The 114,572-nt window shown below is 71.8% G+C and carries 104 protein-coding genes, 1 tRNA gene and 1 pseudogene (2 of these 106 cut by a window edge); 59 read left to right on the top strand and 47 right to left on the bottom strand.

What is annotated here, in order from left to right:
* A protein-coding gene (locus OG943_RS10850; protein WP_328609594.1) for a hypothetical protein crosses the window boundary here: on the bottom strand, window positions 1-247 show its 5' portion. The gene continues 80 nt to the left of window position 1, outside the view; 247 of the gene's 327 nt are visible here — the first part of the coding sequence; the start codon lies at window positions 245-247; the stop codon falls past the left edge of the window.
* Window positions 248-708: 461 nt separating this feature from the next.
* On the opposite strand from OG943_RS10850, the gene OG943_RS10855 reads away from it, so the two are divergent.
* The 4 genes from OG943_RS10855 (at window position 709) to OG943_RS10875 (ending at window position 8,850) form a co-directional block, all read left to right on the top strand.
* Entirely contained in the window at window positions 709-2,733 is a 2,025-nt protein-coding gene (locus OG943_RS10855) for a tetratricopeptide repeat protein (protein ID WP_328609595.1), read from the top strand.
* Window positions 2,715-3,350 carry a hypothetical protein gene (locus OG943_RS10860; protein ID WP_328609596.1) on the top strand — a complete coding sequence of 212 codons (636 nt, stop codon included), beginning with the start codon at window positions 2,715-2,717 and terminating at the stop codon, window positions 3,348-3,350. Before OG943_RS10855 ends, OG943_RS10860 begins: the two co-directional genes overlap by 19 nt.
* 8 nt (window positions 3,351-3,358) lie before the next feature.
* A complete protein-coding gene (locus OG943_RS10865) occupies window positions 3,359-6,538 on the top strand; it encodes a helicase HerA domain-containing protein (RefSeq protein WP_328609597.1) in 3,180 nt (1,059 codons plus the stop codon).
* A gap of 560 nt (window positions 6,539-7,098) precedes the next feature.
* Window positions 7,099-8,850, top strand: a complete 1,752-nt coding sequence (locus OG943_RS10875; RefSeq protein WP_328609598.1) for a recombinase family protein — start codon at window positions 7,099-7,101, stop codon at window positions 8,848-8,850.
* On the opposite strand, the gene OG943_RS10880 is transcribed toward OG943_RS10875, so the two are convergent.
* From OG943_RS10880 to OG943_RS10895, 4 genes are all read right to left on the bottom strand, one after another.
* Window positions 8,832-8,915, bottom strand: a tRNA-Leu gene (locus OG943_RS10880). The genes OG943_RS10875 and OG943_RS10880 overlap by 19 nt on opposite strands.
* Before the next feature lie 167 nt (window positions 8,916-9,082).
* Window positions 9,083-10,420, bottom strand: a complete 1,338-nt coding sequence (locus OG943_RS10885) for an NtaA/DmoA family FMN-dependent monooxygenase (RefSeq protein ID WP_328609599.1) — start codon at window positions 10,418-10,420, stop codon at window positions 9,083-9,085.
* Window positions 10,421-10,431: 11 nt separating this feature from the next.
* Complete coding sequence (locus tag OG943_RS10890) at window positions 10,432-11,634, bottom strand: LLM class flavin-dependent oxidoreductase (protein WP_328609600.1); 1,203 nt, start codon at window positions 11,632-11,634, stop codon at window positions 10,432-10,434.
* A gap of 148 nt (window positions 11,635-11,782) precedes the next feature.
* Window positions 11,783-12,568, bottom strand: coding sequence for a nitroreductase/quinone reductase family protein (locus OG943_RS10895; protein WP_328609601.1), 786 nt, complete (start codon window positions 12,566-12,568; stop codon window positions 11,783-11,785).
* Between the two features lie 332 nt (window positions 12,569-12,900).
* Here OG943_RS10895 and bla point away from each other — a divergent pair, with 332 nt between their 5' ends.
* Window positions 12,901-13,803: a class A beta-lactamase gene (gene bla, locus OG943_RS10900; RefSeq protein ID WP_328612044.1), complete on the top strand. Its 903-nt coding sequence runs from the start codon at window positions 12,901-12,903 to the stop codon at window positions 13,801-13,803.
* On the opposite strand, the gene OG943_RS10905 is transcribed toward bla, so the two are convergent.
* Window positions 13,796-14,854: a LacI family DNA-binding transcriptional regulator gene (locus OG943_RS10905; protein WP_328609602.1), complete on the bottom strand. Its 1,059-nt coding sequence runs from the start codon at window positions 14,852-14,854 to the stop codon at window positions 13,796-13,798. The two genes, bla and OG943_RS10905, sit on opposite strands and share 8 nt — an antisense overlap.
* 212 nt (window positions 14,855-15,066) lie before the next feature.
* Between OG943_RS10905 and OG943_RS10910 the strand changes: the two genes are divergently transcribed.
* The 3 genes from OG943_RS10910 to OG943_RS10920 are packed head-to-tail and all read left to right on the top strand — an operon-like array spanning window position 15,067 to window position 19,255.
* A complete protein-coding gene (locus OG943_RS10910) occupies window positions 15,067-16,380 on the top strand; it encodes an MFS transporter (RefSeq protein WP_328609603.1) in 1,314 nt (437 codons plus the stop codon).
* Window positions 16,381-17,571 carry an enolase C-terminal domain-like protein gene (locus tag OG943_RS10915; RefSeq protein ID WP_328609604.1) on the top strand — a complete coding sequence of 397 codons (1,191 nt, stop codon included), beginning with the start codon at window positions 16,381-16,383 and terminating at the stop codon, window positions 17,569-17,571. It begins immediately after the preceding gene.
* A 16-nt stretch (window positions 17,572-17,587) separates the two neighbouring features.
* Entirely contained in the window at window positions 17,588-19,255 is a 1,668-nt protein-coding gene (locus OG943_RS10920) for a glycoside hydrolase family 13 protein (RefSeq protein ID WP_328609605.1), read from the top strand.
* Window positions 19,256-19,582: 327 nt separating this feature from the next.
* On the opposite strand, the gene OG943_RS10925 is transcribed toward OG943_RS10920, so the two are convergent.
* On the bottom strand, window positions 19,583-21,106 hold the full coding sequence (locus OG943_RS10925; protein WP_328609606.1) for a catalase: 1,524 nt from the start codon (window positions 21,104-21,106) through the stop codon (window positions 19,583-19,585).
* Window positions 21,103-21,573: a Fur family transcriptional regulator gene (locus OG943_RS10930; RefSeq protein ID WP_328609607.1), complete on the bottom strand. Its 471-nt coding sequence runs from the start codon at window positions 21,571-21,573 to the stop codon at window positions 21,103-21,105. Before OG943_RS10930 ends, OG943_RS10925 begins: the two co-directional genes overlap by 4 nt.
* A gap of 206 nt (window positions 21,574-21,779) precedes the next feature.
* Here OG943_RS10930 and OG943_RS10935 point away from each other — a divergent pair, with 206 nt between their 5' ends.
* Both OG943_RS10935 and OG943_RS10940 read left to right on the top strand, forming a co-directional pair.
* Window positions 21,780-22,613: an SAM-dependent methyltransferase gene (locus OG943_RS10935; RefSeq protein ID WP_328609608.1), complete on the top strand. Its 834-nt coding sequence runs from the start codon at window positions 21,780-21,782 to the stop codon at window positions 22,611-22,613.
* A gap of 161 nt (window positions 22,614-22,774) precedes the next feature.
* The gene (locus OG943_RS10940; protein ID WP_328609609.1) at window positions 22,775-23,803 is read left to right on the top strand and encodes an LLM class flavin-dependent oxidoreductase; all 1,029 of its coding nucleotides are present in this window, start codon (window positions 22,775-22,777) and stop codon (window positions 23,801-23,803) included.
* A gap of 54 nt (window positions 23,804-23,857) precedes the next feature.
* Here OG943_RS10940 and OG943_RS10945 read toward each other — a convergent pair whose 3' ends face one another.
* Window positions 23,858-24,079 (bottom strand): hypothetical protein, encoded by a 222-nt coding sequence (locus tag OG943_RS10945; protein WP_328609610.1) that lies wholly within the window; start codon window positions 24,077-24,079, stop codon window positions 23,858-23,860.
* Between the two features lie 22 nt (window positions 24,080-24,101).
* Between OG943_RS10945 and OG943_RS10950 the strand changes: the two genes are divergently transcribed.
* The 4 genes from OG943_RS10950 (at window position 24,102) to OG943_RS10965 (ending at window position 29,386) form a co-directional block, all read left to right on the top strand.
* Complete coding sequence (locus OG943_RS10950) at window positions 24,102-25,730, top strand: APC family permease (RefSeq protein ID WP_328609611.1); 1,629 nt, start codon at window positions 24,102-24,104, stop codon at window positions 25,728-25,730.
* Window positions 25,731-25,844: 114 nt separating this feature from the next.
* Window positions 25,845-26,825: a quinone oxidoreductase family protein gene (locus OG943_RS10955; protein ID WP_328609612.1), complete on the top strand. Its 981-nt coding sequence runs from the start codon at window positions 25,845-25,847 to the stop codon at window positions 26,823-26,825.
* Window positions 26,826-26,835: 10 nt separating this feature from the next.
* Entirely contained in the window at window positions 26,836-27,681 is an 846-nt protein-coding gene (locus OG943_RS10960; RefSeq protein ID WP_328609613.1) for a helix-turn-helix domain-containing protein, read from the top strand.
* Window positions 27,682-28,018: 337 nt separating this feature from the next.
* On the top strand, window positions 28,019-29,386 hold the full coding sequence (locus OG943_RS10965; protein ID WP_328609614.1) for a beta-1,3-glucanase family protein: 1,368 nt from the start codon (window positions 28,019-28,021) through the stop codon (window positions 29,384-29,386).
* 49 nt (window positions 29,387-29,435) lie between these two features.
* On the opposite strand, the gene OG943_RS10970 is transcribed toward OG943_RS10965, so the two are convergent.
* From OG943_RS10970 to OG943_RS10990, 5 genes are all read right to left on the bottom strand, one after another.
* Window positions 29,436-29,915, bottom strand: coding sequence for a polyketide cyclase (locus OG943_RS10970; protein ID WP_328609615.1), 480 nt, complete (start codon window positions 29,913-29,915; stop codon window positions 29,436-29,438).
* Between the two features lie 114 nt (window positions 29,916-30,029).
* A complete protein-coding gene (locus tag OG943_RS10975) occupies window positions 30,030-31,640 on the bottom strand; it encodes an ABC transporter ATP-binding protein (protein ID WP_328609616.1) in 1,611 nt (536 codons plus the stop codon).
* Window positions 31,637-32,473 (bottom strand): ABC transporter permease, encoded by an 837-nt coding sequence (locus tag OG943_RS10980; protein ID WP_328609617.1) that lies wholly within the window; start codon window positions 32,471-32,473, stop codon window positions 31,637-31,639. Before OG943_RS10980 ends, OG943_RS10975 begins: the two co-directional genes overlap by 4 nt.
* Window positions 32,466-33,428: an ABC transporter permease gene (locus OG943_RS10985; protein WP_328609618.1), complete on the bottom strand. Its 963-nt coding sequence runs from the start codon at window positions 33,426-33,428 to the stop codon at window positions 32,466-32,468. Before OG943_RS10985 ends, OG943_RS10980 begins: the two co-directional genes overlap by 8 nt.
* Entirely contained in the window at window positions 33,425-35,056 is a 1,632-nt protein-coding gene (locus OG943_RS10990; protein ID WP_328609619.1) for an ABC transporter substrate-binding protein, read from the bottom strand. The genes OG943_RS10985 and OG943_RS10990 overlap by 4 nt, the downstream gene beginning before the upstream one ends.
* Window positions 35,057-35,348: 292 nt before the next feature.
* Here OG943_RS10990 and OG943_RS10995 point away from each other — a divergent pair, with 292 nt between their 5' ends.
* Window positions 35,349-36,524 (top strand): MFS transporter, encoded by a 1,176-nt coding sequence (locus OG943_RS10995; RefSeq protein WP_328609620.1) that lies wholly within the window; start codon window positions 35,349-35,351, stop codon window positions 36,522-36,524.
* 194 nt (window positions 36,525-36,718) lie between these two features.
* Here OG943_RS10995 and msrA read toward each other — a convergent pair whose 3' ends face one another.
* Window positions 36,719-37,225, bottom strand: a complete 507-nt coding sequence (gene msrA, locus OG943_RS11000) for a peptide-methionine (S)-S-oxide reductase MsrA (RefSeq protein WP_328609621.1) — start codon at window positions 37,223-37,225, stop codon at window positions 36,719-36,721.
* 20 nt (window positions 37,226-37,245) lie between these two features.
* Window positions 37,246-38,115, bottom strand: coding sequence for a LysR family transcriptional regulator (locus OG943_RS11005; RefSeq protein WP_328609622.1), 870 nt, complete (start codon window positions 38,113-38,115; stop codon window positions 37,246-37,248).
* Window positions 38,116-38,198: 83 nt separating this feature from the next.
* On the opposite strand from OG943_RS11005, the gene OG943_RS11010 reads away from it, so the two are divergent.
* Window positions 38,199-39,104: an EamA family transporter gene (locus tag OG943_RS11010; protein ID WP_328609623.1), complete on the top strand. Its 906-nt coding sequence runs from the start codon at window positions 38,199-38,201 to the stop codon at window positions 39,102-39,104.
* Here the strand turns inward: OG943_RS11010 and OG943_RS11015 are convergent.
* Entirely contained in the window at window positions 39,092-40,657 is a 1,566-nt protein-coding gene (locus OG943_RS11015) for an FAD-dependent monooxygenase (RefSeq protein WP_328609624.1), read from the bottom strand. The genes OG943_RS11010 and OG943_RS11015 overlap by 13 nt on opposite strands.
* Window positions 40,658-40,739: 82 nt before the next feature.
* Here OG943_RS11015 and OG943_RS11020 point away from each other — a divergent pair, with 82 nt between their 5' ends.
* Together OG943_RS11020 and OG943_RS11025 are read left to right on the top strand one after the other, a co-directional pair.
* Complete coding sequence (locus OG943_RS11020; protein WP_328609625.1) at window positions 40,740-41,354, top strand: TetR/AcrR family transcriptional regulator; 615 nt, start codon at window positions 40,740-40,742, stop codon at window positions 41,352-41,354.
* 61 nt (window positions 41,355-41,415) lie between these two features.
* A complete protein-coding gene (locus tag OG943_RS11025) occupies window positions 41,416-42,042 on the top strand; it encodes a DsbA family oxidoreductase (protein WP_328609626.1) in 627 nt (208 codons plus the stop codon).
* A gap of 63 nt (window positions 42,043-42,105) precedes the next feature.
* Here OG943_RS11025 and OG943_RS11030 read toward each other — a convergent pair whose 3' ends face one another.
* Window positions 42,106-42,606, bottom strand: a complete 501-nt coding sequence (locus OG943_RS11030) for an ATP-binding protein (protein ID WP_328609627.1) — start codon at window positions 42,604-42,606, stop codon at window positions 42,106-42,108.
* A gap of 320 nt (window positions 42,607-42,926) precedes the next feature.
* Between OG943_RS11030 and OG943_RS11035 the strand changes: the two genes are divergently transcribed.
* From OG943_RS11035 to OG943_RS11050, 4 genes are all read left to right on the top strand, one after another.
* A complete protein-coding gene (locus OG943_RS11035; RefSeq protein ID WP_328609628.1) occupies window positions 42,927-43,439 on the top strand; it encodes a SigE family RNA polymerase sigma factor in 513 nt (170 codons plus the stop codon).
* Window positions 43,436-44,134 carry a hypothetical protein gene (locus tag OG943_RS11040; RefSeq protein WP_328609629.1) on the top strand — a complete coding sequence of 233 codons (699 nt, stop codon included), beginning with the start codon at window positions 43,436-43,438 and terminating at the stop codon, window positions 44,132-44,134. The genes OG943_RS11035 and OG943_RS11040 overlap by 4 nt, the downstream gene beginning before the upstream one ends.
* A gap of 117 nt (window positions 44,135-44,251) precedes the next feature.
* Window positions 44,252-44,491, top strand: coding sequence for a hypothetical protein (locus OG943_RS11045; RefSeq protein WP_328609630.1), 240 nt, complete (start codon window positions 44,252-44,254; stop codon window positions 44,489-44,491).
* Between the two features lie 169 nt (window positions 44,492-44,660).
* Window positions 44,661-45,101: a nuclear transport factor 2 family protein gene (locus tag OG943_RS11050; protein ID WP_328609631.1), complete on the top strand. Its 441-nt coding sequence runs from the start codon at window positions 44,661-44,663 to the stop codon at window positions 45,099-45,101.
* A 77-nt stretch (window positions 45,102-45,178) separates the two neighbouring features.
* Here OG943_RS11050 and lepB read toward each other — a convergent pair whose 3' ends face one another.
* Both lepB and OG943_RS11060 read right to left on the bottom strand, forming a co-directional pair.
* Window positions 45,179-46,102 (bottom strand): signal peptidase I, encoded by a 924-nt coding sequence (lepB, locus tag OG943_RS11055; RefSeq protein WP_328609632.1) that lies wholly within the window; start codon window positions 46,100-46,102, stop codon window positions 45,179-45,181.
* A gap of 89 nt (window positions 46,103-46,191) precedes the next feature.
* On the bottom strand, window positions 46,192-46,947 hold the full coding sequence (locus OG943_RS11060; RefSeq protein ID WP_328609633.1) for a crotonase/enoyl-CoA hydratase family protein: 756 nt from the start codon (window positions 46,945-46,947) through the stop codon (window positions 46,192-46,194).
* A 76-nt stretch (window positions 46,948-47,023) separates the two neighbouring features.
* On the opposite strand from OG943_RS11060, the gene OG943_RS11065 reads away from it, so the two are divergent.
* Window positions 47,024-47,575, top strand: coding sequence for a TetR/AcrR family transcriptional regulator (locus OG943_RS11065; RefSeq protein ID WP_328609634.1), 552 nt, complete (start codon window positions 47,024-47,026; stop codon window positions 47,573-47,575).
* Between the two features lies 1 nt (window position 47,576).
* Here OG943_RS11065 and OG943_RS11070 read toward each other — a convergent pair whose 3' ends face one another.
* Entirely contained in the window at window positions 47,577-49,211 is a 1,635-nt protein-coding gene (locus OG943_RS11070; protein WP_328609635.1) for a thiamine pyrophosphate-binding protein, read from the bottom strand.
* On the bottom strand, window positions 49,208-49,987 hold the full coding sequence (locus OG943_RS11075) for a cyclase family protein (protein WP_328609636.1): 780 nt from the start codon (window positions 49,985-49,987) through the stop codon (window positions 49,208-49,210). The genes OG943_RS11070 and OG943_RS11075 overlap by 4 nt, the downstream gene beginning before the upstream one ends.
* A 146-nt stretch (window positions 49,988-50,133) precedes the next feature.
* Between OG943_RS11075 and OG943_RS11080 the strand changes: the two genes are divergently transcribed.
* On the top strand, window positions 50,134-50,694 hold the full coding sequence (locus OG943_RS11080) for an HD domain-containing protein (protein WP_328609637.1): 561 nt from the start codon (window positions 50,134-50,136) through the stop codon (window positions 50,692-50,694).
* Between the two features lie 79 nt (window positions 50,695-50,773).
* Window positions 50,774-51,208: a L,D-transpeptidase gene (locus OG943_RS11085; RefSeq protein WP_328609638.1), complete on the top strand. Its 435-nt coding sequence runs from the start codon at window positions 50,774-50,776 to the stop codon at window positions 51,206-51,208.
* Window positions 51,209-51,224: 16 nt separating this feature from the next.
* Here OG943_RS11085 and OG943_RS11090 read toward each other — a convergent pair whose 3' ends face one another.
* On the bottom strand, window positions 51,225-51,785 hold the full coding sequence (locus tag OG943_RS11090) for a CGNR zinc finger domain-containing protein (protein ID WP_328609639.1): 561 nt from the start codon (window positions 51,783-51,785) through the stop codon (window positions 51,225-51,227).
* A 92-nt stretch (window positions 51,786-51,877) separates the two neighbouring features.
* On the opposite strand from OG943_RS11090, the gene OG943_RS11095 reads away from it, so the two are divergent.
* The 5 genes from OG943_RS11095 to OG943_RS11115 all read left to right on the top strand — a co-directional run bounded on the left by OG943_RS11095 (window position 51,878) and on the right by OG943_RS11115 (window position 55,222).
* Complete coding sequence (locus tag OG943_RS11095) at window positions 51,878-52,339, top strand: VOC family protein (RefSeq protein WP_328609640.1); 462 nt, start codon at window positions 51,878-51,880, stop codon at window positions 52,337-52,339.
* 5 nt (window positions 52,340-52,344) lie between these two features.
* Entirely contained in the window at window positions 52,345-53,223 is an 879-nt protein-coding gene (locus OG943_RS11100) for a pyridoxamine 5'-phosphate oxidase family protein (protein ID WP_328609641.1), read from the top strand.
* Between the two features lie 23 nt (window positions 53,224-53,246).
* Window positions 53,247-54,029, top strand: a complete 783-nt coding sequence (locus tag OG943_RS11105) for an alpha/beta hydrolase family protein (RefSeq protein ID WP_328609642.1) — start codon at window positions 53,247-53,249, stop codon at window positions 54,027-54,029.
* Window positions 54,013-54,516, top strand: coding sequence for a tRNA (N6-threonylcarbamoyladenosine(37)-N6)-methyltransferase TrmO (gene tsaA, locus OG943_RS11110; protein ID WP_328609643.1), 504 nt, complete (start codon window positions 54,013-54,015; stop codon window positions 54,514-54,516). The genes OG943_RS11105 and tsaA overlap by 17 nt, the downstream gene beginning before the upstream one ends.
* A gap of 106 nt (window positions 54,517-54,622) precedes the next feature.
* Window positions 54,623-55,222, top strand: a complete 600-nt coding sequence (locus OG943_RS11115) for an AAA family ATPase (protein WP_328609644.1) — start codon at window positions 54,623-54,625, stop codon at window positions 55,220-55,222.
* Between the two features lie 9 nt (window positions 55,223-55,231).
* On the opposite strand, the gene OG943_RS11120 is transcribed toward OG943_RS11115, so the two are convergent.
* Window positions 55,232-57,580, bottom strand: coding sequence for an arylsulfatase (locus OG943_RS11120; RefSeq protein WP_328609645.1), 2,349 nt, complete (start codon window positions 57,578-57,580; stop codon window positions 55,232-55,234).
* A gap of 223 nt (window positions 57,581-57,803) precedes the next feature.
* Between OG943_RS11120 and OG943_RS11125 the strand changes: the two genes are divergently transcribed.
* From OG943_RS11125 to OG943_RS11135, 3 genes are all read left to right on the top strand, one after another.
* Complete coding sequence (locus OG943_RS11125) at window positions 57,804-58,631, top strand: metalloregulator ArsR/SmtB family transcription factor (RefSeq protein WP_328609646.1); 828 nt, start codon at window positions 57,804-57,806, stop codon at window positions 58,629-58,631.
* A complete protein-coding gene (locus tag OG943_RS11130; RefSeq protein WP_328609647.1) occupies window positions 58,628-59,227 on the top strand; it encodes a dihydrofolate reductase family protein in 600 nt (199 codons plus the stop codon). Before OG943_RS11125 ends, OG943_RS11130 begins: the two co-directional genes overlap by 4 nt.
* Window positions 59,228-59,384: 157 nt before the next feature.
* A complete protein-coding gene (locus tag OG943_RS11135; protein WP_328612045.1) occupies window positions 59,385-60,218 on the top strand; it encodes an IS5 family transposase in 834 nt (277 codons plus the stop codon).
* Window positions 60,219-60,254: 36 nt separating this feature from the next.
* Here OG943_RS11135 and OG943_RS11140 read toward each other — a convergent pair whose 3' ends face one another.
* From OG943_RS11140 to OG943_RS11165, 6 genes are all read right to left on the bottom strand, one after another.
* Entirely contained in the window at window positions 60,255-61,124 is an 870-nt protein-coding gene (locus tag OG943_RS11140) for a LysR family transcriptional regulator (protein WP_328609648.1), read from the bottom strand.
* A 15-nt stretch (window positions 61,125-61,139) separates the two neighbouring features.
* Entirely contained in the window at window positions 61,140-62,309 is a 1,170-nt protein-coding gene (locus tag OG943_RS11145) for an NAD(P)/FAD-dependent oxidoreductase (RefSeq protein ID WP_328609649.1), read from the bottom strand.
* The gene (locus tag OG943_RS11150) at window positions 62,306-62,623 is read right to left on the bottom strand and encodes a bifunctional 3-phenylpropionate/cinnamic acid dioxygenase ferredoxin subunit (protein ID WP_328609650.1); all 318 of its coding nucleotides are present in this window, start codon (window positions 62,621-62,623) and stop codon (window positions 62,306-62,308) included. Before OG943_RS11150 ends, OG943_RS11145 begins: the two co-directional genes overlap by 4 nt.
* A 212-nt stretch (window positions 62,624-62,835) precedes the next feature.
* Window positions 62,836-64,494: a choline dehydrogenase gene (gene betA, locus OG943_RS11155; RefSeq protein WP_328609651.1), complete on the bottom strand. Its 1,659-nt coding sequence runs from the start codon at window positions 64,492-64,494 to the stop codon at window positions 62,836-62,838.
* A gap of 13 nt (window positions 64,495-64,507) precedes the next feature.
* Window positions 64,508-66,082 carry an amino acid permease gene (locus OG943_RS11160; RefSeq protein ID WP_328609652.1) on the bottom strand — a complete coding sequence of 525 codons (1,575 nt, stop codon included), beginning with the start codon at window positions 66,080-66,082 and terminating at the stop codon, window positions 64,508-64,510.
* A 55-nt stretch (window positions 66,083-66,137) separates the two neighbouring features.
* Window positions 66,138-67,604 carry an aldehyde dehydrogenase family protein gene (locus tag OG943_RS11165; RefSeq protein WP_328609653.1) on the bottom strand — a complete coding sequence of 489 codons (1,467 nt, stop codon included), beginning with the start codon at window positions 67,602-67,604 and terminating at the stop codon, window positions 66,138-66,140.
* A gap of 168 nt (window positions 67,605-67,772) precedes the next feature.
* On the opposite strand from OG943_RS11165, the gene OG943_RS11170 reads away from it, so the two are divergent.
* The 3 genes from OG943_RS11170 to OG943_RS11180 all read left to right on the top strand — a co-directional run bounded on the left by OG943_RS11170 (window position 67,773) and on the right by OG943_RS11180 (window position 70,965).
* Window positions 67,773-68,351, top strand: coding sequence for a TetR/AcrR family transcriptional regulator (locus OG943_RS11170; protein WP_328609654.1), 579 nt, complete (start codon window positions 67,773-67,775; stop codon window positions 68,349-68,351).
* A 372-nt stretch (window positions 68,352-68,723) separates the two neighbouring features.
* A complete protein-coding gene (locus OG943_RS11175) occupies window positions 68,724-69,812 on the top strand; it encodes an S-(hydroxymethyl)mycothiol dehydrogenase (protein WP_328609655.1) in 1,089 nt (362 codons plus the stop codon).
* Window positions 69,813-69,843: 31 nt separating this feature from the next.
* Window positions 69,844-70,965 (top strand): aromatic ring-hydroxylating oxygenase subunit alpha, encoded by a 1,122-nt coding sequence (locus tag OG943_RS11180; RefSeq protein ID WP_328609656.1) that lies wholly within the window; start codon window positions 69,844-69,846, stop codon window positions 70,963-70,965.
* Here the strand turns inward: OG943_RS11180 and OG943_RS11185 are convergent.
* Entirely contained in the window at window positions 70,962-71,600 is a 639-nt protein-coding gene (locus OG943_RS11185) for a GntR family transcriptional regulator (protein WP_328612046.1), read from the bottom strand. The genes OG943_RS11180 and OG943_RS11185 overlap by 4 nt on opposite strands.
* Before the next feature lie 135 nt (window positions 71,601-71,735).
* On the opposite strand from OG943_RS11185, the gene glyA reads away from it, so the two are divergent.
* The 10 genes from glyA to OG943_RS11235 all read left to right on the top strand — a co-directional run bounded on the left by glyA (window position 71,736) and on the right by OG943_RS11235 (window position 84,099).
* Window positions 71,736-73,043, top strand: coding sequence for a serine hydroxymethyltransferase (gene glyA / locus OG943_RS11190; protein ID WP_328609657.1), 1,308 nt, complete (start codon window positions 71,736-71,738; stop codon window positions 73,041-73,043).
* Complete coding sequence (locus OG943_RS11195; RefSeq protein WP_328609658.1) at window positions 73,040-74,269, top strand: sarcosine oxidase subunit beta family protein; 1,230 nt, start codon at window positions 73,040-73,042, stop codon at window positions 74,267-74,269. The genes glyA and OG943_RS11195 overlap by 4 nt, the downstream gene beginning before the upstream one ends.
* 8 nt (window positions 74,270-74,277) lie before the next feature.
* Window positions 74,278-74,556, top strand: coding sequence for a sarcosine oxidase subunit delta (locus OG943_RS11200; protein WP_328609659.1), 279 nt, complete (start codon window positions 74,278-74,280; stop codon window positions 74,554-74,556).
* Window positions 74,553-77,396 (top strand): 2Fe-2S iron-sulfur cluster-binding protein, encoded by a 2,844-nt coding sequence (locus OG943_RS11205; protein ID WP_328609660.1) that lies wholly within the window; start codon window positions 74,553-74,555, stop codon window positions 77,394-77,396. Before OG943_RS11200 ends, OG943_RS11205 begins: the two co-directional genes overlap by 4 nt.
* Entirely contained in the window at window positions 77,386-77,949 is a 564-nt protein-coding gene (locus OG943_RS11210) for a sarcosine oxidase subunit gamma (protein WP_328609661.1), read from the top strand. Before OG943_RS11205 ends, OG943_RS11210 begins: the two co-directional genes overlap by 11 nt.
* Window positions 77,946-78,791, top strand: coding sequence for a formyltetrahydrofolate deformylase (purU, locus tag OG943_RS11215; protein ID WP_328609662.1), 846 nt, complete (start codon window positions 77,946-77,948; stop codon window positions 78,789-78,791). Before OG943_RS11210 ends, purU begins: the two co-directional genes overlap by 4 nt.
* A gap of 17 nt (window positions 78,792-78,808) precedes the next feature.
* Window positions 78,809-81,253, top strand: coding sequence for a GcvT family protein (locus OG943_RS11220; RefSeq protein ID WP_328609663.1), 2,445 nt, complete (start codon window positions 78,809-78,811; stop codon window positions 81,251-81,253).
* 37 nt (window positions 81,254-81,290) lie between these two features.
* Complete coding sequence (locus OG943_RS11225; protein WP_328609664.1) at window positions 81,291-82,091, top strand: hypothetical protein; 801 nt, start codon at window positions 81,291-81,293, stop codon at window positions 82,089-82,091.
* An 81-nt stretch (window positions 82,092-82,172) separates the two neighbouring features.
* A complete protein-coding gene (locus tag OG943_RS11230; RefSeq protein ID WP_328609665.1) occupies window positions 82,173-83,006 on the top strand; it encodes an oxidoreductase in 834 nt (277 codons plus the stop codon).
* A 76-nt stretch (window positions 83,007-83,082) separates the two neighbouring features.
* Window positions 83,083-84,099, top strand: coding sequence for an alcohol dehydrogenase catalytic domain-containing protein (locus OG943_RS11235; RefSeq protein WP_328609666.1), 1,017 nt, complete (start codon window positions 83,083-83,085; stop codon window positions 84,097-84,099).
* 65 nt (window positions 84,100-84,164) lie between these two features.
* Here OG943_RS11235 and OG943_RS11240 read toward each other — a convergent pair whose 3' ends face one another.
* The 7 genes from OG943_RS11240 to OG943_RS11270 form a co-directional block, all read right to left on the bottom strand.
* Window positions 84,165-85,619: a glycoside hydrolase family 3 protein gene (locus OG943_RS11240; protein WP_328609667.1), complete on the bottom strand. Its 1,455-nt coding sequence runs from the start codon at window positions 85,617-85,619 to the stop codon at window positions 84,165-84,167.
* A gap of 3 nt (window positions 85,620-85,622) precedes the next feature.
* A complete protein-coding gene (locus tag OG943_RS11245) occupies window positions 85,623-86,453 on the bottom strand; it encodes a carbohydrate ABC transporter permease (protein ID WP_328609668.1) in 831 nt (276 codons plus the stop codon).
* On the bottom strand, window positions 86,450-87,436 hold the full coding sequence (locus OG943_RS11250) for a carbohydrate ABC transporter permease (RefSeq protein WP_328609669.1): 987 nt from the start codon (window positions 87,434-87,436) through the stop codon (window positions 86,450-86,452). The genes OG943_RS11245 and OG943_RS11250 overlap by 4 nt, the downstream gene beginning before the upstream one ends.
* Complete coding sequence (locus OG943_RS11255) at window positions 87,433-88,716, bottom strand: sugar ABC transporter substrate-binding protein (protein WP_328609670.1); 1,284 nt, start codon at window positions 88,714-88,716, stop codon at window positions 87,433-87,435. Before OG943_RS11255 ends, OG943_RS11250 begins: the two co-directional genes overlap by 4 nt.
* 345 nt (window positions 88,717-89,061) lie before the next feature.
* Entirely contained in the window at window positions 89,062-90,405 is a 1,344-nt protein-coding gene (gene gdhA, locus OG943_RS11260; RefSeq protein ID WP_328609671.1) for an NADP-specific glutamate dehydrogenase, read from the bottom strand.
* Window positions 90,406-90,588: 183 nt separating this feature from the next.
* Complete coding sequence (locus tag OG943_RS11265) at window positions 90,589-91,365, bottom strand: SH3 domain-containing protein (protein ID WP_328609672.1); 777 nt, start codon at window positions 91,363-91,365, stop codon at window positions 90,589-90,591.
* Window positions 91,366-91,658: 293 nt separating this feature from the next.
* Window positions 91,659-92,585, bottom strand: a complete 927-nt coding sequence (locus OG943_RS11270) for a MurR/RpiR family transcriptional regulator (RefSeq protein ID WP_328609673.1) — start codon at window positions 92,583-92,585, stop codon at window positions 91,659-91,661.
* A 190-nt stretch (window positions 92,586-92,775) separates the two neighbouring features.
* Here OG943_RS11270 and OG943_RS11275 point away from each other — a divergent pair, with 190 nt between their 5' ends.
* Entirely contained in the window at window positions 92,776-93,141 is a 366-nt protein-coding gene (locus OG943_RS11275) for a YrdB family protein (RefSeq protein ID WP_328609674.1), read from the top strand.
* A gap of 12 nt (window positions 93,142-93,153) precedes the next feature.
* On the opposite strand, the gene OG943_RS11280 is transcribed toward OG943_RS11275, so the two are convergent.
* Window positions 93,154-93,930, bottom strand: coding sequence for an FHA domain-containing protein (locus tag OG943_RS11280; protein ID WP_328609675.1), 777 nt, complete (start codon window positions 93,928-93,930; stop codon window positions 93,154-93,156).
* 56 nt (window positions 93,931-93,986) lie between these two features.
* Between OG943_RS11280 and OG943_RS11285 the strand changes: the two genes are divergently transcribed.
* A complete protein-coding gene (locus OG943_RS11285) occupies window positions 93,987-94,469 on the top strand; it encodes a hypothetical protein (protein ID WP_328609676.1) in 483 nt (160 codons plus the stop codon).
* A gap of 5 nt (window positions 94,470-94,474) precedes the next feature.
* Here the strand turns inward: OG943_RS11285 and OG943_RS11290 are convergent, their stop codons facing one another.
* Entirely contained in the window at window positions 94,475-96,718 is a 2,244-nt protein-coding gene (locus tag OG943_RS11290) for a serine/threonine-protein kinase (protein ID WP_328609677.1), read from the bottom strand.
* Between the two features lie 94 nt (window positions 96,719-96,812).
* Between OG943_RS11290 and OG943_RS11295 the strand changes: the two genes are divergently transcribed.
* Window positions 96,813-98,411, top strand: coding sequence for an acyl-CoA synthetase (locus OG943_RS11295; RefSeq protein ID WP_328609678.1), 1,599 nt, complete (start codon window positions 96,813-96,815; stop codon window positions 98,409-98,411).
* A 26-nt stretch (window positions 98,412-98,437) separates the two neighbouring features.
* Here OG943_RS11295 and OG943_RS11300 read toward each other — a convergent pair whose 3' ends face one another.
* Complete coding sequence (locus OG943_RS11300; RefSeq protein WP_328609679.1) at window positions 98,438-99,160, bottom strand: DinB family protein; 723 nt, start codon at window positions 99,158-99,160, stop codon at window positions 98,438-98,440.
* Between the two features lie 71 nt (window positions 99,161-99,231).
* Window positions 99,232-99,729 (bottom strand): MarR family winged helix-turn-helix transcriptional regulator, encoded by a 498-nt coding sequence (locus OG943_RS11305; RefSeq protein WP_328609680.1) that lies wholly within the window; start codon window positions 99,727-99,729, stop codon window positions 99,232-99,234.
* Window positions 99,730-99,817: 88 nt separating this feature from the next.
* Between OG943_RS11305 and OG943_RS11310 the strand changes: the two genes are divergently transcribed.
* On the top strand, window positions 99,818-102,091 hold the full coding sequence (locus OG943_RS11310; protein WP_328609681.1) for an FUSC family protein: 2,274 nt from the start codon (window positions 99,818-99,820) through the stop codon (window positions 102,089-102,091).
* Window positions 102,092-102,203: 112 nt separating this feature from the next.
* A complete protein-coding gene (locus OG943_RS11315) occupies window positions 102,204-102,416 on the top strand; it encodes a hypothetical protein (protein ID WP_328609682.1) in 213 nt (70 codons plus the stop codon).
* A gap of 38 nt (window positions 102,417-102,454) precedes the next feature.
* Here OG943_RS11315 and OG943_RS11320 read toward each other — a convergent pair whose 3' ends face one another.
* Window positions 102,455-103,543, bottom strand: coding sequence for a mandelate racemase/muconate lactonizing enzyme family protein (locus OG943_RS11320; RefSeq protein WP_328609683.1), 1,089 nt, complete (start codon window positions 103,541-103,543; stop codon window positions 102,455-102,457).
* Between the two features lie 238 nt (window positions 103,544-103,781).
* Here OG943_RS11320 and OG943_RS11325 point away from each other — a divergent pair, with 238 nt between their 5' ends.
* From OG943_RS11325 to OG943_RS11345, 5 genes are all read left to right on the top strand, one after another.
* On the top strand, window positions 103,782-104,717 hold the full coding sequence (locus tag OG943_RS11325; RefSeq protein WP_328609684.1) for an ABC transporter permease: 936 nt from the start codon (window positions 103,782-103,784) through the stop codon (window positions 104,715-104,717).
* Window positions 104,714-105,712, top strand: a complete 999-nt coding sequence (locus tag OG943_RS11330; RefSeq protein ID WP_328609685.1) for an ABC transporter permease — start codon at window positions 104,714-104,716, stop codon at window positions 105,710-105,712. Before OG943_RS11325 ends, OG943_RS11330 begins: the two co-directional genes overlap by 4 nt.
* A gap of 18 nt (window positions 105,713-105,730) precedes the next feature.
* Window positions 105,731-107,422: an ABC transporter substrate-binding protein gene (locus OG943_RS11335; RefSeq protein ID WP_328609686.1), complete on the top strand. Its 1,692-nt coding sequence runs from the start codon at window positions 105,731-105,733 to the stop codon at window positions 107,420-107,422.
* Between the two features lie 4 nt (window positions 107,423-107,426).
* Entirely contained in the window at window positions 107,427-109,043 is a 1,617-nt protein-coding gene (locus OG943_RS11340; protein WP_328609687.1) for an ABC transporter ATP-binding protein, read from the top strand.
* A gap of 96 nt (window positions 109,044-109,139) precedes the next feature.
* Window positions 109,140-109,682: a dihydrofolate reductase family protein gene (locus tag OG943_RS11345; protein WP_328609688.1), complete on the top strand. Its 543-nt coding sequence runs from the start codon at window positions 109,140-109,142 to the stop codon at window positions 109,680-109,682.
* On the opposite strand, the gene OG943_RS11350 is transcribed toward OG943_RS11345, so the two are convergent.
* Window positions 109,665-110,048, bottom strand: coding sequence for a hypothetical protein (locus OG943_RS11350; RefSeq protein WP_328609689.1), 384 nt, complete (start codon window positions 110,046-110,048; stop codon window positions 109,665-109,667). The genes OG943_RS11345 and OG943_RS11350 overlap by 18 nt on opposite strands.
* Before the next feature lie 46 nt (window positions 110,049-110,094).
* Window positions 110,095-110,220, bottom strand: a pseudogene (locus tag OG943_RS48320) (TetR family transcriptional regulator); the annotation flags it as partial.
* A 24-nt stretch (window positions 110,221-110,244) separates the two neighbouring features.
* Here OG943_RS48320 and OG943_RS11355 point away from each other — a divergent pair.
* Entirely contained in the window at window positions 110,245-111,075 is an 831-nt protein-coding gene (locus OG943_RS11355; protein WP_328609690.1) for an SDR family NAD(P)-dependent oxidoreductase, read from the top strand.
* A 112-nt stretch (window positions 111,076-111,187) separates the two neighbouring features.
* Window positions 111,188-112,363: a cytochrome P450 gene (locus OG943_RS11360; protein ID WP_328609691.1), complete on the top strand. Its 1,176-nt coding sequence runs from the start codon at window positions 111,188-111,190 to the stop codon at window positions 112,361-112,363.
* Between the two features lie 4 nt (window positions 112,364-112,367).
* Here the strand turns inward: OG943_RS11360 and pip are convergent, their stop codons facing one another.
* Both pip and OG943_RS11370 read right to left on the bottom strand, forming a co-directional pair.
* Window positions 112,368-113,327: a prolyl aminopeptidase gene (pip, locus tag OG943_RS11365; protein WP_328609692.1), complete on the bottom strand. Its 960-nt coding sequence runs from the start codon at window positions 113,325-113,327 to the stop codon at window positions 112,368-112,370.
* Window positions 113,328-113,432: 105 nt separating this feature from the next.
* A complete protein-coding gene (locus OG943_RS11370) occupies window positions 113,433-114,305 on the bottom strand; it encodes an SDR family NAD(P)-dependent oxidoreductase (protein ID WP_328609693.1) in 873 nt (290 codons plus the stop codon).
* Window positions 114,306-114,381: 76 nt separating this feature from the next.
* Here OG943_RS11370 and OG943_RS11375 point away from each other — a divergent pair, with 76 nt between their 5' ends.
* Window positions 114,382-114,572: the 5' end (the start) of a TetR/AcrR family transcriptional regulator gene (locus OG943_RS11375; protein WP_328609694.1), read on the top strand. Its footprint extends 388 nt past the window's final position; 191 of the gene's 579 nt are visible here — the first part of the coding sequence; its start codon is at window positions 114,382-114,384; its stop codon lies off the right edge, out of view.

A 114,572-nucleotide genomic window follows, 5' to 3' on the forward strand; every position in this document is an offset into this window, starting at 1 on the left:
TCGTCCGGTAGGACCGGTGGTGGGCGACCTCGTGGAAGACGGTCACCACCGCGGTCTCCACGTCGAGGAGCGCCAACCCCGACAGCACGATGAGCGGACGGCCCCGGGCACCGACGAGCGGACGACCGGATCCGTCGTGCGGGCTGGCCCCGTAGGCGGGCCGACCATCGGCGCCGGGCAGCGTGGCGACGCACTCGATGTCATAGCCACGCACGCTCAAGCCGCAGTGCCCGAGTAATGCCCGCACTTGCCGGATGTTGGGCCGCCGCACTGCGTGGCCTGTACCTCGCCGGTGTCGCATCGTGAGTCCTCTTTCCGCCGGTGGTTCGGGGAGGTCGGGACTCAGCGCAGCAACTGGCCGGACGGCCGGTCGATGGATCCGGACGCACGCGGACGATGTCGGATGGGGCGAACGGGTGAGGGGCGAAGTGCAGCCGTAGCGCTCGCCGCCCGCCCATCCGTAGGCTGTCCGGGAACGTCCGGCGCCTGCTCCGGAAGGTGATGACACTGACCTCCGTCGGCCCTTCCGACCCCTCGGCGGTGCACACGTGGGCCGACTTCGCCCAGCACCTCGGCGGATTGCACCTACGGAGCGGAAAAACCCTCGGCGACCTCGAGAAGATCGGCAAGAGGCTGCCGGAGACCGGCGAGAGACTGCGAGACCTGCCGAGGAGCACCGTCAGTGACGCGCTGCGTGGCAGGCGTCCGGTGAAGAAGGACCTGCTGGAAAGCCTGCTCAAGGCGTGGCAGGTATCGGCAGCGGAACACGCGCAGGTGGTCGGTGCGTGGCAGCGGCTCAACGCGTCGATGGGCCAGGGGCCAGCCAACGCACGCCGCGTCGATGAAGCGTCCCTGCGCGAACTGGGCGTTCACCCGGCGATTTCGAGCGACGGTGACCACGACGATCTGCCTTCGTACGTCCCGCGCGACTTCGACGACGAGCTCCGCAACCGGATCGCACACGGTGTCGATCGCGGCTGCTTCGTCCTCCTGGTCGGCGGGTCGTCTTGGGGCAAGACCCGCTCACTCGGCGAGGCGGTCCGGGTGGTCGTCCCCGACTGGTGGCTGGTGCAGCCGGCGAAAACCCAGGAGATCCACGACCTGCTCGCGGCGCCGACCGAGCGGACGGTGCTTTGGCTGGACGAAATCCAGCGCTATTTCGGCGCCGATCCGCCACTGCTGCGGGAACACCTGGTGACCTTGGTCCGGACAACCGGGATGATCGTGGTCGGCACACTCTGGCCCGACTCCTACCTCAGGTTCAAACGTCTCCCGGCCGAGGGCGACGACGTACGCGCGGAGGCACGCCTGATCGATTTCGCCACGGTGATCAGCGTTCCGAAAGCTTTCAGCGACATCGAACGGAGCCGTGCCACCGAAATCGCCGCGGTCGACAGCCGAATCAAGAACGCACTGGCGGTGTTCGACGCCGGGCTGACTCAGGTCTTGGCCGCCGCGCCCGACCTCGTTACCTCATGGGAACAGGCCCCCGACCCGTACAGCAAAGCCGCCATCTCGGCCACGGCAGAGGCCCGTCGGCTCGGCGTTCAGAGCCCGCTTCCGGCCATCGCGCTGGCCGCCGCGATGGTGGACTACCTCACGCCCGCCGAGCGGGTAGTGCCGGTCGACGTGTGGCTGGACCGTGCGTTGACGCACGCCACCGGCCGCCTGCACGGCGCGGTGTCGGCACTCAGCTCGGTCGCCGGCGAGGCAGCCGGGAGTGTGGCGGGGTACGTGGTCGCCGACTACCTCGCCCAGCACATCGGCAAGGTTCGCCGCACCGAATGCCCGCCGGACAGCTTGTGGACAGCACTGGTCACCCACGTGAGAGACGTGGACGACCTGCGACGGCTGGCCGGCGCGGCCCTCGCCCGGATGCGTTACGGCTACGCCGAGCAGGCACTTCGCCGGCTCCACCAGACCGGTGACCGGACCGCGTTGGCGCACTTGATCGCGTTGCTGCGCCGGCAGGACCGGCTCGGCGAAGCGATCGCCACGGTGGAGGCCTGGCTGGCGGCTGAGCCCGCCGACAAGCAGCGCTGGATCCTGCGTGCGGAGCTGGTCGAGATCCAGTCACGAGCCGAGCAGCTCCGGCATCAGGCCGTAGACGATGCCCGCGCGGAAGACCTGCTGGTGGAACTGCTCACGGATGGCGGGCGAGCGGACGCACTGCGAGCGCACGCAGCAAAAGGCGACGTTGTCGCGCTCGAGGATCTGGCGGAGCTACTGGCCTATCGGGGCTGTCTGGACGAGCTGCGCGTACTGGCGGACGGGGGACACCCGGTTGTCCTCGAGCGGCTCGCCGACCTGTTGCGGAGTCTCGGCCGCGAAGCAGAACTGCGACAGCTGGCCGAGACCGGCGATCCGGTGGCCGAACGTCACCTCGGCTTGCTCTGCGCGCAGGACCTGGACCGGAAGCCGGACGATGCGGAACTTCGGCGGCTGCGGGCCTCGGCGGCCGACCCAGACGTCTCGGCCGAGCTGCTCGCGACGTTGTTCGACGCTGGCGATCGGCACGCGCTGCTGGCCGAGGTCAATGCGGGTACTCCCGAGGCAGCCGAGCGGTACCTCGCGCTGCTTACTGCCGATTCGACCGCTGATCGCGGCACCGTCCGCCGGATCCGGCAGTTCGGTCTCCGCGCGGACGGCTCGCCCGGAGCGGCCGGGCTGCAGTTCACCGACGCCCGACGAAGCGAATCCGGGAAAGGCACCACATGGCCAACGACACCCTGACCCCGTCCGACGGCGCGATCCTCGTCGTGCTGATGGCCGAGGCACGGCCGATGCTCAACACCGAGCTCATCGCCCGGTACGGAATCAACGTCGAAAAGCAGCGCCGGGAACGGCTCAACCGGCTGCAGCTCGTCCACAGTGAACGGTCGCACCCGACCTACTCCCACGTGCTGGACGACAAGGGTTGGACGCGCGTGCACGAGGAGCTGGACGTCAGCAGCCCGAAAGCCCGCGCGATCGGTGGGGCGCTGGCCGCGCTGCACGCCAACCTCAGGGATCGCGTGCTGCCGCGCACCGGGTACCACAACCTCACCGAACTGTTCTCCCGCACGGACATCGCTCCGCGAGAGCTGGCTACCAACCTGGAAACGCGTCTCCGCGCCACCTACGCCGCCCTCGCCGCCGAACCACGGGCTGGGGTGGCACTGGCACGGTTGCGGCCGTTCTTCGCGGACCTGCCGAAGTCCGATGTGGACGAGGCGCTGCGTCGACTGAACCGGGCGCCGGACGTCAATCTGTTCCCGGAGGAAAACCAGAAGTCACTGACCGACGCCGACCGCACCGCGGCGGTCCACCTGGGCGGCCAGGACAAGCACCTGCTGGCGATCGGGGTGTGATGGACGACATGGAGCGTGCCGCCCTCGCCGCCCTCAGGTTCAACTGGGCGGCGGTTCCCGACGACGTGTGGCGGCCTCCCTCGTTCCACGTGGACGGGCTGCACCCGGCTGTCGTCCAGGTGGTGCGCGACGGGCTCGCCGACGCGGTCGCCAGCGACGGTGCCAGCCCGATCGGCCTGGTGCTCGAAGGACAGCGCGGCTCGGGCAAGACCCACTTGCTCGGGTGGCTGCGACAGCAGGTACAGACCCGGGGCGGCTACTTCTTCCTGGTGAGCCTGCTCAGCGCGCGGCAGTTCTGGGTCAGCGTGCTGGCGTCGATGCTGGACGGGCTGGTCCGGCCGGTTCCCGGCAGCGAATCCCAGTCACACCTGTTGCTGCGGCGGTTGTCGGCGCGGGTGGGGGCTCCCCGCGCCGTCCGCCGGGCGTTCACGGGCGAGAGTGCGTTGACCAAGGACGCGCTGGACGATTTCCTGACCGGCCTGGAGGCCGTCGACGAATACGTCGTCCGCACCAGTCAGGAGACCGTGCGTGCCCTGGCGCTGAGCGCTTCGGCCGAGGTAGCCCATCGGGAAGTCGCCGACAACTACTTCGCCTGCGACGAGGAGGCGGTTCCTGGTGAACGCTCGGCCTGGGGAATGCGCCGGGCGGCGCGTACCGCGGAGGAGATCGTCCACGAGCTGTCCCTGATCCTGGCGCTGACCGGCCCGACGGTGATGGCCGTCGACCAGATCGACACGCTGCTTGCCCAGTCGGCGCTGGGCGCCGACCCGGCGCACCAGGGCGAGGTCGAAGCGGCGGCCTGGCACGATGCGATGGTCATCGAGGGAGTCGCCGGCGGCCTTATGTCGCTACGCGAACGCACCCGCCGAACGTTGACCGTCGTGGCTTGCCTGCCCGCCACCTGGGCGCTGGTCAAGACAAGGGCCACCGCCACTGTTCTCGACCGCTTCCGGGAGGCTCCGCAGCTCGGCACGATCAAGAGCGCGGACCTCGCCCGCGAGCTCATTGCCCGGCGCTTCGGGACGTACTTCGGCCGGCTCGGGATCGAGCCACCGTACCCCACGTGGCCGGTCCGGCCCGAGGCATTCGATTCCGGCGGTGACTTCACGCCCCGGCAGTTGCTCATCACCATCGACAGGCACGTCCGCGGCTGCCTGCTCGCCGATACCGCCGCGGAACTGACGCAGCTGGGTGAGCCCGCGACCGGCCCGCCGACGTCGACCACTGCGATGCCCGAGTCCCCTGCGGACCCGCAGGCGCTGGCCGGGTACGACGCCCGGTTCGAAGCGTTGAAGGACACGGCCGACGTCGCAAGTCCGCTGGAGGCCGAAACCGAGGACACGGTGGTACCGAGCCTGCTCAGCGCCGGCCTGACCGCCTGGAAGCTGGAGCAGGGCGAGCAGGGCTCGGCGTTCGAGGTGGACCCGCTGCCCAGCGCGAAACCCCGCCTGCACGCCCGGCTGCGCCTGGTCCTCGACGAAAGCACGGGAGACCAGGTGCACTGGTGCTTCCGCGCCGTCAGCGACAAGCACCACGGCAATGCGGCGCTCAACCGCCTGCGCAACGCCGACGAAGCCGCCGCGCTGGACAGCACGGTGGCGAAGCGGAAGCTCTTCCTGCTCCGGAACGAGCCCTGGTCGGGTGCAAAGACGCAAGAGGAACTGCGCGCCATCGCGGAGCGGGGCGGGCAAACGCTGCCACTGGATCACGAGGACTTGCGGGTGCTCACAGCACTCCGCACGCTGCTCGACGACGACCCCACCGGGATCCAGCCGTGGCTAGTCTCACGCCGCCCAGCCCAGCACCTCTCGGTGTTGCGAACGGCACTGACGGACGTCGGCTCATGGCTTCCGGCCGGCCCGCAACCGACGGCAGCCCCGTCGGTGACGTCTCGGGACGAGGTCGTGGTGGCGCCGGAGAATCCCCGGCACGGGGATGCCCCCGCCGACGTACCGACCCTGATCGTCGGGCGCGATCACACAACGGAACGACCTGCCCGGCTCGACCTCGAAGCTCTGCGCAAGCACATGACGATCTTCGCTGGGTCCGGTTCGGGCAAGACGGTGCTGATCCGCAGGCTCGTCGAGGAGTGCGCGCTGCAAGGCGTCTCCGCCATCGTACTGGATCCCAACAACGACCTGGCCCGGCTCGGCGACGCTTGGCCGGAACCGCCGGCGCAATGGGACGAGGGCGATGCGGCGAAAGCAGCCGACTACCTGGACCACACCGACGTCGTGGTGTGGACACCGCGCAGGGAAGCCGGCCGCCCGCTGAGTTTCCAACCGCTGCCCGACTTTGGCGCCACGCTCGACGACCCCGACGAGTTCGCCGAAGCCGTGGAGGCGGCCGTCGCGTCGCTCGCACCTAGAGCGATGCTGCACGGGCGGGCGGCGAAGGCGCACTTGGGGCAGGCGGTCCTGCGCCGCGCGGTCGAGCACTACGGCCGGCGGGGTGGTACCCGGTTGCCAGGGCTCATCGACACCCTCGCCGACCTGCCCGACGGGATCATCGACCTGGCCGACGCCGGCAAGATCGGTGCGGGATTGGCGCAGGCGCTGACGGCCACGATGGTCAACGACCCGTTGTTCGGCGGTACCGGCACTCCGGTCGACCCTGGCCTGCTGCTCACCCCGAAGGCGGGCAAGCGTGCCCGGGTTTCCGTCATCAGCATGGTCGGGCTGCCGTCCGACGAGGCACGCCAGAGCTTCGTGAACCAGTTGCAGATGGCGCTGTTCGCGTGGATCAAGAGACACCCGGCCAGCGAGCGGCCGCTGCTCGGCCTGCTGGTCATGGACGAAGCGCAGACGTTCGCCCCGTCCGGCGCGATCACCGCGTGCACGCGGAGCACCTTGGCCCTGGCCTCGCAAGCTCGGAAGTACGGTCTGGGACTGGTCTTCGCCACCCAGGCACCCAAAGGCCTGCACAACCGCATCCCGGGCAACGCCGCCACGCAGTTCTACGGCCGGCTCAACAGCCCGATCCAGGTCGAGGCGGCGCGAGAAATGGCCAAAGGCAAGGGCGGCGACGTACCGGATGTCTCACGCCTGAGCAGCGGCGAGTTCTACCTGGCCGCGGAGGGCGCGAAGCCACGCAAGCTGCACGTGCCCCTCTGCCTCAGCTACCACCCCCGCAGTCCGCTCACCAGTGAAGAGGTCGTTTCCCGGGCCGCGGCGGAGCTGGCGAGGTAACTGTGCCCGGGGACGCGGATTTCGCCGACGTTGGTGACCATGGTGTGGAACTTGAGCTTGGTGAACGTCGCGCCTTCGCGGCCGACGCGGCGCTGGGGCGGTAGATGACCGGGCCGCGGTCGTTGTGCTCGATCGCGACGGCGATCGCCAGCAGCAGCGGAGACAGCAGGGTAAATAGCAGCTCCCAGCCGAAGCCGCCCAGGATCTCTTTGGCCACGTGGAAGCAGCCGGTGAACACCGGTTCGGTGCCCAACAGCTGCCTGATTCTAGCGGGTTGGTGTCCGCGAGACTTCTACACCTACAAATCCGAGGACGATCTTGCACGCTAACCACAACGCTCTTACTTGGTTGACCGGGCAAGGTTCGAGGTGGTCAGGACCGTAGCCGCCGCCTGGGGGTCGTGCTTTGGCTGATGCCCTCGGGTGGAAGGTCCTATCGACGTTCCGGCGCAAAGCTCGACTTCACCGCTCGCCGGTGATCGATCAGCAGGTCGACGAGGTTGATCCTGATCGAGCTTACCGAAGTGCCGGTGCTGGACGGACCGGCGGAGGAGGTGGACCGTGACGGCTGAAATCAGCACTGACCCGTGGTCGACGCTGGACGACATCCTGGGCCTGGAGGTCGCTGTTCCGGTGGACGACGGGATCGGCGAGTTGGCGGTCTACGGACGGTGCTCGACCGAGGACAACCAGGACCCGGAGACCTCCCGCGGCTGGCAGGTCGGGAACGCGAGCAAGTTCGTCGAGCCGCTGGGTGGCCGGATCGTGGCGGAGTACTTCGATATCGGGCAGTCGCGTTCAGTGCCGTGGGAGCGGCGCACTGAGGCCGCGCGGTTGATGGCGGAGCTGAAGAACCCGCGGCGCAAATGGAACGCCGTGGTGGTCGGCGAGGGTACGCGGTGTTGGTTCGGTAACCAGTTCTCGCTTATCGCGCCGAAGTTCGCGGCGTACGGGGTGGATCTGTGGGTGCCGGAGCTGGGTGGGAAGTTCGACGCGCGGAACCCGTCGCACAAGATGCTCATGAGCGTGTTGGGCGGGATGAGCGAGTCGGAGCGCCAGCACGTCCAGGCCCGCGTCCGCGCGGCGATGGACGCGCAGGTGATCAACGAAGGTCGGCACCAGGGTGGCCGGGCGCCGTATGGATACGTCGTCGTTGACAGTGGGCCGCACCCGAATCCGCGGAAGGCGGCTGAGGGATTCCGGCTGCGGGTACTCGTTATCGAGGACGGGACGGCCGACGTCGTGCAGCGGATCTTCGCTGAGTATCTGGAGGGTGTGGGCGACCGCGCGATCGCGAAGGGACTGAATCAGGATGGGGTGCCGTGCCCCTCGGAGCGGCGGCCGGAGCAGAACCGGCATCGACTGGCCGATGGCTGGCAGGGCAGCACGGTCCGGTCGATTCTGGAGAATCCGCGGTACACCGGGTATGCGATCTTCGGTCGCTGGACCAAGCAAGAGACGCTGTTGAACCCGGATGACGTCGGGGCAGGGAACATCGTGCGGTTCCGGCGGGCGGAGCCGGGACGTGTCGTTCGTTCAAGGCAGCCCGCACACCCGGAGATTGTCTCCGTCGAGACGTTCACGCAGGCGCAGCTGGTGCGCCGGTCGCGTGCTGCCGGCGGCATGCGCGGCATCGCGAAGCTTGACCGGGACCGGAGCGCTACGAAGCACACGTATCTGTTGAAAGGTTTGGTGCGTTGCGAGATCTGCACCCGGAAGATGCAGGGCGCAGCGATTCGGAAGGGCGTCTACTACCGATGCATCGCACGGACAATGGCGCCGGGCTCGGCGGCCCTCGCTGGCCATCCCAAGACGGTGAACCTTCGCGAGGACGTGGTGACTCCGCCGATCAATGCATGGCTGTGTCAGGTCTTCGATCCGGCCAACCGCGACGAGACCGTGGCCGCCATGGTCGGGGCGCAGCAGGTCAAGCCGGGGACGGGTCGGGATGCGGTTGAGAAGCGGCTGAAGAACGCGGAGGGGCGGCTGCGGCGCCACCAGGCGGCGATCGAGGCCGGGGTGGATCCCGCGGCGCTGGTCGACGCGATGAACCTTGCTCAGGCGGAGCGGCAGGCCGCGCGGGCGGAGTTGGACCACCTGCCCGAGGTGGCCACGGTCGACGCGGCGGAGGTCTACGCGATGCTGGACTCGCTCGGCGACGTCTCGCGGCACCTGAACTCACGGAAACCCGAGCGGATCACGCAGGTCTACCGGGACCTGGACCTTCAAGTGGTCTACGACAACGAAAAAGAGACCGCCTTCGTGACGGTCTCTCCACGTGTGGTTAACGTGTGTGTCCGAGGGGGGACTTGAACCCCCACGCCCATTAAGGGCACTAGCACCTCAAGCTAGCGCGTCTGCCATTCCGCCACTCGGACCTGCTGATGAAGAGACTATACGACGCTCCGGGCTCCGTTTTCAGGGGGGTCCGACATCCGGGGCCGGGCTGGGTGGCTATTTTGCTCGGTTGATCATCGGCCGGAGGGGTTGGTGGGGCGGGAGTGCGGGCGGCCCCGGCCAAGAGGGGGCGGCCCGCACTCCGGGGTCAGGTCAGGCCCAGGTGGTCGCGGAGGGTGGGGCCTGAGTATTCGGTGCGGAAGACGCCCCGGTCCTGCAGGAGGGGGACCACCGTGTCGGCGAATTCGTCCAGGCCGCCGGGGGTTACGTGGGGGACCAGGATGAAACCGTCGCTCGCGTCGGACTGGACCAGGTCGTTGATCGTGGTGGCTACGGTGGTGGGGGAGCCGATGAAGTTCTGGCGGCCCGTGACCTCGATGATGACTTCGCGGGTGGACAGGTTCTTCGCCTCCGCGAGCTGGCGCCACTCGTGCGCGGTGGCGACCGGGTCGCGGTACATGCGGACGCTCGCGCGGCCCTTGGCGATCTTGTTTTCGCCCACGACGGGGTCCGAAGACGGCAGCGGGCCGTTCGGGTCGTGGTCGCTGAGGTCGGTGTTCCACAGCTGCTCGAGGAACTTGATCGCCGTCGCCTCGCTGACCTGCTGCAGCCGCACCTCGTGGGCCTTTTCCTGGGCGTCCGCGTCCGTGTCGCCCAGGACGAACGTCGCCGCGGGCAGGATGACCAGCTGGTCGTGGGTGCGGCCGTACTTCGCCAGGCGGCCCTTGACGTCGGTGAAGAACGCCTGGCCCGCTTCGAGCGTGCCGTGGCGGGTGAAGATCGCGTCGGCCGTCGCGGCGGCGAACTCGCGGCCGTCGTCGGAGTCGCCGGCCTGGATGATCACCGGGCGGCCCTGCGGGCTGCGCGGCACCGGGAACCGGCCCTCGATGTCGAAGTGCTGGTCGTGGTGGGAGAACGCGCCGGCCCGCGGGTCGGCCAGGAAGCGGCCGCTCGCCTTGTCGGCCAGCACCTCGTCGCCGCGCCAGGAGTCGAACAGCTCCCACGCCGTGCGCATGAACGTCTCGGCCCGCGAGTAGCGCTGGTCCTGCGGCAGGAAGCCGCCGCGGCGGAAGTTTTCGCCGGTGAAGGCGTCCCACGACGTCACGACGTTCCAGGCCGCGCGCCCGGCCGAGAGGTGGTCCAGCGACGCGAACTGCCGCGCCACCTCGAACGGCTCGTTGAACGTCGAGTTGATCGTGCCCGCCAGCCCCAGCCGCTCGGTGACGGCCGCGAGCGCGCTGAGCACCGTGAACGTGTCCGGGCGGCCGACCACGTCCAGGTCGTAGATCTCGCCGTTCTGCTCCCGCAGCCGCAGGCCCTCGGCCAGGAAGAAGAAGTCGAACTTCGCGCGCTCGGCGGTCTGCGCGAGTTTGACGAACGAGCTGAACTCGATGTGGCTGCCGGCCGCGGGATCGCTCCACACGGTGGTGTTGTTGACCCCGGGGAAGTGCGCCGCGAGGTGGATCTGCTTCAGGGGCTTGGTCATCAGGGTCCTCCTCAGGCGGCGTAGCGGTTGGCGGGCCTCGACAGGCCGAGCAGCCCGCGGAGCGTGTCGGCCTCGTACTCACTGCGGAACGCGCCGCGCCCGCGCAGTTCGGGGACGAGGCCTCGGGTGATGGCCGTGAGGTCGTGCGGCAGCGTGCCCGGGCGCAGCCGGAAGCCGGACAGGCCGGCGGCGTGCCAGTCGAGCAGCAGGTCGGCCAGCTCGGCGGGGGTGCCGGTGAACACCGTCGCGTCGGAGGTGTACTCGGCGCCCGCCAGCTCGTCCAGGCGCGCCTTGCGGTCGGCGGCGGCCTGCGCGGTCTCGTCCAGGAACACCACGAGGTCGCCGAAAACGTGCAGTGTCTCGCCCGCTCGGCCCGCGCGCTCCTGCTCCGCTCGGACGTCGCCGACGATCGTGGCGGCTCCCGCGCGGTCGAACGGCGTCACGTAGACCAGGTCGGTCGACCGGCCCGCCAGCCGGTACGGCACCGCGGCGTGCGCCAGCGCGGTGACCAGCGGCTGGCCCTGCGGCGGCCGCGGCGTGATCGACGGGCCCTTCACGGAGAACCAGCGCCCGGTGAAGTCGATGTAGTGCAGCTTCTCGCGGTCCACGAAACGGCCGGTGGCGACGTCGCGGATCTCCGCGTCGTCCTCCCAGCTGTCCCACAGCCGGCGCAGCACCTCGACGTAGTCCGCGGCCTCGTCGAACAGGTCCGCGAGCGCGCTCGGCCGGTCCGGGTCGGCACTGTCGGGCAGGTGGAACTCGCCGGGCTCGCGGCGGCCGAAGTGCCGGTACTCGTCTTCGCGGCCGGAGACCTGCACGCGGACGCCGGCGCGGCCGCTGCTCACGTAGTCGAGCGTGGCGATGGCCTTCGACAGGTGGAACGGCTCCGTGTGGGTGACGACGGCGGTCGGGACCAGGCCGATGCGCGAGGTCAGCGGCGCGACGCGCGACGCGATCAGCACCGCGTCGAGGCGGCCCTGCACGACGTCGTCGCGGTCTTCGACGGTCTCGGCGCGGGAGTCCGCCCGCAGCGAGAGGAAGTCCTCGAACGTGACGAAGTCCAGCTTGGCCGCTTCGGCCTCGCGGACCAGGTCCGTCCAGTACCCGGCGGTGAGCAGTTCGGCCGGCCGGGCGTCCGGCTCGCGCCACGCCGCCGGATGCCAGCCTGCCCCCTCCAGGGCCACGGCGATTCGTGGTCCGCTAACCCCTGCCATGCGTGGTGTCCTTTCCCCTGGGCCTGTTCACGCAGTCTGCGCCGGTTCCCGGGGCGCGGACAGCGGTTACCACCCGGTGGGAAAGCGGCGGGTTTCTCGCGGAAGCGGGAATAACGGCGCGGGTCCAACCGGGCCAGGGGAGCGGGCCTCAGCCGAGGTCGACGCGGATGGTGAGCAGGTCCGTGCCGAAGGCCTGGACGGCGGTGCTGTTCAGGCGGGGCAAGGCCTTCAGCCGGGCGCGGGCGTCGTCGTCGGGGAGGAGGCGGGCGGTGCCCGTGTACCAGACGCCGTGCAGGCGGACGCGGACGCGCGGGTCCGCCTGGATGTTGCGGACGTAGTGCGAGCGCTCGCCGAACTCCGAGACCAGCCAGAACTGCCGGCCGGTGCGGCGGCCGCCGATCGGGGTGCGGCGGGGGAGCCCGGAGCTGCGGCCGGTGGTCTCCAGCAACGTCTGCGTCGGCAGGCGGCGCAGCAGCGGGTTGCCGATCCGGCGCTGGAACGCGGTGACGGCGCGGTGCTTGCGGTCGTCACGGCTGGCGGGCGCGGCGACGTGGCGCAGCCGCGACGGGATGAGCCGCTCATGGAACGGCGTGGCGACGGCCCACAGCAGCCGCGCCACGGGCCGGCGGTAGCTCACGGTGGTGGTCCAGCGGACGCGCGCGCCGTCGACGTGGACGACGTTCCGCGCCGCCATCAGGCTGGACGGCGCTTCGAGGACCACCGTCTCCGGCGTCGACTCGACGACGGTCCAGCCGAACACCCGGCCGGGGGCGCGGCGCACCCGGAGGCCGAGGTACGCCCAGCCCGCGCGCAGGAAGGCACGGACCGGGGCGGGCGCGTCCTCCCAGACGGCGCGGGCCCACTGCTCGGCCGTACGCTCGTCGCCGTCCGGGCGGGCGATGTCCACTGTGGACGTGAAATCGGGTTCCGGCATCGCGTTCCCCTCTGTCTGCCTGCGGAGACTAACAGAGGAACGCCGGGTCAACGCGGGAAAACGGTGCCGTCGAACAGCTTCCGCTGGACGGGCCGGACGACCGCGCACTGTGGGGCACCGACTGGCCGCACCCGAACCTGAAGAGCCACATGCCTGACGACGGTGCGCTGGTCGACTTCGTCCCGCGCGTCGCGCCTGCACCCGAGGCACAGCAACGGCTGCCGTGGCCAATCCCACACGGCTGTACTGGGGCGACTGAGCCGGGCAACCCCTTCGCGGCCCGGACGTCGTTGTCGGTGAGAGCAAGATCGAAAACGCGAAGAGGTGTGATGGTGAGCAGGGGAATGCTGTCCCGGCGAGGCGCGCTGGTGGCCGGCCTGGGCCTGGTGGCCGCGGGATGCGCGGGGAAGACGGCGGTCTCCTCGCCGCCGTCCTCGTCGGCGGCACCGGCACGGCCGTCGGTGCAGCCGGAGCTGGCCGCGCTCGAGAAGAAGTTCGGCGGCCGGATCGGCGTGTCCGCAGTGGACACCGGCACCGGCGCCACGGCCGGATACCGCGCGGACGAGCGGTTCCTGCTGTGCTCGACGCACAAGGTGCTGGCCGTTTCGGCGCTGCTGCACGGGCACCCGGAAGCCATGGACAAGGTGATCCATTACGAGAAGTCGCAGCTGGTGACGTACTCGCCGGTGACGTCCCTGCACGTGGCGGACGGGATGACGGGCGCGGCCATCTGCGAGGCGGCGATCACCGTCAGCGACAACACGGCGGCCAACCTGATCGTCGGGCAGGTCGGCGGCCCGGCCGCGGTGACCGCGTTCGTCCGCACCCTGGGCGATCCCGACACCCGGCTGGACCGGGTGGAGCCGGAGCTCAACGTCGGCGCCCCCGGCGACGAACGCGACACCACCACCCCCGCCCGGATGGCCGCCGACCTGCGCGCGCTGGTGCTGGGCAACGGCCTCGACCCGGCGGGCCGCGACCGGCTCACCGGCTGGATGGTCGCCAACACGACCGGCGGCAAGCAGGTGCGCGCGGGCGTGCCGGCGGGCTGGCGGGTCGCCGACAAGACCGGCTCCGGCTCGCACGGGGAGAGCAACGACGTCGCCGTGGTCTGGCCTCCGGGCCGCGCGCCGTGGGTGATCGCGGTCTACACCGCGCCGACGGACCCGAAGTCCACGGCGGGCGCGGCGACCATCGCCGAGGCGACGCGGATCGTCGCGAAAGCCTTCAGCTGAGCCGTTCCGAAACACGTGGCGGAGCGGTGTCGCTCTCGCCTGGGGCCAGCGTCATCGGCCAGACCTCCTGGACCGGCGCGTCGGCGTCGGCGACGCGGTCGAGCACGATCTCGCCGAGACGCCGGCCGTACGCGTCGAGCGACACCGCGAAGCTGGTCAGCGACGGGACCAGGTAGTCGCACACCGGGTTCTTCCGGAAGCCCACCACGGCGAGGTCCGCGCCCGGCCGCACGCCCACCTCGCCGAGCCGCCGGTACAGGCCGAGGGCGAGCGTCTCCTGCGCCAGCACCACGGCGGTGGGCGCGGGGGACATCGCGAGCAGCCGGTCGGCCAGCACCTCGCCGCTGCCGGGCGCGTCGGGCAGCCGGATCTCGGCCGCGGGCGTCAGGCCGTGCTCGGCGAGCGCGCGCCGGTAGCCGCGGGCGTACTCCCAGGTGCTGTTGACGTCGCCGTCGTCGCAGGCGAGCGCGATGCGGGTGTGGCCGGCCGCGGCCAGCCGCGCGACGGACCCGGCCGCCACGCCCTCGAAGTCCAGGTCGAGCCACGCGTGCCCGGCCGGCCCGCCGCGCCCGAGCGCGACGAACGGGACGCCGCGCTCGGTCAGCAGCGCCACCCGGGCGTCCTCGCGGTGGGTGTTGGAGATGACGTACGCGTCGGCGATGTGCCGGTCGACGGCGTTGACCAGGTAGCGGTACGGGTCCTTCGCGGGGCCGACGGGCAGCAGCACCAGGTCCATCGAGCGGGTCGCCAGCACCTGCTGGAGCCCGTCGCAGACGGCGAAGTAGAACGTCTCGCCCATCTCGGTGCGCGCGGTGTTGGTCTGCATCACCAGCGCGACGGTCCCGGTCGCGCCCCGGCGCAGCGTGCGCCCGGACTGGTTGGGCTGGTACCCGAGCCGCTCCGCGGCCGACCGGACGCGCTCCCGGGTGGCCGCGCTGACCTCGCCCCGCGAGTTCATCGCCCGTGACACGGTGCTGATCGACATCCCCAGCTCCGCCGCCAGCTCCCGGATCCCGACCCGGCTCATGCCGTCCCCCGTTCCTTCGCGCACTGGTGTGCACCCTGTCCGCCGGCTGCTTGCCGGGACCATCTTTCCCCTGCGCCGCCCGCGCTTGCCGGCCACCCGGTGAGCGCCCGGCTACGGACCGGCCACGGCTCACACTAGCGCGTTCCGGCCACCCCACTGGCGTTCCGGAAACGTTCCCGGTAACGTTTCCGGCGAAGGCGCACCGACGCGACGCGCGTCCCCTCGGCGGAGGATCCATGCTCGAGTCCCGTGTACTGCGGAAGCTGACGGTCCGGTTGCTTCCGGTGCTGATCATCGGCTATTTCCTGGCGGTGATCGACCGGGCGAACCTGGGCGTCGCCGCGTTGACGATGAACGCCGACCTCGGGATCGGGGCCGCCGCGTTCGGCTTCGCGGCGAGTGTGTTCTTCGTGCCGTACGTGGTGCTGGAGGTGCCGTCGAACCTCGCGCTGGCGAAGTTCGGCGCCCGCTGGTGGATCGCGCGCATCCTGGTCACCTGGGGGATCATCTCGGCGGCGCACGCGCTGGTGTGGAACATCCCGAGCCTCTACGTCGCCCGCGCACTGCTCGGCGCGGCCGAGGCCGGCTTCTTCCCGGGCGTGATCTTCTACCTGACGCTGTGGTTCCCGGCCGCCTACCGCGGGCGGATCATGGCCACGTTCACCGCGGCCATCCCGGTGGCGCTGGTCATCGGCACCCCGCTGTCCGGCCTGATGCTCAACCTGGAGGGCTGGCTCGGGCTGCACGGCTGGCAGTGGGTGTTCCTGATCGAGGGCCTGCCGGCGGTGCTGCTGGGTGTGCTGATCCCGTTCCTGCTGCCGACCAGCCCGGAGAAGGCGAAGTTCCTCGACGCCGAGGAACGCGAGTGGCTCACCGGCACCTTGGCCCGGGAGAAGGCGGAACGCGAGGCGCTGGACGGGCACACCGGCCGTCGTAAGGTGCTGAAGACCTTGCTCAGCCCCAAAGTGCTGATGTTCGCCGTCGCGTACTACGGGCTGACGAACCTCAACGGCGCGGTCAGCACGTTCCTGCCGCAGATCCTCAAGCCGTTCGGGCTGGGCAACACTGCGACGACGTTCGTCGCCGCGATCCCGTACCTGTTCGGGCTGGCCGGGATGCTGGTGCTCGGCCGGTTCGCCGACCGGCCCGGGCGGCGCGCGGTCAGCCTGTACGTCGCGCTGGGCGTGTCGCTCGTGGGGCTCGTCGCGTCGGCTTCGATCGACACGCCGGTCGTGAAGCTGGTCGCGCTGTGCGTGGCGGCGTTCGGGGTTTTCGGGGTCCTGCCGACGTTCTGGGGCCTGCCCACCGCGATCCTCACCGGTGCCGCGGCCGCGGGTGGCATCGCCCTGATCAACGCGCTGGGCAACCTCTCCAGCGTCGTCAACCCCGCGGTGATCGGCGCGATCGACGCGAAGACCGGCAGCTTCGACGGCGGCCTGCTCTGGCTCGCCGCGATGGCCGTGGTCGCGATCATCGCGCTCACCGTGATCCTGCTCGTCTGGCGGCCCGCCCGCCAGGCGCTGCGGCCCGCACCGAAACAGGAGGTCTGAGTGCGTATCGGCCAGGTCCGGCTGCGTCGCCTGAAGGGCACACTGCCGACGGACGGCGACCTGTGGGAGGACCGGCTCGTCCGGCCGCTCGACGTCTACCCCGAGTACCGCGAGCGTGACGACCACGAGGGCGGGGTGCAGACCCCGGACGGGTTCGCCGTCACCACGTACTTCGTCGAAATCGAAACGGAGGACGGGCTGGTCGGCCGCGCCGGGCCGGTGCCGGAGACGGTCGCGTGGCTGGTCGCCCGCGAGCTGCGCCCGCTGCTGCTCGGCCGCGACCCGATCGCCGGCGAGAAGCTGTGGGACCAGTTGCACCGCGCGCAGGTGCACGGCCGCGGCGGGTTGCCGATGCTCGCGATCAGCGCCGTGGACAACGCGTTGTGGGACCTGCGCGGCAAGTGGCTCGGGCAGCCGGTGCACCGCGTGCTGGGCGGGCCGACCCGCGACGAAGTGCCCGCGTACGCGTCGATGCTCGGCTTCTCCGTGCAGGATCTCGACCGGGTGCGTGAGCGCGCGATCGAGTACCGCGACCGTGGCTACGTGGCGCAGAAGTGGTTCTTCCGGCACGGCCCGGCCAGCGGCCACGCGGGGCTGCACGCGAACGTCGCGCTGGTGCGGACGCTGCGCGAGGCCGTCGGCGAGGACTACGACCTGATGTTCGACTGCTGGCAGGCCATGGACGTCACCTACGTGACCGAGCTGGCCGCGCGCATCGCGCCGTACCGGCCCCGCTGGCTCGAAGAGGTCGTGATGCCCGACCGCGTCGACGGCTACCGGCTGTTGCGGCAACGGCTGTCCATCCCGCTGGCCGGGGCGGAGCACGAGTACACGCGCTGGGGTTTCCGGCGCTTCGTCGACGCCGGCGCGCTCGACGTCGTCCAGCCCGATCTGTATTGGTGCGGCGGGTTTTCCGAGGCGCTGAAGATCGCCGCGTATGCGACCGCGCACGATCTGATGGTCATCCCGCACGGCCATTCGGCGGCGGCGACGCTGCACTTTTCGCTGACGCAGTCGCCGGCGCACACGCCGTACCAGGAGGATCTGGTGAAGTGGAACCAGGTGCACCAGCTGTTCCTCGCCGACCCGGTGAACCCGGTCGACGGGGTGTTCCGGCCGAACGGCAAGCCGGGGCTCGGCATGGAGCTGGACCTGTCGCGGGCCGAGGCCGACGAACTCGTGTTCGCCTGACTGGAAAGGGGCTGGAATGACCGGGACGACAAGCGGCTGGTGGCGGACCGCCACCGTGTACCAGGTCTACCCTCGCAGCTTCGCCGACTCCGACGGCGACGGCGTCGGGGACCTGCGCGGACTGATCGGCCGGCTGGACCATCTCGCCGCGCTCGGCATCGACGTCGTGTGGCTCTCGCCGGTGTACCCGTCGCCGCAGGACGACAACGGTTACGACATCAGCGACTACTACGACATCGACCCGCTCTTCGGCACGCTCGCCGACTTCGACGAGCTGCTCGCCGAGGCGCACGCGCGCGGCCTGCGCGTGGTGATGGACCTCGTCGTCAACCACACCTCCGACGAGCACCCGTGGTTCGTCGAGTCGCGGGACCCGGCGAGCCCGAAGCACGACTGGTACTGGTGGCGGCCCGAGCCGAACAACTGGGGCTCGCGGTTCTCCGGGCCGGCCTGGGAGCGCGACGAGGACTCGGGCGAGTACTACCTGCACCTGTTCTCCCGCAAGCAGCCCGACCTCAACTGGGAGAACCCGGAGCTGCGGCGGGAGGTCCACCGGATGATGCGGTGGTGGCTCGACCGGGGCGTCGACGGCTTCCGGATGGACGTCGTCAACTTCATCGCCAAGCCGGTGGCGCTGCCGGACGCGCCGATGGCGCCGGGCGACCTGTACGGCGACGCGGAGTCCTTGTACGCCAACGGTCCCCGGCTGCACGAGTTCCTGCAGGAGATGCACCGCGAGGTGTTCGCGGGGCGCGAGGACCGGCTGCTGACCGTCGGCGAGACGCCCGGCACCTCGGTGGCGCAGGCGCGGCTGCTGACCGACCCGGCGCGGCGCGAGCTGGACATGGTGTTCCAGTTCGACCACGTGGAGCTGGACCAGGGCCGCGACAAGTGGGACGAGCTGCCGTTCGACCTGGTCGCGCTGAAGCGGACCTTGGCCCGCTGGCAGACCGGGCTGGCCGAGGCGGGCTGGAACAGCCTGTACTGGAACAACCACGACCAGCCGCGGATCGTCTCGCGCTGGGGCGACGACGGCGCGTACCGCGAGCTGTCGGCAAAGCTGCTGGCCACCGTGCTGCACCTGCACCGCGGCACGCCGTACGTCTACCAGGGCGAGGAACTCGGCATGACCAACGTGCCGTTCGCCTCGATCGACGACTTCGCCGACATCCAGTCGCGTAACCACTACTTCGAGGCGACTGAACGGCGCGGGCAGCCGGCGTCCGACGTGCTGGCGGCTCTACGCAGCCGGTCGCGGGACAACGCCCGTACGCCGATGCAGTGGGACGCTTCGCCGAACGCGGGGTTCACCACCGGCACGCCGTGGCTGCGCGTGAACCCGAACTTCACCTCGGTCAACGCCGCCGCTCAGGTGGGCGACCCGGCGTCGGTGTTCGCGCACTACCGGCGGCTGATTTCCTTGCGCCACAACGAACCGCTGATCACCGACGGGCGGTACGAGCTGTTGCTGCCGGAGCACCCGCGGCTGTTCGCGTTCACCCGCACCGAGGGTGAGCGTGGGCTGCTGGTGCTGGCGAACTTCTCCGGCTCGCCGCTGGACGTGCCCGCTGTCGACGGCTGGGTCGGGGCCGGACTGGTGCTCGGGAATTACCCGGACAGTGCCGAGGTGCTGGGGGAGCAGGTCCGGTTGCGCCCGTGGGAGGCGCTGGTCCTGCGGCGGTGACACACCCTGCCCGCCCGCCGTCCACAGCGGACGACGGGCGGGCGGCGTGGTCAGGCCTTGCGCTGCATGGTGGAGCGGGCCGGGTTTCCCTGTCCGTCGGCCTTCGGATCCTTGTCGCGGACATCGGACTTGATGTGGTCGCCCAGTTTCTTACGTACCCGCTGTCGACGGCTGGGTCGGGGCCGGGCTGGTGCTCGGGAACTACCCGGACAGTGCTGAGGTGCTGGGGGAGCAGGCCCGGTTGCGGCCGTGGGAGGCGCTGGTCCTGCGGCGGTGACGCACCCTGCCCGCCCGCCGTCCACAGCGGACGACGGGCGGGCGGATCGGTCAGGCCTTGCGCTGCATGGACGAACGGGCCGGGTTGCCCTGCTCACCCGCCTTCGGATCCTTCTCGTCCGCCTTGGCACGGACGCCGGACTCGATGTGGTCGCCCAGTTCCTTGTCCACGTGGTGCCAGTACTCGAAGGCGCGCTGGAGCACCGGCTCGGACACGCCGTTGAGCAGGTGGCCGACGATGTTGTCGGCCAGCCGTGCCCGGGCGGCGTCGTCGAGGACGTCGCGGACCAGCGTGCCCGCCTGGCCCCAGTCGTCGTCCTCGGCGTGGTCGGCGTAGGCGGTGCGGACGATGTCGCCGTCGGCGTGCCAGCTCGCGGGTGCGCCGTAGCGTTCGGTGTCGGCCCGCGGGCCGCCCTTGGAGTTCGGCGCGTACACCGGGTCGGAGACCTTGGCGAAGCGCATCGCGCCGTCCTTGCTGTAGCTGTGCACCGGCGAGGTGGACGCGTTGACCGGCAGTTGCTTGTAGTTCGCGCCGATGCGATGGCGGTGCGCGTCGGCGTAGGCGAAGAGGCGGCCCAGCAGCATGCGGTCCGGGCTCGGGCCGATCCCGGGCACCAGGTTGTTCGGCTCGAACGCGGCCTGCTCGATCTCCGCGTGGTGGTCGGTCGGGTTGCGGTCCAGCGTCATCCGGCCGACCTCGATCAGCGGGTAGTCGTGGTGCGGCCACACCTTCGTCAGGTCGAACGGGTTGAACCGGTAGGTCTTGGCGTCGTCGAAGGGCATCACCTGGACGTGCAGCGTCCAGCTCGGGTGGTCGCCGCGTTCGATCGCCTCGAACAGGTCGCGGGTGTGGTAGTCGGTGTCGGCGGCGGCCATCTGGTCGCCCTCGTGCTGGGTGAAGAACTCCAGGCCCTGGTCGGTCTTGAAGTGGTACTTGACCCAGTGCCGCTCGCCGGCGGCGTTGACCCACAGGTAGGTGTGCGAGCTGTAGCCGTTCATGTGACGCCAGGTGCGCGGGATGCCGCGGTCGCCCATCAGCCAGGTCACCTGGTGCGCCGACTCCGGCGACAGCGTCCAGAAGTCCCACTGCATGTCGTGGTCGCGCAGGTTGTTGTCGGCGCGGCGCTTCTGCGAGCGGATGAAGTGCTGGAACTTCATCGGGTCCTTCACGAAGAACACCGGGGTGTTGTTCCCGACCATGTCGTAGACGCCCTCGGTCGTGTAGAACTTCAGCGCGAATCCGCGCGGGTCGCGCCAGGTGTCGGGGCTGCCCCGCTCGCCGGCGACGGTGGAGAACCGCGCCACCAGGTCCGTCTCGGTGCCCGGCTGGAACACCGCCGCCTTCGTGAAGCCGCTGACGTCGCCGGTCACCTCGAACCGGCCGAACGCGCCGCTGCCCTTCGCGTGCGGCTGCCGCTCCGGCACGCGCTCGCGGTTGAACTGCGCCATCTGCTCGATCAGGTAATGGTCCTGCAGCAGGATGGGGCCGTCCGGGCCGACGGTGAGCGAGTGCTCGTCGCTCTCCACCGGGATGCCGGCGTCCGTCGTGGTCGGGTGGGGCTGGGTGTCCGTCACTTCGTCATCTCCTCGTGGTGGTGTGGTTCCGTGTCCGGCGCGGCGCGCGCTGGTCCGGCGCAGTCCGGGCAGACGCCCCAGAACACGACCTCCGCCTCGTCGACGGTGAAGCCGTGGCTGTCGGACGGGGTCAGGCAGGGCGCCGCGCCGCGCACGCAGTCGACGTCCTCGGCGCGGCCGCATCGGCGGCAGACCACGTGGTGGTGGTTGTCGCCGGCCCGCCGCTCGAAGCGGGCCGCCTGGCCGGGCAGCTCGATCCGCCGGACGAGCCCGGCCGTGGTGAAAGCCGCGAGGACGTCGTAGACCGCCTGCGTGGACACGGAGTCGAGGCGCCGCCGGGCGGCGCCCGCGATGGCGTCCACGGTCGAGTGCGGATGACCGTCGAGCCAGGTGAAGACCGCCTGACGCGGCTTGGTCACCCGCAGCCCGGCCTCGCGCAACGCGGCCGCCGCATCGCTGTCCTCCATGCGCCGCCACCCTTCTGGAACCGTTCAGGTTCTGGCCGGTTACCCGGCCGGGCGGCGCTCACACCTGGTTGCGTTCAGTCTTTGGGGCGGTCTTCGCCGCCGCCGTGGCGTCCGGATTGCCCCCTGCTGGTGGTGTCCGTCCGCGGGGGGACGACTACGCTGGGTGGTCCCGAACGTAACGACGCACTCCGAGGTGAGTTCCGAAGATGCCCGACGCCGAGCAGAAATCGCCGAGTACGACGCCGGTCGGGGTCGACACGACCAGGGCCAGCATCGCCCGGGTCTACGACGCGGCGCTGAACGGCACGAACAACTACGAGATCGACCGCGAGGTGCTGCGGCAGGTCGCCACCGTCGCGCCCGAGGTCAACGACCTGGCCTGGGCGAACCGGAACTTCCTCATCCGCGCCTGCCGGTTCCTCGCCACGCAGGGCAAGGTCACGCAGTACCTCGACTGCGGCTCGGGCCTCCCGACCGCGGAGAACACCCACCAGGTCGTGCAGCGGCTGCAGCCCGACGCCCGCGTGCTCTACGTCGACAACGACCCCGTGGTGCTCGCCCACGGCCGCGCGCTGCTCGAAGAGAACCCGCAGACCCGGTTCGTCGAGGCGGACATCTTCGACGCGAAGCAGGTCCTGGAAAACACCACCGTGCGGGAGTTCCTGGACTGGGACCAGCCGATCGCGCTGATCCAGAACGGCACGCTGCACCACTACCTCGGCGCCGACTACGCCGACTTGATGGCGGCCTACGCCGACGCGCTGCCGTCCGGCTCGTTCGTCGTGGTCGCGCACTTCCTCGACCCGCAGACCGCCGCGCACAGCGAGATCGCGCGGCGGATGGAGGAGAAGTTCACGCACAGCCCGATGGGCAGCGGCGTCTTCCGCACCTGGGACGAGATCGCGACGATGTTCGGCGGCACCGAGCTCGTCGTCCCGGGCCTGGTGCTGTGCGAGGACTGGTGGCCCGACGGCCCGCGCTACACCCCGCTGAACCAGGTCCAGGAGTGCATCGCGGGCGGGGTCGGCCGCAAAGCCTGACCCGTCCGAGTCCCGTCAGGTGGAACGGTGGCGGTTCCCCTTGCGCGCTGGCTAAATTCGGGCGGGAGCGGTCCGGATGACGCGCGCGCCCGCGGCCGGCACCGGTGTCCCGGCCCGCCCGGCGCCGGTGGCCGGACTGCCGCGGACGAGGAGGAACCACCGTGCCGTTGCGCTCGGAGCCGTTGCGGAAGCTGGGCTTCCTGACCATCGGGCTGTTCGACGAGGCCGACCCGCGGCGCGGGCACGAGTCGACGCTGGAGATCATCGAGCTGGGGGAGCGGCTCGGGTTCGACAGCGCCTGGCTGCGCCACCGGCACCTGCAGTTCGGCATCTCCTCGCCCGTCGCGGTGCTCGCGGCGGCCAGCCAGCGGACCCGCCGGATCGAGCTGGGCACCGCGGTGATCCCGCTGGGCTGGGAGAACCCGCTGCGGCTGGCCGAAGACCTCGCCACGGTCGACATCCTCTCCGGCGGACGGCTCAACCCGGGCCTGAGCGTCGGCCCGCCGCGGCACTACGAGCAGCTCAAGAACGCGCTGTACCCGGACACCGCGGACGCGGAGGACTTCGGGTACGGGCGGGTCCAGCGGCTGCTGGACCACGTGCGGGGCAAGCCCGCCACCGGCTTCAGCGGCGTCGAGGGGTTCGAGGTGTTCTCCGACCGCGTGCAGCCGCATTCGCCCGGCCTCGGCCGCCGGATGTGGTACGGCGGCGCGAGCCTCCGCTCGGCGCAGTGGGCCGGCGAGCAGGGGATGAACTTCCTGACCAGCAGTGTCGTGCGCGCGGAAGAGCCCGGGAACACCGTCGACTTCGCGGAAATCCAGCTTTCGCTCGTGCGCGCCTTCCGCGCCCATCATCCCGAAGGGGAGAAAGCGCGCGTTTCGCAGGGACTCGTGGTGATTCCGACCGACAGCGCGACTCCCGGGCAGCGCGCCAAGTACGAGGAATACGCGCGTAAGCGGACCCCGCGCACCCGCACGCCGCAGGGGCCGGCCCGGATGCTGTTCGCGCCCGACCTGGTGGGCACGTCGGCGGAGATCGCCGAACGGCTGTACGCGCACGTGGCGTTCCGGGAGATCCACGAGGTCGCTTTCGCGCTGCCGTTCACCTTCGAGCACGAGGACTACGTGCAGATCCTCACCGACATCGCGGTGAAGCTGGGCCCGGCGCTCGGCTGGAGCCCGGCCGGCTGAGCCCCGCCGGAGAGTCTGTCCACGCGTGGACGAAAAGCCGATTATGTCGGTTTGTCACCGGTATTCCGTTTTCGCTGAATGAAACTCACCTGTAACAGCGGGGCGGTTCCGATTCTCGGGCCGGTGGCCCATGATGACGCGTTGTGATTGCGCCAATAACTCGTTCAGGTACTTGCCCGGTGGCCGGGTGAACGGGTAGCTGCGCCAATCAATCGGACAAAATTCTCCGAGTTCGGGATCGAGGCGTTTAATGGTTAAACCGGTCCAGTCGGCCACTTCGGACGCGTCTTCGCCACGGATGCGCAGATCCGTGGGCTTCTACGGCCTGATGTTCGTTTCACTCGGCTCGATCATCGGCTCGGGCTGGCTGCTCGGCGCCTTGAAGGCCGCGAAGGTGGCCGGCCCGGCGTCGCTGGTTTCGTGGGTGCTGACGGCTCTGATCATGGCCACCCTCGCCCTGGTGCACGCCGAGCTCGGCGCCGCTTACCCGGTCGCGGGGGGCACGGCGCGCTACCCCGCGCTGGCCTACGGCGTGCTCGGCGGGTTCTTCGGCGGCTGGGTGGCCTGGCTGCAGGCGGTCGCGCTGGCGCCCGTCGAGGTCGAGGCCAGTCTGGAGTACCTGGACAACATCGCCTGGGTCAAGGACCACCTGAACCTGCTGAGCCCCGCCGGCACCCTCACCGGGAGCGGCTTCGGCTGGGCGACGTTGCTGATGGCGATCTTCACCATGATCAACCTGGTCGGCGTGAAGCTGCTGTCGGAGAGCAACGGCGCGACGGTGGTCTGGAAGGTCGCGGTGCCACTGCTGACCGTGGTGGTGCTGCTGTCGCTGCGGTTCCACCCGGGCAACTTCACCGCCGGCGGCGGCTTCGCCCCGTACGGCGCCCACGGCATTTTCGCCGCGCTACCCGTGGGGGTGGTGTTCGCGTTGCAGGGCTTCGAACAGGCGGTCCAAGTCGGTGGTGAGGCGAAGGACCCGCAGAAGGACCTGTCGCGCGCCATCATCGTCGCGATGGTCATCGGCACGATCGTCTACCTGCTGCTCGAAGTCGCGTTCATCGGCGCCCTCGACCCGGCGTCGCTGGTGAAGGGCTGGGCCGACCCGATCACGCAGGGTTCGTTCGGTCCTTACGCGACACTCGCGACGCTGGCCGGCGCGGGCTGGCTGTCCTACGTGCTCTACGCCGACGCGTTCGTCTCGCCGGCGGGCACCGGCATGCTGTACCTCGGCACGTCCGCCCGCATCTCCTACGCGATGGGCCGCGAGCGGGCACTGCCGAAGGGACTGGCCAAGCTGAACGTGCGCGGCGTGCCGGCGTGGTCGATCGTGCTGTCGTTCGTGGTCGGCGAGATCGCCTTCCTGCCGTTCCCGAGCTGGCAGTCGCTGGTCAGCGTGATCACCTCGGCCACGGCGCTGATGTACGCGTTCGCGCCGGTCTCCATGATCGCGCTGCGCAAGCGCGACCCGGACCGCGTGCGCCCGTACCGCGCGCCGATGCCGAACGTGCTGGCCCCGGCCGGGTTCTGCGCGGCGAACCTGATCGTCTACTGGAGCGGCTTCGACGTCACGTGGAAGATCATGATCGCCATCGTGATCGGTTTCGGGCTCTTCCTCATCGCCCGCGCCACCACGCCGAAGCTCGGCCGCGCGCCGGTGGACTGGAAGGCGGCCATGTGGGTGGCCCCGTGGCTGCTGGGCCTCACGGTGGTCGGCTGGCTCGGCCGCTACGGCGAGTCCGGCAACCTCAACGTGCTGCCGGAGTGGCTCGACCTGCTCGTGGTGGTCGCGTTCAGCCTGGGGATCTTCTACTGGGCCGTCAGCCTCGCCATGGACAGCGACAAGGTGAAGGCCGCCGTGGAGCGCGAGTCGCTCGAACTGGCGCTGGCGCAGGGGCCGGCCGAGGAGGGCGGCGTGACTTCTCGGTGACCGGAAATTCCCGGCCAGAGAGGGCCTGACGGGTCCCCTTTGGGTGTCGGAGGTGACCTTCCGGGTCGTTAACCTCGGTCGTGCAGCACCAAGACACACCAGGAGGAACGCACCATGAAGGCCATCTCCATCACCGCGTACGGCGAGCCCGGGGTCCTCGAGCAGCGTGAGCTGCCCGAGCCGGCCCCGGGCCCCGGCGAGGTGAGCATCACCGTGTCGCACTCGGCCGTCGGGCTGGTCGACGCGATCATCCGCCGTGGCGAACTGGCCGAGTACGACTACGCGCCGAAGCCGCCGCTGGTCCCCGGGCTCGAGGTGGCGGGCACAGTGCGCGCCGTCGGCCCCGGTGTGGACCGCTTCGCCGTCGGCGACGAGGTGGCGACGCTGACCCTGCCGGCCATGGGCGGCTACGCCGAGGTCACCGTCGCGCCGGCCGACCTGGTGGTGCCGCTGGCGGGCACCGGGGTGAGCCGCGAACAGGCCGTGGCCGGGTTCGCGAACACCGTGACGGCCTACCTTTCCCTCACCGAGGCGGTGCGGCCGCCGTCCGGGGGCAAGGTCCTGGTGCACGGCGCGCTCGGCGGGCTGTCGTCGGTGTACCCGGAGGTCGCGCGGCTGCTCGGCGCGACCGAGGTGGTCGGCACCGTGCGCCGGGCCGGGCAGGTCGACGCGGCGCTCGCGCTGGGCTTCGACCGGGTCGTACTCGCCGGTGACGTCGCCGGGGCGCTGGGCGACGAGCGGTTCGCGGTGATCGTCGACCCGGTGGGCGGCGACCTGCGGCTCGCCTCGCTCGGCCTGCTCGCCCCGATGGGCCGGCTGCTCGCGGTCGGCAACGCCGGGGGCGAGGCCGGCGCGGCAGTCGACTCGAACGCGGTGTGGGGCGGCAACATCGGCGTGGTCGGGTTCAACGTCGGTGGTTACCTGGCCGCCGGCACCGCGCCGGCCGTGCCCGCGGCGCAGGCGGTGCTGCCGCTGTACACCGAGGGGAAGATCAAGCTGCCGGTGACGACGCTGCCGTTCGCCGAGGCGCGGGAAGCCCACCGGCGGATGGACGCCCGGGAGGTCACCGGGCGGCTGGTGCTCACCGCGCTCTAGGGTCGGGGCCATGGAACGGGAAGCGGAGCTGGGCGAGTTCCTGCGCTCGCGCCGTGCCCGGGTGACGCCGGCCGAGGCCGGGCTGGGACCGGGGGACGGCGTCCGCCGCGTGCCCGGCCTGCGGCGCGAGGAGGTCGCGCGGCTGGCCGGGGTGAACGTCGACTACTACGTCCGCCTGGAGCGCGGCAGCCGGGGTAACCCGTCGGACTCGGTGCTCGACGCCGTGGCGCGGGCGCTGCGGCTGAACACCACCGAGCGGGCGCACCTGTTCGCGCTCGCGCGGCCGGGCAGCGCTCGCCCGGCGCGGCGCGCGGTGCCGCCGCAACGGGTGCGGCCGTCGGTGTACCGGATCCTCGAGGCCCACGAGCCGCTCCCGGCGATGGTGCTCGGCCGCCGGATGGACGTGCTCGCCGCGAACCGGCCGGCCCGCGCGCTGTACACGGACTGGGCGGCGCTGCCCGGCCCGTCCCGGAACATGCCGCGGTTCCTGTTCACCGACCCGGCCGCGCGGGAAGTGCTGGTGGACTGGGCGGCCGGCGCCGCGGAAGCCGTCGCCCACTTGCGTCTCTACCAGGGCCGTCACCCCGGCGACCCGCTGCTGGCGGACCTGGTCGCGGACCTTTCGGTGGCCGACGCGGACTTCCGCGCCTGGTGGGGCGAGCACGACGTGCACCAGCACACCTTCGGCGCGAAGGCGTTCCGCCATCCGGTGGCGGGCGAGTTCACCCTGGCCTACGACCTGCTCGGCGTGCTGGACGACGCGGACCAGTTCCTGACGCTGTACACCGCCGAACCGGGCACGGACTCGGCGGCCGCGGTGCTGCGGCTCGGCGCGGTGTCCTTTGTGGACGGGTGAAACCCGGTCGCCGAGCCGCCGGAGGACGGTGACCAACGCGGTCACGAGCCGGGCACGGCGGGGGCGAGGGGCGCCGCAGGGCATGGCTGACTCCAGGTGAGTCGGCCCCTGGGCGGGTGGCGGCGCCACGCAGAGGGTGGGCGAAGCGCTCTCGAATATCGCCCGGCAGCAGGGATCTTGTCAAGGCTTGACAGGCTGGGGCGGTGGTATGAACCTTTTCAGCGAACGTCCCCGCCCGGTCCCGGATGCTCCTGCCCGGCGGTCAGGGGGCGAGCCGGACGACGCCGTCCCCTGACCGGCGGCGGGTCCGCCCCTCTGTCCCGGCCAGGGAGGAACCATGCCCGCACACGCTCTGCCGCGGCGCCGTAGCCGCGGCCCCGGCAAACGCCTGGCGACACTGGCGGCGGCCCTCGCTGTCGCCGCGCTCGGCTTCGCCGTCTCCACCGCGCACGCCGCGGATGCCCTGATCTCCCAGAACCGGCCCGTCACGGCGTCCTCGGTCGAGAACTCCGGCACCCCCGCGAGCGCGGCGGTGGACGGGAACACCGGCACCCGCTGGTCTTCGCAGTTCAGCGATCCACAGTGGATCCGGGTGGACCTCGGCGGGCAGGCGACGCTGAGCCAGGTGGCGCTGCGCTGGGAGGCCGCGTACGCCACCGCGTTCCAGATCCAGGTGTCCGGCAACGGATCCGACTGGTCCACTGTGTACCAGACGACCACCGGGACCGGCGGCACGCAGACGTTGAACGTGACCGGGAGCGGCCGGTACGTGCGGCTGTACACGACCGCGCGGGCCACGCCCTACGGCGTCTCGCTGTTCGAGTTCCAGGTCTTCGGCACCGGCGGCGGCACCGGCCCGGCCGACCCCAGCGGGGGCGCGCCGCCCGACTCGTTCTGGGGTGACACCGGCAGCATCCCGGCGGCGCAGAACGTGCTCATGGTCAAGGTGCTCAACCAGACCAACGGCAAGTACCCGGACAGCCAGGTGTTCTGGAGCTTCGGCGGCCAGACCCACTCGATCGCCGAGCAGCCCTACATCGACATGACCGCCAACTCGGCCGGCCGGATGTACTTCTACCTCGGCGCCCCGAACAGCCAGTACGCCGACTTCATCGAGTTCACCGTCGGCCCGGACGTGTTCAACGGCAACACCACCCGGGTGGACGCGTTCGGCCTGAAGCTGGCCATGCGGCTGCACGCGCACGACGGCTTCGACACGCAGGTGGGCGACGACTACCAGACCTTCCAGGAGGACCGCTCGGCCACGTTCGCGAAGTTCCAGGCCGAGGTGCCGACCGAGTTCAAGGGGCTGGCCACGGTGAACGCGCCGTACCGGATCCCGGCGCCGGGCAGCTCGCCGGACTTCCGCGACGGCGGCCAGTACGCGAACTACTTCACCGCCTACGCCCAGTCGGTCGGGGTGAACGAGTCCACGTCGAACATCACCGGCTGCGCCGGCTCGCTGGCCCAGAACGCCGCCCTGTGCGCGGCGCTGAACCGGCACACCGCGCAGCTGCCGCAGTCGCAGCAGCAGGACCCGGCGAACTTCTACCAGGCCGCCCCGGCGAACTACTACGCGAAGTTCTGGCACGACCACGGCATCAACAGCCTCGCGTACGGCTTCCCGTACGACGACGTGGCGGGCCAGTCCTCGTTCGTCTCGCACGGCGACCCGCAATGGCTGGAGGTCGCCGTCGGCTGGTGACCGGCGCGGACTCGTGAGTGTTTATGACGGTTCTAACCGTCCTAAACACTCACGAGTCCTGGCAAACGAGCCCGGCCAGGTGGTGCAGCGAGTCGGCGAGGTGCCCGGGACCGAACGGCGGGAACTGGATCCGCTCCCGGACGACCGGCGGCACCTCTGACCAGTCGTAGGACAGCGTGACCGCGGTCTCGGACGGACCGACGGGGGCGAGATCGTAACGCCAGAACCAGCCGCCGAACTCCAGCCGGCCGTCGGCTTTCTCGCTCCCCGTGAGCCAGCCGATGGCGCGCGCCGGGTCGAAGACCTGGACCTTGTTGACGACCTGGTAGTCGCCGTCGGGATGGCGGGTGTGGTACATGGTCATCCGGAAGAGCTGTCCCACCTCGGCCAGCGGCGCCCGTTCGACGGGTTCCCGGACCCAGCCGGTGCCGTCGATCGCGGCATGGGCCGCCGGGTCCGCCAGCACCGCGAACACCCTCGCGGCGGACGCGGCGACGGTCAGGGTCGCGCTGAGGTTCTCTTCGGCCATGGTGCGCACGCTCCTCTGGTGAGTGGCGACCGGCCCGTCGCCGGTCTCTCACCTTGACGACGAACGGGCCCGCCGCCGTCCGACAAGCACCGCGGAAGAAATTCCGGCCGATTCTCAAGCGTCGACGTGGGCACCGCCCGGGATGGCGGCGAGCAGGTCACGCGTGTAGTCCTCGCGGGGATTGCCCAGCACCTCGTCGGCGGGGCCGAGTTCGAGCAGGCGGCCGGCGCGCAGGACGCCGACCTGGTCGGCCATCTCGCGGACCACGGCGAGGTCGTGCGTGATGAACAGGTAGGTCAGGCCCAGCTCGTCCTGCAGGTCCACCAGCAGCCGGAGGATCTGCGCCTGCACCGAAACGTCCAGCGCCGACACCGGCTCGTCCAGCACCACCAGGTCCGGGTTGAGCGACAGGGCCCGGGCGATCGCCGCGCGCTGGCGCTGGCCGCCGGACAGCTCGGCCGGACGGCGGCGTAGCGCGGCCGCCGGCAGCGCGACCTGGTCCAGCAGCTGCGCGACCCGGGCCCGCTGCTCGGTGCGGGAGCCGATGCCGAAGGCGCGCAACGGTTCCCCGACCACCTCCTCGATGCTGAAGCGCGGGTTCAGCGACGCGTACGGGTTCTGGTAGACGAGCTGGAACCGCCGCCGCAGCCGGCGCAGTTCCGCGGCGGGCAGCCGGGCGACGTCCTGGCCGTCGAAGGTGACGGTGCCCGCGCTCGGCGTTTCCAGGCCCACGGCCATGCGCGCGGTGGTGGTCTTGCCGGAGCCCGACTCGCCGACCAGCGCCAGCGTGCGGCCGCGCGTGAGCGCGAAGGTCACCCCGTCGACCGCGCGCACCGAGCGCGGCGCGGAACCGTTGCGTGGCAAGGCGAAGGTCTTCACCAGGCCGTCGACGGACAGCAGCACGTCCGGGCCTTCCTCGCGGCGCGGGCGCAGCGGCTCGCGCGTGAGGCTGGGCGCCGCGGCCAGCAGCCGCCGGGTGTACGGCTCGGCGGGCGCGGCCAGGATCTCCCGCGCCGGGCCCTGCTCGACGATGCCGCCCTGCGACATCACCGCGATCCGCGCGGCCCGGTCGGACGCCACGCCGAGGTCGTGGGTGATCAGCAGCACGGCGGTGCCGGACTCGGCGGCGAGCGCCTCCAGGTGGTCGAGGATCTCCCGCTGCACGGTCACGTCCAGCGCGCTGGTGGGCTCGTCCGCGATGATCAGCTTCGGCCGCCCGGCCAGCGCGATCGCGATCAGCACCCGCTGCCGCAGCCCGCCGGACAGCTCGTGCGGGTACTGCCGCGCCCGCACCTCGGCCCGGTCGACGCCGGCGCGGCGCAGCAGCTCGACGGCCTGGCCCGCGGCCGCCCGGCGCGGCGCGAGCCGGTGGATCAGCAGCACCTCGGCGACCTGGTCGCCGATCCGCCGGACCGGGTCGAGCGACACCGTCGGGTCCTGCGGCACCAGCGCGATCTCCGTGCCCCTGACCGCCTGCCAGTCCTTTTCGGACAGACCGGTCAGGTCGCGCCCGGCGAAGGTGATCCGGCCGGCGGTCACCCGGCCGCCGCGGGGGAGCAGGCCGATCACGGCGTGCGCGGTGGTGCTCTTGCCAGAGCCGGATTCGCCGACCACGGCGACGATCTCACCGGCCTCGACGCTCAGGCTCACCCCGTGCACGGCGGGCACCACGCCGGACCGGGTGTGGTAGGCCACGCCCAGGTCCGTGATCTCGAGCAGGCTCATCGTTCGCTCCGTTCACCGTCGAAGGCCCGGGAGAGCCGGTTGGTGGCCAGTACCACCGCGGCGACGGTCAGCCCCGGGAACGTGGTCATCCACCACGCGGTGGCCAGGAAGTTGCGCCCGCCCGCCACCAGCGCGCCCCACTCGGGGGTCGGCGGCGTCGCGCCGAAGCCGAGGAAGCTCAGCGCCGACACCTCCAGCACCGCGGTGCCGAACGTGATCGTGGCGAGCACCAGCACCGGGCCGAGCGCGTGGGGCAGCACGTGCCGGCCCAGCACGCCGGTCCAGCGCACGCCGCCGGCGCGGGCGGCCTCCACGAACACCCCCGTGCGCACGCGCAGCACCTCTGCGCGCATCAACCGCGCGAACGCGGCCAGGTTGGCCACGCCCACGGCGATCGCGACGTTCGTGGTGCCGAACCCGAGCCCGGTCACCAGCGCGAGGGAGAGCAGGATCGCCGGGACGGCCTGCAGCACGTCGACCACCCGCATCACCAGCCCGTCGAGCCAGCCGCCGCGGAAGCCGGCCAGCAGCCCCACGGCCGCGCCCGTGACCAGTGCCACCAGTACGGCGAGCACGGTGGCGCGCAAGGACAGCGACGCGCCGTGCACCACTCGCGCGAAGACGTCGCGGCCGGTCTCGTCGGTGCCGAACAGGTGCGCGCCGGACGGGCCCTGGAGCCGTTCGGCCGGGACGCCCGAGATCGGGTCGTAGGACGTGAACAGCGCCGGGGCGAAAGCGGCCAGCAGCACCGCGGCGAGGACCAGCACCGAGAGCACCAGCCCCGGGCGGCGGACCAGGAACCGGCTGTTCTGGCGCAGAGCGAGGTCAGCCATCAGCAGTCACCCTCTCCCGGACAACGGCCACTCGCGGGTCGAGCAGCGGGTACAGCAGGTCGACGGCGAGGTTGAGCAGCACGAAGAACAGCGCGGACAGCACGATCACCGCCTGCACCACCGGGATGTCCTGCGCGGTGACGGCCGAGGTGGTGACCCGGCCGATGCCGTCGCGGGAGAACACGGTCTCGGTCACCACGGACCCGGCGAGCAGGTTGCCCGCGACCACGCCGACGAGGGTCAGCGCGGGCAGCCCCGCGTTGCGCAGCGCGTGTCCGAAGTGGACACGGCGGCGGCTCGCGCCCTTCGCGCGGGTGATCTCGATGTAGGGCTCGGCGAGCTGCGTGCGCAGGCTCTTCGCGAGCACCTGGGCGATGATCGCGCCGGTCGGCAGCGCGAGCGTGACCGCGGGCAGCACCAGCGACGCGAACCCGTTCGCGCCCAGCGCCGGGAACAGCCGCAGCCGGAAGGAGAACAGCTGGATCAGCAGCAGCCCCACCCAGAACGTCGGCAGCGAGGTGCCCAGCGGCGGCAGCGACAGCAGGAACTGGCTCACCGCCCGTACCCGCGTGTAGGTCCCGAGGATCGCGACCCCGCCACCGAGCACGACGGCGAGCACCAGCGCCAGGCCGGTGACGGCGAACGTCGGCGGCAGGGCGGTCAGGACCATGTGCGTGGCGTCGTCGCCGGTCGAGACGGACGTGCCGAAGTCGCCGTGCAGCGCGTCGAGCAGGCGTTTCCCGTACTGCACCAGGATCGGCTCGTCGAGGCCGTACTGCGCGCGGGCCGCCGCGATCTGCTGTGGTGTCGCGGTGATGCCGCCTTCGGCGTTGCCGAGCTTGGTGAGCACGGCGTCGCCGGGCAGCAGGTAGAGGATCACGAACGAGAGCGTGAACGCCGCCCACAGCACGACCACGGCCTGCAGGAGCCGGCGGACCACCGGGTGCACTCTCACGAGGCCGACACCCACGCGTCGAACAGCTGCAGCCGCGACGAGGCCTCGAAGCCCACGCCGCTCGCGTTCGGGCCGAGCGCGAGCACCTGTGTCAGCTCGAACACGGGGATGGCGTACGCCTGCTCGACGATCAGCCGCTGCGCCTGCTCGGCGGCCGGCTTGCGGGCGGCCGCGTCGACGGTCGCGGACTGCTGGTCGAGCACGGTGTCGAGCGGGTTGCCCGCGGGCAGCTTGCTGCGGTTGCTCGTCTTGGTGGAGAACTGCTGGCGCAGGATGTCCGGGTCGGCGCGGGTCACGTTGTACCAGAGGAAGTCATAGTTCCCGGACTGCTGCAGCTGCGTGGCCTCGGCGTTGGTGTGCAGCTGGATCTGCAGGTCGAAGCCGATCTTGCGCAGCTGCTGCTGGATCAGCTCCAGCACGCTCTGGTTCTGGTTGAAGACCGCGGAGAAGATCACCGCCGCGCTCAGCCGCTGCCCGTTCTTCGTGCGGATGCCGTCGGGGCCCGGGACCCAGCCGTCGGCCTGCAGCAGCGCCTCGGCGCCGGCCTGGTCGTAGGCGAGGTCCTTCGACAGGTCGGTGTACAGCGGGGTGGCCGAGCCCAGGATGCTGGTGGCCGGCTTGTAGTTCTTGGTCAGCACGGTGTTCGTGACCTCGGGCCGGTTGATCCCCTTCGACACCGCCTGGCGGACCTTCGTGTCGGCGAGCACCCCGCGCGTGACGTTCGCGTGCAGGTTGAACACGATGCCCGGGTTCGGCCGCACCGGCTCGGTGAAGCCGCCGCCGGCGGAGAACTGCGGCTCGTCGACGGGCTGGACGTCGGTGATCGCGTCGAGCTGGCCGGAGGCGAGGCTGCCGGTGCGCACACCGGGCTCGGGCACGATCTTGTAGTCGACCTTGTCCAGGTAGGCCTCGCCCTGGTGCGACCACAGCGGGGAGCCCCAGTGGTAGCCGGTGCGCTTGGAGAGCACGACCTCCTGGTTGGGCTTGAAGCTGGTGAAGACGAACGGGCCGGAGCCGACCAGCCCTTCGCCCTGGCAGCGCTGTTCGGCGGTCTTCTTGTACGTCGCGGGCGCCAGCACGCCGAGCGACATCGTGGAGCTGGCTTGGAGGAACTGCGCGCTGGGCGCGGAGAAGTCGATCCGCACGGTGGCCGGGTCGACGACCGTGGAGCTCTGGTACGTGGCGAGGTAGCTGGCGCCGAGCAGGGCCTTCGCGCCGAGCGCCTTGATGCCGTCGAAGCTGGTCTTCACGGCGCTCGCGTCGACCGGGGTGCCGTCGGAGAACGTCGCGCCGGGCTTGAGGTGGAAGGTGAAGCTGGTGGAATCGGCGTTCACCGTCCACTTGTCGGCGAGCCACGGCGTGATCGCGCCGGTCTTCGGGTCCTGGTCGGTGAGCGAGTCCACGAGCTGGCGCCCGACGTTCAGCGCGGCGTTGGTGCTCACCTGCTGCGGGTCGAGGCAGTCCGGATTGGACGAGATGCCGAGCCGCAGCGTGCCGCCCGGACGCGGTGGCCCGGCGTCGCCCGCGCCGGCCCCGCCCGCCGACGCGCAGGCGGTGAGCAGCAGGAGCGGAAGCGCCAGTGCCGGCGCGGCGGCGCGCAGGAAACGGGATGGGGGGTGGCCGGGCACGGAGATCCTCCTGTGGTGGGGACGGCGCAGTCTTCGCGCCGCCGCCAGCTCACACCGGCCCGGCGGCGAGCTGAACCCCTTTCCAGGATGTGGACGGGCTTCCCAGACTCCGGCCACCGGCGAACATCTCGTTGACAGGCAAGGGAAAGAGTGCAGTGCCGGTGCGGGAACCGTGAGCAGGGAACGGGTTTGTACGTCCAGCCTGTCCAGTCCGCGGGATCGGCGCCAGTCTTCAGGGTGAACGAGCGGGGCCGGCCGTTGACCCCGGGCCGATCCGTGCCGCTGATGGGTCATGACCTTGACCCGGTCCGCGCCGCCCGGTGCCCGGTGGCGGCAGCTCGCGGTGCTTTCGGTGGTGCAGGTGGCCGCGATGAGCGTGTGGTTCTCGGCGTCCGCGGTGGGGCCGGCGCTGCGGGCCGAATGGTCGCTGCCGGCGGAGCAGGCCGTGCTGCTGACCATTTCGGTGCAGGCCGGGTTCGCCGCGGGGGCCGTGGGATCCGCCACGCTGAACCTGGCCGACCGCGTCCGGCCGCCGGTGCTGATCGGCTGCGGCGCGGCGACGGCGGCGCTCGCCACGGCGGTGTTCCCCTGGCTCGGTCCGGTGCCGTGGCTCGCGGTGGTGCTGCGGTTCGGCACCGGCGCGGCGCTGGCGTTGGTGTACCCGGTCGGGATGAAGGTCGTGGTGTCGTGGTTCCCGCGGCGGCGCGGGCTCGCGCTCGGCGTGCTGCTCGCCGCGCTGACCCTCGGCTCCGCGCTGCCGAGCCTGCCGGCGGTGCTGGGCCCGCTGAGCTGGCGGGCGACCCTGCTGTCGGCCGCGGCGCTCGCCGTGCTCGGCGCGGTGGTGGCGCTCGGCTGGGTCCGCACCGGCCCCGGGCTGCTGCCCTCGCCGCCGTGGCGGCCGCGGTACCTGCTGCGGATGTTCGCCGACCGGCGCCAGCGCCTGGTGTGCCTGGGCTACTTCGGGCACATGTGGGAGCTGTACGCGTTGTGGGCGTGGCTGCCGGCGTACCTCGCGGCCGCCGGCGCGGCGGACTGGTTGCCGTTCCTCGTGATCGGCGGCTGTGGTGCCGTCGGCTGCCTGCTCGGCGGCACGCTGTCCGACCGCTGCGGCCGCCCGCTCGTGGCGCAGGCGGCGCTGGTCACGAGCGGCGTCTGCGCGGTGGCGTCGTACCCGCTGTTCGGGACGGCGGCGTTCGTGCCGCTGGTGCTCGTGTGGGGCGTCGCGGTGATCGCGGACTCCGGCCAGTTCTCCGCGGCGCTCGCCGAACTGGCCGACGCGCGGTACGTCGGCACCGCGCTGAGCACGATGACGGCGCTCGGCTTCCTGCTCAGCGGCGTGACGATCCAGCTGGTGCCGCCGCTGGCCGGGGCAGTCGGCTGGCGGGCGGCGGTACCGGTCCTCGCGGTCGGGCCGCTGCTCGGCGCCGTCGCGATGAAACGGCTGCGCTCGCTCAGCCGGCCGGGCTGAGGTCTTCGAGGAACTCCAGGCGGTTGCCCACGGCGTGGACGAGACCGACCGCTGTCGCGCGCGGCGAGCAACGGGGGCCGTCAAGGACTCCTTACCCGCGTGGGACGCGGGTAAGGAGTCCTTGACGGTTGTTGACGCCCTGAAGGCCACCTTGAGGGCGCGCTATGCCCTGAAGGTGGCCTTCAGGGCATAGGTCAGGCGGTCGCCCGCTTGGGCAGTTTCCAGCCGGGGCGGGGGAAGTGGCAGGTGTAGCCGTTGGGGATTTTCTGGAGGTAGTCCTGGTGTTCGGGTTCGGCTTCCCAGAAGTCTCCGGCGGGGGTGACTTCGGTGACGACCTTGCCGGGCCAGAGGCCGGAGGCTTCGACGTCGGCGATGGTGTCGGCGGCGACCTTTTTCTGGTCGTCGTCGGTGTAGTAGATCGCTGAGCGGTAGCTGGCGCCGAGGTCGTTGCCCTGGCGGTTCTTGGTGGTGGGGTCGTGGACCTGGAAGAAGAATTCGAGCAGGTTCCGGAAGTCGGTCCGCTCGGGGTCGTAGAGGACCTCGATGGATTCGGCGTGGTTGCCGTGGTTGCGGTAGGTGGCGTGGGGGATCTCGCCGCCGGTGTAGCCGACGCGGGTGGCGACGACTCCGGGCTGGTGGCGGAACAGCTCCTCCATGCCCCAGAAACAGCCGCCCGCGAGAATCGCCTTCTTCGTCGTCATGACGCCATCGTAACCACGCCTCAGAGCAATCCCAGTACCAGCGCGAGCGGCGGCCAGGCCGCGCGGCCGCGGCGGGTGCAGGCGAACGACCGCAGCCGCACGTCCGGGCCGGTCAGCGGGAGCAGCGCGACTTCCGGCCGGGTCTGCCGGTCCAGCGGCAGCAGCCCGACGCCGGGGCCCGCGACGATGAGGTCCTCGACGAGGTCGAGGCTGTCGGCCTGGTGCCGCACGCGCGGGGTGAACCCGGCCATCGACGCGAGCGTGCGCACCACGTCCTCGTCGGCGCGGTTGCGGGAGTTGCCGATCCAGTCGTGGTCGCGGAACGCGCGGAACACCGTGAGCGTGTCCCCGACATCCTCGGCCGGCGCGGGCACGCCGAGCCCCCACGGCGCTGTCCACAAGGGAGCGACGTCGATCGTGCGGTCGACGGTGGCCGGTGCCAGGTCGTAGTCGTAGGTCAGGGCGAGGTCGACGTCGTCGGCCAGCAGCTGCGCCAGGGCCTCGGCCGGCTCGTACTCGTTGATCACCAGCCGCACCTGCGGGTACCGCTCGGCGAGCTGGTCCGCGACCGGCAGCAGCGAGCGCCGGATGGCCGTGGCGAACCCGGCGACGCGCACGGTGCCGTCGGGCTCGGTGCCGGGATCGAGGTCGGCGCGGGCGGCTTCGACCGCGGCCAGGATCGACACGGCGTGCTCGGCCAGCCGCCGCCCGGCCGGGGTCAGCCGCACCCGGCGCCCGTGCGGCTCCAGCAGCGGCGCGCCGGTTTCCCGGGCCAGCACGGCGATCTGCTGCGAAACGGTCGACGTCGTGGTCCCGAGCACATCGGCGACCGCGTGCATCGAGCCCAGCCGGGACAGTTCGAGCAGGAACTGCAGCCTGCGAGTCTCCATCCCGGCATTGTCCATGATCACCGAACGGTACGTCCATGATCGGCACGTGGACACGAACGGTCTCCGGGGGCTTATCTGGACGCGTGCTCCCTTCGTCTCCCCGCGCCGGTGCCTCGCTCGCCGTCGGCGCGATGCTCTGCGTCCAGCTCGGCCTCGCGGTGTCCGTGAGCCTGTTCGACGAGGTCGGCCCCGGTGGCGCGGCGTTCCTCCGCCTGGCCTGGGCCGGGGTGCTGCTGCTCGTGCTGGTCCGGCCGCGGCTTTCGTCGTTCAGCCGGTCGACGCTGCTCGCGTGCGTGGCGCTCGGCGTGGTGACCGCGGGCATGACGATGATGTTCATGGCGGCCGTGGCGCGGCTGCCGATGGGCACGGCGAGCGCGCTGGAGTTCCTGGGCCCGCTGACCGTCGCGGTGGTGCGGGGGAGTGGCGGGAAACGGCTGTGGCCGGTGCTCGCGGCCGTCGGCGTGCTGCTGCTGACCGAGCCGTGGCGGGGCGGCGTGGACCTGGTGGGCGTCGGCTACGCGCTGGCGTCGGCGGTCTGCTGGGGGAGCTACATCCTGCTGACGCAACGGGTCGGCGACGAGGTGGCGGGCGTCCGCGGCCTGGCCGTGTCGATGCCGGTGGCGGGCCTGGTCGGGACGATCGTGGGCGGCCCCGCGGTGTTCGGGCACCTGACCTGGCAGCTCGTGCTCGCCGGGCTGGGCCTGGCGCTGCTGGTGCCGGTGATCCCGTTCTGCTTCGAGATGCTCGCCCTGCGCCGGCTGACGACGTCCGCGTTCGGCACGCTGATGAGCGTGGAGCCCGCGCTGGCCCTGGTCATCGGACTGGTTGTCCTGCACCAGATCCCGGACGCGGGCGCCGTCGCGGGGGTGGCGTTCGTGGTGGCGGCGGGCATCGGCGCGGAACGGACCGGGGCGCGGGAACCGGTCGCCCCGGTCCGGGACCGGAAGACGGACGCCGGCCGCGAGGTTCCGGCGCCTCAGCCGAAATAGGTGCCGTTCGTGGCGAAGGGGAGGAACGACACCAGGGTTTCGGGCAGCACCGGGGCGGGCTGCAGCGGAACGACCAGCGCGGTGTAGCCGTCGGGGCGGATCAGGACGAGCGTGTCGTCCTCGACGCCGAACGCGGCCCGCACGTCGCCCCGCGGGCCGGTGATCGCGCCCTTCCCGATGCGGTGCAGGTGGATTTCGTCGTGGCGGAGGGCTCCAAGCCCAACGTCGGCGGAATCGGTGAAGGCGAGCGCCGTCCAGTGAGGGCCGCGCAGGAGGTCCATAGTGGTGCCGGCGAAGCCCGGGCCGCGCAGTCCGGTGACGTAGGGGACCCGGCGGCCCTGGCCGTCGTGGGTCAGCGCGCTCCGCGGGTAGGCAATGGTGAGCCCGGGGGTGAAGTCGTCGGCGAGCCGGGACATGGCCGTGGACAGGTGCGCGGCGTCGCTGTGGACGTTGTCGTGCATCCGGTCCGACTTGGTGGTGCTGGCGTCGAGCACGGTCACGGCGACCGGCCGGCGCTCGGGCTCGTAGGTGTCCAGCAGGGCCGGGTCGGCGCCGCGGGTCACGGCCGCGAGCTTCCAGCCGAGGTTGTAGGCGTCCTGGATGCCGGTGTTCATGCCCTGGCCCCCGGCCGGGGTGTGCGTGTGGGCGGCGTCGCCGGCGAGCAGGACCCGGCCCGAGCGGTAGTGCTCGGCGAGGCGGACGTTCGCGCCGTAGAGCGAAAGCCACGACGCTCCGGTGAAGCGGACACGCCCGGCGCCGGCGCGCTCGTCGACGATGCGCTGGTACAGCTCGAGCGACGGTTCCTCGTAGCCGCCTTCGGTGGCGGGCACGGCGCACTGGAACTGCCACAGGTCGGTGCCGGTCAGCGGGGTCAGCGCGAGCATGCCGGTCGGGGACGCCCACATGTGCATCCGCCCGCGGTCCAGGTCGAGCGTGTGCACGTCGCCGAGGTAGTTGGAAGTGGGCCTGGTGACGCCTTCGAACGGCATGGCGAGCGCCTTGCGCACGGTGCTGCGCCCGCCGTCGGCGCCGACGACCCAGCGGGCGCGGACGAGGCTGGGACCCTCCGGTCCGCGAAGCTCGACCTCTACTCCGCTTTCGATCTCCTTGAGGCCTTCGACTTCGGTGAGCCCGGTGACGGCCGTGCCGAACCGGACCTCGCCGCCGTACTGCGCGTGCCGCTCGCGCAGCGCCCGCTCGACGTCGAACTCGGCGATCCAGAGCATTTCCGGGTACGGCGTGGCGATGGCGGACGGCCCGGTGAGCGGTTCGCGGTCGGTCCAGCCACCGTCGACGTCGTAGAGGCGGACCGGGAGCTGCACGTCGCCAGTGGTGAGAATCTCGGCCGCGATGCCGAGGTCGTCGAACACCTCGAGGCTCCGGGAATGCACTCCCTTGCCTCGTGACGTGCTGCTCGGCGTCTCGAGCCGTTCGACGATCCGGTGCCGCACACCGCGGCGGGCGAGTTCGCAGGCGAGCGTCAGCCCGGTCGGGCCGGCGCCCACGACGAGCACGTCGGTGTCGAACAAGGGGGTTTCGGCGGTACGGCTCATGGTTGCTGCCTCCTGGAAGCGCGGTGGACTCTAGATTTCACACTACACCGTGCAGTGTGAAATCTGCCAGTAGACTGTGCCGATGCCTGAAGACGAGCCGACCGTCCGGCCGAGCAGCCTGCGCAAACGAGCGGCGGTCCTCACCGCCGGCCGTGCGCTCTTCCTCGGCGACGGGTACGAGCGGACCAGCGTCGACGCCGTCGCCGCCCGGGCCGGGATCTCGAAGCGCACCGTCTATGACTACTTCGGGGACAAGGACGGGCTGTTCGACGCGGTGATCGTGGATGTGGGCGCCGAGGTCGTCGAAGCCGTGCGCGGGGCGGCCGACGCGGAGCTCACGGCCGGCCGTGACATCCGCGAAGCGCTGCTCGCGTTCGCCCGCCGGATCGCCATCGACACGGTGGCGTCGTCGGAACACCGGCTGCTGCGGCAACTCGCGAACACCGAGCGGCGGACCCGCCGCGCCCTGGCCGGGTTCGACGACCAGCCCGAGGCCCTGCTGGCCGAGCGCTTCGCCGAGCTCACCCGCGAAGGCGTGCTCAGCACGGCGAATCCCGGCCGGGCCGCGCAGCACTTCGTCGCTCTGACGTTCATGCTGGCCCTCGACGTGACCCGCTCCGCTTCGGGAGAGGACGCCGACATCGACGCCTTGCTCGTGGACGGCGTTGATGCCTTCCTCCGCGCCTATCACGGGTGAGCTGCCCTTACCCGTAAGTGCGTACTTCAAGATCACGTGCGCTTTCCTTAGGCTGGCGCGCATGCGTGTGGAAATCTGGAGCGACATCGTCTGCCCGTGGTGCTACCTCGGCAAGGCCCGGTTCGAGGCGGCGCTCGCCTCGTTCGAGCACCGGGACGAGGTGGAGGTGACGTTCCGGGCGTTCGAGCTGGACCCGTCGCGCGACACCGTGGAGCCGGTGCAGCAGCTGCTGGCCGGGCGGTACGGGCCCGAGGCCGTGCAGATGGAGGAGCGCCTGGCGGGCCTCGTGGCGGCCGAGGGGCTCGGCTACCGCGTCGACCGCGAGGTCGGCAACACCTTCGACGCGCACCGCCTGCTGCACCTCGCGCGCGAGCAGGGCGTGGAGAACGAGATGGTGAACGCCCTGTTCACGGCCAACTTCGCCGAGGCGCGCCCGCTGTTCACCGGCAGCACCCTGCTCGACGTCGCGGCCGAGGCGGGGCTGGACCGGGCGGCGGCGGAGCGGGTGCTCGCCGATCCCGCGGCCTACGCCGAGGCCGTCCGCGAGGAGGAGCAGGAGGCCGCGCGGCTCGGTGCCACCGGCGTGCCGTTCTTCGTGCTGGACCGCAAGTTCGGCGTCGCCGGCGGGCAGTCGGTGGAGGTTTTCACGCGGGCGCTGGAGCAGGCCTGGGGTCAGCGGGCGGCCTGAGCGGGTCGCGCGCCGAGCGCCTCTACTGTGGACGCCGCGGCTCGGTGTCCACAGTAGACCAGCTCAGCCGGACCAGCCGCTGAGGCGGTTGAGCAGGCGTTCCAGCACCTCGGGGTCGGCGGCGACGGGGGCGCCGGAGACCGGCTCGTCCACCAGGGTGCGCCGCTCCTGGCGGCGGGGGAGCCGGACCTGGCCCGCGGAGAGCCCGCCGGGCAGCGGCAGCTCGCACCAGGTGGTGCGGCCGGCGGCGCCGCGGGGCTCGACGCCCATCCGCTCGCCGGGCGCCGGCCTCGGCGGTCTGGGGTCGGGCAGGTCGTCCTCGACCTCCACCAGCAGCACGTCGCCGCGCAGCTGCAGCCGCACGGTGACGAACGCGGGCGCCGCGGGGCGGCTCTGGTCCACGACGTCGCCGACGAGGCGGGCGGTCGTGGCGGTCACCTGCTCCACCATCGGCAGCAGGGACCAGTCGGTCAGGAGCAGGCGGACGAACAGCTCGGTGCACGGAACTGCACTGGGCTGCGCCACCAGTCGGAGATCGTCCACCTGGGTGGTGCGCGCGCTCAAGCCTCACCTTCCTCGTCGGCTTGCGGGCCCGGCCGAGCGGGACCGTGCGGGCATCATGCCACCGCCGCCACGCCGGTGGTCGGCGGGAGGGCGGTGTGGGTGTCCGGGCGGTTACGCCCGTGAAACCGCCCTGGGAACGCCGCAGGTCAGAGCTTCGCCGCGAAGGTCTGGACCAGTGGTCCGCGGGCCGGTGCCCGGCGGGACCCGAAACTGTGAACGAAAGACTCCGGCCCGCCCCTCCGAGAAGCCGGGCGGCCGGCGGCTCAACCTTTTGCCGCCGTCGCCCGTCAAACCCGGCATGTGCGCGCGCAAGGTCCCTGATGGCCCGAGGTGACGCCGAATTCGCCGAGTTCGTCCTGGCGAGCTCGGCGCGGCTGCTGCGCGCCGCGTACCTGCTCACCGGCGACCGTCACCAGGCCGAGGACGACGTCCAGACCGCACTGGTCCGCACGTACACCTCGTGGGGGAAGATCCGGCGGCAGGACCCGTTCGCCTACACCCGCCGGGTGCTTTCGAACCACGTGATCGACCGCTGGCGCCGCCCGATCCGCGAGGACGCCACCGAAGAGCTGCCCGAGCGGGCCGTCATCCGGGACTTCACCGATGGCGTCGTCACGCAGGAATGGCTGATGCGCGCGCTGGCGGAGCTGAGCGCGCGGGAACGCGCGATCGTGGTGCTGCGGCACTTCTGGGACCTGTCCGAGGCGGACGTCGCCGCGGAGCTGAAGGTTTCGCTGGGGACGGTGAAGAGCACGAACTCCCGGGCGCTCGCGAAGATGCGTGTCGCGGCCGGACCGGAGCTGGTCGAGTGCGTGGCGGGGAGGGCCTCGTGACGGACCTCGACGGCCTGCGCGCCGCCCTCGCCGAACCGCCTGCCGAGACGTTCGCGGAGGTCGACCTGGCGCGGGTGATGCGGCTGGGCGGCCGCCGGCGCCGCTACCGCCGTCTGGCCACGGGGACGGTGGCGCTGGCCGCGGTGGCGGCGGTGGCCGGCACGGTCGTCGGCGTGCAGCAGTGGCGCGCGCCCTCACCACCGGCGGTCGGGGCGCCGCCCGCGGCCACACCCGGGTGGCCCACGACGTCCGACGGCGTGCAGATAGGCGAGGTCATCGACACCGGCGCCGTGGACAAGGAGGGCGAGGTGGTGCTGTACCTGCGCGCGCTCGACCCGGACCGGTACCAGCCCGGACCGGAGGCGGGGCGGTACCAGCTGGTGCTCGGCCATCGGGCCGGGAAGGACGTCACGGCGGACGTGGTGACCGGCTCGCCCGGCGTCACGGAGGGCTTCCACGCGCTGACCGCCGGCCGCCCGGGCCGCGACGTCCCGTTCTACGGCTACTACGCCGGCCCCGCGCGGCGCATCATCGCCGAGGCGGGCGGGCTGATCTACACCGCGGCGACGTCGGTGGTCGAGCCGGCGGGCGTGACGGTCTTCTGGTTCCCCCGCAAGGACGCCGGGGCGCTGGCCGCCCTGCCGGCCCTGCCGATGTACGTCTACGACGGCGACGGCCACCGACTGCCGTCCTGAGCCCGCCCAGGCCCCGCGATCACCGGGGTACCCCTGGCGGGGGTCGCCCGCCCGTGGGACGGGGCTTCAGTGTCCGCGCGTCCCGGTGCATGGTGGCCCCTACAGGGAGGGGAGCCGATGGGGCAGGACGATTTTTCCGGGCCGATCGTGGCGGGCCGCCAGGTGACCTACCGGCCGGGCGGGTGCCGGTCCGGGGCGCGGCTGGTGTGCCGGCGGGGCGTGGTCGCCGGGGGAGCGGTCTTCGACGAGTACACCGACATCACCTGGGTCCCGGTCCGGGTGGACGGGCGGGCCCTGGACACCGAGCCGGAATGGGTGCGTGCCGAGAACATCATCGAAGTGGGGGCCGGCGCGTGACGGCCGGCGACACCGCCACCCCGATCTTCGACACCGTGGTCTCGGAGATCGGCCGCCGGGCGGACCCGAAGCCGGAGCCGGACGGCTCGGAGGAGCCCGCTGACGACTGAGGCGCGGCTCTCCGTACAGTCGGTCGGAGGCCACCCTCCCTCGACCGCTGGAGTGCCCGATGCCGGAGTCCGCCCGGGCGATCGAGAACCTGATCCTGACCTACGCGGCGTGCGTCGACGCGGGGGACTTCGCCGGCGTCGGCGAGCTGTTCGCCGAAGGAACGTTCCGAGGCGGCGGCACGCCCGCGACCGGCCGCGAGGCGGTGGAGCGGTACTTCCGCGACACGCTGATCGTCTACGCCGACGGCACGCCCCGGACCCGGCACCTGACCACGAACCTGCGCGTCGACGTGGACGAGGCCGCCGGCACCGCGACCGCGCACACCTACTGGACCGCGCTGCAGGCCGTCGAGGACCTCCCGCTGCAGCCGATCGCCTCCGGCCACTACGACGACCGCTTCGCCCGCCGCAACGGGCAGTGGCGCTTCACCGAGCGGCGCCCGTCCGTCGACCTGGCGGGAAACCTGAAACACCACCTGAAGCCCAGGGCCCAGCCGTGAGTGCACTGTCCTGATCGGACAGTCGTGATCGGACGGCCGGTGCGCCCGGCCCGATGAGGGACCGGGCCGCCCGAGGCCTACTGGCGCCGCTTTTTCCGCTGTCCTAGGCTTTCCCGCACCCGGCGGCCGAGGAACAGGGTCGGCACGGACAGGGCCGCGCCGACGCCGAGCGGGAGGCCCTGCTGCCACGCGGGCGCGCCGAGGGCGACCGCGGTCGCGCTCTCCTGCGCGTTGTAGTCGCTGACCCCGCCCCAGCGTGAAGGCGGCAGCACGATGAAGCGGGCCTTGCCGATCACGTTGGCCACCGGCACCGTGCCGTTCACCCCGCCGCCGCCCTGGCAGCGGGAGTCGCAGGAGTCGTTGCGGTTGTCGCCCATCACCCAGAGGCTGCCCGCGGGGACCTTGACCGGCGGGAACGGCTCCTGCACCGCGTTCTTCGAGTCGAGCCAGTGGACGTAGGGCTCGGTGAGCGCCTTGCCGTCCACCATCACCCGGCCCTGCGGGTCACAGCACTGTACGGTCTGGCCGCCGACGGCGATCACCCGCTTGACGAAGTCACGCTCGTCCGGCGGCGCGAAGCCGACCAGCGAGCCCACTTCGCGCACGGCCTTGGCGAAGAAGTTGCTCGGCTCCTGCGGCGCGATCTCGTTCTCGGTCCACGGCTGCGGGCCGCTGAACACGATGACGTCGCCGGGTCCGGGATCGGTGAAGTCGTAGGTGACGCGGTCGACCAGCACGCGGTCGCCGAAGCAGCCGGTGCAGCCGTGCAGCGTGGTCTCCATCGACTCGGACGGGATCATGAAGACCTTGCCCACGAACTGCTGGATCAGGATCGTGAGCACGAGGGCGATCACGATCAGGATCGGGAGTTCCTGCCAGAACGGGCGTTTCTTGCGCGGCTTGCGGCCGCGCCCGTCCGGGCCGGAGGACTCGCCGGGGTCGTCCGGATCCGGACGTTCGGGGTCACTTCCGGCGTGCTCACGGGGAATGGGGTCGGCCACCGCGCCAGGTTACCGGTGCCGGGCGGATGCCCGCCGCAGCGCCGTCGATCACGATCGGGGTGTCGCCGCCGGTGGCGTCCGGACCTGGCTCAGCTGCCGGCCGGGTCGTGCCGCGTGGCGAAGCGGTTCGCGCCGGCGAGGGTGTCGCTCGCGAGCGACACCTGACCGTGGCGGAACTCGTTGGCCAGCGCGGCTTCTTCGTCCAGTCCGTCCTGCTCCAGCACCGACGCGCGGTCCTCGCGCAGGCAGGTCTGCGGAAACGCGGCCAGCTCGAGGCCCAGCTCCACCGCGGCGTCCAGCGCGCCGCCCGCCGGGACGACGCGGTTGGCCAGGCCCATGCGCAGCGCCTCGGCCGCGCCGACCGGGCGGCCGGTGAGGATCAGGTCCATGGCGTGGCTGCGGCCGATCAGCCGGGGCAGCCGCACCGTGCCGCCGTCGATCAGCGGGACGCCCCAGCGGCGGCAGAACACGCCGAGCACCGCGGTCTCCTCGACCACCCGCAGGTCCGCCCAGATCGCCAGTTCCAGCCCGCCCGCGACGGCGTGGCCGCTGACGGCGGCGATCACCGGCTTCGTCAGCTTCAGCCGGGTCGGGCCCATCGGCCCGTCGCCGCCGGGCTCGGCGCGGTTGCCGGCGCCCGAGCTGATCGCCTTCAGGTCCGCGCCCGCGCAGAAGGTGCCGCCGGCGCCGTAGAGCACCGCGACGGAGCTGGCCGGGTCTTCGTCGAAGGCGCGGAACGCGTCCGCCAGCGCCGCGGCCGTGGCCCGGTCGACGGCGTTGCGGCGTTCGGGGCGGTTGATGCCGATGGTGGTCACCGGTCCGCGGTGGTCGACGAGCACGGTCATGAGGCCCCTTTCCCGGGCGTCGGGCGAGATTTTCACAGTCCGTCCGGACTGTCAAGGAAGCCGGTAGGGTCGGCCCGTGACCTCCACCCGCCAGGCGCAGCACGCGCGGACGCACCAGAACCTGCTGGACGCGACCGTGCGCTGCCTCGTCGAGTTCGGCTACGCCGGCACCACCACCCAGCGGGTCCAGGAGCGGGCGGGGGTGTCACGCGGGGCGCTGCTGCACCACTTCGGCTCGAAGCAGGAGCTGTTCGTCGCCGCGATCCACCACGTCGCCGAGGGGCAGCTGGCCCGCGTCCGCGAGGAAGTCCGGGCGGATTCACTGCGCGAGCTGGTCGCCGCCTTGCGGGCGTCGATGTCCGGGCCGCTGTACCTCGCGGGACTGGAGCTGTGGATGGGCGCGCGCACGGACCCGGCGCTGCACGCGTCGCTGGTCCCGGCGGAGCGCGAGCTGGGCCGGGAGCTGCGGGCCGCGTTCGCCGAGGTCTGGCCGTCCGAAGAGGACAGTCGCGTCGCCTTTGACTCCCTGCTGGTGCTGCTGCGCGGGCTCGCGCTCACCAGTGTGCTGCGCGAGGACGAGGCTCTGGCGGACGCGATCGTGGAGCGGTGGCTGGCCGGGCGCGTCTGATTCAGTGCCCGAATGCCTCCGCGAGCCACCAGGAGCCGCCGTCGTCGGCGACCTTCGCGTCGATCACCAGCGGGGCGCCGCGCGGGCCGTCGAGCCAGGCGGTCACCGCCGTGAGGTCCGACGGCTCGCGCACGGTGATCCCGGCACAGCCGAAGCCGCGGGCGATCGCGGCGACGTCGGTGTCCGGGAACTGCACCGTGCCCAGGTCGGCGCCGGTGAAGTGGTGGACTTCCGCGCCGTAGGCGGCGTCGTGGTAGACGATCACCACCAGTGGCAGCCCGAGCCGCACGGCGGTCTCCAGCTCCGAGATCGCCATGTGGAACCCGCCGTCGCCCACGCCGAGCACCGGCAGCCGGTCCGGGCGCGCGAGCGCGGCGCCGATCGCGGTGCCGAGCCCGAGCCCGACGCACTGGTACGCCTGGGTGAAGCAGAACCCGTTCTCGTCCGGCACCGAGAGGTACGCGCTGGGGTAGCCCATGAAGTTGCCCGAGTCGATCGACACCACCCGCTGCGCGGGCAGCAGTTCGTCGAGCCGCGCGCTGAGCGTGCGCGGGTCGATGCGGCCGCCGCCGGAGCGGTCCTCGTGTGCGACGTCGTTCCACCGCACGCCGCCGGCGAGGCGCGCGGCGACCTCGGGGGAGCGATAGCCGGCCGCGTGGTGGCCCCGGGATTCCAGCAGCTCCAAGACATCCACGGCGGTGGCCCCGACGTCGCCGGCCACGCCCAGGTCGACCGGCCGGTGCGCGCCGAGCGCGGATTGCGCCCGGTCGACCTGCGCCAGCCGCGCGTGCGGCCCGAGCAGCTTGCCGTGGCGGGTGGTCCACTGGTTCAGCGCGCAGCCCCAGCCGACCACGAGGTCCGCGCCGGTGATCAGCTCGGCGGCGAGCGGGGACGAGAACCCGCCGCTGATCCCGAGCGCCCACGGGTCGTCGCGGAAGAGCCCGTTCGCGACCGCGGACGTCGCCAGCAGCGCGCCCGACACGTCCGCCAGCGCGCGCAGCACGGTGGCCTGGCCGCGCGCGCCGCGACCGGCGATGAAGACCGGGCGCCCGGCCCCGGCGATCAGCCCGGCCAGCGCGCCGGCCGCGCCGTCCTCCGGGCGGACCGCGGCCGGGCCGGTGAGCTCCGGCAGCGGCGCGGGCTCGGGCGCTTCCTGCTCCTGGACGTCCAGTGGCAGGTTGAGCAGGACCGTCCGGCTCTGCTGCGAAGCGGTCCGGTACGCGCGGACGGTGTCGGCCCGCGCGCTCGCCGCGGAGTGGACGCGTTCGGGCACCGCGCTCACCGCGACGGCGAGCGCGTCCTGGTCGACGGCGAAGTTCGACAGCACGGCGGACCCGGCGGTGTCGGCGGCCAGGACGATCATCGGCGTGCGGCTCTTGGCTGCCTCCGTGATGCCGGTGACGGCGTTGGTCAGGCCGCAGCCCTGGTGCAGGCTGAGCACGGAAACCTCGCCGCTGAGCCGGGCGTACGCGTCGGCCATGCTCGCGGCGCCGCCCTCGTGGCGGGCGGCGACGAACCGGACGCCCGCCGCCCGCAACGCGTTGGTCACCGCGAAGTTGCCGCTGCCGACCACACCGAACACGAGCCCGGCACCGAGGTCGGCGAGTGTCCGCCCGACCAGCTCGGCGACCTTCATGCGGCCCGCTCCACGAGCGCGAGCACCCGCGCCGGGCTGCCGGACCCGCCGACGATCGGCAGCGGGCTGACCACCAGCAGCGTCCCGGTGGCCGGCAACGTGGCGAGGTTCTGCAGCTGGGTGAGGCCGAACTTGCCCGCGCCGAGCAGTAGTTCGTGGCACGGGAAGGCGGGTTCGAGGCCGGGCGCCTGCCCCGCGTCGGTGCCGACGGTTTCCACGCCGAGCCCCGCGATGGCCGTCTCTTCGGCCAGCCAGCGCGCACAGTCGGGCCCGATGCCGGGGGTGTGCGAGCCGGCCTCGTCGGCGTTGAGGAATCGCTCCTGGTCGCTCGCGTGCGCGTCCCAGCCGGTGCGGTAGAGCAGCCAGCCGCCGTCGGGCAGCGCGCCGTGCTCGGCCTCCCACTCGTGGACGTCGTCGACCGACAGCAGGAAGTCCGGGTTGCCCGCGGCTTTCCGGGACGCGTCAAGCACCACGGCGGGCGCGACGAGCGTCCGGAGCGGCACCTGCGACACGTCGGCACCGTCCTTTCCGGACACCCAGTGCACGGGCGCGTCGAAGTGGGTGCCGGTGTGCTCGCCGGTGTGGATGTCGTTCCAGTACCAGCGCGGCCCGCGCTCGTCGTAACGGCTGATTTCCTCCAGCCGGAACGGGATGGTGTTCGCGAACGGCTCCGGCAGCTGCAGGATCGGGGTGTCCGGCGTCAGCGGCGCGGTGAGGTCCACGACCTCGATCCCGCCGCCGGTGATCGCCGCGCTCAGCTGGGCCAGCAACGACATGCGTCCTCCAGTGCTCGTCCGGGAGTGCCTGCGGGTGACCCTAGTGCGGGTGCAGGACTCGTGAGTGTTTATGACGGTTAGAACCGTCATAAACACTCACGAGCCCTAGGCTGGACGCCCATCACCACCGTCCATCGGGAGTCACCGTGTCCGACGCCTCCGCCGCACTGGCCGCCTTCGGTTTCGAGCTGGGGGTGCTCAAGCGCGTCCGCCGGACGGGCTGGTGGCAGGTCGGCGTGCGGGACCCGGAGTCGGTGGCCGAGCACACGATGCGCGCCGCCCAGCTGGCCGCGCTGATCGCCGCGGAGGAGGGCGCGTCGCCGGAGCGGGCGTCGTTCCTGGCCCTCTGGCACGACACCCAGGAGACCCGCACCGGCGACCTGCCGCACACCGCCGCGCCGTACCTGGCCAAGCCGGACCCGCGCGCCATCACCGAAGACCAGACCGAAGCGCTGCCCGGCGCCTCCCAGGCCGTCGTCCGGGACGCGGTCGACGAGTACGAGGACCGGGAGTCGCCGGAGTCCCGCTGCGCGAAGGACGCGGACAAGCTGGAGATGCTCCTGCAGGCGCTGGAATACCGGGACCTGGGAGCGTCCTCAGTGGACGAATGGCTGGCTTCGGCCCAGCAGGGTCTGTACACCCGGACCGCCCGTGACCTCGCCGCCGCGGCGCTGGAACTCACGCCGCTGTCCTGGCGCACCCGTTAACCCGTTCGGATCTTGAAACGGTTGGAAAGCCACCGACCGGGGAATCCTCTTACCAGTGGGACTACTCGGGAGGCGCACGATGAAACGGAGTATCACAGCGGTAATCGCCAGTGCGGCCGCGGTGGCGGCGACCATCGGGTTCACCGGCAGCGCGGAGGCGGCGGGACCGCCGTGCGGCGCCCAGGCGAAGGCCTGCGTGCAGCTGCACACCAACACGGCGTGGCTGATGGACGGCGGCGCCGTGGTGCGGGGCGGGGTGCCGATCACCGTCGGCAAGGCCGCGTTCCCGACGCCCGCGGGCACGTTCCGCGTGCAGTACAAGGACATCGACCACTACAGCAAGCAGTTCAACGGGCCGATGCCGTACTCGGTCTTCTTCACCACCACGGGCGTCGCGTTCCACCAGGGCAGCCTGAAGGTGCAGTCCCACGGCTGCGTGCACCTTTCGCACGCCGACGCCGTGGCGTTCTACAACGCGCTGCACCCCGGCGACGTCGTCCAGGTCGTGAAGTGACCGGCCTCGCCGTAGCTCAATCCTTACTGCGCGCGTAGTGCCGCGCGGCCTTGGCGCGGTTGCCGCAGGTGGCCATGGAGCACCAGCGGCGGCTGCGTTTCGGGCTGGTGTCGTAGAAGTACAGGACGCACTCGGGGTGCGCGCAGCTGCGAACGCGGGACGCGTCGGCGGTGAGCAGCTCCAGGTAGTTCACCGCGGCGAGCCAGCCCGCGCGCTGGTCCGGGTCGGCCACCTCGGCGACCACTTCCGGGCCGGACGCGCCGAGAACCGGGCGGTGCCGTCCCCAAGCCAGCACGGTGTTCAGCCCGTCCAGCGCGGCGTTCAGCTCTTTCCGGGTCCCTTCACGCGCCGAGCCGAGTTCCGCGGCGGAGGCCTTGGTGTGCGCGCGGATCGCCTCGCGGGCGGTGACCAGGGCCGACCGCGCGGCGGCGGTGGCGGGCAGGCCGAGGTCGTTCTGCTCCAGCCAGATCCGCATGCCGCCGGTGTCGGTGAGCAGGTCGGCGGGCCCGCCGCGTCCGATCCACGTGGTGTTCAGGAGGTCGAGGCCGAGGGGCTCGCCGAGGAGGGGCCGTTCCATGCCGCTCATCCTAACCCATGATGGAGCATTGACAGGTTGTCCTATAACTGGTCATAGTGGTTCTGCTGGTTAGTTGGACCGAAGGAGACCCCGTGACCACGTCTGTTACGCCCACCGCGGTGAAAACCGGGCATGTCGGCTTGAACGTCACCGACCTGGCCCGCTCACAGGTCTTCTACGAACGGGTCCTCGGCCTGCAGGTCCTGCAGAGCGGCCGCGACGGCGACCGCGAGTGGGCGTTCCTCGGCCGCGACGGGCAACTGATGATCACGCTGTGGCGCCAGTCCGAGGGCCGCTTCGCCACCGCGCTGCCGGGCCTGCACCACCTCTCGTTCCAGGTCGGCTCGCTCGACGAGGTCCGGGCGGTGCGGGAAGGGCTGCTCGCGCTTGGCGTGGAGCTGCATTACGACGACGTGGTCCCGCACGCCGAGGGCAGTGACTCGGGCGGCGTGTTCTTCACCGACCCCGACGGCATCCGCCTCGAGGTGTACGCGCCGAGCGGGCTGGCCGGCGCCCCGGCCGCCGGTGAGGCCCCGGCCTGCGGTTTCTTCTGATCCCCGTGGGCGTCTACCACGCGGGTGAGCTGGCCGCGCAGGCCAAAGCCGGGGTGAGCGCGGAGGCGGCGCGGGTCGGCGCGATCGTCCGCACCTCCGTGCCGGCGGCGGCCGCCGCGTTCCTCGCCGAGCGGCCCATGATCGTCGTCGGCGCGGCGGACGAGGACGGCCGGATGTGGGCCTCGCTGCTCACCGGGCCGCCGGGGTTCCTGCGGGCCGAGAGCGGCCGGGACGTCCTCGACATCGCCGCCGAACCGCTGCCGGGCGACCCGCTCGCCGGGGTGCTGCACCGGGGCGGCCGGGTCGGCGCCATCGCGGTGGACCCCGGCACGCGGCGGCGGATGCGGATCAACGGCGTCGCCGAGCCGGGCCCACACGGCGTGCGCATCGTCGCGGACCAGGTGTACTCCAACTGCCCCAAGTACATCCAGCGCCGTGACCTGCTCGCGGTGCGCGAGGAGCGGCAGGCCGAAGTGACCGTGTCGTCCACATTGGACAGCGCGGCTTCGGTTCTGGTGGGCAGTGCCGACACGTTTTTCCTCGCCACGTCCTCCGGAAGCGGCGACTGTGACGCCTCCCACCGCGGCGGCGGGCCCGGCTTCGTCCGGGTCCACGACGAGCGCACGCTGAGCTGGCCCGACTACCCGGGCAACACGATGATGATGACACTCGGCAACCTGGAGCAGAACCGGCGCGCGGGGCTGTTGTTCGTCGGCTGGTCGAGCGGGACCACGGTGCAACTCACCGGTACCGCGGCCGTCGACTGGACGGGGCCGGCGCGCGAGACCCGCTTCACCGTGGAGCAGGTGCGCCGGACGATCGGGGCGAGCCCGTTGCGCTGGGGCGAGCCGGAGCTGTCCCGGTTCAACCCCGCCGTCGCGTGAATCCCGCCCGCTAGGCTGACGGGATGGATCTCGCCGTGCGCTACGGACCGGAGCCCGACCAGGTCGCCGACGTGTTCTTCCCGCCCGACGCCGCGCCCGCAGCGCTGGTTCTGGTGCTGCACGGCGGATCCTGGCGGGTCGAGAACGACCGGGGCTACCTCGAGCCGGAGGCACGGGCGCTGGCCGCGAACGGTTACGCGGTGGCGAATGTGGAGTACCGGCGCGTCGGCGCGGGTGGCGGCTGGCCCACGACGTTCACCGACGTCGCGCTCGCGGTCGACACCCTCCCGGCGCTCGTCGCGCGGCAGTGGCCCGGGCGCGTCGACACCGAGCGAGTGGTGCTTCTCGGTCACTCCGCGGGCGGGCAGCTCGCGCTCTGGGCGGCGGCGCGCGACCGGCTGCCCGAAGGCGCGCCGGGACGGCGGCCCGGACCGGTGCCGCTCGCCGGAGTCGTCGCCGTGGCACCGGTCTCCGCACTGACCGAAGCCTTGCGCTACGCGGGTGGGCTCGGCGCCGTCACCGGCCTGCTCGGTGGTGGCCCCGAGGACGTGCCCGGCCGGTACGCCGCGGCGGATCCCCTGACGCTCGGCCCGATCGGGGTGCCGGTGGTGGTGATCCACGGCGACCGGGACACGGCCGTGCCGCCCGTCATGTCGCGTCTGTATACCGAGGCGACCGGCGCCGAGCTGGTGACCGTGCCGGGCGCCGGGCACTTCGACATCACCGTGCCCGGCGGTCTCGCGTGGACGTCCATTGTGGACTCCGTGGGACGGCTGGCGGAGGAGCGGTGTGTCCGGCTCCCGTGACGGGCGGCTGCCCGCGATCGGTTTCGTCCGCACCGCCCGGACGGAGCTGGAGCGCACGCCCGTCCAGGCGGCCGCCAACCGCGGCGAGGAGGGCGTGCTGGAGATCGAGGAGGAGTACGCCGAGGGCCTGGCCGGGCTGGCCGGGTTCGACTACGCGTGGCTGCTCAGCTGGCTCGACCGCCCGGACCGGCCGTCGGCCGAGCTGACGCAGGTGCCGTACTTGCTGCGCCGCGAGCGGCGCCGGATGGGCATCTTCGCCACGCGCGGGCCGCGGCGGGTGAACCCGATCGGGCTGAGCCTGGTGCGGCTGCTGGAGGTCTCGGGCCGCACGGTGCGCTTCGCCGGCGTCGACCTGCTCGACGGCACGCCGATACTGGACCTCAAGCCGTACGTGACGAAGTTCGACCGGCCGCCGGGGGAGCCGCGGTGCGGCTGGTTCGACGGTGTCGCGGTGCCCGAGGGCGTCACTCCGGAGGACCTGGCCTGAGTAAAACGGGCGTTACCTGGCGCCATGGGGAACCCCGATTTCCCCTTGTGGTGCAACGGATCAGCGAGTAAAGGAACCATTACCTTCGGCGGTTCGTTGACGCCCCATGGAGCCCACTGTGATCGAGCTGGGCCGCCGCGACCTGCTCGTGGTGGCCGGGATGCCCGGGGCGGGCAAGACGACCATGCTCCGCCGGGCCGCCGGCGCGCTGCCGGTCCTCGACTCCGACCAGGTCCGCGTGCGGCTGGCGGACCTGCTGCCCGACGCCGTGCCCTACCGCTGGTACCGGCCGCTGGTGCACCTGTGCCACCGCACCCGGATCGTCGCGCGGGCGGCAGGCACCCGCGGGCCGCTGGTGGTGCACGAGCCGGCCACGCGCGCGTCGACCCGCCGCTGGCTCGCGGCCGTCGCCGCGGTCACCGGGCGCCCGGCGCGGCTGCTGTGGCTGGACGTCACGGCCGAAGAGGCGCTGGCCGGCCAGCACAGCCGGGGCCGGCTGGTACGCGCCCGGTCGTTCGCCCGGCACGCGGCGCGCGCGGCGCGGATGCGTGAGGCGCTGGCCGACGGCTCCCGGCCGCCCGGCTGGCACAGCGTCCACGTCCTCGGCCGCCCGGCCGCCCGCCGCGCCGTGCTCGTGTTCACTCCGGCCGGAACGGTCAGAACACCCGTACCCTCAACGGTTTCCGGGTCCAGGAGCGCCGGATGAGCCCGGCGGTCATTGCGCGCGCAGCACCCGCCGGTGCAGCCCGCCGTCCAGTTCGGCGGCCGCGGCCAGGTCGACGCGGACGGTGTGGATCAGGCCGGTGAAGGTGTTGTCCAGCGCCGGGTAGTCGTCGGTCACCGGGGTGCCGAGGTCGACGCCGACGTCCAGGGTCTCGTCGAAGGAGAAGTAGTACGGGATGGTCCGCTCGACCCGGCCGGTCGCCTGTTTCTCGCCGTCGACGGTGAGCACGGCGGTGCCGCCGCGGCCGAGCCCGCCGCCGTCGTAGTCGAAGTCCAGCCGCACCTCGTGCCGTCCCGGCGGGAGCACCGCGGTGGCGGCGACGGTGAACAGCTCGAGCCCGAAGTAGTTGTAGACGTACGCCGGGCGCCCGGCCGTGAAGTAGAGCGCCCAGCCGCCGAACCGTCCGCCCTGGGCTATCACGACGCCGGTCACGGGCTCGGCGGGCACTTCGAGATCGGCGGTGACGGCGTGCGAACGGTTCTTGACGTTCGGCGTCGTCTCCTCGGTGAAGCGGCGCATCCCGCCGCGGTAGGTCACCGAGGTGCGGTCGCCGAGCAGGTCGATCCGGCCGGCCAGCCGGGGGTTTTCCCGCTCGGTCACCCGGTCGTCGAGCGGGAACACCTGGTGTTTCGCGGCCTCGACGAGGAACAGGTCCTGCAGCGCCCGCAGCCGCTCCGGGTGCGCCGCGGCGAGGTCGTGCGCCTGGCTCCAGTCGGTGGTCAGGTCGTACAGCTCCCAGACGTCGGCGGTGAACGGCCGCCGCCCGGTGGGCACCATCTCCCACGGGACGCCGTGGCGGGTCACCGCCATCCAGCCCTCGTGGTAGATGCCGCGGTTGCCGCACATCTCGAAGTACTGCGTGTGGTGGCACTCGGGCGCGGCGGCGTCGGCCAGCGTCGCGCGCAGGCTCGTGCCCTCGATCGGCTGCTGTGTGACGCCGTCGACGCTGAACGGCGCGGGGATGCCGGCGCAGTCGAGCACGGTCGGCAGCACGTCGATCACGTGCCCGAACTGGTGGCGCAGCCCGCCGCCGGACGCGCCGCCGGCCGGCCAGCGCACGATCAGCCCGTCGCGGGTGCCGCCGAGGTGTGAGGCGACCTGTTTCGTCCACTGGTACGGGGTGTTGAGCGCCAGCGCCCAGCCGGCGGGCGCGATCGGGTAGGTCGACGGGCCGCCGATCTCGTCGAGGTGGCGGATCATCTCCTCGGGGTCGTCGACGATGCCGTGGCCCAGCCGGTGTTCGACGGTGCTGCCCTCGATGCCGCCCTCGCCGGACGCGCCGTTGTCGCCCAGCACGTACAGGAACAGCGTGTCGTCCAGGACGCCCAGCTCGTCGAGCGCGTCGACGAACCGGCCGACCTGGGTGTCGGCGTGCTCGGTGAAGCCGGCGAAGGTCTCCATGAAGCGGGCGCCGAGGGTGCGCTGGGTGTCGGTCAGCTCGTCCCAGTGCGGCACGCCTTCGGCCCACGGGGCCAGCTCGGTGTCCGCCGGGACGACGCCGAGTTCCTTCTGCCGCGCCAAAGTCCGCTCCCGCTGATGGTCCCAGCCGTGGTCGAAGCGGCCGCGGTAACGGTCGCGCCACTCCGGTCCGACGTGCAGCGGCGCGTGCGCGGCCCCGAGCGCGAGGTAGGTGAAGAACGGGCGGTCCGGGGTCAGCGTGTGCTGCGTGCGCACCCAGTCGACGGCGTGGTCCACCAGGTCCTCGGTGAGGTGGTAGCCCTCCTCCGGGCGGCGGGTGGGCTCGACCGGCGTGGTGCCCTGGTACAGCAGCGGGTACCAGTGGTTCATCTCGGCGCCCATGAAGCCGTAGAAGGTGTCGAAGCCCTCGCCGGTGGGCCAGCGGTCGAACGGGCCGACGGCGCTGATCTCGCGTGGCGGCGTCTGGTGCCACTTGCCGAACGCGGCGGTGCTGTAGCCGTTGCGTGTGAGGATCTGGGCGAGCGTGGCCGCGCTGCGCGGCCGGAACCCGTTGTATCCGGGCGCGGCGGTGGCCATCTCGGTGGTGCCGCCCATGCCGACGGAGTGGTGGTTGCGCCCGGTCATCAGCGCCTGCCGGGTCGGCGAGCAGAGCGCGGTGACGTGGAAGCGCGTGTAGCGCAGGCCGTCGGCGGCGAGCCGGTCGGCCGCGGGCATGGCGCACGGGCCGCCGAACGCGCTGGACGTGCCGAACCCGAGGTCGTCCACCAGCACGATCACCACGTTCGGCGCACCCCGCGGCGGCGGCACCGGGCCGATCGGGGTGAACGCCTCCCGCTGCTCGCGCGCGTCGAGCGCGGCCGCCACGGGGTCGGCGGCGTCCGGGCGGGGCAGCACGTGCCGGCCGGCGGGGAAGGCGGGCATGGTGGTGGATCCTTCCGAAGTGGACGGACGGAACCCTTTGACGGGCAGGGAATTCCGCGATCCCAGCAGCTTCACACGGGTCGGCCCCGCGTGGCGGCGCACGGGTGGGTGGACCGAGACCGGAAGTGGATCCGGCCGGTAGACGATCACTATCGGGCCTGGTCGATACCTCGCCGAAGATATTCCTTGACACGACTATTCGACGTGGAGAATACTTCAGGTCATGGACGCGATCGTTTCAGCACTGGGGGACGCCACGAGGTGGCGCATCGTGGAGCTGCTCGCGCAGTGGCCGCGCTCGGTCGGGGAGCTGGCCGAGCTGACCGGCTCGCGTCAGCCGCAGACGACGAAGCACTTGCAGACCCTGGCCCGCGCCGGCCTCGTCACCGTCTACCCGCTGGGGCAGCGCCGCGTCTACGCGGTCGAAACCGGTCCGCTGACGGCGCTCGGAGACCGGCTGCGGGAGCTGGTCGAGGCCGCCGAGGCACACGGGGGCGAGCGGGACGTCATCGCGCGCTACCGCGCCGCCATCGAGGCGGACGCCGCGGTCGCGGACCGGGACCAGTGGGCGGACGGGCGGACCTTCTCGTTCGACCGCGAGCTGGCCGCGTCGCCGGAGGTCGTCTGGCGGCACTGGACCGACCCGGAGCTGCTGGCTTCCTGGTGGGCTCCGGCGCCGATGGTCGCGACCGACTGCGCTCTCGAGCCGAAGCCCGGGGGCCGCGTCGTCCTCGAATACCGCGACGCGGAAGGAAATCAGTACCGCTCCGAAGGGCGGGTCCACACCGCGAAGCGACCGCAGCACCTCGTGTTCGACCTGTCGGTGCTGGACGCGGCGGGCGCCGTCTCGTTCACCGGGCACTACGACCTGGCGCTCACCCCGGCGCCGGGCGGTACCCGGCTCCGGCTCGACCTGGGCATCACCAAGACGACCGTCGAGGCCGTCCCGTTCATCGCCGGCATCGAAACCGGCTGGGGCCAGGTGCTCGGCAACCTCGCCGAAACCCTCGGCAAAGCCAAGCGTGTCAAGCGAAAGGACCCCCAGTCATGACCAGCAGCACCGGACGCAGAGTCACCGCCAACCTGAACCTCACCCTCGACGGGCGCTACCACGGCCCGGGCGGGCCCGGCGACATGGGCGCGATCGTCTCGTACGCGGCCACCGAGGTCGCGCGCAACCACCTCGACCGCATCCACGAGTCCGCGACGACGGCCGTGCTCGGCCGCTTCAACGCCGAGGGCTTCCTGGGCTTCTGGCCGACGATCCTGGACAACGAGAGTGCCGACCCGCGCGACCGCGGTTACGCGAAGTGGCTCGTGGACGCCGAAAAGGTGGTCCTCTCCAGCACTTTGACCACAGCGCCGTGGGAGCGTACCCGCGTGGTGAACGCCCCGGCCGTGGACGTCGTCACCGGGCTCAAGGCCACCGGCGAGGGCGACATCCTGGTCAACAGCAGCGCGAGCGTGATCAAGCCGCTGCTCGCGGCGGACCTGGTCGACCGGCTGTACCTGATGATCTGCCCCGAGATCGCCGGCGGCGGCCCGCGGCTGTTCGACGACGGCCTTCCGGCGTCGAAGTGGAAGCTCGCCCACCACGAGGCCGGCGAGCTGGGCGAGCTGGCGCTGGTCTACGACCGCGTCCGCTGATCAGGACTCGTGAGTGTTGATGACGGTTCTAAGTGCCTGTTTGTGATCCCGGTTTCGGGTATGGGTCGGGCCTCTGCTAGTGATCTTGACACCACATCTCGATCTCTAGCAGAGGCCCGGTTTCCCTTTGTACCTTGCCGTGGATCGGCCCACGTCAGTGGGCTGTCGTTCCCGTCGCTACCCGTCGGACACCACCGATGCCGAGTGGGCGTTGCTGGAGCCGTTGCTGCCCAGGCCTGCATGTGCGACCGAGCTGGGTGGCCGGCCGGAGAAACATCACCGGCGCGCGGTCGTGGACGCGCTGCGCTACGTGACCGACAACGGCATCAAATGGCGGGCGTTACCAGCGGACTTCCCGCCATGGCAGACGGTGCACGGATTCTTCACCCGCTGGAGCAAAGCCGGGGTGTTCGACAAGATCCGCGACCAGTTGCGCGAGAAGATCCGGTCGCGAGCGGGGCGGAATCCGGCGCCGTCCGCAGCGGTGATCGACTCCCAGTCGGTCAAGGCCGCCGAGACCGTCGGCCGCCCGTCGCGCGGCTATGACGGCGGGAAGAAGATCGACGGCCGCAAACGCCACATCGCCACCGACACCCAAGGACTGCTGCTGGTGGTCCTGATCACCGCAGCCAGCGTGCAGGACCGCGCCGCAGCCCGCGACCTGCTCTCGGCGCTGCACACCGCCTACCGCGGCATCACCTGGGTCTGGGCCGACGGCGGCTACACCAGCAAAGCACTGGTCGACTGGGCACAAGACACACTGCATCTCACCTTCGACATCGTGAAGAAAATCGTCGGCCAGACCACCTTCATCATCCTGCCCCGGCGCTGGGTCGTCGAACGCACCTTCTCCTGGATCACCCAAGCACGCCGCAACGCCCGCGACTACGAACGACTACCCGACCACTCCGCCGCATTCGTCAACAACGCCATGATCACTATGATGACCAGACGCCTCACCCGCCCAACAAAGCGGGCCAGAACCACCTAACCAAGTTCCAAGACAGGCACTAACCGTCATCAACACTCACGAGTCTTTCGGGACCAGGGCGACGAACTCCGCGGCCGCCGGGGAAAGCGGGCCGGCGCGCCAGACCAGCCGGCCGCGCCGGACCAGGCGCGGGAGCAGCGGCACGATCACCGCACCCTGGCGGCGGGCGTCCTCGGCCATGGCGCGGGGGAGCAGCGCCGCCCCGGCGCCCGCGAGGACCAGCGGGACCATCATCGCCCGGTGCTCGGTCTCGACGACGATCCGCGGCTCGCTGCCGGAGCCGCGCAGGGCGTCGTCGACGAGCCAGCGCGTGGCGGTGCCGCGCGGCGTCGTGACCAGGTCCAGTTCGGCCAGCTCGGACTGGGGCAGGGCTTCGGTGCGCGGGGAGTCCGCGGGCAGCACCGCGAACACCTCCTGCTCGGCCAGGTCCACCCCGGTCAGCCCGGGGGTGTCCGAACCGGACTCGACGAGCCCGACCTCGCTCTGCCCGTCGCGGACGCGGTTGAGCACGTCGGACCCGGTCTCCGGCGCGCGGACGCGCACTCGCACCTTCGGGTGCCGCGTGCGGAACCGGCCCAGCATCGCGGCCAGCGGGTCGACGGCCAGCGTGGTCTGCGACGCGATGTCCAGCGTCCCGCCGCCGAGCCCGAGCACCTCGCGCACCGCCGCGTCCGCGGTCCGCAGGTCACGCAGGATCTGGCGGGCCGGGGCGACCAGCGCGGTGCCCGCGGCGGTCAGCTCGGCGCCGTGCGGGAGCCGGTGGAACAGCAGGCCGCCGAGCTGTTTCTCCAGCGCGCGCACTGCGTGGGACAACGAGGGCTGGGCGACGTGCAGCCGTCGCGCGGCGTTGGTGAACCCGCCGTGATCGACCACGGCGAGGAAGTACTCCAGCTGGCGGCGCTCCATCCCCGGCGGCCGGGGTCAGACCACGGGGGCCGGCCGCCGCAGGGCCTGGCGGCGCAGCCGGGTGAACTGCTTGGCGCTGTTGAGCGCGAAGACCCCGACGGTGGCGCCGTCACGCTGATACGTCGCCACGAAAGCGCCGTCCTCGGCCGTACCCTCCACGAACACCACCTCGTCGCCGGGCTCGGGGTGCCCGGCGAGCTGCAGGGTACCCGAGTACTGGTCGGACCAGACGTACCCGCTCGGGGCGTAGTGCCGCGTGACGTGCCCGGCCAGCAGGTTCGCGACGGCCACGGGCGCCTGCTCGCTCGCGTTCGTCCAGTGCTCGTGCCGGTGCCGGGCGCCGGTTTCCGCGTGGCGGTACGCCGCGACATCGCCGACCGCGACGACGTTCGGCAGCCCCGTGACCAGGCCGCTGGAGGTGTGCACGCCGTTGCCGACGTCGAGGCCGGAGCCGGCGAGCCAGTCCGTGGCCGGGACCATGCCGATGCCGACGACCACCACGTCCGCGGGCAGCTCCTCGCCGCCGGACAGCCGGACGCCGGTCACCCGCGCGCCGGTGGTCAGCAGGGTTTCCACGGCCGCGCCGCAGCGCAACGTCGTGCCGTGCCGGGCGTGCAGTGCCGCGCAGGCCTGCGCGAGCCGCGGGCCGAGCACCCGGGCCAGCGGTGTCTCCAGCGCTTCCAGCACCGTGACGTCGAGGCCCAGCGACCGGGCGGTGGACGCGACCTCGGCGCCGATGAAGCCCGCGCCGACGATCACGATCCTCGCCCCGGGCACGAGTTCTTCCCGTAGTGCCAAGGAATCTTCGAGCGTGCGCAGTACATGGACGCCCGCGATGCCCTCGGTCCCCGGCAGGGTCCGGGCCCGTCCGCCGGTGGCGAGCACTACCCCGTCGACGGCCAGCTCGCCGTCGGAGAGCACCACCCGCCCGGCGGCCGGGTCGAGCCGCTCCGCGCGGGTGCCCAGCCGCAGTTCCAGCGACGCCGTGTCGTCGGCGTCCAGCAGGTCCAGCGACTCGCGCTCCGCCGTGCCGGCCAGGAACGCCTTCGACAGCGGCGGCCGGTCGTACGGCTGGTGCGGCTCCTCGCCGACCAGCACGACCCGCCCGTCGAACCCCTGCGCCCGCAGCTCCTGCGCGGCGCGGGCCCCGGCGAGCGAGGCGCCGATGATCGCCACACTCTTCACGCGGCGTTCTCCCGCGCGTCGGACTGCACATAGACGACGCCTTCGTCCACCAGCACCGAGTACGTGCGCACGGGCTTCTTCGCGGGCAGGCACGAAGGCATCCCGGTCCGCAGGTCGAACAGCGCCGCGTGCAGCGGGCACTCGACGAAGCAGCCCTCCAGCCAGCCCTCCGACAGCGACGCGTCCTGGTGGCTGCAGGTGTCGTCGATCGCGTAGAGCTCACCGTCGGCGTTGAAGACCGCGATCGGCTCGGCTCCCGCGATCCGGACGGATTCGCCGGGGGGCAGTTCGTCCACTGTGCACGCGCGTTGCATCGGGGCCTCCGGGAGGAGATTGAAGGGAGTGTTGCGTATTAAGGAACGCGAGACGCGATACGCAACAAGTCTGAATCCGTGACCGGGTGCCGTCAAGGGTTACGAACCAGTAGATCCGGCGGGATTTTCCCTGCCCGCAAGGGCCTCCGGCGTACGTCAAGGACTCCTTACCCGCGTGGGACGCGGGTAAGGAGTCCTTGACGGAGCGGGGGTCAGGCGGGGAGGTGGCGGTGGAAGGGCTGCTTGATCGGGGCGAGCGGGGTGTTGCCGAGGATCAGGTCGGCGGACTTCTCGGCGGTCATCATCACCGGCGCGTAGATGTTGCCGTTGGGGATGTAGGGCATCACGGACGCGTCGACCACCCGCAGCCCCTCGGTGCCGTGGACCCGCATGGTGGCCGGGTCGACCACGGACAGCTCGTCCACGCCCATCTTGGCGGTGCACGACGGGTGCAGCGCGGTCTCGGCGTCCTTCGCGACCCAGTCGAGGATCTGCTCGTCGGTCTCCACCTCGGGCCCGGGGGAGATCTCGCCGCCGTTGTACGGGTCGAGCGCGGACTGGTTGAGGATCCGGCGCGCCACCCGCACGGCCTCCACCCACTCGCGGCGGTCGTTCTCGGTGGACAGGTAGTTGAACTTCAGCGCCGGGTGCTGACGCGGGTCGGTCGAGGTGATCTTGACCGTGCCGCGGGTGTCGGCGTACATCGGGCCGACGTGCACCTGGTAGCCGTGCCCGCCGGCCGGCACCGAGCCGTCGTAGCGGATGGCCACCGGCAGGAAGTGGAACATCAGGTTCGGGTACGCCACCTCTTCGTTGCTGCGGACGAACCCGCCGCCCTCGAAGTGGTTGGTCGCGGCCGGGCCGGAGCGCAGGAACAGCCACTGCGCGCCGATGTAGGGCCGCTTCCACTTGGCCAGTGAGGGCTGCATGGAGACCGGCTGCTTGCAGGAGTACTGGATGTACACCTCGAGGTGGTCCTGCAGGTTCTCGCCGACGCCGGGCAGGTCCTTGACCACGTCGATGCCCAGCCGCTCCAGCTCGGCCGCGTTGCCGACGCCGGACAGCTGCAGCAGCTGCGGCGTGTTGACCGCGCCGCCGCACAGGATGATCTCCTTGCCGTACACCTCGCCCGGCGCGCCGCGGCCCTCCGAGTACTCGACGCCGATCGCGCGCGTGCCGTCGAAGAGGATCTGCGAGACGAACGCGTGCGTCTTCACCGTCAGGTTCGGCCGGTGCATCACCGGGTGCAGGTACGCGCGGGCGGCCGAGAGGCGGCGGCCCTTGCGGACGTTGCGGTCGAAGGCCGCGAAGCCCTCCTGCCGGTAGCCGTTGACGTCGTCCGTGCGCGGGTAGCCCGCCTCCACGGCGGCGTCGAAGAAGGCTTGGAACAACGGGTTGGTCGCGGGCCCGCGCTCCAGCTCCAGCGGGCCGCTGTGCCCGCGCCACTGCCCGTCCGGCGCGTCGGCGATGCAGTTCTCCATGCGCTGGAAGTAGGGCAGGCAGTGCGCGTAGTCCCAAGTGGACATTCCGGGGTCGCCGGCCCAGCGCTCGTAGTCGAGCGGGTTGCCGCGCTGGAAGATCATCCCGTTGATGCTGCTGGACCCGCCGAGCACCTTGCCGCGCGCGTGGTAGATCCGCCGCCGGTTCATGTGCGGCTCGGGCTCGCTGCGGTAGCCCCAGTCGTAGAACCTGCTGCCGATCGGGAAGGTCAGCGCCGCGGGCATGTGGATGAACACGTCCCACTTGGCGTCGGAGCGACCGGCCTCCAGCACCAGCACCTTCGTGGCCGGGTCGGCCGACAGGCGGTTCGCGAGCGCGCAGCCCGCCGAGCCGCCGCCGACGATGACGAAGTCGTAGCTTTCGGAACTCATCTCTCCTCCTTCTCTATCCGGTCACCGCGTCGGGCGCGTCCGGCTGGTGCTCGGCGCTGGTGTGCCCAGCCGCCCACCGCCGGCGCCGGACGAGCAGCATCGCCCCGCCGACCACGACGATCAGCGCGGTGATCAGCACCGCGCCCCACTGGAAGTACCAGTGGTCGCTGCCGTAGACCTCGGCGCGCGGCCAGAGCAGGTTGATGGTCATGCCGGCCCCGTAGAGCACGGCGACCAGATTGATGAGCGTGCCCCAGCGGCCGAGCTTGAAGTACGGGCCGTGCCCGGGCCGTGGCCACTGGCCCCGCAGCCGGCGCAGCAGCATCGGGGCGGTCACCATCAGGTAAGGGATGTAGAACAGGATGATCGCGGTCGAGGTGAGCACGAAGAACGCGCGCTGGTTGCCGAGGTTGATCAGCAGCACCACCACGGTCAGCCCGCCGGTGATCAGCGCCGGCACCACCGGCGTCTTCGACCGCTTGGACACCTTCGAGAGCGACTTGCTGAACGGCAGGCGGCCGTCGCGGGCCATCGCGAACGTCATCCGGATCGCCGCGGTCTGCACGGCCAGGCAGCACACGGTGATCGCGATCGCCGAGCAGATCAGGAACGCGTCGCCGAGCCCGGTGCCCAGCGTGCTCTTGAGCAGGTACGGCATGCCGGAGGTGCTCAGCTCACTGGCGTTCAGGTCGCCGACCGCCATCATGCCGACGAGCATCATCAGCCCGCCGACCAGGAACGCCGCGGTGATCGCGCGGAGGATGGCGCGCGGCGCGTGCCGGCGCGGCTGCGTGGTCTCCTCGGCGAGCGAGCCCGCCGTGTCGAAGCCGTAGAACACGTACGCGCTCATCAGCGACGCCACCAGGAACGCGCCGAGGTAGCCGAGCGGCTGGCCGGCTCCGGTGCCGTGGGTGTCGAAGACCAGCCCCGGCCCGCGCTTGATGTGCACGGCCAGCGCGATGATCAGCAGCACGCTCGCGATCAGCTCCACGGCCACGCCGAAGTTGTTGATCTTCGCCATCAGCTTGACGCCGATGATGTTCACGATGGTCGCGAACACCACCAGCACGAGCGCGAGGATGATCGCGTTCTGCGCGCCGCCGGGGGTGGAGGTGAGCCCGGCGTCGGCGTCGCTGCCGACGATCTGGAACGCCGTGGACACCTGCGGCAGGATGATCTGGTACGCCACCGCGACGGCCGCGGCGGTCACGATCGCGCCGATGATCATGATCCAGCCGGCCAGCCACGACGTCACGGGTTTCGCGATCTGCTTGGCCCACTGGTAGACCGAGCCGGCGAGCGGGAACTGCCCGGCCAGCTCGGCGAAGCACAGCGCCACGGCCAGCTGGCCGACGAACACCAGCGGCCAGGTCCAGATGAAGGCCGGGCCGCCGGAGCCGAAGCCGAAGAAGAACAGCTGGAACACGCCGGTCATGATCGAGATGTAGCTGAACCCGGCGGCGAAGCTGGAGAAGGAGCCGAGGGAGCGTTCGAGTTCCTGGCGGTAGCCGAACTTCGCGAGCTCGGAGCTGTCGGACCCGTCGCTCCCGGCGGACCCCCCGCCCGTCGGCTTGGATCGTGTGGTCATCGTTTGTCCTTGGGTGGGGTGTGGGGAGAACCGGGGTGGGGGTTGGGGAGCTGGATCAGCCGGCGAACCAGCGTTGCGGGGCGGGCTCGATGTTGTGGTAGATGTGCTTGGCCTCGCGGTACTCGTCCAGCCCCGAAGGGCCGAGCTCACGCCCGATGCCGGACTTGCCGAAACCTCCCCACTCGGCCTGGGGCAGGTACGGGTGGTAGTCGTTGATCCACACGGTGCCGTGGCGCAGCGCCCCGGCGACGCGCTGGGCGCGGCCGGCGTCCGAGGTCCAGACGGCGCCCGCGAGGCCGTAGTCCGTGTCGTTGGCCAGCTCGACCGCTTCGGCTTCGGTGGCGAACCGCTCGACCGTGACCACCGGCCCGAACACCTCCTCCCGCACCACCGCCATGTCCCGCGTGCAGCCGGAGAACACGGTGGGGCGCAAGAAGAATCCGTGACGGAGGTGCTCGTCGGCGGGCCGGGCGCCGCCCGCTCGCAGCGTCGCGCCGGCCTTGATCGCGCCGGCGATGTAACCCTCGACTTTCGCGCGGTGCGCCGCCGACACGAGCGGGCCGGCCTCGGTGTCCGGGTCGAGACCGTTGCCCAGCCGGATCCGGTCGGCCCGCGCGGCCAGCTCGTCGACGAACCGGTCGTGCACGCCGTCCTGGACGATCAGCCGCGCGCCGGCCGAGCAGACCTGTCCGGAGTGGACGAACGCGGCGGCGAGGGCGTAGTCGAGCGCGGTGTCGAAATCGGCGTCGTCGAAGACCACGTTGGGGTTCTTGCCGCCCAGCTCCAGCGCCACCCGGCGGACCCCGCGCGCGGCGGCGGCCATGATCTTCTCCCCGGTGGCCAGCCCGCCGGTGAACGACACCAGGTCCACACCCGGGTGCTCGACCAGCGCGGCGCCCACCGGGCCGGGCCCGAGCAGCAGGTTCACCACGCCCGCGGGCGCGCCGGCCTCCTCGGTCAGCGCGACCAGCGAGACGGTGGTCAGCGGGGTGACCTCGCTGGGCTTGAGCACCACGGTGTTGCCCGCGGCCAGCGCCGGCGCGACCTTCCAGGCCATCTGCAGCAGCGGGTAGTTCCACGGCGCGATCAGCGCGCAGACGCCCACCGGCTCGTGCACGATCCGGCTGATCGCCTTCGGGTTCCCGGTGTCCACCACACGCCCGGCGTCGGCGGCGGCGAGGCTCGCGTAATAACGGAAGACGGCGGTGACGTCGTCCACGTCGATGCGCCCCTCGGCCAGCGTCTTGCCGGTGTCGAGGCTTTCGGTGCGGGCGAGGTCTTCGCGGTCTCGCTGCAGCAGGGCGGCGATGCGGGTCAGCAGGTCGGCCCGTTCACCCGTCGTGGTCGTCCGCCAGGGCCCGCTGTCGAAGGCACGGCGGGCGGCGGTGACCGCGGCGCCGACCTCGGCCGGCCCGGCGACGGCCACGGTTCGCAGCACTTCGCCGGTCGCAGGGTTGAGTACTTCGGCACGCGCCCCCTCGGACGCTTCGGTCCAGATCCCGTCGATGTGGAGGTCCTTCATCAGGCCTTCCCGTGCTCGCGGAGCCGGTTGCCCCGATTGCGGACGTGACGCGGGGCACTTCGAGTGCGTACATTTGTACGCGAAGCATGTACACATGTCCACAACGAGTTCTCTGGGTTTTCCTGGGCGTAACTCGGTGCGGCCGGTGAGCGAAGGAGCTGCGGGGCGATGGCGACGAGGGAGTCGGCCGGGCGCCGGCTGCGGGGTCCGAACGACCCGGAGCGGCGCGCGCGGATCGCGAAGGCGGCCATCCAGGTGGTCGCGGAGCGGGGCATCGACGGGCTGACCCACCGCGCCGTCGCGGCCGCGGCCGACGTGCCGCTCGGCTCGACCACCTACCACTTCGCGACGCTCGACGACCTGCTCGAGGTCGCGTTGCACGAGGCGGCCGAGAACAACGTGCGCGAGCTGCGGGAGTGGGAGCAGGCGCTGGCGCCGGACGCCGATTTCGCGACGGCGCTGGCCGAGCTGGTGATGGGCTACATCCACGAGCTGTACCCGCACACCGTCGTCGAGTACGACCTTTACGTCGCGGCCCTGCACCGGCCACGGCTGCGCCCGGCGAGCGCGGCGTGGGACGACGCCCTGATCGAGCTGTTCCGCTCCCGCACCGACCCGCTCACCGGACGGCTGCTCGCCGGGCTCTTCTGCGGCCTGCTCATGCAGGCGGCGCTGGCCGAGCCCCAGCCGGACCACGCCGAGATCGAGGCGCTCTTCCGCCGGGCCATCGAGGGGCCCGCCGCCTGACGGGCGACTTTGCCCGATTGGCCCTGCTGCCGGATCGGGCCCACTGTCGGATCCGGCCGACCGCCTGACCGCGCCACTGCCGGATCAGGCTCGCCGCCGGTCGGCCCTGCGCCCTGCTCCGCTCCGCCGTCCGAGTGGCCCGCCGCTCGCCCGCGTCGTCACGGCGCGGGCGGTAGCACCGCGTTCACCTGCCGGAAACCGTGATCGCGCAACAGGTTCCCCTACCGGCCGGTAATCGGGTGACGCGTAAATCCGTTCTTGACACCTGCCCCGGCGCGCCCGCACTCTGTTCCGTAGAGAGCAACCCGTCGCGTAATGCGCAACTACTTCGCTCTTGATCCCCCATATTCTTCGCGGAGAGGAGTGGAGTCTGTGCCGCAGCAGGTTCGCGGTGTGGTCGCGCTGAAGCGCGGGGCACCGGTGGAAGTCGTGGACATCGTGGTCCCGGACCCCGGCCCGGGCGAGGCGGTGGTCCGGGTCCAGGCGTGCGGGGTGTGCCACACCGACCTGCACTACCGGGAAGGCGGCATCACCGACGAGTTCCCGTTCCTGCTCGGCCACGAGGCCGCCGGGATCGTGGAGGCCGTCGGCGCGGGTGTCACCGACGTGGCGCCGGGCGATTTCGTGGTGCTGAACTGGCGCGCGGTCTGCGGCGTCTGCCGGGCCTGCCGCCGCGGCCGGCCCTGGTACTGCTTCGACACGCACAACGCGGCCCAGCCGATGACGCTCGCCGACGGCACGCCGCTCGCACCCGCGCTCGGCATCGGCGCGTTCGCGGAGAAGACGCTGGTCGCCGCCGGCCAGTGCACGAAAGTCGCGCCCGGCGTCCGGCCCGAGGTGGCCGGGCTGCTCGGCTGCGGCGTGATGGCGGGGATCGGCGCGGCGATCAACACCGGCGGCGTCGGCCGTGGCGACTCGGTGGCCGTGTTCGGCTGCGGGGGAGTGGGCGGCGCGGCGATCGCCGGGGCGGCGCTGGCGGGCGCGACCGAGGTGATCGCGGTGGACGTCGACGAAACGAAGCTCGCGCTGGCCCGCCGGCTCGGCGCCACCCGGGTCGTCAACGCCCGCGAGGCCGACCCGGTCGAGGCGATCCGCGAGCTGACCGGCGGGCACGGCGCGGACGTGGTGATCGACGCGGTCGGCCGGCCCGAGACATTCCAGCAGGCCTTCTACGCGCGTGACCTGGCCGGCACCGTGGTGCTGGTCGGCGTGCCGACTCCGGAGATGCGGCTGGAACTGCCGCTGATCGACGTCTTCTCGCGCGGCGGGGCGGTGAAGTCCTCGTGGTACGGCGACTGCCTGCCCGCGCGCGACTTCCCGATGCTGCTCGACCTGCACCGCCGGGGCCGTCTCCCGCTGGACGAGTTCGTCAGCGAGACCATCGAACTGGACGGCGTGGAGCGCGCGTTCGACACCATGCGCAGCGGCCGCGTGCTGCGTTCCGTGGTCACGCTCCCCTGAATGCCACCCCACCCAGAAAGGAGCACCGCCGGTGACCACCACCGACCTGCCGCAGAGCCTGCTGCCCACGTTGTCCGGCCGGTACTACACGGACCCGGCGATCTTCGCGCGGGAGCAGGAAAAGATCTTCGAGACCGACTGGTTCTGCGCCGTGCGTTGCGCCGACCTGGCCGCGCCCGGCGCGTTCGAGACCGTCCAAATCGGACGCGAGAGCGTGATCGTCGCGCGGGCGCGGGACGGGAAGCTGGGCGCCTTCCTCAACGTCTGCCGGCACCGCGGCGCCCGGCTGTGCACCGAGGAGACGGGCCAGGTAAAGCGGGCGTTCCAGTGCATGTACCACGCCTGGACCTATGGGCTCGACGGCAAGCTGATCGCCGCGCCGAACCTCACCGGCATGCCCGACGTCGACCGCACCGAGTACGGCCTGACCAGGGTGCACCTGCGGGAGTGGCTCGGTTACGCCTGGGTCAGCCTGGCCGAAGAGCCGCCGTCCTTCGAGGGCACCGTGATGGCCGACGTCGCCGACCGGCTCGGGGGCCTGCAGGAGCTCGACGCCTACGGGATCGGGGACCTGGCGCTGGGCAAGCGCATCGAGTACGACGTGAAGGCGAACTGGAAACAGATCATCGAGAACTTCATGGAGTGCTACCACTGCGCCACGATCCACCCGGAGCTGACGGAGGTGCTGCCGGAGTTCGCCGACGGTTACGCCGCGCAGTACTTCGTGGGCCACGGCGCGGAGTTCGGCGAGGAGGTCGCGGGGTTCACCGTGGACGGCAGTGAGGGCGTCGAGCGGCTGCCCGGAGTGGGGGAGCACCAGGACCGCAAGTACTACGCGATCACCGTCCGGCCGCAGGTGTTCGTGAACCTGGTGCCGGACCACGTGATCCTGCACCGGATGTTCCCGCTCGCCCCGGACCGCACGATCGTCCGCTGCGACTGGCTGTACCTGCCCGGGGTGGTGGAGTCCGGAGTGGACCTGACGCGGTCGGTCGAGCTGTTCCACCGCGTGAACCAGCAGGACTTCGAGGCGTGCGAACGCTGCCAGCTCGCGATGGACTCCCGCTCGTACGCCCGCGGCGGCGTGCTGGTGCCCAGCGAGCACCACATCGGCTTGTTCCACGACTGGGTCCGCGCGCGGACCGAAGGCTAGATCAGCGCGCGGATCGCCTGCTCGAAGCCGGTCACGTGGTCGAGCGTCAGCTTCGCGGCCTTCTTCGCGTCGCCGTCGATGATGGCGGTGAGCAGCGGGGCGTGCTCGTTCACGTGGCCGGCCATCCCGCGCAGGCGCGGGAGGAAAACGCACCAGATGCGGGTGGCGAGGTTGTCGTAGTGGATCAGCGTGTCCTCGAGGAACGGGTTGTGCACACAGGCGTACACGGCCCGGTGCAGCTCGAGGTCGATCCGCAACAGGTCGGTGTTCTCAGCGGGCTGTCCGGTGTCGAGCCGTTCGCGCAACGCGGTGAGCCGTTCGCGGTCCGCTTCGGTCGCGCGCTCGGCCGCCGCCGCGGTGGCGGCCGGCTCCAGCGTGCGGCGGACCTCGGAGATGTGCGCGAGGTCGGAGATGTTGACGTCGGTGGCGAACGTGCCCCGGCGCGGGTAGGCGACGACCAGCCGCTCGGCCTCCAGGCGTTTGAGCGCCTCGCGGATCGGCGTGCGGCCCATGCCGAGCGCACCGCCCAGCCACTCCTCGTTGATCGGGTCGCCCGGCTTGATGTCGAGCATGACGAGGCGGTCGCGGACGAACAGGTACGCCTGCTCGGCCAGCGACGGCCCGGTGACCGGCATCGGCTGGACGGGCGGCTGAGTGTTGACCTGGGTGCTCACCCCGCCTACCCTACCGTGAAGATTGATATATCAGTAGTCGACCAGAAGTTCTTTGGGGAAGCACAGCCGTGGGGAAGCCAAGGAAAGCAGGCAGGAATGACCGCGACGATCGAGGGAGCGGGCGCCGGGCTCGAGCGCTCCCTGCAGGACTCCGACCCGGCCGTGGCCGCCGCGATCGGCGCCGAGCTGGACCGCCAGCGCTCGACACTCGAGATGATCGCCAGTGAGAACTTCGCGCCCACGGCGGTGTGCGAGGCCCAGGGCTCGGTGCTCACCAACAAGTACGCCGAGGGCTATCCCGGCCGTCGTTACTACGGCGGCTGCGAGCACGTCGACGTGCTGGAGACGCTGGCGCTGGATCGGGTGAAGGCGCTCTTCGGCGCGCAGTTCGCCAATGTGCAGCCGCATTCGGGCGCGCAGGCCAACGCCGCAGCCATGGCCGCGCTGATCAAGCCCGGCGACAAGATCCTCGGCCTCTCGCTCGCCCACGGCGGGCACCTCACGCACGGCATGCGGATCAACTTCTCCGGCCTGCTCTACGACGTCGCCGCCTACGAAGTGTCCGAAAAGGACTTCCGGGTGGAGATGGACGAGGTCGCGCGGCTCGCGCGGGAGCACCGGCCGAAGCTGGTCATCGCCGGCTGGTCGGCCTACCCCCGTCAGCTGGACTTCGCGCGGTTCCGCGAGATCGCCGACGAGGTCGGCGCGTACCTGCTGGTCGACATGGCCCACTTCGCCGGCCTGGTCGCGGCCGGGCTGCACCCCTCGCCGGTGCCGCACGCGCACGTCACGACGACCACCACGCACAAGACCCTCGGCGGCCCGCGCGGCGGCGTGATCCTGACGAACGACCCGGCGCTGGCCAAGAAGGTCAACTCCGCGGTGTTCCCCGGCCAGCAGGGCGGCCCGCTGGAGCACGTGATCGCGGCCAAGGCGGTGGCGTTCAAGATGGCCGCCGAGCCCGCGTTCGCCGAGCGCCAGCAGCGCACGCTGCGCGGCGCGAAGATCCTGGCCGAGCGGCTGCTGGCCGAGGACACCACCGCGGCGGGCGTCTCCGTGCTGACCGGCGGCACCGACGTCCACCTCGTGCTCGCCGACCTGCGCGCGTCCGAACTGGACGGCAAGCAGGGCGAGGACCGGCTGCACGAGGTCGGCATCACGGTCAACCGCAACGCCGTCCCGTTCGACCCGCGCCCGCCGATGGTCACCTCCGGCATCCGGATCGGCACCCCGGCGCTGGCCACCCGCGGCTTCGGCGACGACGAGTTCCGCGAGGTCGCCGACATCATCGCCACGGCGTTGCTACCGGGCTTCGACCAAGCCGTCGCCGAGAAGCTGCGGGGCCGTGTCGCCGCGCTGACCGACCGTTTCCCGCTGTACCCGCACCTGGGAGCCGCCCGATGACCCGCACCCCCGGCGCCGACCTGCCGGAGCACCCGGACTTCCTCTGGGACAACCCGGACCCGAAGCGCGCCTACGACGTGGTGGTGGTCGGCGGTGGCGGGCACGGCCTGGCGACCGCGTACTACCTGGCGAAGGTGCACGGCATCACGAACGTCGCCGTGCTGGAGAAGGGCTGGCTCGCGGGCGGCAACATGGCCCGCAACACCACGATCATCCGCTCCAACTACCTGTTGGACGAGAGCTCCGGCATCTACGAGCACTCGCTCAGGCTGTGGGAGGGCCTCGAAGAAGACCTTGGCTACCCGATCCTGTTCAGCCAGCGCGGGGTGCTCAACCTCGCGCACAGCCTGCAGGACGTGCGCGACAGCGTGCGCCGCGTCGAGGCCAACAAGCTCAACGGCATCGACGCCGAGTGGGTGGACACCGCGCGGGTCAAGGAGATCTGCCCGATCGTGAACACCTCGCCCGACGTCCGCTACCCGGTGCTCGGCGCGACCTTCCAGCCGCGGGCGGGCATCGCCAAGCACGACTACGTCGCGTGGGGTTTCGCCCGCGCGGCCGCCGCGATGGGCGTCGACCTGATCCAGAACTGCGAGGTCACCGGGATCGAGCAGCGGGACGGGCGGGTGACGGCGGTGGAGACCAGCCGCGGCCGGATCGCCGCGGGCAAGGTCGCGCTGTGCGCCGCCGGGCACTCGTCGGTGCTGGGGAAGATGGCCGGGATCGACCTGCCGCTGGTGTCGCACCCGTTGCAGGCGCTGGTGTCCGAGCTGCTGGAGCCCGTGCACCCGACCGTGGTGATGTCGAACGCCGTGCACGTCTACGTTTCCCAGGCGCACAAGGGCGAGCTGGTGATGGGCGCGGGGATCGACAGCTACTCCGGTTACGGCCAGCGCGGCTCGTTCCACATCATCGAGGAGCAGATGTCGGCGGCGCTGGAGCTGTTCCCGGTGTTCGCGCGGGCGCACCTGCTGCGCACCTGGGCCGGCATCGTCGACGTCACGCCGGACGCGTCGCCGATCGTCGGGCTGACGCCGGTGGAGAACCTGTTCCTCAACTGCGGCTGGGGCACCGGCGGCTTCAAGGCCACCCCCGGCGTCGGCGACTGCTTCGCGCACACCATCGCGAAGGGCAAGCCGCACCCGTACGCCGAGCCGTTCACCCTCGACCGGTTCACCACCGGCGCCCTCGTCGACGAGCACGGCGCCGCCGCCGTCGCGCATTAGGAGCCTTGATGCAACTCATCCCCTGCCCGTGGTGCGGGCCGCGTGAAGAGGCCGAGTTCCACTACGGCGGCCAGGCCCACGTCGCCTACCCCGCCGACCCGTCGGCGCTGTCGGACGCCGAGTGGGCGAAGTTCGTGTTCTTCCGCGCCAACCCGAGCGGGCCGCTGGCCGAGCGGTGGAGCCACAGCGCGGGCTGCCGCCGCTGGTTCAACGCCGTCCGCGACACCCGCACCCACGATCTGCTGGCGGTCTACCGCCTCGACGAGCCCCGGCCGGTGACCCCGTGAACGACTTCCGACTCCCCGCGGGCGGCCACGTCGACCGTGGCACGACCCTGCACTTCACCTTCGACGGCCGGGAGCTCACCGGCCACCCCGGCGACACGCTCGCCTCGGCGCTGCTCGCGAACGGCGTCCACCAGGTCGCCACGAGCATCCGCCACGGCCGCCCGCGCGGCATCATGGCGGCGGGTGTCGAGGACGCGAACGCGGTGGTACAGCTGGAAAAGCCGTTCCCCGAGCCGATGCTGACGGCGACCGTGGTGGAGCTGTTCGACGGCCTCGTCGCGCGCGGCCTGCCCGGCCAGGGCCGTCTGGCCACCGAGCCCGACCCCGCCCGTTACGACGCGAAGCACGTGCACTGCGACGTTCTCGTGGTCGGCGCGGGACCGGCCGGTCTGACCGCGGCGCAGACGGCGGCGCGGGCCGGGGCGCGGGTGGTGCTCGTGGACGACCAGCCGGAGCCGGGGGGCTCGCTGCTGGGCTCCGGCGAGTACATCGGCCTCAAGCCCGCCGTCGAATGGGCGCGCACGGTCGCGGCCGAGCTGCGTGACACGCCGGATGTCCTGGTGCTGGAGCGAACGACCGCCTTCGGGGCCTACGACGACGGGTTCGTGCTCGCGTTGCAGCGCCGTACCGATCACCTCGGGGCGGCGGCGCCGGAAGACGCGACGCGGCAACGGGTCTGGCGGATCCGCGCGAAGCAGACCGTGTTCGCGACCGGCGCCCACGAGCGACCGGTGGTGTTCGCGGACAACGACCGGCCCGGCATCCTGCTCGCCGACGCCGCTCGCACGTATCTGCACCGCTATGGCGTGCTGCCCGGCCGTCGCGCGGTCGTGTTTACCACCGGCGACAGCGCGTACGCCGCCGCGGTCGACCTGGCCGACGCCGGGGTGGAGGTCGCGCTCATCGTGGACGCCCGGCCGGACGCCCCGGCGGGCTGGGCCGCCGCCTGTGCCGAGCGGGGCATCGAGGTCCACACCGGCAGTGTGGTCACCGGCACCGAAGGGACGGACCGGGTTTCCGCTGCCCTTGTCGCGCGGGCCGGGGAGACGGCGGTCGAAGCGGTCGCGTGTGACGTGCTGCTGGTCTCCGGCGGCTGGAACCCGGCGGTGCACCTGTTCAGCCAGGTGCGCGGGAAGCTGCGTTACGCCGCCGAGCTGGGCGCGTACGTGCCGGAAGGTGAGCTGCCGTCCGCCCGGGTCGCGGGCTCCGCCACCGGCACGCCGGACTTCGCGGGCTGCGTGCAGGAGGGCCGTGCGGCCGGGGCCGCGGCGCTGACGGCCGCCGGGTTCGCGCCGTCGGCGGAGTCCCCGCTGCCGACGTCGGACGCGCGGGTGCCGGAGCTGCCCTCCACCGTGTTGTGGCTGGTGCCGAGTGCGGAGTCCGAAGTGGACACACGCTTCGTCGACCTGCAGCGCGACGCGACGGTGTCCGACGTGCTGCGGGCCACGGGCGCCGGGCTGCGGTCGCTGGAGCACATCAAGCGCTACACCACTATCGGCACGGCGCACGACCAGGGCAAGACGTCCGGTCTGCTGGCCGCGGGCATCACCGCGGACGCGCTCGGGCTCGACCTCGCCGAGCAGCGGCCGACCACCTACCGGCCGCCTTACACGTCGGTGGCGTTCGCAGCGCTGGCCGGGCGGCACCGTGACCTGCACGACCCCGTCCGCGTCACCGCGCTGCACTCGTGGCACGTCGCGCACGGGGCCGAGTTCGAGAATGTCGGCCAGTGGAAGCGCCCGTGGTACTACCCGCGCCCGGGTGAGGACCTGGCGGCCGCGGTGCTGCGGGAATGCCGCGCGGCGCGCACGGGCGTGGCCATGATGGACGGCTCCACGCTCGGCAAGATCGACGTGCAGGGCCCGGACGCCGCCGCCTTCCTGGACCTGCTCTACACGAACATGATGAGCACGCTGAAGGTCGGCCGGATCCGCTACGGCGTGATGTGCGGGCTGGACGGGATGGTGCTCGACGACGGCACCGTCATCCGCGTCGCCGAGGACCGGTTCCTGGTCACCACGACCACCGGCAACGCGGCGATGGTGCTGGAGTGGATGGAGGAGTGGCTGCAGACCGAGTGGCCGCACCTGCGGGTGTTCGCGACGTCGGTGACCGAGCACTGGGCGACGATCCCGCTCGTCGGGCCGCGCTCGCGGGACGTGCTCGGCGCGCTCGCCCCCGGCCTCGACGTGAGCAACGAGGCGTTCGGCTTCATGACCTGGCACGACGCCGAGGTGGCCGGGATCCCCGCGCGGGTCTGCCGGATCAGCTTCTCCGGCGAGCTGGCCTACGAGGTGAATGTGCCGTCCTGGTACGGAACCGCGCTGTGGGAGTCGCTGATGGACGCCGGCGCCGAGTACGGCATCACGCCGTACGGCACCGAGACCATGCACGTGCTGCGCGCCGAGAAGGGCTACCCGATCATCGGGCAGGAGACCGACGCCACGGTCACCCCGCAGGACCTCGGCATGTCCTGGGCGGTGTCGAAGAAGAAGGCCGACTTCCTCGGCAAGCGCTCGTTCGCGCGGGCGGAGAACAACCGGCCCGACCGCAAGCAGCTCGTCGGCCTGCTGCCCGTGGACCCCGCGGTGCGGCTGCCCGAGGGCGCGCAGTTGATCGAGACCCCTCACGTGCCCAATCCGCCGGTGCGGATGCTCGGCCACGTGACGTCCAGCTACCGCAGCGCGGCGCTGGATCGGACCTTCGCGCTGGCCCTGGTGCGCTCCGGGCACGAGCGCGTCGGCGAGACGCTGTACGTGCCCGTCGGCGATCAGGTCGTGCCGGTGACGGTGACCGGTTCCGTGCTCTTCGACCAGGAAGGAACCCGCCGTGACGGCTGAAATCCTGCGCCGCGCGCCACTCGGGGATGCGGCGCTTCCCGCGGTACTCGGCGCCGAGGAGCGACCGTTCCTGACTCAGCTAACGCTGCGAGTGCGTGAGGGCCACGAGGCGGTGGGCGCCGTGCTCGGCGTCCCGCTGCCGTTGGCGCCCTGCACTTTCGCCTCTGGAACGGGGGACTTCGGGGCCGTCGACGTGCTGTGGCTGGGCCCGGACGAGTACCTCGTGCTCGCCGCTCCCGGCGTGGCCGGGCTGGAACCCGCCGTGCGGGCGGCGATCGGGGTGGGCGCGGTGACCGACGTTTCGGCGCAGCGCACCACCGTGGCTCTCTCCGGTCCGGCGGTGCGCGACGTGCTGGCCCACGGCTGCTCGATCGACCTGCACCCGAAGGCGGCGCCGCCTGGCACCTGCGTGCAGACCCTGCTCGCGCGGACCGGCGTCATCCTCCTGGTCCGCGGGGACGACGAGTACACGGTCCTGGTCCGGCAGTCGTTCGCGGCCTACTTCGCCGCGTGGCTGGCCGACGCCGCACTCGAATACCGGGAGCAGACATGACCCAGCACTTCACCTTGACCCTCCGCTGCCCGGAACGCTCGGGCATCGTGCACGCCGTCACGACGTTCCTCGTCGGCCGCGGCTGCGACATCGTGGAGCACCAGCAGTTCGACGACGACGTCCGCGGCTCGCTGTTCCTGCGCACCGCGTTCAGCTGCAGTGAGTCCACTGTGGACGACCTGACCCGCGCCTTCGCACCGGTGGCCGGCGAGTTCGGCATGGAGTTCCAGTTCTCCGGCGCCGAGCCGGACCGGGTGCTGGTGATGGTCTCGAAGTTCGGGCACTGCCTCAACGACCTGCTGTTCCGCTGGCGCGCGGGCAGCCTCGGCGCGGAGATCGCGCTGGTGGTGTCGAACCACGAGGACCTGCGCCCGATGGCGGAGGCGGCCGGCGTGCCGTTCGCGCACGTGCCGGTCACGCCCGCCACGAAGGCCGAGGCGGAGCAACGGCTGCTGGACCTGGTCGGCGAGCACTCGATCGACCTCGTGGTGCTGGCCCGCTACATGCAGGTCCTCTCCGACGAGCTGTGCGCGAAGCTGCAGGGCCGCGCGATCAACATCCACCACTCGTTCCTGCCCGGCTTCAAGGGCGCCAAGCCCTACCACCAGGCCTACGACCGCGGCGTCAAGTACGTCGGCGCCACCGCCCACTACGTCACCCCGGCGCTGGACGAGGGCCCGATCATCGAGCAGGAAGTGCAGCGCGTCGACCACACGCACTCGCCGCGCGCGCTGGTCACCGTCGGCCGCGACGCCGAGGCGCTCGCGCTTTCGCGCGCCGTGCGCTGGCACTGCGAGCGCCGCGTCCTGCTCAACGGCAACAGCACCGTCGTCTTCCGCTGACCCACCAAGGAGTTCTCATGACCCGTGTCGTGATCATCGGCGCCGGCATCGTGGGCGCCAACCTCGCCGACGAGCTGACCGCCCGCGGCTGGACCGACGTCACCGTGCTCGACCAGGGGCCGCTCCCGCTCACTGGCGGCTCGACCTCCCACGCGCCCGGCCTGGTGTTCCAGACGAACGCGTCGAAGGCGATGACGGAGTTCGCGAGCTACACCGTCGAGAAGCTCCGCTCGCTCGAAGTGGACGGGCTCCCGTGCTTCAACCAGGTCGGCGGGATGGAGGTGGCGAGCACCCCGGCGCGGTGGCACGACCTCAAGCGCAAACAGGGCTGGGCGACGTCGTGGGGTGTCGAGGCGCGGCTGATCGACGCCGCCGAATGCGTCGAGCGATGGCCGCTGCTCGACGGTTCATCGGTCCTCGGCGCGCTGTATGTACCGACCGACGGGTTGGCCAAGGCGTCACGCGCGGTGGTCGCGCTGGCGCGGCGGGCGGAGTCGCGGGGCGCGCGGTTCGTCGGCTCGACGCGGGTGACCGGCGTCCGGCAGTCGGGCGGGCGCGTCACCGGGGTCGAGACGGACCAGGGCGAGTTCGCGGCGGACGTCGTCGTGTCGTGCGCCGGGTTCTGGGGCCGGGAGATCGGCGCCATGGTCGGGCTGGACGTGCCGCTGCTGCCGCTCGCGCACCAGTACGCGAAGACCGGGCAGATCGCGGAGCTGATCGGCCGCAACACCGAGGCGGGCGAGGCGAGCCTGCCGATCCTGCGCCACCAGGACCAGGACCTGTACTTCCGTGAGCACGTCGACCGGATCGGCATCGGCTCGTACGCGCACCGGCCGATGCCGGTCGAGCCGCTCGCCGCCTCGGCCGAGGTGACCGAATCGTCGATGCCGTCGATGCTCCCGTTCACCGAAGAGGACTTCGCGCCGTCGTGGGAGGAGGGCCGGCTGCTGCTGCCGGCCCTGCGGCAGGCGAAGGTCGAGGAGGGCTTCAACGGGATCTTCTCCTTCACCCCGGACGGCCAGTCGCTGGTGGGGGAGTCCACGGAGGTCCGCGGCTTCTGGGTCGCCGAGGCGATCTGGGTGACGCATTCGGCGGGCATCGCCAAGGCCGTCGCCGAGCAGCTGGTGCACGGCCGGTCCGAGACCGACCTGCACGAGCTGGACCTCCACCGGTTCGAGGACGTGCAGCTGGCGCCGGAGTACGTGAGCGAGACCTCGCAGCAGAACTTCGTGGAGATCTACGACGTGCTGCACCCGCTGCAGCCGAAGCTCTCGCCGCGGAACCTTCGGGTGAGCCCGTTCCACGCCCGGCAGCGTGAGCTGGGCGCGGTGTTCCTGGAGGCCGCCGGCTGGGAGCGGCCGCACTGGTTCGAGGCCAACGCGCCGCTGTTGAAGCAGCTCCCGCACGACTACCTGCCGCCCGCCCGGGACAGCTGGGCCGCGCAGTTCCACTCGCCGATCGCGGCGGCCGAGGCGTGGCACACGCGCAACGGCGTCGCGCTGTACGACATGACCCCGCTCAAACGGGTCGAGGTCAGCGGGCCCGGGGCGCTGGATTTCCTGCAGCGGCTCACGACGAACCAGCTCGACAAGTCCGTCGGCTCGGTCACGTACACCCTCATGCTCGACGAGGCGGGCGGCGTGCGCAGCGACGTCACCGTGGCGCGGCTGGAGCCGGACGTGTTCCAGGTGGGCATCAACGGGAACATCGACGTCGCGTACTTCCGCTCGCTGCTGCCCGCGGACGTCCGCGTCCGGGACATCACGGGCGCGACCTGTTGCATCGGCGTCTGGGGGCCGCTCGCGCGGGATCTGGTGCAGCCACTGTCGCGAGAGGACTTCTCGCACACCGGGCTGAAGTACTTCCGCGCGCGGAAGGCCCGGATCGCCGGCGTCCCGGTGACCGCCATGCGACTGTCCTATGTGGGCGAACTCGGCTGGGAGATCTACACCGAGGCCGACAACGGGCAACGGCTGTGGGACGCGCTGTGGGCCGCCGGGCGCGGGCTGGGCGTGATCGCGGCCGGGCGGGCGGCGTTCAACAGCCTCCGGCTGGAGAAGGGCTACCGGCTGTGGGGCACGGACATGACCACGGAACACGACCCGTACGAGGCCGGGGTCGGTTTCGCGGTCCGGCCCGCGAAGGGTGCTTTTGCCGGCCGGGAAGCGATCGACGGGCGCAGTGAAGAAACGGCGACGCGGCGGTTGCGCTGCCTGACCGTGGACGACGGCCGGACCGTGGTGCTCGGCAAAGAGCCGGTGTTCTGCGGCGGTGTGCCGGCCGGATACGTGACCAGCGCGGCGTACGGCTACACGATCGGGCGGCCGATCGCCTACGCGTGGCTCCCGGCCACCGTCGGCATCGGTGACGGGGTCGAGATCGAGTACTTCGGCCGCCGGGTCGCGGCGACGGTGGCGGCCGAGCCGCTCGTCGACCCCGGCATGGCGCGGATCCGGCGCTGACCCGGTTTTCGACCCGGTACTGAGAGGAGTGATGGGCGTGCGTGACCTGATCATGAGCGACTTCCTGAAGAACCTGGCGGTCCCGGGGCCCGCCCCGAGCGGCGGTGCGGTGGCGGCAGTGGGCGTGGCGCAGGCCGCGGCCTTGCTCGCCCGGGTGGCCGGTGCCGACCGCGAGCTGTGTGCCGAGGCCGAACTGTTGCGGATGCACGCCCTTCGCTTGGCGGAGAAGGACGCCCACGCCGTCGGCCGGTTCGCCCCGTTCGCGGGCCCGGTGACGGGTGGGGCTGCCGGGGCGCTCGCGGCCGGTGAGGCTGCCGCCCCGCTCAGGGGCCGGGCAGCCGGTGGGGATCCCTCGGCCGCGGTTGCGGGCGGTGCCCCGGCCGCGAGCGGTGCGGGTGCGGCGGCGCTCGCCGCTTGCCTGCCCGCCGCCGACGTGATCGCCGCGGCCGCCGAGGCGGTGGCACTGGCCGAGCGGCTGCTGCCGGGGTCCGGGCTGTCGGGTGGAGTGCCGTCGAGTACCGGGCTGTCCAGTGCCGGGCCGTCGAGCGCAGGGCCGTCGAGCGCAGGGCCATCGAGCGCAGTGCCGTCGAGTGCCGTACGGCCCGGTGAGGTGTCGCCGGATGTCGCGGCCGTGGCGGAGATCGCGCGGTCGTCGGCGATGACCGCGCGGGTGGCGATCGAGACCCGGCTCGGTGCGGTGCCCGGTGAAGCGGCGGTCGCGCTGCGGGCCGTGGTGGCAGGCGTGGACGGGCTCGCCGAGCGGGCCACGTGGGTCACTGCCGCCGTCCGGGCTGCGAACGTGCCGGCGCGTTCGACCGAGGCCGTACGAGTGGGTTAAGTAACCAACCAGTTGGTTGACGATCGGGTGCACCGGGTGTCTGATGGAGGGTGAAGGAAACCTCCACCAGGGAAGGCATCCATGCCCAAGACGTGGCTCATCACCGGCAGTTCCCGCGGCTTCGGCCGCGAGCTGGCGCAGGCGGTCCTCGAAAGCGGCGACCACCTGGTCGCCACCGCGCGGCGGCCCGAGCAGCTCGGCGACCTCGTCCGCAAGTACGGCGGCAGCGTGCGCGCGGTCGCCCTCGACGTCACCGACGCGGAGGCGGCGCGGGCGGCCGTCCGTACCGCGGTGACGGAGTTCGGCTCGCTCGACGTCGTGGTGAACAACGCCGGTTACGCCAATTCCGCGCCCATCGAAGAGATGTCCGACGAGGACTTCCGCGCGCAGATCGACGCGAACCTGTACGGCGTCGTCAACGTCACCAAGGCAGCGCTGCCCGTGCTGCGCCAGCAGCGCTCGGGCCACATCGTGCAGTTCTCCTCGATCGGCGGACGCGTCGGCGGCTCGCCCGGGATGGGCGCGTACCAGACCGCGAAGTTCGCTGTCGAAGGCTTCTCCGAGGTGCTGAACAACGAGGTGAAACCGTTTGGGGTCAAGGTGGTGATCGTCGAGCCGGGCCCGTTCCGCACGGACTGGGCGGGCTCGTCGATGACAATCGCGCCCGTCGGCCCGGACTACGAGGAGACCGTCGGCGCGATGAACCGCGGCCGCGCGGGCGCCGCGACCTGGCCCGGCGATCCGGCGCGGGCGGCGAAGATCATCCTCGACGTCGTCGCCCACCCCGAGCCGCCGCTGCGGCTCCTGCTGGGGGCCACGGCGGTCGAGCTGGCCGCGAAGTCCTCGGCCGAGCGCGCCGCTGAGGCGGCGGAGTGGGCGGACGTCAGCCGGGCCGCGGACTTCCCGGACTCGTGAGTGTTTATGACGGTTCTAACCGTCATAAACACTCACGAGTCCTTGCGTCACAGCACTAGCATCGGGGCATGTCTCGGTGTCGAGGGCGGTCGGAGTGAAGGCGTTTGTCGTGCACGGGCCGGGGAAGGCCGAGGTGGCCGACGTCGCCGAGCCGGAGCCCGGCGTCGGCGAGGTGGTGGTCGAGGTCGAGCGGGCCGGGGTGTGCGGCACGGACGTCGAGTTCTTCACCGGCGAGATGGAGTACCTCGCCGAGGGCCACGCGCGCTACCCGATGCGGCTCGGCCACGAGTGGTGCGGCACGGTCGTGCGCGCCGGCGAGGGGGTGCACCCGGGCTGGCTCGGCCGGCGCGCCGTCGGTGACACGATGCTCGGCTGCGGGCGGTGCCGTCGCTGCCGCGGCAGGCACCAGTACACCTGCGCGGACCGCGAGGAGGTCGGCATCCGCGGCGGCCGCGCCGGGGCGCTGGCCGAACGCGTCGCGGTGCCGGTGACCTCGCTGCACGAGCTGCCGCCCACCGTCGACCCGCAGCTCGGCGCACTGGTCGAGCCGGGCGGCAACGCGATCCGTGCCGCGCGGGCCGCCGCCGGCGAGCGGGTCCTGGTCCTCGGTCCGGGCACGATCGGGCTGCTCACGGCGCTGTTCGCGCGCGCGGCCGGTGCCGCGGTCCACCTGGTCGGGACCACGCCGTGGTCGCTGGAGTTCGCGCGCTCACTGGGTTTCCCGGCCACGACGGAGCTGCCGGAACCGCCGTTCGACGCGGTGGTCGACGCCACCAACGACCCGGCGTCCCCGGCGCGGGCACTGGAACTGGTCGAGCCGTCCGGGCGGCTGGTCTGCATCGGGCTGGCCGGGACCCCGAGCCTGATGGACGCCCGGTCACTGGTGTTCAAGGACGTGACGGCGATCGGGATCCTCAGCGCGTCCCCGGGATTGCCCGACGCGATCGACGCGTACGCCCGCGGCGACGTCGACCCGCGCCCGCTGGTGGCAGCGACGGTCGGCTTGGACGGGGTGGCCGCGGTACTCGCGGGCGAACGCCCGCCCGGCGCGCTGGCTGGTCCCAAGATCCTGGTCGACCCGCGGCAGGGCTGAAAGCCGTCAAGGCCTCCTTACCCGCGTAGGACGCGGGTAAGGAGGCCTTGACGGACTTCGGGGGGTCAGACGAGGTACTCCGCGGCCGCGCGCAGGCTGACGTACGAGCCGCTGAACGTGTCGATCCGGTCACCGGTCCCGAAATCCGGGCCGGGGGCGCCGGTCTCGACGCGGATGTAGTCCACATCGGACAGTTCCGCGAGCAGTGCCAGCACCGCCGGGTGACGGTGCGCCTCGCGGGTCACCACGACCACGCTTCCGGCTTCGCGGGCGGCCGAGCGCACCAGCCCGGCGTCGTCCGGGCCCGCGGTCAGCGCTCGCGTTCCCGGTGCCAGCTCGGTCAGGTGCGGGCCGAGCCCCCACGGCATCGGCCCGGCCGCGATGGTCGGGTCCGTGCGGACGTCGACCACCAGCGGCACCCCGGACAGCCGCGGCTCGCCCTGGATTCGCAGGGCGGCGCGCGCCGCCTCCAGGCCCAGGGTGTGGTCCACCGGGCGGATCGACGCCGGGGACGGCGACGTGCCCAGTGAAGCGGTCCGGGCGGCCGCGTCGGCGAGCCGTTCCAGGGACAGCGTGCCGTCCTCGACCGCGGCCACGATGGTCGCCGTGATGCGGTCGAGCGTGTCGGCGTCGAAGGCCGCGCCGCCGATGCACAGGGCGTCGGCGCCCGCGGCGAGCGACCGCACAGCCGCCTGGCCCAGGCCGTCGTGCCGGCCGTACGCGCCGGAGACCGCGCCCATCTCGAGCGCGTCGGTGATCACCGCGCCGGTGAAGCCCAGCTCGCCGCGCAGCACGTCGGTCAGCGCGGTGCGGTTGAGCGTCGCCGGCTCGTCGCCCCACGCCCGCACCACCAGGTGGCCGGACATGATCGCGCGCACCCCGGCCCGGATCGCCGCGGCGAACGGGACCAGCTCGATCTCCCGCAGCTCCGCCGGGGTCCGGGGGAGCACGGGCAGCGCCACGTGCGAGTCCTCCGTCGCCGCGCCGTGCCCCGGGAAGTGCTTCGCGCACGCCGCGACGCCGTACTTCTGCAGCCCGGTCACGTAAGCCGCCACGTGCGGCGACGCCTTGGCCGGGTCCGACCCGAACGCCCGGACCCCGATGATCGGGTCCTCCGCCGCCAGGGTCAGGTCCGCGCACGGCGCCAGGTTCACCGTGACGCCGCACGCGGCCAGCCGCTCGCCGAGCGCCGCGGCGACGGCCGTGGTCAGCTCCGGGTCGCCGGCCGCGCCGAGGGCGAGCGGCCCGGGCACGAACGACCCGGTGGCGACGTCGAGCCGCGTGACGTCACCGCCTTCCTCGTCGATCCCGACCACGACGTCGTCGCGCTCGGCGCGCAGGGCCGCGGTCAGCGCCGCCACCTGCTCGTCGTCGACCACGTTGCGGCCGAACAGGATCACGCCGCCCAGACCCTCGCCCAGGCGCCGCCGCAGCCAGTCCGGCGCGGTGGTGCCCGCGAAACCGGGCAGCAGGACGGCTTCGGCCAGCCTCCGAGGATCCAGCGTTCGAGGATCGGACAAGACCTATCCCTTCACCGCGCCGGCGGTCATGCCGGAGACCAGTTTGCGTTGCACGATCAGGAAGAACACCAGCGCCGGGATCGCGTAGATCACCGAAGCCGCCATCACCCCGCCCCAGTCCACGGAGAACGCGGTGCGGAACGACGAGAGCCACACCGGCAGCGTCTGCTTGGACTGGTCCCGCATGAACACCAGGGCGAACAGGAACTCGTTCCACGCGGTGATGAAGCTGAACACCGACGTCGTCACCAGGCCGGGGCCCAGCAGCGGCAGCGTGACCCGGCGGAACGCGCCGGTCCGGCTGCAGCCGTCGATCATCGCGGCTTCTTCGAGGTCGTACGGGATGCCGTTGACGAAGCCGTAGAGCATCCAGACCGTGAACGGCAGCGACGTGGCGAAGTACACCAGCAGCAGCGAGGGCAGGGTGTTGAGCAGCCCGATGTCGCGCATCAGCAGGTACATCGGGATGAACAGCGCCGAGAGCGGGGCCAGCTGCGCCATCAGGATCAGCAGCAGGAAGCCCTTGCGCCCGCGGAAGCGGAACCGCGCCAGCGGGATCGCCGCGAGCACGCCCACCACCAGCGCGGCGATCACCGCGCCGAGGGTGACGATCAGGCTGTTGCCCAGGTAGGTGACGAACCCCGGCTTGGTCAGCGCCGACGCGAAGTTCGACAGCGTCGCCGAAGTCGGGATCAGGTCGTACTTCGGCGAAAGCACGTCACCGGGCGTCTTCAGCGACGTGGTGAACATCCAGTACGTCGGGAAGAAGAACACCAGCGCGACGAGGATACCGACGACCGAGAGGGCGACCCGCTGGGTCAGGGACTTCTTCACGCGATCTCCCCGTCCTTCGTCCGGACCAGCAGCTGGACGTAGCGGGCGGTGACCGCCAGCAGGAGCACCAGCATGATGGTCGCGATCGCCGCGGCACTGCCGAAGTGGCTGCCGGCGATGCCCTTGAGGTACTGCAGGATGGCGAGCGTGGTGCTCTGCCCGTCCGGCCCGCCCTGGCGGATCGCCCAGACCTGGCCGAACATGTTGAAGTCCCACAGCACCGACAGGAACGTCACCATGGTCAGGATCGGCCGGATCGCCGGCCAGCTGACCGCGCGGAACGTCTGCAGCGGCCCGGCGCCGTCGATGCCGGCCGCCTCGTACTGCTCGCGCGGCACGCCGATCAGGCCCGCGTAGAGCGTGAACGCCACGAACGGCACGGCCTGCCACAGCACCAGCAGCCCGATCACGGCCAGCGTGCTGCCGCCGGTGGAGAACCACGAGTAGCCGATGAACGAGTGGAAGCCCAGCTTGTCGAGCGTCTTGTTCAGGATTCCGTACTGCTGGTCGAAGATCCACTGGAACACCGTCGTCGTGGCGATCACCGGCACCGCCCAGGCGAGCACCAGCGAAACCTGCACGCAGATGCGGACCACCGGGTTGAGGTGGCGCATCAGCACCGCGATGAGCAGCGCCACCAGCAGCGTCGCCGCGACCAGCGCCGCGGTGAACAGGACGGTCCGGATCGTGACCGACCAGAACTCCGGGTCCGACAGGGTGTCCGTGTAGTTCGCGAGCCCGATCCAGACCATCTTCCCGGTCACCAGCTCGCGCAGGTCGAGCCGGCGCAGGCTGATCAGGAGCATCTGGATCGTGGGCCAGCCGAGCAGCACCAGCACGGCGACGAGGGCGGGCAGGATCAGGAGGTAGGGCGTCAGCCGCTCACCGAGCCCGCCCCGGCGCCGCGGTTTCGGGGGACTGACGCGCGCCGACGCCGGCGGGGTGGCCCCCGCCGGCGTCGGCATCTCCTTGGTCGCCGTCATCCGCCGATGATCTTGTCGAGCGCGGCGTTCGCGTCGGCCGTGGCCTGGTCGACGGTCTTCTTGCCGGTCAGGTACGCGGTCAGCATGTCCTTCAGCGGGTTCTGGCCGGACTCGACCTCACCCCACTTGGGGCTGGTGGGCACCGCGCGGCCGTTCTTCGAGGCCGTGGCCATGACTGCGCCCAGCGGGTCCTTGGACAGCGCGCTGACGTCCGACGACGTGCCCGGCACGTAGCCGGCCGCGGCCATCTGGGTCATGTACTTGTCGCCCGAGAGCAGCTTCAGGTACTCCTTCGCCAGGTCCTTGTTCTTGCTGTTGACCGGGACGACGAGGTTCGAGCCGCCGAGGAACACCGGGGCCGGCTGGCCCGCGGTCTTGCCAGGGATCGCGAACGCGCCGGTCTTGTCGGTGATGGTCGGGTCGGTCTTGGCGGCGGTGGCCACCTCGCCCGGGGTGCCGATGAACATCGCGACCTTGCCGCCGCCGTAGATGCCCGCCTGCTGCGGGGTGGCCTCGTCGTTGTCCTTCGGCGCGGTGGTGCCGGAGGCGTCCACGAGCTGCTTGTAGAACTCCAGGCCCGCCTTCGAGCCGGCGCTGTCGAGCGTGGACTTGAAGGACTTGCCGTCGGCCTTCGCGATGTCACCGCCGTTGTCCCAGATGAACGACAGCAGCGAGTACCAGTACTGGCCCGGCAGGTAGAGCGGCTGGAACTGCGGGTCGCTGCCGAACTTCGCCTTGAGCTTGGTGATGGCGTCGAGCCACTCCGCGTTCGAGGCCGGCGTGGCGGTGATGCCGGCCTGCTCGAACATGTCCTTGCGGTAGAGCACCTCCCGGTTGGCGGCGTAGAACGGCACGCCGTAGGTCTTGCCGTCGTACTCGCCCGAGGCCTTGAGGCCGGCGAGCCACTGCGCGCCGTTCAGGTCGTTGACCGAGGAGGTCAGGTCCTCCAGCACACCCTGCGAGGCGAACGCCGGCGTCTGCGTGTTGCCGACCTCGATCACGTCGGGCGGGTTGTCGCCGGCCAGCGCGGTGGTGAGCTTCTGCTGGATCCCGTTCCACTGCTGGATCTGGTAGTCGACCTTGACCCCGGCGTGCGCGGCCTCGAATTCCTTGTTCAGTGCCCCCGACAGGCTGTCCGGCGCGGAGCCGGTCATCAGCCAGACCGTCAGCGTGCCGGTCCCCGAGCCCGAGGCGTTGTCACCGCCGCCAGAGCCGGCACAACCGGCTGTCGCGAGGGTGATGGCGGCGGCGCCCGCCACCAGCTTGAGCCAGCGCTTCACTTGTCTCGTCCTTTCGGTGCCCGGCCCCCAGGCCGGTGGGTGACAAATGGTGTAGACCAATGTCGAGCAGCGTGGTCCGGACCACAGCTGGTGTCAAGCCGGTTGCCAAGACGTTGTAAACGCGGCGGGCGGTTTGACTCTGCGTGTACGCGTGGTTACCGGCTTACCGCGCGAAAGCCTGAGCGGACACGAAAAACCCCTGCTGGCCACCAGCTCGCGCAGCAGGGGTGTACTGGGTGAACGATTCGCCGGCACCCGCGGCGCCGGCCGGACCGGCCCGGTTTGCCGGACTGCGCCTGGTCCAGTGGTACGGAGTGGTCCGCAGGACGCCGCGGCGCCCGGGAATCAGATCAGGCCGAGAGTGGACATCGCTCCCGCCACGGTACGGAACCCGGCGATGTTCGCGCCGGTCACGTAGTCGCCCGGCGCGCCGTGCTCTTCGGCGGTGGTGAGGCAGCGGGTGTGGATCGCGGTCATGGTCTCCTTGAGCCGCCGGTCGGTCTGCTCGAACGTCCAGCGCTCGCGCGCGGCGTTCTGCTGCATTTCCAGCGCGGAGGTGGCCACGCCGCCCGCGTTCGCCGCCTTGCCGGGCGCGAACACGACGCCGGCCTCGCGGAACACCTGGACGGCCGCGGGCGTGCACGGCATGTTGGCGCCTTCGGCCACGCCGAGCAAGCCGTTCTTCACCAGCGCGATCGCGGCCGGCTCGTCCAGCTCGTTCTGCGTCGCCGACGGCACCGCGACGTCGCAAGGCACCTCCCACGGCGTTTCGCCGGGGAAGAAGCGCGCGGACGGCACGTGCCCGAGGTAAGCCTGAAGCCGTTCCCGCCGGACGTTCTTGACCTCGTGCAGCACGTCGAGGTCGATGCCCGCGGGGTCGTGCAGGAAGCCGCCGGAGTCGGAGCAGGCGACGGTGGTGGCGCCGAGTTCGCGCAGCTTCGCCATGGCGTGGAAGGCGACGTTGCCCGAGCCGGAGACCACGGCGGTCCGGCCGTCCAGGCGCTCGCCGCGCGTGGTGAGGGCGGCGTCGAGGAAGTAGACCGTGCCGTAGCCGGTCGCCTCGGGCCGCGCGAGGCTGCCGCCGACGAGCGGGTCCTTGCCGGTGATGGTGCCCGCGTCGAACCGGTTGGTGAGGCGTTTGTACTGGCCGAACAGGTAGCCGACCTCACGCCCGCCGACGCCGATGTCGCCCGCGGGCACGTCGGTCTGCGGGCCGATGTGGCGGTGCAGCTCGGTCATGAACGCCTGGCAGAACCGCATCACCTCGGCGTCGGAGCGCCCGGCCGGGTCGAAGTCCGAGCCGCCCTTGCCGGCGCCGATGCCGAGGCCGGTGAGCGCGTTCTTGAACACCTGCTCGAAGGCCAGGAACTTGACCGTGCCGAGGCTGACGCTGCGGTGGAACCGCAGGCCGCCCTTGTACGGGCCGAGCGCGGAGCTGAAGCCGACGCGGAAGCCGCGGTTGACGTGCGCCCGGCCTTCGTCATCGGTCCAGACCACCCGGAACATGATCTGCCGCTCGGGCTCGCAGAGCCGCTCCAGCAGCGCGGCGTCGCGCAGCCCGGGGTCGCGGCGCAGCGCGGGCTGGATGGCTTCGAGCACCTCGGACACGGCCTGGTGGAACTCGTCCTCGGCCGGGTTCCGGCGCACGATGTCCGCGAGCAGGGCCGAGGAGGCGGTGTCCAGATTCATCGCGGGGTTCCCTTTCGCCGGTGAAGTCGTGCTGTCGACCATGACACGGCCTCCGGGACCGGGAAAACCGCGGAAAACGATTGGGCCCAAGGGGTTGACAGCACGGTCGAGAGGCCCGGGGGACGGCGAAGGCCCCGCCCGGTGTTGCTCCCGGACGGGGCCTTCGGACGCCTGTTACTCGGATCAGTGGTTCACCTTGAACCACGGCTGCGACCAGCCGAGGTAGGTCTGGCCCCACTTGCTCTTGATCTGCGCGATGGTGGTCTGGGTGTAGCTGCCCGCGCCGTTGATGTCGTTCGACAGGAACTGGCCGCCGCCGATCGAGATCATCGTGTGGCCCGAGCCGCCGTTGGAGAAGAACGCCAGGCCGCCCGCCGGCACGTTCTGGTCGCCCGCGTGCTTGTACTGCGCCGGGATCTGCGTCCAGTGCACGTACGCGGTGGTGGAGCCGCTCGCCGAGAAGCCGTAGTTCTGCGCGTTGATGCGGTCGCACCAGCCGTTGTAGGAGTCGATGTTGTTGGTGTGCACGCGGGTCTTGGCGTACGCGACGGCCTGCGCGCAGGTCTTCCCGTCGCCGAGGCCGGTGGTGGAGCAGGTGTTCGCCGGCGGCGTCGGCACGTTGGTGCAGTCCGGGGCGATGCGGCCGTCGGAGCCGGTGTAGACGTAGGTGTCGGTGATGTAGCCGTTGCTGGCCGGCACGTGGTCCCAGACGGTGCTGGTGCCGTACTTGCCGGTCACGCTGTCGCCGGTGGTCTGGCAGTCGATCACGATGGCGGTGCCGTCGGCGATGGTGCCGACGGAGCTCGCGCCGGTGCCCGGGGCGGAGCGCACGGTCAGCGGCGCGCCGGAGTCGGTGTGCACGGTGCCGTTCGAGGCGGCCGCCATGGCCGGCGCCATCCCGCTCAGCGCGACCGCCGCGGCGAAGGCCAGTATCCCCAGCGAGCGTTTCGCGATTCTCATCTTCGGTTCCTCCATCGTCCCCAGTGGGTGTGGGGACAGCCTGGCCGGAGCCGGTACACGCGCCGTACAAAACGGCTCGGGTGCTCTGTTATCTCGTACAAAACGGACACAGAACGGCTCGGGTGGACCCTCGGACTGGCGGCCCGGGCGGCGCCGGGCCATGCGCCCCAATGCGGCGTTGGGTGCGTTGGACGCACCGAACGCCACATTGGGTGCGCTGAGCGCACCGAACGCCACATTGGGGCGGAACAAGGGGGGCCGGGCCGGACGCCGTGCTGATCCGGTGTGGACGGTCAGGACCGCTTGGCGCCGCCCGGCTTGCGGCGCGGCACGTAGTCGCGGCTGTCGCCCTGGATCAGCCGGGAGCGCAACGTGGTGAGCAGCTCGGAGGCGCCCGTGGCGCGGTCCTCGTCGCGGGAGGCGAGGCCCAGCAGGAGGGCGTCGGTCAGCACCTCGGCGCTGAGCATCTCGCCGGTGAAGTTGCTGGGGGAGTGGGTGGCCGTCAGGGTCACGTCCACCCGGTCGCCGAAGAGCGGGCCCAGCGAGTCGGACACCAGCACGGTGCGCGCGCCGACCGCGCGGGCGTGGTCCAGCAGCACCTCGATGTCGCCGAGCAGCCGCCGCGGCAGGTAGAGCACCACGACGTCACCCTCGGCCAGGCCGAGCAGGTCGTCGGCGAGCCGGAAGCCGGTCGCGCCGCTGGACCGGGCGCGCCGGCCCATCCGGTTGAGCCGCAGCGCCAGGTAGTTCGCCAGGTAGCTCGACGGGCCGATGCCGAAGCCGAGCACCTCGCGCGCGCCGTCGAGCAGGTCGACCGCGCGGTCGAACTCCGCCTCCGGCACCTGCCGCCAGGTCTCGGCCAGCCGCTCGGTCGCCTCGGTGAACACGCGGGCGAGCACCGAGGGCGGCGTGCCCTGTTCGCCGGCCACGCTGGTGCGGAGCTGGATCGACGGGCTGGAGTCGGTCACCACCTGCTGGGCCAGGTGCTGGCGCAGCTCGGCGAGCCCGCCGTAGCCGAGCGTCTTCGCGGTCCGGACCACGGTCGCGTCGCTGGTGCCGGTGGCCGCGCCGATCTGCTCCGCGGTCGCGAAGATGGCCTCACGGGAGTGGCCGCGCAGGTACTCGGCGACCAGCCGCTCGGCCCGTGACATCCGGGCGAGCCGCCCGGTGATCCGCTCGGTGAGCGAGCCGCCTTCGGCGGGGCTGGCGTCGTCGGGCATTCGGGTCACACTCCTGTCGGCTCCGCCTGCATCGTAGTGGCCCGCGCCCCACCGCGAAGCGGGACCACTGTGGACGGTGCCGGTCGCGTCGCCCGCGCCCGGTCAGGGTGGCGCGCCCGATGGTGGCCGCCCGGCGGCAAGGTCGACGGTCCTGCATCGCGGGCCCCGCCCGGCCGCTACGCTGCGGGGCATGACCACCTCGACTCCCGTTGTGCGCGGCTTCGCGGGCTTCGTGCTCGCCGTCCGGTTCCTGACGGAGCTGGCGTTGCTCGCGGGGCTCGCCGTGGCGGGTGCGCGCCTCGGCGGCGGCGTGCTGCTCGACATCGTGGGCGCGGTGCTGTGGCCGGCGTTCGCGGCGGTGATCTGGACCCTGGTCATCGCGCCGCGGGCGAAGTGGCGCTCGCCCGAGCCGACGCGTTTCATGCTGGAGTTCGCGCTGTTCGCCATGGCGGCCATCGCGCTGAACGCCGCCGGGCTGCTCCTGGTCGGCATCGTGCTGGCGGTCGTCGGCATCGCGACGGCGGCGGCCGTGCGCGTCTTCGCCAAGGACCGCTGAGCCCGGCCCGGCTCAGTCCAGCCGGTCGAGCGGGGCCAGGTCGGCGCGGGTCAGGGTGTTCGTGGTGCGGGTCAGCTCGGTCAGCAGGTTGCTGTTGAGCGAGTTGCCGATCGGCTCGGGCACCTCGCTGCGCTTGAGCCCCCGCACGCCCCGGGCGGACAGGCGGTCCCGGACCCGGGCGATCACGCGGTCGACCTGCTTGACGTCCCACGGCTCGAGCGCGTCGAGCTTGCGCAGCTCGGCGACCAGCTCCGTGACGTGGGCGCGTCCCATGGGCTGCGGGTGCGCCTCCCGGCGCAGGTACTGCTGGCCCAGCACGGCCAGCACCAGCCGCTCTTCCGCGTCGAGGTCCCAGACGTGCCCGGTCAGCGTCGGGCCCGCCACCGGCAGCGGCCGGTGGTGCTCGGGGGTGTTCACGTGCACCTCGAGCGGGTGCTTGCGCCCGCCCGAGCCGACCACCAGCAGCGTCGTGTAGCCCGGCGGCAGCGGCACCGGGTCGTCGTCGGCGTGCAGCTGGCGCGTGGGGGAGAACTCGATCGGCGTGTGCCCGCTGTTGCTCAGCCACCACCAGCCCTGCCGGTGGACCAGCGCGCCGTGCTCACGGCTGACCCGCTGGTCGTCCTCACCCGCCACCACGCCGTCCGGGCCGGGGCTCCGGCCGAACGGCAGCCGGGCGAACTCCTCGGGCAGCAGCCCGGCCGTGCCGGTGAGGCCGCGGACGACGACGGCGCCGGGGTTCGTCCACGGCGGCTTCGCGGGGGTGGGGCCTTCCACACGGAAGATGGTCAACTCGGGTCCTCTCGAATCGGGGACCGGTCCCGTGCCGGGCCGATACCGTGTCGCGCATGCTTCTTCGTACCAGGCGGGTTCTCGCGGTTTCCGCCGCCTTCGCCGTGCTGCCGGGGGCGCTCGCCGCCTGCGGCAGCACCCCGGCCCCCGCGTCCCCGAGCTCCTCCGCCCCGCTGCCGAAGCCGTCTTCGTCCGCACCGCCGACGTCGCCGAAGGTGCCGGACCGCGAGCCGCACACGCTGGTGCTGAACGCGACCGGCAGCGGCGACATCACCACGATCAAGTACTCCCTCGACGGCGTCGAGAAGCAGACCGGCGCGGTGGACCTGCCGTGGCGCGAGTCGCTGACCGTGGCCGCCGACGGCAAGCCGCACCAGTGGACGCTGGAGATCGACTACTCCGGCGTCCGCACGGGCGGGATCGACATGTTCGCGGTGTTCGACGGCAAGGAGGCCGGCCGCTCGGGCGCCGGGTCCGCCGGGTCGGGCAACACCCACGTGAGCGGCAACGCGTCGGTCGGCGGCACCGTGGACGGCTGAGCCGCTCACACCGGCCCCGCGTCGTGGGTCCACCAGTCGATCATGACAAACGGCTCGTTGCCGCGGTGGGCGACCGCCTCGATGCCGGACTGGTCGTCCGTCCACTTGAGATACCGCTCGCCGCCGTTGTCGTAGGTGCCGCAGGCGAGCCGGCCGGTCCGGCCGTCTCGGGAGTACGGCCGGTCGCCCGAGAAGTCCTTGGGCAGGCTGGTGCACGGGTCCTGGGAATCGCCGGTGCTGTTGAACACCTGGCCCAGGGTGGCGGCGTCGGGCAGCTGGTAGTAGACGACCAGCCCGGCGCCGCTCGTCCGTCCACAGGCGACGGCCGCGACGGCGGTCACCGCGCCCAGGTCCTGCCACTTCTGGTCCGGCGACGGGCGCACGCAGTTCAGCCGTGACTGCGCCGGCACGTGGCCGAGCAGCGTCCGCTCGGCCGGGGCCGGGAAGGCGGGCGCGGCGCTCGTGTTGACCGCGTCGACGATCCGGCTCAGCGGCGCGAGGTGCCACTGCGTCCACCAGCCGCCGGCGGCGTCCGGCGAGGTGGCCGTGACGTGCCCGATCATCGAGAACGCCTCCAGGCTCCAGTCCATCGCGACGGTGCCCTCCGGGCCGGGGTGGCAGAGCACCTGGCCGAGGTCGACGCTGAGCCAGTCGAACCGCGTCGTGCCGAGGAACGGCGTGCCCGGGCACGGGCTGCCGCTCGGTGCCTTGGCCGCGGTGACCAGTCCGGTGAAGGCCGTTCGCAGGGTGGGCAGCGAGGCGAAGCGGTAGTAGGAGACGCGCCGGGCGCCGGTGCCCGCCGGGGTGCAGGTGATGCCGGCGACGGCGCCGGGGTAGGCGTCGAGGTCCGCGGCGGCCGCGCGGGCGCAGCCGGTGCCCGCGGCGACGTCGGTGAGCGCGCTCTCGTCCCGGGTCGGGAAGGCGGGGTTCCCGGTCCAGGCGGTCCACGCCTTCCGCAAGGCGGCGTCGTCGGGGGCCTCCGCGCGGCTGACCGAGTGGGCCGCGTCGTCGGTCCAGACCACAGTGGACGTTCCGCCGCGGGTGTAGCAGAGCGCACGGCCGAGGGCTGGACCCGTTGCGGGGTAACGGTGTTCGCCACCCGTCGCGGCGGTGCAGTCGCCTTGGCGCGGGGCCACGCCGGAGTCGGCGACCGCTGCCGCGTACGCGCTGTCGGCCTGCTTCGAGTCCGCGAACGTGCCCGTCGTCGCGGTCTGGCCGGCCGGGTCCCGGCAGGTGACCGACGACGTGGCCCCGGCGATCGGACGGTCGGCCGTTCCGCAGTCCGCGCGCAGCGCTGCCGGGACACCGGCCAGAGCCGGGCTGTCCGCGTCGGTCGGCCCCTGAGTGGCGAACCAGGTCACGAGCAACGCGACCACCAGCAGCGCGGCGGCAGGCAGGCCCACCAGGCGCAGGCGTCGTTTACGCCGCGCGGCCCGCTCCGCCTCGTGGGTGGTGCGGACGAGGTCGTCGACGAGTTCCCGGCAGGTCGCCGGCCGCGCGGCCGGATCCTGGTCGAGCGCCCGCCGCAGGGCCGGCAGGCCAGGGTGCGTGAAGTCCGAGTGCGCGCCGGGCGGGTGCCCGGCCAGGCAGTGGTAGAGCACGCAGGCGAGCGCGTAGACGTCGGCGGCCGGTCCGACTTCGCGGCCGTCCTCCTGTTCGGGCGCCGCGTAGTACCTCGTGCCGATGAACCCGCCCGTGGCCGTGACCCGGGTCAGCGCGGGGTCGAGGGTGCGGGCGATGCCGAAGTCGCACAGGTAGACGCGGTCGGTGTCGGTCTCCAGCAGGATGTTGCCCGGCTTGACGTCGCGGTGCACCAGGCCCTGGGCGTGCGCCGCGTCGAGCGCGGCGGCGACCGCGCGGCCGATCTCCACGGTCCGCTCGAACGGCAGCCGCCGGTGGTCGAGCACCTTGCCGAGGTCGGTGCCCTCGACGAAGCGCATGGCGAGGTAGCTGAGCTCGCCGTCCTCGGAGTGGCCCGCGTCGTAGGCGGGCACGATGTTCTGGTGGTCGAGCCCCAGCGCGATGCGCGTCTCCCGCTCGAACCGGGCCCGCGCGCCGGGCGCGGCCAGGAACTCCCGGCCGACGACCTTGAGCGCCACCGGGCGGCCGTGCCGGAGGTCGAGCGCGTGGAAGACCTCGCTCATGTTCGTCTGCGACAGCCGCCGGACCAGCCGGAACCGCGGCAGCCGGCCGGTGATGTCCGGCCGGTCCGGCGACTCCGGCACGTCGGTGCTGCTGCTGTCGTCCACGATCTCCCCCGAGGTGAGCCAGGAGCCTACCGAGTGGGCCGAACGGACGCACCGATGGCTTGCGCGGGCCGTTCGCGTGGCCGAGACTCCCGCTATGCCGAGCCTGTTCAGCGCCGAAACCGGTGCAGCGATCCAGCGCGCCCGTCAGCACTCCGTGGGGGACCTGCTCCGCCGGACCGCGTTGCGCCATCCGGACAAGCTCGCCGTGGTGGCGGGCGAACGGCGGGTGGGCTACGCGGAGTTCGACGCGGCGGTGAACCGCTGCGCCCACCGGCTGGCCGCGCGCGGGCTCGCCAAGGGCGACCGGCTGGCGTTGCTGAGCCACAACTCCTGGCAGTACGCGGTGCTGGTGTTCGCCACGGCGAAGCTCGGCGTCGTGCTGGTCCCGGTGAACTTCATGCTCGGCGCGGACGAGATCGCGTTCATCCTGGGGCACGCGGGCGCGTCGGGACTCGTCGCGGAGGACGCGCTGCTCCCGGTGGCGCGCGAGGCGCTGGAGCGCGCGGGGCTCGGCGACGTGGTGCGCGGCCGGATCGGCGGCACCGCCGAAGACTGGGACGATGTGGACGCCTGGATCGACGAGCCCGGCGACGAGAGCACCCCGGACGTCCTCATCGCCGACGACGACCCGCTGCGGCTGATGTACACCTCCGGCACGGAGTCACGGCCCAAGGGCGTGATGCTGTCGAGCCGCTCGCTGATCGCGCAGTATGTCTCCTGTGCGCTCGACGGATCGATGAGCGGCGACGACGTCGAGGTCCATTCCCTGCCGCTGTACCACTGCGCGCAGCTGGACTGCTTCTTCTCCGTCGACGTCTACCTCGGCGCGACGAGCGTGATCCTGCCGGGGCCGGACCCGGCGGCGCTGCTGGCGGCGGTGGAGCGCGAGCGCGCGACGAAGCTGTTCGCGCTGCCGACGGTGTGGATCGCCCTGCTGCGGCACCCGGCGTTCGACACCACGGATTTGTCCAGCCTCCGGAAGGGTTACTACGGCGCGTCGCCGATGCCGGTCGAGGTGCTGCGAGAGCTTTCGCGGCGGCTGCCGGACGTCGAGTTCTGGAACTTCTACGGTCAGACCGAGATGGCGCCGCTGGCCACCATCCTGCGCCCGCACGAGCAACTGCCGAAGGCGGGCTCGGCCGGGCGCGCGTCGCTGAACGTCGAGACGCGCATCGTCGACGCGGAGGGCCGACCGGTGCCGCCGGGCGCGGTCGGCGAGATCGTGCACCGCAGCCCGCACGCGACGCTCGGCTACTACGAGGACGAGGACAAGACCGCCGCCGCGTTCGACGGCGGCTGGTTCCACTCCGGCGACCTCGGCGTGCTGGACGAAGACGGCTACCTGTCCGTCGTCGACCGCAAGAAGGACATGATCAAGACCGGCGGCGAGAACGTGGCGAGCCGTGAGGTGGAGGAAGTCCTTTACCAGCTCGAAGGGGTCGCCGAGGTGGCCGTCTTCGGCGTCGCGCACCCGCACTGGATCGAGGCGGTGACGGCCGCCGTCGTCCCGCTCCCGGGCGTGACGCTGACGCCCGAGGCGGTGATCGCCCACGCGCGCACCCGGCTGGCCGGGTACAAGTGCCCGAAGTACGTCGTGTTCACCGAGTCGCTGCCGAAGAACCCCAGCGGCAAGATCGTGAAGCGCGAGCTGCGCACCCGGCACGCGGACCTGGCCGAGACGACGACCGACTGACGCGACTGACGCGACTGACGCCAGGCTCAGCGTTCCGGCGAAGCTTCCCGGGCCGACAGCTTGTCGAGGTCGCGCACGCAGAAACCGTGGTGTTCGAAGTCTTCGTTGAGCACGGTGCCGAGGCACTGCCGCACCCGCCGCCCTTTGGCGTACGGCGGCCATCGTTCATCGTCGGGCACCGGCGCGGTCCGGGCGAGCTGCTCGGGCGTCACCTCGGCCAGCCACGCCTCGATTTCCGCCGCATGCTTGGCGCGCACGGCGAGCACTTCGTCGAGGCTCGGGCGGGCCGACCGGTCGAGCTCCTGGGCGGGCACGTACTCCGGCCCCAGCCCCATGGCCGTGAAGGGTTCGGTCAGCCCGAGCACACAGCGCCGGAACCACGAGTCGTGCACGAAAACGAGGTGGCGCAGGGTCTCGGTCATCGACCACTCGCCGTCCACGCCGCGGTGCTCGCTGCCCTCGGGCAGGGACCGGACCCGCTCGGCGGTCGCGGCCCAGCCGTCGCGCAGCTGCCGCCAGGCCTCCCTCAGGTCGGCCGGCTCGTCGGAGCGGAGCAGCAGCCGCACCGGGTGCCTGCGGTCGAGTTCGGCTTCGACGTACGGCATCACCTCGACCCCGTTGACCACCAGGCCGGTGACCAGCCCGTCGATCTCGGCGTCCTGCATGACCACGCCGACCAGCCGGGTCCGGCTCAGGTCGCACTCGCGGAACTCCGCGCCGGTGAGGTCTTCGTCCTCGAAGCGTCGCATGCGGGCGAGACTAGTGCCGTCAAGGCCTCCTTACCCGCGTCCCACGCGGGTAAGGAGGCCTTGACGGCCGATCAGTCCGGGGCCGAAACCAGGTAGCGCTGGGCCACGGCGCTGTTGTGCCGGTTCAGCAGGTCCGCGAACGTGCGCAGGTCGTCGGGGGTCCACTCGCCGAGCAGCGCGGCCGTGGTGTCCCGGCGGCGGCAGCGGGTCGCGTCCATCAGCCGGCGGCCTTCCTCGGTCGGGGTGATGATCGTGCGGCGCCGGTCCGAGGCGGCCGGGCCGCGCTCGACCAGGCCCTTGCCCAGCATCGCCGAGGCCTGCCGGCCGGCGGTGGACGGGTCCAGGCCCAGCGCCCCGGCCAGCGTGCCGATGTCCGCCGAGCCCAGCTCGTCGAGCATCCGCAGCAGCAGGTACTCCGACTGGTCCAGCTCGGCGTAGACGCCGGTGCGCCGCCGCAGCAGCTCGAAATTGCGCACGAGCACGGCCGTGGCCAGCTCCAGGACGTCCAGCGCGTCGCCGGTCTCGGCGAGCCGATCGGCCAGTTCGCCGGCGTGGAAGGTCCGCTCCATGGACGAGTCCTCCGAAACACCTGTATGACACCGATAATTACCGGTATCATACCGAGGATCACTCATTTCGCCGGGAAAGGTGGGTTCTGTGCTGCCCAGGGGGACCGAGATCTGGGACCGGATCGTCGCTTCGGACCCGGGTCTGAGCCGGCTGCGCACCGCCGGTTCGGCGACCGTGGCGATGGGGAGCGCGCTCGGGGTCGAGTACGCGTTCGCCAAGGCCAGTGGCGCCGATTCGATGGGCACGATCATCTCGATGCTGCTCGGCGCCATCGTCGCGATGATGGGCTCGATGGCGCTGGGCGACGGCAGCAGTGCGTGGGTGAAGGCCCGCACGGCGGTGTTCTTCCCGGTCGCGCTCGGCCTCGGAATGCTGCTCGGGGTCGCGGTGGGCACGAACGCCGACCTGATGCTCGGGGTGTTCGTCGCGGTGATGTTCGTCGCGGTGTTCGTCCGGCGCTTCGGCCCGGCGTTCTTCTTCTACGGCTTCATGGGCTGGATGGGGTACTTCTTCGCGTCGTTCCTGCACGCGACGCTCGCGATGCTGCCCGCGCTGCTGGTCGCCATCGTGCTCGGGACGGCGTGGGTGCTGCTGCTCTCGGTCACCGTCCTGCGCACGAACTCGACCCGCACGCTGCGCCGGGTGGTGCGCGCCTTCGACGCCCGCGGCCGCGAGCTGACCCGGACGTGCGCCGACCTGCTGGCGAACACCGACCCGAAGCGGGAGCGCCGCCTGCGCCGCCGGCTGCAGGCGCGGCAGGCCCGGCTCGCCGAGGCGGCGCTGATGGTGGAGGGCTGGTCGGCCCAGCCCGGCGCGCTGCCCGCGGGCCGCTCGCCCGGCGCGCTGCGGCGGTCGATGGTCGACGCCCACCACCTGCTGGACCAGCTGGCCACGGCGGCCGACGCGCTGGTGCGCAGCGGCTCGGGCCTCAGCGTGCTCGCGGCGGAGGTCGCGGCCCGGCTGGCCCGCCGCGACGACCGCGGCGCGAGCGAGGTCGCGTACCGGCTGGCGAGCCTGGCCGAGCGCGCGGGCGGCACGGCGGGCGGCTGGTGGCCGGCCCGGCACTTCGCCGCCGCCGCGCTCGAGGTCGTCACGGTCCTGAACGACGCCCCCCGGCCGGAGGACCAGGGCGCCGAGGTGGTGGACGACTTCGAGCCCGCGGTCGGCCTCGCGTTCGGCAACCTGCCCGGCTCGGCGGCCATGGCTGGCGACGTGCCGGCCCGCCACCGCGGCTGGAACCCGTTGTCGCGCCTGGACTTCGTCAGCCGCCAGGCGATTCAGGGCGCCATCGCGGGCGGGCTGGCGATCCTGGTCGGCAAGGAGCTGTCTTCGGCGCGGTACTACTGGGCGGTGCTCGCCGCGTTCATCATGTTCACCGGCACGGCGACGCGCACCGAGACGTTCCTCAAGGGCTTCAACCGGGTGCTGGGCACGCTGGTCGGCCTGCTCGCGTCGATCGGCTTCGCCGAGCTGACGGCGGGCAACACCGCGGCCGTGCTGATCACCATCTGCGGCGCCATGTTCTGCGGCTTCTACCTGCTGCGCCTGTCGTACGCCTACATGATCTTCTTCATGACCATCATGATCGGCCAGCTCTACACCGTGCTGCACGAGTTCTCCGCGGGCCTGCTGGTGCTCCGCCTGGAGGAGACGGCGGCGGGCGCGGCGGTCGGGCTGGTGGTCGCGCTGCTCGTCACGCCACTGTCCACACGCGACACCGTGCGCACCGCGCGGGACAACCTGCTGGCCGCGCTGGGGGAGCTGCTCACCGCCGCCGCGGCGCGGCTGGACCGACAGCGGAGCGGGCCCACCGCGGACTTCGACGCGCTCGCCCGCGCCCTCGACCACCGCTTCTACCAGCTCGCGCTCGTCGCGCGGCCGCTCAAACGGCCGATCCTCGGCGGCACGACCTCACCGCGGCTGCGGCACCGGCTCTCGCTCTACGCCGCGCTGGCGACCCACGGCCGGGCGCTGGCCGTCGCGGTGCGCTGGCCTTCGAGCACCTGCGCCGCGCACCCGGACGGGCCGGTCGCGGCGTGCACGGCGCTGGCCGCGGCCGTCGGCGAGCTGGCCGCCGCGCTCCCGGGAGACCCGCAGCCGGCGGCGGCGCGCCCGCTGGCCCAAGCCGACGTCGCGCTGTTCGCCTACACCCCGGCCGCGCCGGGCGAGCGCGCGAAGGACCCGGTGCTGCGCGCGTTGAGCCACGTTTACCACGTGCTGCGCGACCTCACCGCGACCGGCCCGGTCGACCTGCGGGCCGCCCCGTCGCTGCCCACCACGACCGTGCCGCGGCTCTACCGCCAGGTGCGGGCGGGCCTGCCCGAGGCCAACACCGCGCTGCCGCGGGCCGGGGAAGGCTGACCTCCGCGCACACCTCTTGCCCGGAACGCCCTCCCTCCCGGCGAAACCGCGGCCACCGGCGGCCGGTCGCGGTTTCCTGGTGGTGCTGGGGCTCACGGGTGAGGAGGCGGCGATGCCTGCGGGAACACGGAATCCGGTCCGGCTGTGCCAGTGCGTGTGCGCGGTGCTCGGCCACCACCACGAGGTCTGCGACGAGATCGTGGCGCCCGGCGCGTTCGTCGCCATGCCAGCGCCCTCGGGCGTGCGCCCGGTGCCCGCGTGCCTCGGCTGTCACGCCGCCGCGCGGGTCCCGGCTCGGGCGGGGAGCAGCGGCGCGCACAGGTAGCCGGCTGACGAGGTCGTCGCCGACGTCCGCGGCAGGGCTCAGGCGACCCGGCGGTTGTCCATCGCGTCGCGGTCCCAGGCGATGCCCAGGCCCGGGGACTCCGGCGCGACCGCGTGCCCGTCCTCGATCGTCATCTCCGCGGTGGTGATCGCGCGCAGCTGCGGGATGTGCTCGACGTACCGGCCGTTCGGGATCGCGGCGGTGAGGCTCACGTGCAGCTCCATCAGGAAGTGCGGGCAGACCTCGACCTGGTACGCCTCGGCCAGGTGCGCCACCTTGAGCCACGGCGTGATCCCGCCGATGCGCGCGACGTCCACCTGCACGATCGACGCCGCGCCGCGGTGCAGGTAGTCGCGGAACTGCGCGAGCGAGTACATCGACTCGCCGACGGCGATGGGGATCGAGGTGGTCGCGGCCAGCCGCGCGTGCCCGGAGACGTCGTCGGCGGGCAGCGGCTCCTCCAGCCAGAACAGGTCCAGCGGCTCGAACGCCCGCGCCCGCCGTACCGCTTCGGCCGCGGTCATCGACTGGTTGGCGTCCACCATCAGGTCGAACCGCGGGCCGACGGCCTCGCGCACGGCGGCGAGCCGTTCCAGGTCCTCGTGGGCGGTCGGCTTCCCGACCTTGACCTTGACGCCGCCCCAGCCCGCGGCCGCGGACTTCTCCGCCCCGGCCACCAGCTCGTCGGTGGTCAGGTGCAGCCAGCCGCCTTCGGTGTCGTACAACGGAATCCGGGGACCGAACCCGCCCGCGACCCGCCAGAGCGGCTCACCCGCGCGCCGGCATTTGAGGTCCCACAGCGCGGTGTCCACGGCGGCCAGCGCGAGCGAGGTGATCGCGCCGACGGTGGTCGCCCGCGTCGAGGCGAACAAGTCCCGCCAGACGCCCTCGACCCGCCGCGAGTCCTGCCCGACGAGCCGGGGGAGCAGGTGGTCCCGCAGCAGCGCGAGCACGGCCGTGCCACCGGTGCCGATCGTATAGGAGTAACCGAGGCCGGTGGCGCCGTCGGCGGTGGCCAGCTCGACGAAGATCGTCTCCTGCTTGAGGAACGCCTGCACCGCGTCGGTGCGGGTCTGCTCCACTTCCAGGTCGACGAGAAACGCTTCGGCCTTCGTGACGGCAGCCACCGGTCCTCCCTCGCTGAGTCCGCAAAATCCTATAGGATATTCGGAATCGAATTCTCGCGGTCCGGTTGATCGGCTGTCAACAGCGGTGGTCTTTTGTCCTTTTCGGGCGTCCTGGTGCGAAGTCGGACGCGCGGCAGTACGTTGTCCAGCATGTGGGAGCCACTACGCCAACATGGTGAATTCCCTTCGTGTTCTTTAGAGTCCGGTCGTCCGGATCCATTGAGTCGCTAGGGAACCGTTGTCCGACATCCTGTCGCCGGGTGGTCCACCCGTGCCCGCCGCGGCTTCGCGCACCCTCTGGCGCGCGCTGAGGCGCGATCGCTGGGCGCAGGCCAGCGCCGTGATCATCGTGCTGATCGTCGTGGCCGCCGTCGCCGCGCCGCTGCTGGCGCTCATCGAGGGCCAAGACCCGTACACGTACCACACCGAACTGCTGAATCCCTCGAACGGCGCCGGGGCCGGTGCGCTCGGCGGGATCAGCGGCAGCCACTGGTTCGGTGTGGAGCCGCTGACCGGGCGCGACCTGTTCGCGATCGTCACCTACGGCGCGCGCACGTCGTTCCTCATCGGCGTCGCGGCCACCGCGGTCTCGGTGGTCCTCGGGGTCGTGCTCGGCGCGAGCGCCGGTTACGTCGGCGGCTGGTGGGACTCGGTGGTGAGCCGGGTGACCGACGTGCTGCTCGGCTTCCCGCAGCTGATCTTCATGATCTCGCTCGGCGCCGTGGCCCCGGCCGCCATCCCGCGGCCGCTGCTGCTGATCACCGTGATCGGGCTGTTCGGCTGGCCGCGCGTCGCCCGGGTGGTCCGCGCGCAGACGCTCAGCCTGCGCGGGCGCGACTTCGTCCGCGCGGCCCGGGCGCTCGGCGCGGGCGGGGTGCACGTGTTCCGCCGCGAGCTGCTGCCGAACCTGTGGGCGCCGATCATCGTGCTGAGCACCGTGACCATCCCGGCGAACATCGGGTTCGAGGCCGCGCTGTCGTTCCTCGGCGTCGGCATCCCGCCGCCCACGCCGAGCTGGGGCCGGTCCATCAGCGACGCGATCAACTGGGTGCAGTCCGACCCGATGTTCCTGATCTTCCCCGGCGCCGCCCTGTTCATCGCGACGCTGGCGTTCAACATGCTCGGCGACGGGCTGCGCGACGCGCTCGACCCGAAGACGGCGGTACGCCGGTGAACCGCACCCTCCGTTTTCTCGGCGGCCGGCTCGGCGGCATGCTCGTGGTGCTGCTGGTGGTCAGCTTCGCCACGTTCGCCGTGTTCTACCTGCTGCCCACGGACCCGGCGCTGATGTCCTGCGGCAAGCCGTGCACCCCGGAGAACCTGGCGATCGCGCGGGAGTTCATGGGCTTCGACAAGCCGTGGATCCAGCAGTACTTCGACTTCCTCGGCGGCATCTTCGGCGGCCGCACCTTCGGCACCGGCGTGACGACGATCGTCTGTAATGCGCCGTGCTTCGGCTATTCGTTCCAGCAGAACGAGCCGGTGCTGTCGCTGATCGGCGACCGGCTGCCGGTCACGGTCTCGCTCGCCGTGGGCGCGTCGATCATCTGGCTGATCGCCGGCGTCGCCACCGGGGTGTTCTCCGCGCTGCGCCGCGGAAAGGCCTCGGACCGGGTGGCGATGACCATCACCCTGGCCGGCGTCTCGGCCCCGGCGTACCTGGTGGGCCTGCTCGGGATCCTGCTGTTCGGCTTCACCCTCGACGTGGTGCCGGTCAGCGGGTACGTCGCGCTCGCGCAGAGCCCGGTCGACTGGGCCTGGCACCTGGTGCTGCCGTGGCTGGTGCTGGCGTTCATCAACGCCGCGGTGTACGCCCGGCTCTCCCGCGGGCAGATGCTGGAGATCCTCGGCGAGGACTTCATCCGGACCGCGCGCGCCGTCGGGCTGCCCGAGCGGACCGTGATCGGCAAGTACGCGCTGCGCAACGTGCTGCTGCCGGTGATCACGGTGTTCGCCGTGGACCTCGGCGCGCTGCTCGGCGGCGCGGTGATCACCGAGCGGGTGTTCGCGCTGCCCGGCCTCGGCGGCCTGATGGTCGACGCCGTGCACCAGGTGGACCTGCCGGTGCTGATGGGCGTGACGCTGTTCGCCGCCTTCTTCGTCATCCTCGCCAACTTCGTGGTGGACGTGCTCTACGGAGTGCTCGACCCCCGCGCCCGGCTCACGTAGGCAAGAAAGGGAAACACCATGGACCGCAGAGACTTCCTGAGGGCAGTGGGCCTCACGGCCGGCGTGTCGGGGGCCGCGGCGTTCCTCGCCGCGTGCAACGCGAACGAGCAGTCCGGCAGCGGCGGCCAGTCCGCCGCCGTGTCGGCCGGCGGCACGCTGTACATCCTCACCGACCAGACCTCGCAGCACCTGGACCCGGCGAAGAGCCAGAACCTGGCGATCACCACCACCGGCCTGATCCACCGGAAGCTGACCGCGTGGAAGACCTCCGCCGACAGCCCGGCGACCGTGGTGCCGGACCTGGCCACCGACACCGGCCGCGCGAGCGCCGACGGCAAGACCTGGACGTTCACCCTCAAGGACGGCCAGAAGATGGCCGACGGCACGCCGATCACCAGCGCGGAGATCAAGTACGGCATCGAGCGCTCGTTCGACGCGGCGTTCTCCGGCGGGCTCGGCTACCACAAGACACTGCTGGAGGGCGGTTCCTCCTACACCGGCCCGTTCAAGGGCGGCGACCTCGCCTCGATCGAGACGCCGGACGCGAAGACGATCGTGTTCCACCTGACCCGGCCGTACGGCGACTGGCCGTGGATCGTCAGCATGCCCGCGTTCTCGCCGGTGCCGAAGGGCAAGGGCACGGACGCGAGTTACGACTCCACCCCGGTCTGCTCGGGCCCGTACCAGGTGGCCGCCTACACCAAGGGCGTCGAGGTCCGGCTCACCCGCAACCCGAACTGGGACGCCAAGTCCGACCTGGCGCGCAACGGCCTGCCGGACGCGGTCGTGATCCAGCTGGGCCAGGAAACCGGCGTGGTCGCCCAGCGGCTGCTGGCCAGCTCCGGCAACGACGCGACCGCTTTCGGCTCGTCGTTCGTCAACCCCGCGCAGCTCGCGCAGGTCCGGAGCAACCCGGCGGCGAAGAACCAGCTCGTCACCTCGAAGTCCGGCGCGCTGGCCTACCTCGCGCTCAACACGAAGCGCGGCCCGCTGGCGAATCCCCAGGTGCGCCAGGCGTTCCAGTACGCGGTGGACAAGACCGCGTACCAGATCGCCAGCGCGGGCAGCGCCGACCTGGCCGGCCCGATCGCCACCACGCTGATCACCGAGGGCATCGCCGGGCGCGAGGTGTTCGACCTCTACCCGGCACCGCCGAACGGCGACGTGGCCAAGGCGAAGCAGCTGCTCGCCGAGGCCGGCTTCCCGAACGGGATCGACAACCTGGACTTCCCGGTGTCCACCGCGAACAACGACGCCGACAAGGCCCAGGCGCTGCAGGCCGCGCTGCAGCGGGCCGGCATCCGGACGAAGCTGCGCCCGCTCGACGACGACGCTTGGACGGCTGTGGTCACCGGCAACGACGGCTCGTACGACCTGACGCTCGGCTCGTGGCAGCCGGACTTCCCCAGCGCCAACGCGAACATCGAGCCGCTGTTCGGCACCTCGGAGATCGGCAACGGCGGCTACAACGAGGCGCGCTACTCGGTGCCCGAGGTGGACGCGCTGATCGCGCAGGCGCAGGGCACCGTCGACGTGGCGGCCGCGGGCAAGCTGTGGGCGCAGGCCGACCGGCGGATCCTGCAGGACTCGCCCGTGGTCCCGCTGATCTACACGCGCAACTCGTTCCTGCACGGCTCGAAGGTCGGCGACTTCACCATCGGCGAGTTCCCGGCGTACCCCAACTACCTCCAGATCGGGCTGGCGAAGTAGGGCCGTGACCGAACAGCTGCTCGCCCTCCGCGACGTCTCGATCCGGTTCGGGGACGTCGAAGCTGTCCGCGGGATCGGCTTCGAGGTGGCCCCCGGCGAGGTCCTGGCCCTGGTCGGGGAGTCCGGCTCGGGCAAGTCGGTGACCGCGATGTCGCTGCTGGGCCTGCTGCCGCCGACCGCGACGGTCACCGGGTCCGCCGTCCTTTCCGGACGCGAGCTGTACACCTTGGACACCGCGGCGATGCGCGGGGTCCGCGGCGGTGAGATCGGCATGGTCTTCCAGGAGCCGATGAGCGCGCTGAACCCGGTGTTCCGCATCGGCACGCAGCTCGTCGACGCCGTGCGCGCGCACCGCGACGTGTCGCGGGCGGAAGCGAAGAAGCGGGCGTGGGAGCTGCTGGAACTGGTCGAGCTGGACGCGGGGCGGGTGCTGCGGTCGTACCCGCACGAGCTGTCCGGCGGCCAGCTGCAGCGCGTGGTGATCGCGGCGGCGCTGGTGCACGAGCCCGCCCTGCTCGTCGCGGACGAGCCGACCACCGCGCTGGACGTGACGGTGCAGGCCGGGATCCTGGAGCTGCTGCGCTCGCTGCGGGACCGGCTGGGCACGGCGATCCTGCTGGTCACCCACGACATGGGCGTGGTCGCCGACCTCGCCGACCGGGTCGTGGTGCTGCGCGAGGGCCAGGTGGTCGAGCAGAACTCCGTCACGGAGCTGTTCGCCGCACCGAAGGCGGCGTACACGCGGGAACTGCTGGACGCCGTGCTGTCGCTCGGCAGCGGGGCCGACGAGGAGCCCGCGTCGGAGGCCGAGGCGCTGGTTTCGGTGCGGGACCTGGAAGTCACCTACCGCCGACGCGGTGGCGCGGCGCCGGTGCGCGCGGTCGACGGCGTCAGCCTGAGCGTGGCGGCCGACGAGGTGCTCGGCCTGGTGGGCGAGTCCGGTTCGGGCAAGAGCACGATCTCGTCGGTGCTGACCGGGCTGGTGACTCCGTCGGCCGGCTCGGTCAGCGTGGCCGGGATCGACCTGGCGACGGCGTCGGCGCGGCAGTGGCGCGAGGTGCGGCGGCAGATCGGGATCGTGTTCCAGAACCCGGCCTCCGCGCTCAACCCGCGGGCGACGATCGGCGCGACCATCGCGGAACCGCTGGTGGTGCACGGGTTCGGCGGCGACCACCGGGCCAGGGTGACCGAGCTGCTGACCGCCGTCCGGCTCGATCCACAGTGGACCGGACGGTACCCGCACGAGCTGTCCGGCGGCCAGCGCCAGCGCGTCGGCATCGCCCGCGCGCTGGCCCTGCGGCCCCGGCTGCTGATCGCGGACGAGCCGACCAGCGCCCTGGACGTCTCGGTGCAGGCGTCGGTGCTGGCCCTGCTGGCCGAGCTGCAGCGGGAGCTGGCCTTCGCCTGCCTGTTCATCAGCCACGACCTGGCGGTGATCGAGCAGGTCGCCGACCGGGTCGTGGTGCTGCACCGCGGCAAGGTCGTGGAGGAGGGCTCGGTGGCGTCGGTGCTGGGCTCGCCGCGCGAGGACTACACACGGCGCCTGGTGGCGGCCGCGCCCGTCGCGGACCCGGCGCGGCAGCGTGAGCGCCGGGAGGCCTGGCGCGCCCTGCCCCGCTGAGTCGATCCGGTGCTGGGCCGATCAGTGCTGGGCCGATGAGTTTCCGGTCCGCCGCCCGTCCGTACGGGGGCAGATTCGGAAACAGGGAGGCAGGACATGGGCAAGCTGCTGTACTCGGCCACGATGTCGCTCGACGGCTTCATCGCCGGGCCGGGCGGGGACATGGGGTGGTTCGGCGCGTACCTCGGGCCGAACCCGGTGGTCGGCGAGCTGATCGGCGACATCGGGGCGCTGCTCGTCGGCGCGCGCACGTTCGGCGGGGACGACCCGCACCGCGGCACCGAGCGTGAGGGCAAGGCGTTCGGCGGCGGCTGGGAGGGACCGCAGTTCGTGCTCACCCACCACGCGCCGGCCGAGCCGGTGCCCGGGGTGACGTTCGTGGCCGACCTGGCCGGCGCGGTGGCCGCGGCGAAGGCGGCGGCGGGGGAGAAGTACGTCAACGTCCTCGGCGCCACGGTCGCGCGGGGATGCCTCGAAGCGGGGCTGCTCGACGAGGTCTTCGTGTGCGTCGTGCCGGTGCTGCTCGGCGGTGGGGTCCGGCTGTTCGACCGGCCGGACGGGACGCCCGTGCAGCTCGAACGGCTGCACCAGAGCGAGGCGGGCGGGGCGACGAACCTCTGGTTACGCGTCGTCGGCTGACACCAGTCCGATGAGGACAGCCCGGGTCAGGTGCTCCAGCCGGGGCGCGAAGTCGACCACGGCGTGGCCGAGCCGCGGGTCCTCGGCGTAGAGCTGCGCGAGCGTGTCCGGCGGGTGCGACGTCTGCCAGAGCGAGGCGGCCAGTGCCGTCACGGCGGCGACGACGTTGCGCCCGCCGGTCGCGCCGAGGCCGGGCAGGGCGCGGGTGAGCAGCTCGACCAGGTCGTCGAGGGCGTCGAGGGCGGACAGCTTGAAGCTCCGTACCGACTCCAGCGACACGTGCCGCTCCAGTGTGAGCGGCGCGTGCGCGAGCAGTTCGCAGAACAGCGGCCGGTCCGTGAGCGAGCGCGTGATCGCGGCGGCCACGACGGAGGGGGTCGCGTCCGTCCGTCCAGCTGAGGTGCAGGTAGATCTCCTCGCGCGTCTCGAAATACCGCAACAGCGCGGATTTGTGCACGCCCACCTCGCCTGCCATGTCGCCGAGGTCCACCGAGCGCACGCCGTTGCGCGTCGCCAGTTCGCGCGCCGCGGTGAGGATCGCTTCGTCGGAGGGAACACGGACATGGGCAAGGTCTGGCTGGTCACGGGCGGTTCACGGGGGCTGGGCCGGGCGGTGGTGGAGGAGGCGCTGGCGGCCGGCCACCAGGTCGTCGCCACGGCGCGGAGCATCGACTCGCTCAAGGACCTCGACGAACGCCACGCGGACACGCTGCTGCGCTTCCCGCTCGACGTCACCGATCCCGCGCAGGCGGAGGCGGCCGTCGCGGCGGCGGTGGAGCGGTTCGGGAAGCTGGACGTGGTGGTGAACAACGCGGGCTACGCGAACATGGCGTCCGTCGAGGAGCTCGACCTGGACGACTTCCGCGCGCAGATGGAGGCGGTCTTCTTCGGCACCGTGCACGTCACCAAGGCGGCGCTGCCGGTGTTCCTCGCGCAGCATTCGGGCCACTTCATCCAGGTCACCTCGATCGGCGGCCGCGGCACCGCGCCGGGCGTTTCCGCTTACCAGAGCGCGAAATTCGCGACGGAGGGCTTCTCCGGCGTGCTGAACGACGAGGTCTCGCGGCTCGGGGTCAAGGTCACCATGGCCGAGCCGGGCCTGATGCGCACCGACTGGTCCGGCCCGTCCATGACCGTCCGGCCGTACCAGCCGGAGTACGAGCCCACGATCGGCCCGCTGCTCAAGCACCTGGCCGACGCCCGCGGCGCGGAGCCGATCGACCCGGCCAAGGTCGCGCGGGTGTTCCTCGAAATCGCCGGGCTGGACGAGCCGCCGCTGCACCTGGTGCTGGGCCGCGACGCCGTCGAGATGATCAAGGCCGGCACGGAAAAGCTGAGGGCGGAGGACGCCCGGTGGGCGGAACTCGGCCGCTCCGTCGACTTCGCGAGCTGACCGGCGGCGACCACGCGGTGTACTCGATCGCGCGGGGTTTCCGCCCGCGTGGCCGATGCCGGGCGCGCCGGGGCGGCCCTACGGTGGTTGTCCCTGCGAGTCGGGAGGACGCATGGCCAAGTCGGTCGAGGAGATCCTGGCGAACGTCGACCTCTACGCCGAAGACCAGCGCGAGAACCTGCTGGCGGCGGCCGCGGCCGCGCGCACCCGGAGCCCGATCCCGCACACCGGCGCCGACGGTGGCTACCACGTGCTCACCCGCTACGAGGACGTGCGCACCGTCTGCGCGGACCCCGAGCGGTTCAGCTCCGGGCAGCCGAGCATCCGCGGCGTGCCGGTGCGGGTGATCCCGATCGACACCGACCCGCCGGCGCACCGGGAGTACCGCAAGATCCTCAACCCGTACTTCTCGCGGAACTTCCTGCTGCGTTACGAGGAACAGATGCGGGAGATCGCCCGCGCCGCCGTCGCGTCCTTTGTGGACAAGGGAGTGTGCGACGTCGTGCAGGACTTCGCGATCCCGTTCAGCGCCGGCTCGCTGGCGAAGATCGTGTTCGCCACGGAGAACCAGGATCTCGTGGCCCGCGGGGTCGCTGCGGCGAAGCAGGCGGCGCTGACGAGCAGCCCCGAGTCGTTCCAGGCGCTGGCGGGTTTGGCGATGGAGGCGCTGGCCGAAGTCGAAGGCGCCGGCGGCGAGGACACCGTGCTGCGCGCGCTGGTGACGGCGACCGTCGGCGGCCGCCCGCTCACACTGGAGGAGCGGCTGGGCATCGTGACCACGCTGTTCCTCGGCGGCCTCGACACGACCCGCGGCGTGATCGCGAACATCGCCTACCACCTCGCGACCCGCGCGGACGTCGAGCCGATCCTGCGCCGCCCGGACGGCTGGCAGCGCGAGCTGGAGGAGTTCCTGCGCTACGAGACGACCGTCGCGTTCATGGCGCGCACCGCCGTCCGCGACACCGAGGTCGGCGGCGTGCCGGTGAAGGAGGGCGACCGGATCGCGGTGCTCTTCGCGGCGGCCAACCGCGACCCGGTGTGGTTCGAGCGCCCGGACGAGCTGGTGTTCGACCGCCCGAACGTGCCCCACCTGGCGTTCGGCTTCGGCATCCACCGCTGCCTCGGCCTGCACTTCGCCCGCGTCCAGCTGGCGATCGCGTTCGAGGAACTCCTGGCGCGCACCACGAACTTCCGCCTCGCGGACGGCGCGGAGATCTCGCGGCAGGTGGGCCTGTCGCTGAACAGCCCGCACCGGCTCGACGTCACTTTCGACGCCCTACCTGCTTGACCGGTCAGCGGTCGGCGAAGCGCGCCACCGCCGCCCTGATCGCGTCGCCCATCGAGGGGCTGCCGGTGTGGCCGGAGTCGTCGATGACCACCAGTTCGGCGCCGGGCCACGCCTGGACCAGGTCCCACGCCGGCTTCATCGGCACGCTGAGGTCCAGCCGGCCGTGCACGAACACGGCGGGGATGCCGTGCAGCCGGTGCACGTCGCGCAGGATCGCGCCTGGTTCGAGCCAGCCGGCGTGGCCGAAGTAATGGGCGCAGATGCGGACGAACGCGATGAGGTCGGCGCCGTCCCGGGCGCTGTACTGGCCCGGGTGACCCTTCGATTCGTGCGCGATCACGGCGTCCTCCCACGTGCACCAGGCGCGCGCTGCCTGGAGCCGGACCGTTTCGTCGGGGCTCTCCAGCAGCCGGCTGTACGCGGCGAGGAGGTCACCGTCGCGATCAGCCTCGGGCACCGCGTCCCGGAAGGCCGCCCACTCGGCGGGCAGCAGCCGGCCGACGCCGCGGTAGAGCCAGTCGACCTCCTCGGGCCCCGAGGTGAACGTGGCGATCATGACCATCTCCGAGACCCGCTCCGGGTATCGCTCGGCGTACGCGAGCATCAGCGCCGGGGCCCAGGAACCGCCGAACAGCAGCCATTTCCCGATGCCGAGGTGCTCGCGCAGCTTCTCCATGTCGGCGATGAGGTGCTCGGTGGTGTTGTGCTCCAGGCTGACCGACGGGTCACCGGCGTGGGGCAGGCTCCGGCCACAGCCGCGCTGGTCGAACCGGACGATCCGGAACTTCGCGGGGTCGAACGCAGTCTGGCTGCTGCGTTTCCCGCCCCCGCCGGGGCCGCCGTGCACGACCAGCGCGGGCTTGCCGTCCGGATAACCGTTGGTCTCCCAGTAGACCTGGTTCCCGTCGCCGACGTCGAGCAGTCCGTGGTCATAGGGTTCGGGCATCGGGAACGAGGCGGGCACGGCGGTTCCTCCGGTCAGGTGGGCGGCCCGGCCACGCTACCGGCGGGCCCGGGCCGGGTCACCTGGTTTATCCCGCTGTCCACTGTGGAGTCAGGCGAAGGGGAATCAGGCGAACGGGTCCACGCCGGTCAGCTCCACGCTGGCCGCCCACACGCGGGCCGCGGCGTCGGTGCCGGCCAGCGCGCCGCGCACCGTTTCCTGGTGGGGCTGCCCGCGCAGGCCCAGCATGCGCGGGCCCCAGAGCTGCCCGCCGGCGACGTCCGGGTCGAGCACCGCGTGGACGGACGGCCAGGCCCCGGCGTCCTTGCCCTGCAGCAGAAGCCCCGCGGGTGACAGGCCGGGCTTGCGGACGTGCACCGGTGGGCGGGACGGCGTGAGCGAGTCCAGCGCGCCGCCCGGATGCGTCACGACGCTGATCGCGCCGCTCCCGGCCGCGCGCAGGCGGCGGTCCAGCTCGAAGCCGAACAGCATCTGCGCGAGCTTGGACCGGGAGTAGGTGCGCTTCGGCTCGTAGTCGTTGTGGCTCTGCAGGTCGTCGAAGTCGAGTTCGGCGCGCTTCGCGGTGAAGCTGCCGGTCGTGACGATCCGGCCGCCGTCGGCCAGCAGCGGTGCGAGCCAGTGCGTCAGGGCGAAGTGGCCGAGGTGGTTGGTGCCGAACGTCAGCTCGTGCCCGGCCGCGGTCTCCTGACGCTCCTGCCCTTCGAGCAGCACACCGGCGTTGTGCACGACGGCGTCGAGGTGGCTCAGCTCCAGTGCGTCCACGGAGGCCTTGAGCGACGTGAGGTCGGCGAGGTCCAGCGGGATGTGGCGCACCTGCGCGCCTGGCACGTGCGTGCGAATCGAGCCGATCGCGCCTTCGGCCTTGGCTGCGCTGCGGCAGCCGATCACGACGGTGGCGCCGCGGCCGGCCAGTTGCTCGGCGATGAAGTACCCGATCCCGGCGTTGCCGCCGGTGACCAGGACGGTCTTGGTTCCCATGGGACCGAGAAAACCACAGTGACAGAAAAATTGCAATGACTACGAGTTCGTAGTCACTTCGGGTATGGTGGGTGGCATGCCGCAGACGACCGGGCGCCGCGAGCGCAAGAAGGCCGCTACCCGCCAGGCGCTGTCCGAGGCGGCGTTGCGCCTGTTCCTGGAGCGGGGCTTCGACCAGGTCACCGTGGCGCAGGTCGCGGCGGCCGCGGACACCGCCGTCACCACGCTGTTCGCGCACTTCCCGGGCGGCAAGGAGGCCCTGATCCT

Source organism: Amycolatopsis sp. NBC_00345, assembly GCF_036116635.1.
GTDB lineage: Bacteria > Actinomycetota > Actinomycetes > Mycobacteriales > Pseudonocardiaceae > Amycolatopsis.

Coding starts and splice junctions, on each gene's coding strand:
- OG943_RS10975 (WP_328609616.1), bottom strand. CDS start 31,640: ATGAGCCTGCTCGAGATCACGGACCTGGGCGTGGCCTACCACACCCGG.
- OG943_RS11060 (WP_328609633.1), bottom strand. CDS start 46,947: ATGACCGTGCTCGTCGACCACCGCGGACCGGTGACCACCATCGGCATC.
- OG943_RS11230 (WP_328609665.1), top strand. CDS start 82,173: ATGCCCAAGACGTGGCTCATCACCGGCAGTTCCCGCGGCTTCGGCCGC.
- OG943_RS11370 (WP_328609693.1), bottom strand. CDS start 114,305: ATGGGAACCAAGACCGTCCTGGTCACCGGCGGCAACGCCGGGATCGGG.
- msrA (WP_328609621.1), bottom strand. CDS start 37,225: ATGACGACGAAGAAGGCGATTCTCGCGGGCGGCTGTTTCTGGGGCATG.
- OG943_RS11025 (WP_328609626.1), top strand. CDS start 41,416: ATGCGTGTGGAAATCTGGAGCGACATCGTCTGCCCGTGGTGCTACCTC.
- OG943_RS10860 (WP_328609596.1), top strand. CDS start 2,715: ATGGCCAACGACACCCTGACCCCGTCCGACGGCGCGATCCTCGTCGTG.
- OG943_RS11140 (WP_328609648.1), bottom strand. CDS start 61,124: ATGGAGCGCCGCCAGCTGGAGTACTTCCTCGCCGTGGTCGATCACGGC.
- OG943_RS11160 (WP_328609652.1), bottom strand. CDS start 66,082: ATGACCACACGATCCAAGCCGACGGGCGGGGGGTCCGCCGGGAGCGAC.
- OG943_RS10890 (WP_328609600.1), bottom strand. CDS start 11,634: ATGGCAGGGGTTAGCGGACCACGAATCGCCGTGGCCCTGGAGGGGGCA.
- OG943_RS11315 (WP_328609682.1), top strand. CDS start 102,204: ATGCCTGCGGGAACACGGAATCCGGTCCGGCTGTGCCAGTGCGTGTGC.
- OG943_RS10910 (WP_328609603.1), top strand. CDS start 15,067: ATGCTCGAGTCCCGTGTACTGCGGAAGCTGACGGTCCGGTTGCTTCCG.
- OG943_RS10955 (WP_328609612.1), top strand. CDS start 25,845: ATGAAGGCCATCTCCATCACCGCGTACGGCGAGCCCGGGGTCCTCGAG.
- OG943_RS11015 (WP_328609624.1), bottom strand. CDS start 40,657: ATGAGCCGTACCGCCGAAACCCCCTTGTTCGACACCGACGTGCTCGTC.
- OG943_RS11185 (WP_328612046.1), bottom strand. CDS start 71,600: ATGCCGGTCACCGGGCCGTCGCTGGCCGAGCAGGCGTACCTGTTCGTC.
- OG943_RS10935 (WP_328609608.1), top strand. CDS start 21,780: ATGCCCGACGCCGAGCAGAAATCGCCGAGTACGACGCCGGTCGGGGTC.
- OG943_RS11295 (WP_328609678.1), top strand. CDS start 96,813: ATGCCGAGCCTGTTCAGCGCCGAAACCGGTGCAGCGATCCAGCGCGCC.
- purU (WP_328609662.1), top strand. CDS start 77,946: ATGACCCAGCACTTCACCTTGACCCTCCGCTGCCCGGAACGCTCGGGC.
- OG943_RS11165 (WP_328609653.1), bottom strand. CDS start 67,604: ATGAAGGACCTCCACATCGACGGGATCTGGACCGAAGCGTCCGAGGGG.
- OG943_RS11170 (WP_328609654.1), top strand. CDS start 67,773: ATGGCGACGAGGGAGTCGGCCGGGCGCCGGCTGCGGGGTCCGAACGAC.
- OG943_RS11335 (WP_328609686.1), top strand. CDS start 105,731: ATGGACCGCAGAGACTTCCTGAGGGCAGTGGGCCTCACGGCCGGCGTG.
- OG943_RS10895 (WP_328609601.1), bottom strand. CDS start 12,568: ATGCCGGAACCCGATTTCACGTCCACAGTGGACATCGCCCGCCCGGAC.
- OG943_RS11005 (WP_328609622.1), bottom strand. CDS start 38,115: ATGGAGACTCGCAGGCTGCAGTTCCTGCTCGAACTGTCCCGGCTGGGC.
- OG943_RS11115 (WP_328609644.1), top strand. CDS start 54,623: ATGGAGCCCACTGTGATCGAGCTGGGCCGCCGCGACCTGCTCGTGGTG.
- OG943_RS11285 (WP_328609676.1), top strand. CDS start 93,987: ATGCTTCTTCGTACCAGGCGGGTTCTCGCGGTTTCCGCCGCCTTCGCC.
- OG943_RS11200 (WP_328609659.1), top strand. CDS start 74,278: ATGCAACTCATCCCCTGCCCGTGGTGCGGGCCGCGTGAAGAGGCCGAG.
- OG943_RS11220 (WP_328609663.1), top strand. CDS start 78,809: ATGACCCGTGTCGTGATCATCGGCGCCGGCATCGTGGGCGCCAACCTC.
- OG943_RS11120 (WP_328609645.1), bottom strand. CDS start 57,580: ATGCCCGCCTTCCCCGCCGGCCGGCACGTGCTGCCCCGCCCGGACGCC.
- OG943_RS11035 (WP_328609628.1), top strand. CDS start 42,927: ATGGCCCGAGGTGACGCCGAATTCGCCGAGTTCGTCCTGGCGAGCTCG.
- OG943_RS11020 (WP_328609625.1), top strand. CDS start 40,740: ATGCCTGAAGACGAGCCGACCGTCCGGCCGAGCAGCCTGCGCAAACGA.
- OG943_RS11300 (WP_328609679.1), bottom strand. CDS start 99,160: ATGCGACGCTTCGAGGACGAAGACCTCACCGGCGCGGAGTTCCGCGAG.
- OG943_RS10960 (WP_328609613.1), top strand. CDS start 26,836: ATGGAACGGGAAGCGGAGCTGGGCGAGTTCCTGCGCTCGCGCCGTGCC.
- OG943_RS11150 (WP_328609650.1), bottom strand. CDS start 62,623: ATGCAACGCGCGTGCACAGTGGACGAACTGCCCCCCGGCGAATCCGTC.
- OG943_RS10980 (WP_328609617.1), bottom strand. CDS start 32,473: ATGGCTGACCTCGCTCTGCGCCAGAACAGCCGGTTCCTGGTCCGCCGC.
- gdhA (WP_328609671.1), bottom strand. CDS start 90,405: ATGAATCTGGACACCGCCTCCTCGGCCCTGCTCGCGGACATCGTGCGC.
- OG943_RS10995 (WP_328609620.1), top strand. CDS start 35,349: ATGACCTTGACCCGGTCCGCGCCGCCCGGTGCCCGGTGGCGGCAGCTC.
- OG943_RS10970 (WP_328609615.1), bottom strand. CDS start 29,915: ATGGCCGAAGAGAACCTCAGCGCGACCCTGACCGTCGCCGCGTCCGCC.
- OG943_RS11070 (WP_328609635.1), bottom strand. CDS start 49,211: ATGAAGGTCGCCGAGCTGGTCGGGCGGACACTCGCCGACCTCGGTGCC.
- OG943_RS11045 (WP_328609630.1), top strand. CDS start 44,252: ATGGGGCAGGACGATTTTTCCGGGCCGATCGTGGCGGGCCGCCAGGTG.
- OG943_RS11250 (WP_328609669.1), bottom strand. CDS start 87,436: ATGACGGCGACCAAGGAGATGCCGACGCCGGCGGGGGCCACCCCGCCG.
- OG943_RS11075 (WP_328609636.1), bottom strand. CDS start 49,987: ATGTCGTTGCTGGCCCAGCTGAGCGCGGCGATCACCGGCGGCGGGATC.
- OG943_RS10950 (WP_328609611.1), top strand. CDS start 24,102: ATGCGCAGATCCGTGGGCTTCTACGGCCTGATGTTCGTTTCACTCGGC.
- OG943_RS11085 (WP_328609638.1), top strand. CDS start 50,774: ATGAAACGGAGTATCACAGCGGTAATCGCCAGTGCGGCCGCGGTGGCG.
- OG943_RS10965 (WP_328609614.1), top strand. CDS start 28,019: ATGCCCGCACACGCTCTGCCGCGGCGCCGTAGCCGCGGCCCCGGCAAA.
- glyA (WP_328609657.1), top strand. CDS start 71,736: ATGACCGCGACGATCGAGGGAGCGGGCGCCGGGCTCGAGCGCTCCCTG.
- OG943_RS11275 (WP_328609674.1), top strand. CDS start 92,776: ATGACCACCTCGACTCCCGTTGTGCGCGGCTTCGCGGGCTTCGTGCTC.
- OG943_RS11130 (WP_328609647.1), top strand. CDS start 58,628: ATGACCAGCAGCACCGGACGCAGAGTCACCGCCAACCTGAACCTCACC.
- OG943_RS10920 (WP_328609605.1), top strand. CDS start 17,588: ATGACCGGGACGACAAGCGGCTGGTGGCGGACCGCCACCGTGTACCAG.
- OG943_RS11105 (WP_328609642.1), top strand. CDS start 53,247: ATGGATCTCGCCGTGCGCTACGGACCGGAGCCCGACCAGGTCGCCGAC.
- OG943_RS11360 (WP_328609691.1), top strand. CDS start 111,188: ATGGCCAAGTCGGTCGAGGAGATCCTGGCGAACGTCGACCTCTACGCC.
- OG943_RS10930 (WP_328609607.1), bottom strand. CDS start 21,573: ATGGAGGACAGCGATGCGGCGGCCGCGTTGCGCGAGGCCGGGCTGCGG.
- OG943_RS11050 (WP_328609631.1), top strand. CDS start 44,661: ATGCCGGAGTCCGCCCGGGCGATCGAGAACCTGATCCTGACCTACGCG.
- OG943_RS11355 (WP_328609690.1), top strand. CDS start 110,245: ATGGGCAAGGTCTGGCTGGTCACGGGCGGTTCACGGGGGCTGGGCCGG.
- OG943_RS10865 (WP_328609597.1), top strand. CDS start 3,359: ATGGAGCGTGCCGCCCTCGCCGCCCTCAGGTTCAACTGGGCGGCGGTT.
- OG943_RS11125 (WP_328609646.1), top strand. CDS start 57,804: ATGGACGCGATCGTTTCAGCACTGGGGGACGCCACGAGGTGGCGCATC.
- OG943_RS11345 (WP_328609688.1), top strand. CDS start 109,140: ATGGGCAAGCTGCTGTACTCGGCCACGATGTCGCTCGACGGCTTCATC.
- OG943_RS11305 (WP_328609680.1), bottom strand. CDS start 99,729: ATGGAGCGGACCTTCCACGCCGGCGAACTGGCCGATCGGCTCGCCGAG.
- OG943_RS11090 (WP_328609639.1), bottom strand. CDS start 51,785: ATGGAACGGCCCCTCCTCGGCGAGCCCCTCGGCCTCGACCTCCTGAAC.
- betA (WP_328609651.1), bottom strand. CDS start 64,494: ATGAGTTCCGAAAGCTACGACTTCGTCATCGTCGGCGGCGGCTCGGCG.
- OG943_RS11270 (WP_328609673.1), bottom strand. CDS start 92,585: ATGCCCGACGACGCCAGCCCCGCCGAAGGCGGCTCGCTCACCGAGCGG.
- OG943_RS10885 (WP_328609599.1), bottom strand. CDS start 10,420: ATGACCAAGCCCCTGAAGCAGATCCACCTCGCGGCGCACTTCCCCGGG.
- OG943_RS11195 (WP_328609658.1), top strand. CDS start 73,040: ATGACCCGCACCCCCGGCGCCGACCTGCCGGAGCACCCGGACTTCCTC.
- OG943_RS11265 (WP_328609672.1), bottom strand. CDS start 91,365: ATGAGAATCGCGAAACGCTCGCTGGGGATACTGGCCTTCGCCGCGGCG.